Annotated in this window: 89 protein-coding genes, 1 tRNA gene and 1 pseudogene (1 of these 91 running past the window's edge); 32 read left to right on the plus strand and 59 right to left on the minus strand. The window is 53.7% G+C overall.

The features are described from left to right. The 3 genes in view from SIL79_RS03750 to SIL79_RS03760 are tightly spaced (at most 12 nt apart) and all read right to left on the minus strand, a layout consistent with a single transcriptional unit that may run on beyond the window. Nucleotides 1–567: the start of a putative bifunctional diguanylate cyclase/phosphodiesterase gene (locus tag SIL79_RS03750; protein ID WP_039034502.1), read on the minus strand. The gene continues 1,161 nt to the left of window position 1, outside the view; the window shows 567 of its 1,728 coding nt (coding positions 1–567); it begins with the start codon at nt 565–567; the stop codon falls past the left edge of the window. A 12-nt stretch (nt 568–579) separates the two neighbouring features. After that, nucleotides 580–1,011 carry a response regulator gene (locus SIL79_RS03755; RefSeq protein ID WP_039034444.1) on the minus strand — a complete coding sequence of 144 codons (432 nt, stop codon included), beginning with the start codon at nt 1,009–1,011 and terminating at the stop codon, nt 580–582. Next, nucleotides 1,008–3,140: a CHASE domain-containing sensor histidine kinase gene (locus tag SIL79_RS03760; protein ID WP_405130425.1), complete on the minus strand. Its 2,133-nt coding sequence runs from the start codon at nt 3,138–3,140 to the stop codon at nt 1,008–1,010. The genes SIL79_RS03755 and SIL79_RS03760 overlap by 4 nt, the downstream gene beginning before the upstream one ends. Before the next feature lie 304 nt (nt 3,141–3,444). On the opposite strand from SIL79_RS03760, the gene SIL79_RS03765 reads away from it, so the two are divergent. Further along, the gene (locus SIL79_RS03765; protein ID WP_039034443.1) at nt 3,445–3,627 is read left to right on the plus strand and encodes a PA3496 family putative envelope integrity protein; all 183 of its coding nucleotides are present in this window, start codon (nt 3,445–3,447) and stop codon (nt 3,625–3,627) included. 35 nt (nt 3,628–3,662) lie between these two features. Here SIL79_RS03765 and SIL79_RS03770 read toward each other — a convergent pair whose 3' ends face one another. Next, entirely contained in the window at nt 3,663–4,628 is a 966-nt protein-coding gene (locus SIL79_RS03770; protein ID WP_071239136.1) for a PDC sensor domain-containing protein, read from the minus strand. Between the two features lie 222 nt (nt 4,629–4,850). Between SIL79_RS03770 and SIL79_RS03775 the strand changes: the two genes are divergently transcribed. Next, nucleotides 4,851–6,203 carry a flavohemoglobin expression-modulating QEGLA motif protein gene (locus tag SIL79_RS03775; protein ID WP_144361053.1) on the plus strand — a complete coding sequence of 451 codons (1,353 nt, stop codon included), beginning with the start codon at nt 4,851–4,853 and terminating at the stop codon, nt 6,201–6,203. Nucleotides 6,204–6,254: 51 nt separating this feature from the next. Here the strand turns inward: SIL79_RS03775 and SIL79_RS03780 are convergent, their stop codons facing one another. Continuing rightward, nucleotides 6,255–7,622, minus strand: coding sequence for an alanine/glycine:cation symporter family protein (locus SIL79_RS03780; protein WP_039034440.1), 1,368 nt, complete (start codon nt 7,620–7,622; stop codon nt 6,255–6,257). A 114-nt stretch (nt 7,623–7,736) separates the two neighbouring features. Then, a complete protein-coding gene (locus SIL79_RS03785) occupies nt 7,737–8,699 on the minus strand; it encodes a LysR family transcriptional regulator (protein ID WP_071476855.1) in 963 nt (320 codons plus the stop codon). Between the two features lie 92 nt (nt 8,700–8,791). Between SIL79_RS03785 and SIL79_RS03790 the strand changes: the two genes are divergently transcribed. Beyond that, the gene (locus SIL79_RS03790) at nt 8,792–9,733 is read left to right on the plus strand and encodes a sodium-dependent bicarbonate transport family permease (protein ID WP_101095651.1); all 942 of its coding nucleotides are present in this window, start codon (nt 8,792–8,794) and stop codon (nt 9,731–9,733) included. On the opposite strand, the gene SIL79_RS03795 is transcribed toward SIL79_RS03790, so the two are convergent. Next, the gene (locus SIL79_RS03795; protein ID WP_071476856.1) at nt 9,721–10,293 is read right to left on the minus strand and encodes an SRPBCC family protein; all 573 of its coding nucleotides are present in this window, start codon (nt 10,291–10,293) and stop codon (nt 9,721–9,723) included. The genes SIL79_RS03790 and SIL79_RS03795 overlap by 13 nt on opposite strands. Nucleotides 10,294–10,532: 239 nt before the next feature. Between SIL79_RS03795 and SIL79_RS03800 the strand changes: the two genes are divergently transcribed. Together SIL79_RS03800 and SIL79_RS03805 are read left to right on the plus strand one after the other, a co-directional pair. Further along, nucleotides 10,533–10,934, plus strand: a complete 402-nt coding sequence (locus SIL79_RS03800) for a hypothetical protein (RefSeq protein ID WP_039034437.1) — start codon at nt 10,533–10,535, stop codon at nt 10,932–10,934. Between the two features lie 62 nt (nt 10,935–10,996). Next, complete coding sequence (locus SIL79_RS03805) at nt 10,997–11,236, plus strand: hypothetical protein (protein ID WP_039034436.1); 240 nt, start codon at nt 10,997–10,999, stop codon at nt 11,234–11,236. A 121-nt stretch (nt 11,237–11,357) separates the two neighbouring features. Here the strand turns inward: SIL79_RS03805 and SIL79_RS03810 are convergent, their stop codons facing one another. The 5 genes from SIL79_RS03810 to SIL79_RS03830 form a co-directional block, all read right to left on the minus strand. Further along, nucleotides 11,358–12,812 carry an MBL fold metallo-hydrolase gene (locus SIL79_RS03810; RefSeq protein WP_319618980.1) on the minus strand — a complete coding sequence of 485 codons (1,455 nt, stop codon included), beginning with the start codon at nt 12,810–12,812 and terminating at the stop codon, nt 11,358–11,360. A 426-nt stretch (nt 12,813–13,238) separates the two neighbouring features. Next, on the minus strand, nt 13,239–14,480 hold the full coding sequence (gene arsJ, locus SIL79_RS03815; protein ID WP_144361055.1) for an organoarsenical effux MFS transporter ArsJ: 1,242 nt from the start codon (nt 14,478–14,480) through the stop codon (nt 13,239–13,241). A gap of 11 nt (nt 14,481–14,491) precedes the next feature. Beyond that, nucleotides 14,492–15,505 carry an ArsJ-associated glyceraldehyde-3-phosphate dehydrogenase gene (locus SIL79_RS03820; RefSeq protein ID WP_144361056.1) on the minus strand — a complete coding sequence of 338 codons (1,014 nt, stop codon included), beginning with the start codon at nt 15,503–15,505 and terminating at the stop codon, nt 14,492–14,494. Nucleotides 15,506–15,518: 13 nt separating this feature from the next. Further along, entirely contained in the window at nt 15,519–16,541 is a 1,023-nt protein-coding gene (gene arsB / locus SIL79_RS03825) for an ACR3 family arsenite efflux transporter (RefSeq protein WP_039034431.1), read from the minus strand. A gap of 65 nt (nt 16,542–16,606) precedes the next feature. After that, nucleotides 16,607–16,942 (minus strand): ArsR/SmtB family transcription factor, encoded by a 336-nt coding sequence (locus tag SIL79_RS03830; protein ID WP_039034430.1) that lies wholly within the window; start codon nt 16,940–16,942, stop codon nt 16,607–16,609. Nucleotides 16,943–17,720: 778 nt separating this feature from the next. Here SIL79_RS03830 and putP point away from each other — a divergent pair. The 4 genes from putP to SIL79_RS03850 all read left to right on the plus strand — a co-directional run bounded on the left by putP (nt 17,721) and on the right by SIL79_RS03850 (nt 23,259). After that, entirely contained in the window at nt 17,721–19,217 is a 1,497-nt protein-coding gene (gene putP / locus SIL79_RS03835) for a sodium/proline symporter PutP (RefSeq protein WP_071476858.1), read from the plus strand. Between the two features lie 105 nt (nt 19,218–19,322). After that, nucleotides 19,323–20,465 (plus strand): glutamate 5-kinase, encoded by a 1,143-nt coding sequence (gene proB, locus SIL79_RS03840; RefSeq protein ID WP_039034427.1) that lies wholly within the window; start codon nt 19,323–19,325, stop codon nt 20,463–20,465. A 46-nt stretch (nt 20,466–20,511) separates the two neighbouring features. Beyond that, nucleotides 20,512–21,759: a glutamate-5-semialdehyde dehydrogenase gene (locus SIL79_RS03845; RefSeq protein WP_144361058.1), complete on the plus strand. Its 1,248-nt coding sequence runs from the start codon at nt 20,512–20,514 to the stop codon at nt 21,757–21,759. Nucleotides 21,760–22,650: 891 nt separating this feature from the next. Beyond that, nucleotides 22,651–23,259, plus strand: a complete 609-nt coding sequence (locus SIL79_RS03850) for a histidine phosphatase family protein (protein ID WP_071476768.1) — start codon at nt 22,651–22,653, stop codon at nt 23,257–23,259. On the opposite strand, the gene SIL79_RS03855 is transcribed toward SIL79_RS03850, so the two are convergent. From SIL79_RS03855 to SIL79_RS03885, 7 genes are all read right to left on the minus strand, one after another. After that, complete coding sequence (locus SIL79_RS03855) at nt 23,229–23,513, minus strand: hypothetical protein (protein WP_045283464.1); 285 nt, start codon at nt 23,511–23,513, stop codon at nt 23,229–23,231. The two genes, SIL79_RS03850 and SIL79_RS03855, sit on opposite strands and share 31 nt — an antisense overlap. A 10-nt stretch (nt 23,514–23,523) precedes the next feature. Further along, a complete protein-coding gene (locus SIL79_RS03860; protein ID WP_052248184.1) occupies nt 23,524–24,456 on the minus strand; it encodes a sensor domain-containing diguanylate cyclase in 933 nt (310 codons plus the stop codon). Between the two features lie 365 nt (nt 24,457–24,821). After that, nucleotides 24,822–25,562 (minus strand): DP-EP family protein, encoded by a 741-nt coding sequence (locus tag SIL79_RS03865; protein ID WP_319618982.1) that lies wholly within the window; start codon nt 25,560–25,562, stop codon nt 24,822–24,824. 121 nt (nt 25,563–25,683) lie between these two features. Continuing rightward, on the minus strand, nt 25,684–26,421 hold the full coding sequence (locus SIL79_RS03870) for a DP-EP family protein (protein WP_319618983.1): 738 nt from the start codon (nt 26,419–26,421) through the stop codon (nt 25,684–25,686). 133 nt (nt 26,422–26,554) lie between these two features. Further along, complete coding sequence (locus SIL79_RS03875; RefSeq protein ID WP_071476765.1) at nt 26,555–26,908, minus strand: DP-EP family protein; 354 nt, start codon at nt 26,906–26,908, stop codon at nt 26,555–26,557. Between the two features lie 20 nt (nt 26,909–26,928). Continuing rightward, a complete protein-coding gene (locus SIL79_RS03880; protein ID WP_319618984.1) occupies nt 26,929–30,183 on the minus strand; it encodes an nSTAND1 domain-containing NTPase in 3,255 nt (1,084 codons plus the stop codon). 95 nt (nt 30,184–30,278) lie between these two features. After that, nucleotides 30,279–31,565, minus strand: coding sequence for an acetyl-CoA hydrolase/transferase family protein (locus tag SIL79_RS03885; protein WP_039034996.1), 1,287 nt, complete (start codon nt 31,563–31,565; stop codon nt 30,279–30,281). 424 nt (nt 31,566–31,989) lie between these two features. On the opposite strand from SIL79_RS03885, the gene SIL79_RS03890 reads away from it, so the two are divergent. Then, complete coding sequence (locus SIL79_RS03890; RefSeq protein ID WP_319618985.1) at nt 31,990–34,710, plus strand: hypothetical protein; 2,721 nt, start codon at nt 31,990–31,992, stop codon at nt 34,708–34,710. A gap of 166 nt (nt 34,711–34,876) precedes the next feature. Continuing rightward, nucleotides 34,877–37,588: a hypothetical protein gene (locus tag SIL79_RS03895; RefSeq protein WP_071237397.1), complete on the plus strand. Its 2,712-nt coding sequence runs from the start codon at nt 34,877–34,879 to the stop codon at nt 37,586–37,588. Between the two features lie 50 nt (nt 37,589–37,638). Here the strand turns inward: SIL79_RS03895 and SIL79_RS03900 are convergent. The 8 genes and pseudogenes from SIL79_RS03900 to SIL79_RS03935 all read right to left on the minus strand — a co-directional run. Beyond that, nucleotides 37,639–37,818 (minus strand): annotated as a pseudogene (locus SIL79_RS03900) (hypothetical protein); the annotation flags it as partial. A 31-nt stretch (nt 37,819–37,849) separates the two neighbouring features. Next, complete coding sequence (locus SIL79_RS03905) at nt 37,850–39,805, minus strand: BCCT family transporter (RefSeq protein ID WP_039034981.1); 1,956 nt, start codon at nt 39,803–39,805, stop codon at nt 37,850–37,852. A 396-nt stretch (nt 39,806–40,201) separates the two neighbouring features. Continuing rightward, on the minus strand, nt 40,202–41,233 hold the full coding sequence (locus tag SIL79_RS03910) for a hypothetical protein (protein WP_039034980.1): 1,032 nt from the start codon (nt 41,231–41,233) through the stop codon (nt 40,202–40,204). A 267-nt stretch (nt 41,234–41,500) separates the two neighbouring features. Beyond that, complete coding sequence (locus tag SIL79_RS03915; RefSeq protein WP_162206524.1) at nt 41,501–43,405, minus strand: hypothetical protein; 1,905 nt, start codon at nt 43,403–43,405, stop codon at nt 41,501–41,503. Nucleotides 43,406–43,462: 57 nt separating this feature from the next. Next, nucleotides 43,463–45,370: a hypothetical protein gene (locus SIL79_RS03920; protein WP_071476761.1), complete on the minus strand. Its 1,908-nt coding sequence runs from the start codon at nt 45,368–45,370 to the stop codon at nt 43,463–43,465. Nucleotides 45,371–45,393: 23 nt separating this feature from the next. Next, nucleotides 45,394–47,139: a hypothetical protein gene (locus SIL79_RS03925; protein WP_319618987.1), complete on the minus strand. Its 1,746-nt coding sequence runs from the start codon at nt 47,137–47,139 to the stop codon at nt 45,394–45,396. 568 nt (nt 47,140–47,707) lie between these two features. Beyond that, nucleotides 47,708–48,187: a tRNA (N6-threonylcarbamoyladenosine(37)-N6)-methyltransferase TrmO gene (gene tsaA / locus SIL79_RS03930; protein ID WP_020442393.1), complete on the minus strand. Its 480-nt coding sequence runs from the start codon at nt 48,185–48,187 to the stop codon at nt 47,708–47,710. Between the two features lie 79 nt (nt 48,188–48,266). Continuing rightward, the gene (locus tag SIL79_RS03935; RefSeq protein ID WP_319618988.1) at nt 48,267–49,025 is read right to left on the minus strand and encodes a substrate-binding periplasmic protein; all 759 of its coding nucleotides are present in this window, start codon (nt 49,023–49,025) and stop codon (nt 48,267–48,269) included. A 528-nt stretch (nt 49,026–49,553) separates the two neighbouring features. Here SIL79_RS03935 and SIL79_RS03940 point away from each other — a divergent pair. The 6 genes from SIL79_RS03940 (at nt 49,554) to SIL79_RS03965 (ending at nt 54,391) form a co-directional block, all read left to right on the plus strand. After that, on the plus strand, nt 49,554–50,210 hold the full coding sequence (locus tag SIL79_RS03940) for a quinolone resistance pentapeptide repeat protein QnrA2 (RefSeq protein ID WP_039034975.1): 657 nt from the start codon (nt 49,554–49,556) through the stop codon (nt 50,208–50,210). Between the two features lie 143 nt (nt 50,211–50,353). Next, nucleotides 50,354–50,653, plus strand: a complete 300-nt coding sequence (locus SIL79_RS03945) for a hypothetical protein (protein WP_039034974.1) — start codon at nt 50,354–50,356, stop codon at nt 50,651–50,653. 41 nt (nt 50,654–50,694) lie between these two features. Then, complete coding sequence (locus tag SIL79_RS03950; protein ID WP_052248180.1) at nt 50,695–51,129, plus strand: HNH endonuclease; 435 nt, start codon at nt 50,695–50,697, stop codon at nt 51,127–51,129. A 230-nt stretch (nt 51,130–51,359) separates the two neighbouring features. Continuing rightward, nucleotides 51,360–51,683, plus strand: a complete 324-nt coding sequence (locus SIL79_RS03955; protein ID WP_143078423.1) for a DUF6694 family lipoprotein — start codon at nt 51,360–51,362, stop codon at nt 51,681–51,683. A gap of 469 nt (nt 51,684–52,152) precedes the next feature. Then, entirely contained in the window at nt 52,153–54,006 is a 1,854-nt protein-coding gene (locus SIL79_RS03960) for a peptidase U32 family protein (protein WP_252346024.1), read from the plus strand. A gap of 10 nt (nt 54,007–54,016) precedes the next feature. Then, a complete protein-coding gene (locus SIL79_RS03965; protein WP_319618989.1) occupies nt 54,017–54,391 on the plus strand; it encodes a PH domain-containing protein in 375 nt (124 codons plus the stop codon). A gap of 996 nt (nt 54,392–55,387) precedes the next feature. On the opposite strand, the gene SIL79_RS03970 is transcribed toward SIL79_RS03965, so the two are convergent. Further along, a tRNA-Leu gene (locus SIL79_RS03970) sits at nt 55,388–55,474 on the minus strand. Nucleotides 55,475–55,604: 130 nt separating this feature from the next. Next, on the minus strand, nt 55,605–57,194 hold the full coding sequence (locus tag SIL79_RS03975) for a bacteriohemerythrin (protein WP_226684232.1): 1,590 nt from the start codon (nt 57,192–57,194) through the stop codon (nt 55,605–55,607). Nucleotides 57,195–57,466: 272 nt separating this feature from the next. Between SIL79_RS03975 and SIL79_RS03980 the strand changes: the two genes are divergently transcribed. After that, the gene (locus SIL79_RS03980) at nt 57,467–57,595 is read left to right on the plus strand and encodes a DUF3149 domain-containing protein (protein ID WP_071237139.1); all 129 of its coding nucleotides are present in this window, start codon (nt 57,467–57,469) and stop codon (nt 57,593–57,595) included. 85 nt (nt 57,596–57,680) lie between these two features. Here the strand turns inward: SIL79_RS03980 and SIL79_RS03985 are convergent, their stop codons facing one another. Then, the gene (locus tag SIL79_RS03985) at nt 57,681–58,292 is read right to left on the minus strand and encodes a superinfection exclusion B family protein (protein WP_039034972.1); all 612 of its coding nucleotides are present in this window, start codon (nt 58,290–58,292) and stop codon (nt 57,681–57,683) included. A 167-nt stretch (nt 58,293–58,459) separates the two neighbouring features. Here SIL79_RS03985 and SIL79_RS03990 point away from each other — a divergent pair, with 167 nt between their 5' ends. Next, complete coding sequence (locus tag SIL79_RS03990) at nt 58,460–60,091, plus strand: sensor histidine kinase (RefSeq protein WP_319618990.1); 1,632 nt, start codon at nt 58,460–58,462, stop codon at nt 60,089–60,091. 1 nt (nt 60,092) lies between these two features. Here the strand turns inward: SIL79_RS03990 and pepT are convergent, their stop codons facing one another. Then, entirely contained in the window at nt 60,093–61,322 is a 1,230-nt protein-coding gene (gene pepT, locus SIL79_RS03995) for a peptidase T (RefSeq protein WP_039034990.1), read from the minus strand. An 86-nt stretch (nt 61,323–61,408) separates the two neighbouring features. Then, nucleotides 61,409–62,254 carry a tRNA cyclic N6-threonylcarbamoyladenosine(37) synthase TcdA gene (gene tcdA, locus SIL79_RS04000; RefSeq protein WP_071476751.1) on the minus strand — a complete coding sequence of 282 codons (846 nt, stop codon included), beginning with the start codon at nt 62,252–62,254 and terminating at the stop codon, nt 61,409–61,411. Between the two features lie 568 nt (nt 62,255–62,822). Between tcdA and SIL79_RS04005 the strand changes: the two genes are divergently transcribed. Next, a complete protein-coding gene (locus SIL79_RS04005; RefSeq protein ID WP_162206517.1) occupies nt 62,823–63,884 on the plus strand; it encodes a porin in 1,062 nt (353 codons plus the stop codon). Nucleotides 63,885–64,004: 120 nt separating this feature from the next. On the opposite strand, the gene SIL79_RS04010 is transcribed toward SIL79_RS04005, so the two are convergent. Beyond that, nucleotides 64,005–64,661, minus strand: a complete 657-nt coding sequence (locus tag SIL79_RS04010) for a thiopurine S-methyltransferase (protein ID WP_039034968.1) — start codon at nt 64,659–64,661, stop codon at nt 64,005–64,007. A gap of 435 nt (nt 64,662–65,096) precedes the next feature. On the opposite strand from SIL79_RS04010, the gene rarD reads away from it, so the two are divergent. Further along, a complete protein-coding gene (gene rarD, locus SIL79_RS04015; RefSeq protein ID WP_039034967.1) occupies nt 65,097–65,990 on the plus strand; it encodes an EamA family transporter RarD in 894 nt (297 codons plus the stop codon). Here rarD and mnmD read toward each other — a convergent pair. From mnmD to SIL79_RS04040, 5 genes are all read right to left on the minus strand, one after another. Then, nucleotides 65,976–66,686, minus strand: coding sequence for a tRNA (5-methylaminomethyl-2-thiouridine)(34)-methyltransferase MnmD (gene mnmD / locus SIL79_RS04020; protein ID WP_162206516.1), 711 nt, complete (start codon nt 66,684–66,686; stop codon nt 65,976–65,978). The two genes, rarD and mnmD, sit on opposite strands and share 15 nt — an antisense overlap. Nucleotides 66,687–66,778: 92 nt before the next feature. Then, a complete protein-coding gene (locus SIL79_RS04025) occupies nt 66,779–67,516 on the minus strand; it encodes a DsbA family protein (RefSeq protein WP_101095678.1) in 738 nt (245 codons plus the stop codon). Between the two features lie 11 nt (nt 67,517–67,527). Continuing rightward, a complete protein-coding gene (locus SIL79_RS04030; protein WP_071476747.1) occupies nt 67,528–68,055 on the minus strand; it encodes a protein disulfide oxidoreductase in 528 nt (175 codons plus the stop codon). Beyond that, entirely contained in the window at nt 68,052–70,139 is a 2,088-nt protein-coding gene (locus SIL79_RS04035; protein ID WP_319618992.1) for a protein-disulfide reductase DsbD family protein, read from the minus strand. The genes SIL79_RS04030 and SIL79_RS04035 overlap by 4 nt, the downstream gene beginning before the upstream one ends. 62 nt (nt 70,140–70,201) lie before the next feature. After that, nucleotides 70,202–70,606 (minus strand): hypothetical protein, encoded by a 405-nt coding sequence (locus SIL79_RS04040; RefSeq protein ID WP_071476745.1) that lies wholly within the window; start codon nt 70,604–70,606, stop codon nt 70,202–70,204. Nucleotides 70,607–70,802: 196 nt separating this feature from the next. On the opposite strand from SIL79_RS04040, the gene SIL79_RS04045 reads away from it, so the two are divergent. The 3 genes from SIL79_RS04045 (at nt 70,803) to SIL79_RS04055 (ending at nt 72,990) form a co-directional block, all read left to right on the plus strand. Beyond that, nucleotides 70,803–70,982, plus strand: a complete 180-nt coding sequence (locus SIL79_RS04045; protein WP_226684240.1) for a PH domain-containing protein — start codon at nt 70,803–70,805, stop codon at nt 70,980–70,982. Nucleotides 70,983–71,440: 458 nt separating this feature from the next. Beyond that, a complete protein-coding gene (gene hipB, locus SIL79_RS04050; protein ID WP_039034961.1) occupies nt 71,441–71,689 on the plus strand; it encodes a type II toxin-antitoxin system antitoxin HipB in 249 nt (82 codons plus the stop codon). Then, the gene (locus SIL79_RS04055; protein WP_101095680.1) at nt 71,689–72,990 is read left to right on the plus strand and encodes a type II toxin-antitoxin system HipA family toxin; all 1,302 of its coding nucleotides are present in this window, start codon (nt 71,689–71,691) and stop codon (nt 72,988–72,990) included. The genes hipB and SIL79_RS04055 overlap by 1 nt, the downstream gene beginning before the upstream one ends. A gap of 140 nt (nt 72,991–73,130) precedes the next feature. Here SIL79_RS04055 and SIL79_RS04060 read toward each other — a convergent pair whose 3' ends face one another. Beyond that, nucleotides 73,131–74,498, minus strand: a complete 1,368-nt coding sequence (locus SIL79_RS04060; protein ID WP_039034959.1) for an L-cystine transporter — start codon at nt 74,496–74,498, stop codon at nt 73,131–73,133. A gap of 304 nt (nt 74,499–74,802) precedes the next feature. Here SIL79_RS04060 and SIL79_RS04065 point away from each other — a divergent pair, with 304 nt between their 5' ends. Then, nucleotides 74,803–76,830, plus strand: a complete 2,028-nt coding sequence (locus SIL79_RS04065) for a S9 family peptidase (protein ID WP_319618993.1) — start codon at nt 74,803–74,805, stop codon at nt 76,828–76,830. Between the two features lie 261 nt (nt 76,831–77,091). Further along, on the plus strand, nt 77,092–78,843 hold the full coding sequence (locus tag SIL79_RS04070) for a sensor domain-containing diguanylate cyclase (RefSeq protein ID WP_319618994.1): 1,752 nt from the start codon (nt 77,092–77,094) through the stop codon (nt 78,841–78,843). Here the strand turns inward: SIL79_RS04070 and mtgA are convergent. From mtgA to SIL79_RS04095, 5 genes are all read right to left on the minus strand, one after another. After that, nucleotides 78,827–79,543, minus strand: a complete 717-nt coding sequence (mtgA, locus tag SIL79_RS04075) for a monofunctional biosynthetic peptidoglycan transglycosylase (protein WP_226684243.1) — start codon at nt 79,541–79,543, stop codon at nt 78,827–78,829. The genes SIL79_RS04070 and mtgA overlap by 17 nt on opposite strands. A 244-nt stretch (nt 79,544–79,787) precedes the next feature. Then, the gene (locus tag SIL79_RS04080) at nt 79,788–80,459 is read right to left on the minus strand and encodes an esterase/lipase family protein (RefSeq protein WP_144361080.1); all 672 of its coding nucleotides are present in this window, start codon (nt 80,457–80,459) and stop codon (nt 79,788–79,790) included. After that, a complete protein-coding gene (gene trxC, locus SIL79_RS04085; protein WP_039034956.1) occupies nt 80,435–80,860 on the minus strand; it encodes a thioredoxin TrxC in 426 nt (141 codons plus the stop codon). Before trxC ends, SIL79_RS04080 begins: the two co-directional genes overlap by 25 nt. A gap of 66 nt (nt 80,861–80,926) precedes the next feature. Next, entirely contained in the window at nt 80,927–81,667 is a 741-nt protein-coding gene (locus SIL79_RS04090; RefSeq protein ID WP_101095684.1) for a sporulation protein, read from the minus strand. Between the two features lie 166 nt (nt 81,668–81,833). Further along, nucleotides 81,834–82,886 (minus strand): endonuclease/exonuclease/phosphatase family protein, encoded by a 1,053-nt coding sequence (locus SIL79_RS04095; protein WP_071476739.1) that lies wholly within the window; start codon nt 82,884–82,886, stop codon nt 81,834–81,836. A gap of 549 nt (nt 82,887–83,435) precedes the next feature. Between SIL79_RS04095 and SIL79_RS04100 the strand changes: the two genes are divergently transcribed. Both SIL79_RS04100 and mgtE read left to right on the plus strand, forming a co-directional pair. Then, complete coding sequence (locus SIL79_RS04100; RefSeq protein ID WP_319618995.1) at nt 83,436–84,095, plus strand: hypothetical protein; 660 nt, start codon at nt 83,436–83,438, stop codon at nt 84,093–84,095. A gap of 22 nt (nt 84,096–84,117) precedes the next feature. Next, on the plus strand, nt 84,118–85,473 hold the full coding sequence (mgtE, locus tag SIL79_RS04105; protein ID WP_071476738.1) for a magnesium transporter: 1,356 nt from the start codon (nt 84,118–84,120) through the stop codon (nt 85,471–85,473). A 113-nt stretch (nt 85,474–85,586) separates the two neighbouring features. Here the strand turns inward: mgtE and SIL79_RS04110 are convergent, their stop codons facing one another. Next, nucleotides 85,587–87,350: an alkaline phosphatase D family protein gene (locus SIL79_RS04110; RefSeq protein WP_319618997.1), complete on the minus strand. Its 1,764-nt coding sequence runs from the start codon at nt 87,348–87,350 to the stop codon at nt 85,587–85,589. A 248-nt stretch (nt 87,351–87,598) separates the two neighbouring features. Here SIL79_RS04110 and SIL79_RS04115 point away from each other — a divergent pair, with 248 nt between their 5' ends. Beyond that, a complete protein-coding gene (locus tag SIL79_RS04115; protein ID WP_100142461.1) occupies nt 87,599–88,018 on the plus strand; it encodes a CBS domain-containing protein in 420 nt (139 codons plus the stop codon). 89 nt (nt 88,019–88,107) lie between these two features. On the opposite strand, the gene SIL79_RS04120 is transcribed toward SIL79_RS04115, so the two are convergent. The 8 genes from SIL79_RS04120 to SIL79_RS04155 all read right to left on the minus strand — a co-directional run bounded on the left by SIL79_RS04120 (nt 88,108) and on the right by SIL79_RS04155 (nt 96,676). Then, nucleotides 88,108–88,392, minus strand: a complete 285-nt coding sequence (locus SIL79_RS04120; RefSeq protein ID WP_025011288.1) for a heavy-metal-associated domain-containing protein — start codon at nt 88,390–88,392, stop codon at nt 88,108–88,110. Next, nucleotides 88,389–88,706 (minus strand): membrane protein, encoded by a 318-nt coding sequence (locus SIL79_RS04125; RefSeq protein WP_039034985.1) that lies wholly within the window; start codon nt 88,704–88,706, stop codon nt 88,389–88,391. Before SIL79_RS04125 ends, SIL79_RS04120 begins: the two co-directional genes overlap by 4 nt. A 16-nt stretch (nt 88,707–88,722) precedes the next feature. Next, nucleotides 88,723–89,865: a transglutaminase-like domain-containing protein gene (locus tag SIL79_RS04130; protein WP_039034950.1), complete on the minus strand. Its 1,143-nt coding sequence runs from the start codon at nt 89,863–89,865 to the stop codon at nt 88,723–88,725. A gap of 275 nt (nt 89,866–90,140) precedes the next feature. Then, complete coding sequence (locus SIL79_RS04135; RefSeq protein ID WP_039034949.1) at nt 90,141–91,361, minus strand: hypothetical protein; 1,221 nt, start codon at nt 91,359–91,361, stop codon at nt 90,141–90,143. Next, a complete protein-coding gene (locus SIL79_RS04140) occupies nt 91,358–92,008 on the minus strand; it encodes a hypothetical protein (protein ID WP_025011291.1) in 651 nt (216 codons plus the stop codon). The genes SIL79_RS04135 and SIL79_RS04140 overlap by 4 nt, the downstream gene beginning before the upstream one ends. Continuing rightward, nucleotides 92,008–95,679 (minus strand): ATP-binding protein, encoded by a 3,672-nt coding sequence (locus SIL79_RS04145; protein WP_319618998.1) that lies wholly within the window; start codon nt 95,677–95,679, stop codon nt 92,008–92,010. Before SIL79_RS04145 ends, SIL79_RS04140 begins: the two co-directional genes overlap by 1 nt. Before the next feature lie 173 nt (nt 95,680–95,852). Beyond that, entirely contained in the window at nt 95,853–96,050 is a 198-nt protein-coding gene (locus SIL79_RS04150; RefSeq protein ID WP_039034984.1) for a YheV family putative zinc ribbon protein, read from the minus strand. A 278-nt stretch (nt 96,051–96,328) separates the two neighbouring features. After that, complete coding sequence (locus SIL79_RS04155) at nt 96,329–96,676, minus strand: hypothetical protein (protein ID WP_039034946.1); 348 nt, start codon at nt 96,674–96,676, stop codon at nt 96,329–96,331. Between the two features lie 228 nt (nt 96,677–96,904). Between SIL79_RS04155 and SIL79_RS04160 the strand changes: the two genes are divergently transcribed. Next, on the plus strand, nt 96,905–98,713 hold the full coding sequence (locus SIL79_RS04160) for a protein kinase domain-containing protein (protein ID WP_319619000.1): 1,809 nt from the start codon (nt 96,905–96,907) through the stop codon (nt 98,711–98,713). Here SIL79_RS04160 and SIL79_RS04165 read toward each other — a convergent pair. From SIL79_RS04165 to SIL79_RS04180, 4 genes are all read right to left on the minus strand, one after another. After that, a complete protein-coding gene (locus SIL79_RS04165; RefSeq protein WP_319619001.1) occupies nt 98,710–101,493 on the minus strand; it encodes a M16 family metallopeptidase in 2,784 nt (927 codons plus the stop codon). The genes SIL79_RS04160 and SIL79_RS04165 overlap by 4 nt on opposite strands. A gap of 120 nt (nt 101,494–101,613) precedes the next feature. After that, nucleotides 101,614–104,019, minus strand: a complete 2,406-nt coding sequence (locus SIL79_RS04170; protein ID WP_319619003.1) for a zinc-dependent metalloprotease — start codon at nt 104,017–104,019, stop codon at nt 101,614–101,616. Nucleotides 104,020–104,079: 60 nt separating this feature from the next. Continuing rightward, a complete protein-coding gene (locus SIL79_RS04175) occupies nt 104,080–107,772 on the minus strand; it encodes a response regulator (protein ID WP_039034942.1) in 3,693 nt (1,230 codons plus the stop codon). A gap of 134 nt (nt 107,773–107,906) precedes the next feature. Further along, a complete protein-coding gene (locus SIL79_RS04180) occupies nt 107,907–109,301 on the minus strand; it encodes a PhoH family protein (protein WP_039033471.1) in 1,395 nt (464 codons plus the stop codon). 344 nt (nt 109,302–109,645) lie between these two features. Here SIL79_RS04180 and rapA point away from each other — a divergent pair, with 344 nt between their 5' ends. Both rapA and SIL79_RS04190 read left to right on the plus strand, forming a co-directional pair. Next, nucleotides 109,646–112,552, plus strand: a complete 2,907-nt coding sequence (gene rapA / locus SIL79_RS04185) for an RNA polymerase-associated protein RapA (RefSeq protein WP_319619004.1) — start codon at nt 109,646–109,648, stop codon at nt 112,550–112,552. Between the two features lie 226 nt (nt 112,553–112,778). Beyond that, entirely contained in the window at nt 112,779–113,759 is a 981-nt protein-coding gene (locus SIL79_RS04190) for a DUF3530 family protein (protein ID WP_162206501.1), read from the plus strand. Nucleotides 113,760–113,834: 75 nt separating this feature from the next. On the opposite strand, the gene SIL79_RS04195 is transcribed toward SIL79_RS04190, so the two are convergent. Together SIL79_RS04195 and SIL79_RS04200 are read right to left on the minus strand one after the other, a co-directional pair. Further along, nucleotides 113,835–114,338, minus strand: coding sequence for a YqhA family protein (locus SIL79_RS04195; protein WP_039033473.1), 504 nt, complete (start codon nt 114,336–114,338; stop codon nt 113,835–113,837). A 90-nt stretch (nt 114,339–114,428) separates the two neighbouring features. After that, nucleotides 114,429–115,232, minus strand: coding sequence for a crotonase/enoyl-CoA hydratase family protein (locus tag SIL79_RS04200; RefSeq protein ID WP_071476755.1), 804 nt, complete (start codon nt 115,230–115,232; stop codon nt 114,429–114,431). Nucleotides 115,233–115,343 lie beyond the last annotated feature (111 nt).

Here is a 115,343-nt window from a genome sequence, read left to right on the forward strand (position 1 = left end):
TAAGGTGTCGTTGATACCTTTGAAATCATCCAGATCCAAGAGGATCACCGCCAGCATGTCCTGATGGCGCTTGACCTGACTCAAGGTACGATTGAGGCAGAGTTCAAAACCGTAGCGATTGACCAGCTTGGTCAGGGAATCATGTTCAGCCAGCTCTTTGAGCTTCTCGTGGCTTTGGCGCAGTGCCAACGCCATCGAGGCCCGCTGTTTGGCATTGCGGATTGCACGGGTCAAGCGGCTGGTATTCACTTCATCCTTGAGCAGAAAATCCTGCGCCCCAAGTTCGATACAGCGCTGTGCCAGCTTATCGTCTTCATAACGGGAAATCATCACTACCGCGGTCTGCTCTCCGGCAGATTCATTGAGACGGCTCAATACTTCCAGACCATTAGCATCGGGCAACATATAGTCGAGCAGTATGCCATCGAAATGTTGTTGGCAGGCGAACTCCAAGCCACTCTGGGCACAGTTGGCCTCCATCACCTTGAACGCCAGTGACGATTGTTCCAGGGCGCGGATGATAGCGGCTCTGTCTATCTCATCATCATCGATCAACAGCAGATTCATGCTTTCCATCCCTCAGGCTTCCGGCAATTCGACAATACGCCAATAACTTTCCAGCATATTGAAAATATTATAAAAACCATCACTTATTTCATGCTTGACCATATAACCTGCCACATGATGCTTATAAGCCTCGACCTTGTCTTCATCGGCACTTGAAGTAGTCAGCACAAAAACCACAGAGAGAGACAGCACAGGGTCGTTGCGGATATGGCCGAGAAACTCCAAGCCATTCATCCTTGGCATATTGAGATCCAACAAGATCAGATAGGGGTGGTGCACCCGGCCATCATTCAGCATCTCCAAGGCCTCCAAACCATCTTTGGCTCTGACCAAGGGATTCAGTAGCCTAAGCTGCCGCATTGCTCGTTGTACCGCCATGTAATCGACATCATCGTCGTCAACCAACAGAATAGTGACTTCCTTATATCCGGCAGTTTGGCTCATGACTCCTCCTTGAAGTGGACCGGCCAAGTGAAATAAAAGCTGCAACCGCGCCCTTCCGATTTCACCCAGATCTTGCCGCCCATGTTTTCCACCGACTTTTTCACCAAAGAGAGCCCCAGACCACTGCCTTCAACTTCATCTCTTGGTTTAAGTGTTTGGAATATGGCGAAAATTTTATGATGAAACTTGACCGCTATCCCAGGGCCGTCATCCATAACACAAAAACAATAGTAGTCTCCCTGACGCTCGCTGCTGACGCTGAGTACCCCCTCTTCTTTATCGTGATGTTTGATGGCGTTGCTGAACAGGTTTCTAAATACCAACTCCAGCGGCACCCTGGCCGTGGTCAGCACAGGCATTTCAGACAAGATAACCAGCTTGAACCCAGTTGGCGGAGCCACCAGGCTGAAGGTGTCCTGCAGCAACTGTTTGCTGTCCACCTCTGTCAACTCGGTATCCACCCTGCCTATGCGCGAGAAGGTCAACAAGCCATCCAGCAGCCGAACCATTCGCTGGACCCGGCTCTTGATCAGTCGCAAATACTTTTGTACCTGTTCGCTGCTGTTGTCACTGAGATCTTCTGCTAGCCACTCGGATAACTGCTCTATGCCCCGCAGCGGCGATTTGAGGTCGTGAGAAGCTATGTAGGCAAAACTGTCCAGCTCACGGTTTATTTTCTCCAGCGCTTCCGTGTGGCGGGCTTTTTCCGCTTCAATCCGTTTGCGATCCGAGACATCATTGATAGTGGCCAGAATCGACTGGCCATTAGTAAAATGAATTGGGGTCAACCCCACTTCAACCGCCACCAGAGAGCCATCTTTGGCGCGGCCAAACAGGTCATCACGCTGGGACATATTCTTGGCAATCGGCTGCTGCAGGTAGCCCCCCATGTGTTGATTGTGCGACTTATGCAGGCTCTCCGGCAGCAGTATATTCACGCTGCGGCCCAGCAGCTCATCCCGGGCATAACCGAACAGTTGCTCAGTATGGGCATTCACCAGAGTGATGAGTCCATGACCGTCGACCATGATCAGCGCCGACGGCGAGGCCTCGATAACCAAGCGGAAGCGCTTTTCATTGGCCAGGATCTCATTGGCCAGCAAGCCTTCCTGATACCTGGCCCTGGCGTTACTGAGCAGAAAATAGAGCAACACCATGATAAATAGCACGCCTATGCCCAACATCAGCTTGCTTTGCAGCTTCTCGGTTTCGGTGACAAAACTCTTGTCGGCACCGATTTGCAGCAACCATTGATGACCGCCGACCTTGAGTGGCAGTACTTGGTTATAGGTTTTGGTAACCTGGCCTTCCTCCTCAGTGCTGTACAGCAGCGAAGTGTCAGAGGGGGTGTCGCCATCGAAGATCTCTAGATTCAGACTGGGAAACTTGTCGGCCAAAATGCCTTGCATCAGGTTGTTCATTCGAAAGGCAGCATAAACCACACCTTTAGCGGCCTTGGGGCCGACAGAGGTGTCATCATAAAGTGCTAAGTACATCAAGAAGCCGGCCTGAATATCCTGCTGAGTTTCCTGTACCAGGGTAATTTTGCCGGATATTGCCGCCTCCCCGGTGTTGATGGCTCTGTCTATCGCTTCTCGGCGAGTCGGTTCGGAATACATGTCATAACCAAATGCCCGCCTGTTACGCCAATCGAAGGGTTCCAGATAGATAATGGCCTGGTAGGCATCACGCTTACCGACTGGGTACACCCGGTATTCTTCAAAACCTTCAGCGCGGATAGCTGCCTCATGAGCAGTCAACTGCTCCGGGGGTACAATAACGCTATAGCCTATTCCCTGGATCCCGGGATAAAAACTTTCCATCTTGGCGTTGGTCACATATTCGTGCCACTCCTCACGGGTCACACCATCGGATGCCATAAACAGGCCCACGCCACCCCGCAGTACCTGCTCATAGGTCAACAGACGATCTCTTATGGCATCTTTGACCAACATGGCCTGATACTCAAAGCGCTCACGTCCACGCTGCTCCGCATATTGATTAAACAGATACCAACCCAGGCAAGTAAAAAGGAGTGCAACCAGGATAATCACCCAAACCGAGGCCGGAGTGGAAAAGCCGAAGCGTTTTACAGAGGTGGATGATGCGGTGAGACGATCGTCCGGGATCATAAACAGCCGAGTCCTTAGCCAATTAAGCGAATGCCATGGGGTTAATTCTGGTCGGGTTCATGAAAAAAACAAGTCAAAAACAGCACAAAATCCCCAAGATTTAGGTTCTTGGAAAATATCGTCAAAATGTTGTCTCGATCTCACATTCAACAGAAGCTCAATGCTAGATTTCAGTTTAACCAAAACTAATATTGACTAGAGGGACGGACAGAATCATTTGCTTTGTTAGACAAAAATTTTTGCTTTTCAGCCAATGCTTTTTTGGCTAGAAAATCCTTGGATAAACCATGAGGAATTCGTGATGGCCCATATTGTTGAACTCGTGCCCAACGATGCTGAAATTGAAGCGATGACCACCCCAAAAAACCGCCAGGCAGAGAAGGCGCTGCAACACAAACGCCAGATAAAACGCCGTTTGGAGGATTATCTGGAACGCCTGGAACTCAGACGAGCCATGGGGCTCGATGATGACGATATGTTTTAGCCTTCAGAACTAGGAGGGTGTCAGCAACATCCTCCTTATCCTTGCCGCCCCCGCAAAGACTGGGTTTGGATAAGCAGGGCTTCGGCCTTGGCACCCAACCAGACGTATAGCCCCAAGGCCACCAACAAGCCAACCACCGCCAACATCATCAAAATCGCTCCCTGAATATACTCCACCTGTCCGAGTGATGCCTTGAACATGGTCAGCAAGGCCTCGATGGAGATGGCGATCAATATGGTGGAAACAAAGCGGGTAATGGTGCGCCGGGTGGAACTGTGGCGGAAGATGTCTTTGTGCATCAACACTTCTTCTTCCAGTATGGTCTTACCGAGGTCGAATATCGCCAACGCCAGGGTGATATAGATGATGATCCCAAACGGCTTGAGCGAATCATGAGCCAACTGCGGCCCCTGCGCCAATAAATGCCAAATATCCCTGGCCGAGATCAACACCAATACCCCGACTATGATGAATAGCCCTGTCACCAGAGTGAGATAAACCGCCTTGAACAGCGGCGTCACCTTGCGTCTTAAACTGTCGCCCATCATAAACTCAATCAGCCGGGTCAGGTTGATATCTACCACCACAAAGCCACGACTGGCATCCAAACGACTCACGCCCAGGGACGCCGATAAACATAACTGCCCGGACGCATTGGAAAGATAAGGCGAAGTTATCTGTACCCCACTCTTATCACTGGTATTGAGAAAATAGGGGCGCTGGCTGCGATCCGGATGTTCCCCCACCGCCAGCAGTTTGATCTTTTGCTGGATAAGGGCCAGGTTCGGACTCACCTGCTGGCCATTTTCATCCAGCAAATACATCAATTCCACAAAGGGATAACAGGCCGACACTTCAGAAAACACCTTAATGGCCCGCCCTGTGTCATCAAAGAGCTGAGCATCGGCCATTCCGGTCAAAATCGACTGCAATAGTTCATCGATTAGCGGTTGATACTCATGAAAACGTTCAATCACACTCAAGTAACTCATATTTGCCATAAGGGCTCCTGAAAGTTCGCCTATACAACCTCAAATAAGCAGCTTGAGTGCCAATATTACAACATGATGAATATCAATTAATTAGCTTAAATTATGTACGCCGACTATGCTCAATAACCAAGCAACTGCACCAAGATCTGGCAAGGATAAATTCTGTTGCCAGACAGCGCGTTATCCAAGATGATAGCCGCCAATAACCTGTGTCTTCCGAGGAGACCATTGATGCCAGACACAAGTACCTATAAAGAGGATCTGCGGCGCCTCTCGGACGAGCTTATCCGGTTGCAGAAACCGATAAAAATCCTCGATGCCATCAAATGGCCGAGGGAGGTGGAAGCCCGATTTCTCGAGAATAACGGTAAACAATTACCCGCCATAGACGCCGAGTTTTACCAGCGTCTGCCACTGCCTTTTGACCCGGATAAGACTCGCCAAGAGTTAACCGAACTGCGTTTGCAGACCCGCAAGCGTCTGGGAAGATACGACAAGCTTGGCAAGATATTGGTGGCTAATATCGAGCAGTATCTTCAGGTTATCGACATGCTGCAACATAGAGGTAAGGCCGAATTCGGTGAGTTCAGCCGTCGCCTCTACGGTAGCGCCAACCATAAGCTCCACGGCGACAGACACAACCTCAGACAGCTCGGCGATCGTTTGAGTTACATCTTCTCGCTGCCGGCAGCGCTGCGCAGCAATCGCCATCACCCCAAAGAAATCGCCGCGCCGGAGGCGGTGGACATACTCGGCCGCCGCCTGAAAGATTATTTCCACAGCGACGATATTCGGGTACGCCTCAGTGACGGCATAGTCTCGGATGCCGCCGTGGGTGGCGATACGGTCAAACTCAACAGCAAGGCGCTATTCAGCCAATCGGATCTCGATGTTTATGAGGTACATGAGGGCTGGGTACATGTGGGCACAACCCTCAATGGCCGGGCTCAACCCTGGGCCACCTGGCTCAGTGTCGGCTCCCCCAGGGTAGCCGCAGCCCAGGAAGGGTTGGCGGTATTGATGGAAACCATCACCCTGAGCTCCAACCCAGGGCGGGCAAGACGCATCAGCGACAGGATCACTGCGGTCGACATGGCCGAGCAAGGTGCTGACTTCATAGAAGTATTCAACTATTTCTGCGGCCAGAATCTCAGTAAACGAGACAGTTACCGGGTGACTCAGCGGGTATTTCGCGGTGGTATGGTGCAAGGTGGCAGTTACTTCACCAAGGATATCTCCTATGTGCGCGGCTATGTGGAAAACATTAACTTTATCCGCTCCGCCATCACAGCCGGGATCCCGGAGATCATCCCCATGTTGTTTGTCGGTAAGCTGGCCATTGAAGATATCCCTGTACTTTATCAGGCTCATAGGGAGGGGCTTATTGCCGCCCCCAAGTATCTGCCGCCCATGTTCGATAACTTCAGTGGCCTCTATGCCTGGTTTGGTTTCGCCTCCGGGATGGCCGGGATAGACCTCAAAGGCGTTCAGCGGCACTTCAGTCATCTATTCAAGCAGTTACCCAATGCCGAACCCATGTTTGAACTGCAGGAAGACACTGAGTTTGACAGCAACGCCGACTGATAAAGAAACAGGGCAACTCGAGTTGCCCTGTTTTGGGTTCTAAACCAATCACTATTTTTGCAACTCGGCCTGACGCTGCTTGATGAAATATTCCCGAGTCAGCGCGAAAACCACTGGACTGAGTAGCGCCAGGGCTATCAGGTTGGGGATAGCCATCATGGCATTGAGGGTATCGGCCACCAGCCAGATAAAGTCCAAAGACGCAACAGCCCCTACCGGCACCATCAGAGTCCAGACCAGGCGAAACGGCACTATGGCGCGAATGCCGAACAGATACTGAACGCACTTTTCACTGTAAAAACTCCAGCCGAGAATAGTGGTAAAGGCGAAAATTGCCAAAGCCACCGCCACTATGTAATGCCCTATGGGCAAGGCATGGCTGAAAGCATAGGAGGTCAAGGCTGCGCCGGTTTCCCCCGAGGTCCAGGCGCCGGAAACGATAATCGCCAAACCTGTGATGGAGCAGACCACTATGGTATCAATAAAGGTACCCAGCATGGCTACCAGACCTTGAGCCACTGGGTTATTGGTCTGGGCTGCCGCATGGGCAATAGGTGCACTGCCAAGACCGGCCTCATTGGAAAATACCCCTCGGGCGACCCCGAAACGTATAGCAGCCCAAACTGCCGCCCCGGCGAAGCCACCCTGGGCCGCCACTGGGCTAAAGGCGCTCTCGAATACCAACTCCAGTGCCGCCGGGATCTGATCGAAATAGACCACAATCACAGCCAAGCCTGCTGTGATATAAAACACAGTCATCAAGGGCACCAACTTACCGGCCACATCGGCAATCCGTTTGATACCGCCCATCAGGACTGCACCCACCAGGATCATCATGACCAGGCCAGTTGCCCAGGCTGGAACACCAAAGTTGCTGTCCAAGGCGTCAGCCACCGAATTGGCCTGTACTGTATTGCCGATACCAAAACCGGCAAAGCCACCAAATAAAGCAAATAGCGTTCCCAACCAGGCCCATTTCTGGCCGAGGCCATTCTTGATGTAGTACATGGGGCCACCTATGTGGTTGCCGCTGTCATCGACCTCGCGATACTTGACCGCCAACACGGCTTCTGAAAACTTGGTAGCCATCCCCACCAGCGCGGTGCACCACATCCAAAACAATGCCCCCGGGCCGCCAAGAAAAATTGCCGTCGCCACTCCGGCGATATTCCCTGTGCCTATGGTGGCCGACAGTGACGTCATCAGCGCATTGAAGGGGCTGATCTCCCCTTTCATATTGGTGTCTTTATCCGGGATCCGCCCGGACCAGAGTAAACGGAAGCCTCTCCCCAGCTTGAGAAGTTGCATAAAGCGCAAACCTATGGACAGAAACAGTCCTACCCCCAGGATCATCACCAGCATGGGCACACCCCAAACCAGGCTGTTAAGCTGGCTAACCCACTCCATTATCGTTTCCATTCCAACCTCGTGTAGTTATTGTTATCGCTGCAGTGTCCACCTGTTATGGCAAAACAGCATAAGGAATACCCAGGTTACAACGAAATATTAACAATTGGAAACCCGAGGTCAAACTCAGTCGGCGCTCAACCCCAGGTTGGCCGGCAGCTGGGCTATATCACCGGCCACCCATTCAGCCTCTATACACTGCTGCAGATGCTCAGCCATAAAGTGCACCAATTGCCGCGCCGCATAAGGCATGCGCCTGTCTTTACGACTCACCAGATACCAGTTGCTCTCCAACGGGAAGCCCTTCACGTTCAGAATAGCCGGGCGCTCACGCCCTTCCTCCAGGGTATGGGCCGAAATAACAGATAACCCCAGCCCAGAAGCGACCCCCAGACGAATGGCTTCATTACTCTCGATCTGCATACAGTCGCCCAGTTCCATCCCCTGACCACTGAGCCAGGACTCAAACATTAACCGAGTAGCCGAACCAGGCTCACGGATGAGAAAGCGCTCGCGACTGAGCTGCTCAAACTTGAGTTCACTCTGCCCGGCGGCCCAATGGTTTCTGGGGGCAATCAACTGCAGAGGGTTACGGATGATCCGCGCCGATTGCACAGTATCGCCCCTGGGGGGATGGCTGAAGAGATAAAGATCATCTTCCAGATGCTCAAAGCGATTCAGTACATGGGCACGGTTGCCTATGTTCAGTGTGACTCGGACGCCGGGGAAATGGCGATAGAAGGCGCCGAGGATCCGCGGCACCACATACTTAGCCGTGGTCACCAGGCCGATATTGATGTGGCCGCTCTGCCCTTCCCGCACCTTGGCCAGCATACCGTTGAAGTCTTCCAAACGAGTCATCACATCCACGGCGGCACGATACAGCTCCTGGCCTACCTGGGTCGGTCGCAGTCCTCCCGGGCCGTTTTCCAGTAATGGCTCCCCCACCAGCTCGGCCAATTTTTTCAATTGCAGCGATACGGTCGGCTGAGTCAGATAAAGGTGTCTGGCAGCGGCTGAAATATTCTGCCGCCGGACCACTTCGATATACACCTGCAACAAGCGCAGGCTGAGATGACGAAGATCCATAGATAATTATCTATATATATGTAGTGAATAATTTATTTTCCAATATAGCGCCGGGCGAGCACAATCTCCAGCCGTCTAACAAGGAGAACCCCATGCCTGATGTTGTTATTGCCTTTTTCGGCCTAGGCCTGTTGGCCGGTCTGCTCAAATCAGATCTCAGAGTCCCCGAATCCACCTACGAAACCCTTTCCATTCTGTTAATGCTGACCCTGGGCCTAAAGGGTGGCATGGCACTGCACGGCCACACAGATCAGCTGTCCTTTACCGAGCTGGGGTTGGTGATAGGCCTGGGACTGGCTATCCCGCTGGCGCTGTATCCCATATTGAAAAAAGTGGTTCGCCTATCCCAGAGCGATGCCATCAGTATTGCCGCCCACTACGGTTCGGTCAGTGCCGGGACCTTTGCCGTTGTCTACGCCATGACGGAGCAGCTGGGCTGGCCACTCAAACCCGAAACCACTCTCTATCTGGTACTGCTGGAGCTGCCATCCATCATAGTCATGTTGTGGCTCTATCGACGCCTGAACCGGAATAAAACGGGAGGCAGTGGCAATATTCTGCTGGAAGCGCTTACCAGTCGTGGGGTGATATTGTTGGGGGGCGGCGTGCTTATCGGATGGGGCTACGGCGCTGAGGGCTTGGCCTCTTTGAGCCCTGTGCTAATGCAGGGATTCAAGACCTTGCTGGCGCTGTTCCTGCTGGAGATGGGCTTATGTACCGCCAGGGTGTGTGCTCCGCTGCCCTTGAGTCACTGGCGCCTGTTGGTATTTGCCGCCGTTACGCCTTTTGTCCTTGCCTGGGTGGGCATCATTACAGGTCACGCCTTGGGGCTGCCCGCCGGTTCGGCACTGGTACTGGCCGGCCTCTGCGCCAGCGCCTCTTATATTGCGGCACCGGCAGCGATCCGCGCGGCCATTCCATCGGCCAATATCGGCGTGGCCATGTTGGCCTCGCTGGGGGTTACTTTCCCGATTAACCTGCTGATAGGGCTTAATCTTTACCGTCAATGGGTCGCCTGGATTTACGGGCTCTGAATTTGTTCTTGTGGCGCGGGTGCAGACTCGAGTAACAGCTTAAGATTACTGAGCCCGCGCAATAGATCCGTGGCGATCATGGTTTCAAAATCGACAAACAGAAACATCAGATTCATCGGATAATCCAGATGCCCCTTAAAGCCCCAACTGAGGTTGGTTCTATTACCTTCATAGGGCTCAAATAACATGTAGGCGGGTTCAGTGGCCTCGAAGGGAGTCAGGAATCTGAGCTCATAATCTATGCGTTTGTTAGTTTCCATGGCAACTATCTCTTGCTCACCTTGACCCACCTCTGGGTTATCACTCTCCCAAGCTGAGACAAAGCCAACAGTGCCGTCAACGCCGCGATAACTGCGCTTCATCGCCGGATCCATCTTAGCCCAGACGCTGAAATTATCTTGATTCTTCAGATACTTAACATAGTCATAGACCTCGGCCACCGGACGATTTATCACCACATTGGTGGTCACCTGATAGTCGCTTTTGACAAACAGAGCGGCAATCAGCGGCACAGCCACTATCAGTGCCAGCAGGATAAACAGTGTCTTAATAAAACGCATAAGGATTCTCCAAACAAGTTTTCTTCCGACAACAATTACTTGTCTGAGTATATCCTGCAAACAGCTTAAAAAGTAACCAATCTGTTAAATATTGAAAAAAGTGGTTTTACCGCTATTAGAGCTAGCAAATCTTGGCAGAGAAGCGAGCCAGGCCACAAATCATCCACTGGTGGTTTGTTGTAAAAATGTTTTTAGGTTACAGTCACCTGTAAACATGGACGTCTAACCAAAGGACTGTAATGGGACTGATCCTGGCGCCACTGCTTATTATCTGGCTGGCAATATTGACTGTGGCGGGTTACCAGGCCACTTTATACTTCAAAGAAACTTTCAGCCTCAGCGGCCTATTGGCATTTTCCAGTGTCAGTTTGCTCTGCGGAGCCCTCTATTTCCTGCTCCATTTCCGGCGCTATCAGGACGCTGAAACCTTAAATGTTTTCGAGATCAGTCTGGAACTCTTATTCAACCCCATCAGCGGGGGCATTTGCGTATTGGCACTGCTACTGATCTGGCTGGTGCCCATGGGGGTTTGCAAGCCTCTACTGCTGGCACTGGTGCTTGGCCTGGCTATCGCCACCCTGGCAGGGGTCGCTTATGAAGAGACCTTTATGACAAAACAAGGGATTCAACGCACTTACTGAAGAGGATATAGTGCAAGCTAAGATTTTCGGCCAATAAGGCCACAGCAATCCAAGGAGAGAGAATGATCCAACTCAGCAATAAAGAAACCGGCGCCTTTATCGGCCATATCTCCGAACAACAGCTGCAGTTTCTGATCGACAACCTGGTAGAAGAGCATGATGCCGACCAGGACTACTGGCTGAACCGCACTCAACTAGAAACCTTTAAAGCCATAGAGGCCGATGCTGAACTCATCAATCTATTGGAAGCCGCAATGGGCGAAGCCGATGAGCTGGAGATCCTCTGGCAGCGCCAAGGCTAAAGCCAAGTTTGCGCCAACAATAAAAACGCTCCTTTATTAAGGGGCGTTTTTATTTTTTGTTAATGGCAAAGATAAAATAACCCTGTTTAATTCCCTGAAGCTGTTAAGCCTGACAACACACTTAGCCCACAACCCAGCTCAGCTCGGGTAAACGGCTGAGATCCAGCTTGTCGCCTTCGGTCGCTATGGCCGAGGCCTGAGGTCTGGGCTTGGGCTGCACGCCGTCGGCATGTTCCAGCACACTCAGGAGTTGCCGCTGGGCATCCGGCTCACCGTGCACCAGAATGAGTGGCGGCGCCCCCTCAAACTCACGGTACCAGCGCAGCAATTCGGCCTGATCCGCATGGGCCGACAACCCGCCGACAGTGTGAATTCTGGCGGCGACGTTCACCGAATTACCGTTGATGGTGAGCTCACTGGCACCATCGACCAACAGCCGCCCCGGGGTTCCCAGCGCCTGAAAACCACAGATGATGATGTCACACTCGGGCCGCCACAGGTTGTGCTCCAGATGACAGCGGATACGACCGCCGTTACACATGCCGCTGCCGGCAATAATAATAAGCCCCTGGTGTACGTCGTTGAGTTCCATCGACTCTTCGGTACTTTGAATAAACTCTATCCCAGACAGCAGCGGGTGCTGCCCGGGGTGCTGATGCACGAAGCGCTTGAAGTCCTCGTCCATCAAGGGATAGTTATTGATATACACCTTGGTGGCCTCTATCGCCATGGGGCTGTCGAGGCAGATTTTCCAGCGTGACAGATCCCATTCCCCGGCATAGAGGTGAAACAGATACAAAAGCTCTTGCGCCCGGCCAACCGAGAAAGCAGGGATCAGGATATTGCCGCGGCTCTCACTGATGGCTGTCGCGAAGATCCCCTTGAGTTCTTCCAGGGTCGCCTCCCAACTACGGTGTAACCTGTCGCCATAGGTGCTTTCCATCAACACCAGATCGGCCTGTTGGATCAGCGTAGGATCTTTGAGGATCGGCATACCGGCGCGGCCGAGATCGCCACTGAACACCAGTTTTTTCTGGGTGTTGCCATCATTGATCCACAGCTCCACTAGCGCCGACCCCAGAATATGGCCGGCATCACTCAAACACAGGGTCACACCGGGAATGGGATCCAGCTTGGTGCCATAGTCCAGTGGAATAAAACGGGTCAGTGCCAGTTCGACATCTTCTTCGGTGAACAGTGGCTCTATCGGTTCGAGATCTTGCCTGGCGCGTTTGCGGTTCTGCCGCTCGGCATCACGCTGCTGCAGCATGGCCGCGTCCTTGAGCATGATGGCGCACAGATCCATGGTGGCTTTATGGGTGTAGATGGGGCCGCTAAAACCCTGCTTCACCAGCAGGGGCAGCCGCCCAGAATGGTCGATATGGGCGTGGCTCAACACCACGGCAGTCAGGGATTCAGGAGCAAAGGGAAAGGCTTCATGGTTACGCAGTTCATCCTGCCGCCCTCCCTGAATAAGACCACAATCCAATAACAAACTTGCATCGTTGACCCGCAACAGATGGCAGGAACCTGTGACTTCCTGGGTGGCACCCCAAAACTGCAAGCTCATGGACATAACACTTCCCTCTTTGAAACGATTCGGCCAATGATGCTACGGATAATCTTCCCAACGCTATTAAGCCAGGATCTCGGGAAAACTCTGCCGCACCTTCCTAAGGAAGGTGCGAATAAGTCCTCGTGGCACTCTGGCTTGCACAGCAATTGGCGTTCAAGGCATCTGACTGAAGGCATGCCGGGGCCTGTCGAAGTCGGATAACGCAGAGAGCCGGTTGCTGTGAAAGCCCCGAAGGGCGTTGCTTACAAACCTGTCTGCTATGTTGTGCTTCTTGTAAAGGACTAGCCATTTGCTGCGAACCACGCCTTGCATACAGGCCTGTAAGCCAACGCAGAGCACGCATGGGACTTGTTCGCACCTTCCCTAAGCCTATGCCCTTATGGGAAAAAGTGACACTCCCTTATAGTCTAATTTTGCAATGGATCATTACGCCTCATGCTCTTGGGGCAGACCGCGGGAGATAATCAGAGTCAGCAGTAACATGGCGCTGGAAACCCAGAGGCAAGCCTCCAGCCCCCACCACTGAAACAGCGCACCGGAAAGCACTGTGCCCAGCAAGCGCCCGGCGGCGTTAGCCATATAGTAGAACCCCACATCCAGGGATACCCCATCCTCGCGGGCATAACTGACAATCAGAAAACTGTGCAGCGAAGAGTTCACCGCAAACAAGGCGCCGAACAGCAACAGGCCGCCGATCAGCCAGACGTACGAGTATTGGCTGTCAAACCCAAGGGCGATAAGCGCTGGCACCAGAGCGAGCAAGCCGCACCATAAGAGCGCCGCTGCCCGTCCCGGCAAGGCCGAGCCTTTATGCTTGCCAACTGTCTTGCCGTCGGCCCTGGCGGTCAGCCTGGGCGCCAGGGCCTGCACCAAGCCGTAGGCGATAATCCAGCCGGCCAGAAAGCCCCCCACCTGCCAGTGATCCCAGCCAAATTGGCTGGCCAGATACACAGGCAAGGCCACCACAAACCACACATCCCTGGCGGCAAACAGAAACAGCCTGGCCGCAGAGAGAATGTTCACCGCCCGGCTCTTGGAAAACAGCTCACTGAACTTGGGCTTATTCTTGGCCTGGCCCAGTTCCGCCTTGAGAAACAGCAGCGAGCTCAGCCACACCAAGGTCAAAACAGCGGCCATGGCGGCAATGGCACCGGCAAATCCCAGCAGGCTAAGCAGCGCACCGCCGAGGAAGAAACCTATTCCTTTGAGGGCGTTCTTGGAACCGGTCAACAGCGCCACATAGCGATACAGGGTCTGTCCCGCTTGGGCCGCATCCTTGGGTACCAGAGTCTTGATAGCACTCTTGGCACTCATCTTGTTGAGATCTTTGGCAATCCCCGACAGTGCCTGGGCCGCCATCACCCAGGGAATGGTCAGCCAGGCCTGAGGCACCAACAGCATGGCCAGCGCCACTATCTGCAGCCCAAGGCCGATATTCATGGTGCGGTTGAGCCCCAAACGGGCGCCGAGCCAGCCGCCCAACAGATTGGTGACCACACCGAAAAACTCATAGAAGAGAAACAGCATGGCAATGGCCAGCGCACCGTAACCCAACTGATAGAAATAGAGCACCACCAGCATGCGTAGCGCGCCATCTGTCAGAGTAAAAGCCCAGTAGTTGCCGGTGATCAACAGATATTGGCGCAGCGCCGGACTCATTTCAGCCATGGTGTTGTCCTTCAGGCATCCCGGTCCAAACGGCCCACCATTAGCGCCAACTCGGCGGTACGGTTGGCATAGCCCCATTCGTTGTCATACCAACAGTAGAGTTTGAGCTGAGTGCCGTTGATCACCATGGTGGACAGCCCATCCACTATGCAGGAGCGGGGATCTGTCTTGTAGTCCACCGACACCAGCGGCCGCGACTCGAAGCCAAGAATGCCCTTGAGTTCAGTCTCGGCCGCCTGTTGCAGCAAGTCGTTGACCTGCTGCTCTGTCACTGTTTGCTCCAGCTCAAACACACAGTCGGTCAGCGAGGCGTTGGCCAGCGGCACCCTGACCGCATGGCCGTTGAGGCGGCCTTTCAGCTCAGGGAAAATATGGGTAATAGCGGTGGCACTGCCTGTGGTGGTCGGGATCAGGCTCTGGCCACAGGCGCGGGCTCGGCGCAGATCCTTATGGGGCGCATCCAATATAGTCTGGGTGTTGGTGATGTCGTGAATTGTGGTCATGGAGCCATGACGAATACCGAAGTTCTCATGGATGACCTTGACCACAGGCGCCAGACAATTGGTGGTACAGGATGCGGCTGTCACTATCGGATGCCTGGCCGGGTCGTAACTCTGATGATTCACCCCCATCACCAGGTTGGCGACGCCTTCCTCTTTAACCGGCGCTGTCACCACCACCCGTTTCACCCCTTGATCAAGATAGGCCTGCAACAGCGCCTTGGTTTTCATCTTGCCCGAGGCCTCGACCACCAGATCGCATTGAGACCAATCACTGTCTGCAATGGCCTGATTGCGACTGGTCGCTATCCGCCGCCCGGCTATGACTATGGCGTTGTCCTCATGCTCGACTGGGTGCGACCAACGGCCATGAACCGAGTCAAACTCCAACAGGTGCGCCAGGGTGGCGGCATCACCCGCCGGGTCGTTGATCTGCACAAATTCGAGTTCCGGCCAATCCCAGGCAGCCCTCAAGGCCAGCCGCCCCATACGGCCAAAGCCGTTAATTCCCACCTTTATTGTCATCTCAGTTCTCCTTTTATTTGTTGGCCGCAAGCCAATTACCGCGGCGGCGATTGGCAAATGCCACCAGAGACAGCATCACAGGCACTTCCACCAGAACCCCAACGACTGTGGCCAGTGCCGCTCCCGAATGCATACCAAAGAGGGAGATAGCCACGGCAACCGCCAGTTCGAAAAAGTTGGAAGTGCCTATCATGCAAGCCGGAGCGGCTATGTTGTGGGGCAGGCGCAAACGCTTCGCCAGCCACCAGGCCAGCAGGAAAATACCGTAAGTTTGCAGTAACAGCGGGATGGCGATCAGCACAATATTTTGCGGCTGGGCCACTATGGTTTCGGCCTGCAGAGCAAACAGTAGCACTACAGTCAGCAGCAGTCCCAATATCGACCAGGGTTTGAGCCTGGACAGCAAGGCCGTGATCGCCCCTGGTCGGCTATTGAAGTGTTTGCGGGTCAATACCCCGGCTAACAAAGGCAGCAACACATACAGCGCCACAGACAGAATCAAGGTTTCCCATGGCACCTGTATATCGCTCACCCCCAGCAGCAGCGCCGACAGGGGTGCGAAAGCAAAAATCATGATCACATCATTGACCGATACCTGCACCAGAGTGTAGTTGGCATCGCCGCGGGTCAGTTGACTCCAGACAAACACCATAGCGGTACAAGGAGCGACTCCGAGGAGGATCATCCCGGCGATATACTCCTGCGCCGTTTGCGGCTCTACCCAAGGGGCAAACAGAAAACGGAAAAAGAGCCAGCCAAGCAGCGCCATGGTAAAAGGCTTCAGCAACCAGTTGATCACCAGCGTCAGCAGCAATCCCTTGGGATTTCGGCCAACATCCTTGATAGCGGAAAAATCGATTTGCACCATCATGGGATAGATCATCACCCAGATAAGTATGGCGATCACCAGATTGACATGGGCGTATTCCAGCGCCGCAATTGCGGCAAATACACCAGGTGCCAGATAACCCAGCGCTATCCCAGCTAAAATGCACAGCCCTACCCACAGGCTAAGCCAACGTTCAAAAATGCCCATACATCCCCCTCTCCGGTTCCCCGGCGGTTAACTTCCGGCGCTCAAGTGATAGATTTTGGCCGGTTTTAACAGCAAGCTTGCGGCCTCGATGCCATAGCCTCCAGCCGAGTCAGCTCATCAGCAATAAAGCCAGGGTTGGCCGTCAGTGTGTCCCGCAGCAACTGCTCGCACCAGGGTGCCAGTTCGGGGCTGAGACGATAAAACACCCATTGGCCCCGGCGTCTGTCCTGCAGCAGCCCCTGAGTTCGCAGCTGCGCCAGATGACGGGAAACCTTCGGTTGACTCAAGGCCAGGGCCTCAGTCAACTCGCAGACACAAAGCTCTCCCTGCTGCAGGATCAACAGCAGGCTGCGCAGCCGGGTTTCATCAGCCAAGGCTTTGAAAAAATTCGGTAGTTCCATGATAAATGCCGCTCCTTAAGGCCAATATTCGGCCAGCCATACATCTGCCGTTTCAGTTGCCACTCAATTGAACACCTTCAGCAACCGGCAAGACATATGGATAACCAGATATATGCTAAATCATATATAAAAACGCCTATAGTTCAAGCGCTATTTTGAGGAGTTTATCGAGTTGGAATTGGAGAGCTGGCCCAGTGATTACACGGGTTTGCAGTGGTTCGCTTGGCAGAAGCGGACGCTATCGCAAATTAATTTTAAACTCTAATTATTTCCGGCTTATTTCAGAGCTTGATTACAAAACAGTTATAGCTCAAATCGAGATTTAATCACTTGTCTTATAATTGCATGCAATATATTAAAAATTGATAAGCTTAAGAAAATAAAAGCATAACTATATGATTTTAAATAAACAAAACACCAAACACCCAGTAATAGCCTAGTGATTAACTCAGATATAAACTTGATCATTTTCTGATAAACATGAATAATATCGTTCGAACCAAAACCATTTGAACACTAATCAATTAATTGGTTAGCCTTCAAGTGGTTTTTCGCCAGTCCAACTTTAGCTGAAACTTAAGGAAGGAGAATCACGATGAATGCCAACAGCTCACAGGAGTCTGACAGTCATCTTTCACGCTACCAAATCAGCCTCAGAGATAAAGCCAAGTACCTGATCCAATTAGGGTGTTTCTGGCTCGTACTCTCAACCTACCTGTACCCATTCTGCAAACAAAAACTCAATCAAGCCTTCAGTGGCAATAACGGGCACTAATCTATGGATTATTCGAGTTATATCTCTTTGGCCATCTACTTTGTGGTCATGCTGGCGATAGGCCTGTTTGCCTATCGCAATTCTACCGATGATATTTCGGGCTACATTCTCGGCGGCCGTCAGGTCAGCCCTCAGGTCACGGCGCTGTCGGCAGGTGCTTCCGATATGAGTGGTTGGATGCTGATGGGTCTGCCGGGCGCCATGTTTGTTATCGGCTTCGACACCATCTGGATTGCGCTGGGCCTGCTTATCGGCGCCTGGTTCAACTATCTGCTGGTAGCCCCCAGGCTCAGGGTTTATACCCAGGAAGCCGATGACGCCCTGACACTGCCGGACTTTTTCAGCAAACGCTTCGAGAAGAAAAATGGCTCGGTGCGGATGATTTCTGCCGCGGTGATCATACTCTTCTTTACTCTCTACACCTCTGCCGGCCTGGTCGCCGGGGGCAAACTGTTTGAATCCGCCTTCGGCCTGAGTTACCAACTTGGCCTGGTGATCACTGTCTCAGTGGTGGTGGCCTACACCCTATTGGGGGGCTTTCTGGCCGTCAGTATGACCGACTTTGTGCAGGGCTGTATCATGTTTGTCGCCCTGGTGATGGTGCCTATAGTGGCTTTTCAGGAGTTCAACAATGGCACTGAAATGATGGCGCAGGCCAATCACACCATAGTGCCTCTGTCTGAATCTGTGGAGAAAATGAGCCTGCTGGCGATTGTTTCCAGCATGGCCTGGGGACTGGGCTATTTCGGTCAACCACACATCATAGTGCGCTTTATGGCAATTCGTTCGGTGAAAGATATCAAGACCGCCCGCAACATAGGCATGAGCTGGATGTTGGTGACCATACTCGGCGCCCTGGCCACAGGTCTTATCGGTGTCGCCTATGTCAACAAGTTCCACCCAGGGCTGCAGGATCCGGAAACCATCTTTATTCTGTTCTCGGAAATTCTGTTCCACCCCTTGGTGAGTGGCTTCCTGCTGGCGGCGATTCTGGCTGCCATCATGAGCACTATCTCTTCACAGCTACTGGTATCATCCAGTTCACTGACCGAGGATGTTTACCGCGCCGTGTTCCACAAGGACATAGACGAGAAGAAGCTGGTGAATATAGGCCGTTTCGGGGTATTTGCCGTTGCCGCCGTGGCCACCTTGCTGGCCCTGGATAGCAACAGCAGCATACTGTCACTGGTGAGTAACGCCTGGGCCGGTTTCGGTGCCGCCTTCGGGCCACTGGTGCTGTTCAGTCTGTTCTGGTCGAAGATGACCCACTCGGGCGCCGTTGCCGGTATTCTCACCGGCGCCATCACAGTGCTGCTGTGGATCCTGCTGCCGGTATTGCCCGATGGCAAGACACTCTCCAGCGTGATCTACGAGATAGTTCCCGGCTTTATCATGAGCTCTGCAGCGATAGTGCTGGTCAGTCACTTTGGTCAGGATCCCTCACACTCAGTGCAGAAGACCTTCCATGCGACCCGGGAAAAGCTGCTGCAGGTCAACTAATAACTGGATAGAACAGCTCCCCAATTAGACCCGGTGGCAGACACCGGGTCTGGTTTCAATCCCCACTCCGCTTCGAAGTAACACCTCAAATAGGTTAAGGAAGTTATGAATAAGCAACCAAGGCAACGAATTGTTCTAAAAGTCGGCAGCGCCCTGATTGCCCCTGACAGACAGGGCTGTAGCTCGCGCTATCTGCTGGCCATAGCCCAATTCATTGTGCGCTGCCGCGCCAAAGGCATTCAAACCATACTGGTTTCTTCCGGCTCAATTGCCGCCGGAGCCCACAGGTTTCCACTCAAACCTGGCAGTGAAGTCAATAGCCCAGAGGCCCAGGTGGTACTGAAAAAAGCCATGGCCGCCGCCGGGCAGACTGAGATGATGGCGACCTGGGATAAGTTTTTCGACTTTCCCACGGCGCAAATTCTACTGACCCATGGCGATCTGCGCGACAGAGAGCGCTATCTGTCGATTAGGGAAACCGTGTTTACCCTGCTGGATCACGACATACTGCCGATCCTCAACGAGAACGATACCGTCACCACAGATGCGCTCAAGGTGGGTGACAACGACAACCTGTCGGCCATGGTGGCAGCCGCTGCCGACGCAAATACCTTAGTGATCTGCTCGGATATTGATGGTCTCTACAACAAGAACCCGCATCTGCACAGCGATGCCGAGCTGCTGCCCGAAGTCAATAAAATCGATGCCACCATCTATGCCATGGCCGGCGGCAGTCACAGCGATGTCGGCACCGGCGGCATGCGCACCAAGATAGAAGCAGCAGAAAAGGCCAGCTCCCACGGCATTGATACTTACATAGTCAACGGCTTCAAAGAAGAGAGCTTCAATGCCCTGTTGTCGGGCCGCAATCCCGGCACCCTGTTCCGGGCATCCGAAACCCCGCTGCAGGAGCGAATGCACTGGCTGACCCACACAGTGAGGGCGCAGGGGGAAGTGATAGTCACCTCCGATGAGGTGATGGATAGCGCCAAGGATTGCGCCGAGCTTTCCAGCAATGAAGTACTTGAGGTCAAAGGCAACTTTGCCGCCGGTGATACCATACTGCTGTGCAGCGACGACGGCACCCGTCTGGCCAAGGCTCGCAGCAACTACAGCAGCCGCCTGCTGAGTTTTATTGCCGAGCAGGAAGACCCCGAACTGGCCGACAGCTTCACCGATAGCCTGGGCGGCATAGTCTCGGAAAAAGATATCGCCCTGCTCTGTAAAACGCCGCAACTGGAGAAATAACAGTGGCCCGCCACCAGAGTAGCGCAACGAACAAAGGAGGACCTAAATGAGTCTGATAACCACACTGGCAAGCTCAGCGGCCAAGGCGGCCAGAGAGCTGGCACTCATAGACACCCAAACCAAAAATCAGGTGCTGAAGGCGATGGCCCAAGCGCTTCTCGCTGAAAATGACAATATTCTCAAGGCCAATAAGGAAGATCTCCTTGCTGCCCGCAGTGCAGGCCTCAGCGAAGCCATGCTCGACCGGCTGACCCTGACGCCAGAGCGGATCGCCGCCATGGCCAGCGGCATAGACACCATAGTCAAGCTGGACGATCCCGTGGGTCAGCGCCGCGAGCTTGGCCGCCGCCCCAACGGTATTCAGATAAGCAAGCTCAGAGTGCCGCTCGGGGTGGTCTGTATGATCTATGAGGCGCGCCCCAATGTGACCGCGGATGCCGCAGCGCTGTGTTTCAAATCGGGCAACGCGGTAATACTGCGCGGCGGTAAAGAGGCACTCAACTCCAGCCTGGCGATAGCCAAAGTGCTGCACAAAGTGCTGCAAGAGTTCAAACTGCCAACCGCGCTGGTATCCGTGGTGCCGGATCCCGACCGCGCCCTGATGCTGGAACTGTTACAGCAGCGCGACTATATCGACCTGGTGATCCCAAGAGGCGGCGAAGGCCTGATCAACTTTGTCAGCGACAACTCTAAAATCCCGGTTATCCAGCACTTTAAAGGCGTTTGTCATCTCTATGTCGACAGAGATGCCGATGTGGAAAAGGCGCTCAACCTGCTGCTCAACGGCAAGACCCAGCGTACCGGCGTCTGTAATGCCCTGGAGGGCCTGTTGGTACACAAGGATATCGCCAAAGTCTGGCTGCCCATCGCCGCTCAGGCCTTGGCCGACAAGGGGGTGAAGATCAATGCCGATGAGAAGGCGGCGCCCTTCTTCGACCAGGCCACTGTGCTGACGGAAGAGGAGTTCGGCCAGGAATACCTGAGCTTGGAAATCGCCGTGCGCCAAGTCGACTCACTGGCGGATGCCATGGAGCATATCGCCCGCTTCGGCAGCCACCATACCGAGGTGATCTGCACCGAAAACCAGCAAGCGGCGCAACAATTTCAGCAAGGGGTCGATGCCTCTGTGGTGATGGTCAACGCCTCATCGCGCTTCAGCGACGGCAGCGAGCTTGGGCTCGGTGCCGAAATCGGTATCGCCACCACCAAGCTCCATGCCTACGGCCCCATGGGACTGGAGTCATTGACCACGGAGAAATTCCTGGTCAATGGTACAGGTCAAACACGCGATTGAGGAAGGGTTTGGCAATAGCGGGGCTTAATGCCAAACCGCTATTGCCTTATAAACACAAGAGATTGTCCGCTGCATAGCGAGCCCTGCCACTGAGGCTAATATAGCTTCAGGCCTCAATGCAACCCATCACCTGCGGTGCGCTTTCGCACAGGCGATCCTGTGACTCGGCGTTAATACGTCCATGTAGCCTCGTCGAAAACATCCTTGTTTTCGACGGTCACAGTCCCGCCTATGCCTGGAAAATAGGCGTATGTCTGCAGCTCAAAACAACTCTGTGTGGGAAGAATTGCACCAATTCCCCCTTCGGAGCCGCCGCTGGCGTTGTTGCAAATTGGCGTAGCCGAGACAGGGATGTCGAGGCTCGAAGGTCGAGCAAGGCGAATGTTGCGAAGCAACAAGCTTATGAGCGAGAGCCTGGGATGGCGAGCTGGCCCTTATGCATGGATGCATTTGGCGAGTCCTGAGTGTAGCCAATTTGTTTCATAAGCCAGCGGGGATTTCGGCTACGTCGGGGTGTCCTTGGGGATGCAAGGGGCTTTGGACAAGCAAAGCCCCTTGCTCGGTGTGGTTTGGCGAGTGTCGCGTAGCGACCGGCTACGAGCGAGAGCCAGGGATGGCGAACTGGCTCTTGTGCATGGATGCACTTACACCACGACTTTAGGCCGCTGGTACAGCGGCTATGATAGCTTCAGGCAAAAACTAACCAATGACCTTGGGTTTATCTGCTGGTTTAGCTGCTGGCTAAGCTGCAGCCCATCACCTGCGGTGCAGATGGACAGGAAGCCCACGGCAAGTGGGCCACTAGTATTCAGCTCCAACTTGCTCCTTACGCAGCCGGGGAGTACCCTCTTTCGCAGCCAACCGTTTAAGCAGTATCGGGAATTGACCGCCATGCCAAAGGAAATATTTATACTACGCCACGGCCAAACTGAATTTAATGCCGCCGGTAAGCTGCAGGGACACTGTAACTCGCCGCTGACCGAACTCGGCAGGGCACAGGCCAAGGCCTATGGTGTTGCCTTGCAACAACAGCTGCGGCAATCGGCAGGCAATCCTGAACAAGAATTTCAGCTGGTTTCCAGCCCGCTGGGAAGGGCTATGGAAACGGCGACTCTGGTGGCAGAGGTGCTTTGCCGGGATCCCGGCGCCATTATTGCCGAGCCCAGGGTGATTGAATGCGGTTTAGGTGAATGGGAGCAGACCCGGGTCGCCGATATCCACGCCGCCAGACCCGAGCTTGCCGGGCGCAATGACTGGTATCTGCAGGGCCCGGGCGCAGAAACACTACTCCAGGTGCAACAGCGGCTGGCACATTGGCTGACCGATCCGGCAACCCCGGAGCGGGTGATCCTTGTGTCGCACGGCCTGACAGGGATTGTCCTGCGCGCCCTGTTGCTGGGCCTGGATGACAAGGCACTTTGGCGTCAGGACAAGCCTCAGGATGCCCTCTATCACTTTCACAGTGAGGCTCAGGAGAGGCTCAAACGCATCTGTTGCTGACTCGCCAACCAGTCGAAGTGGGCCAGCAAAGCCTGCAAATAGCGCTGCTCTTCCGCCGGAAGTTGCCCCTCAGCCGCGGCTATCTGTTGTAAGTCGCTCAGCAGCTGCCTTACCAAAGGCTCGGTGCAGTAGCCCTTCCACAGTCTCAGGGCGGCTTTTTTCGGCGAATGGCAGTAGCGCCGCAGCTGAATATCGACAAACCAGTCGGCCCGCTCCCGGGCGCTGGGCATCAGTGTCATCACATACCAGTTCATCCTATCCTCCTCAGGCGGATAACTTGATCCTGTCGCGGCCATCGCTCTTGGCCCGGTACAGGGCGGTATCCGCCGCACTGAGCATGGCCTCGGCCGTGCGGTACTGGCCATTGATCTCAGTGGCAATCCCCTGGCTGACACTGACACAAACCTCACGGCTCAGCCCCAATTTGACGAAGTCCAGGCTACGAATGGCCTCGGCTATTTGCTCGGCCACCACCCAGGCCATGGCGCTGTTGAATCCGGGCAACACCAGGGCAAACTCCTCACCGCCAAAACGCGCCGCCAGACACTGGGGCGATGGCAACGCCGCGGCTATGGTCTTGGCCATCAATTTCAGGCATTCGTCCCCCATCAGGTGACCATGCTGATCGTTGAACTGTTTGAAATGGTCGACATCTATGATCAAGGTGCTGATGGGCTTGTGCTTATCGATGCACTGCTGCCACTGGCGTTCCAGTGTCTCGGTAAAGGTGCGGCGATTGGCCAGTCCGGTCAAATAGTCGGTCGCCGCCAGGGTGGACAGGCGTTTAATCTCATCCCTGTGACCGCTGAGATCATGCAAACCAATCACAAACAGCGGCAGCAAGCCCTGAATAAAGGAAAGCGACAGATTCACCGGCAGCTCGACCCCATCGACACGTCTGAGCAATACCTCCCAGGGACCATGTTGCAGCGGTACCTGGCGACCGTATTGGCTGCTGAACATGCTGGCGTAGCGGCTACGGTAAGGCGCCGCCAACCAGGTATGCCAGAATTCACCGGCAAAGGTTTCGCTCTGATCGCCCAGCAGCTCGGCCGCCGGAGAGTTCACCGCCAGCACTTTGCCCTCACCATCGGCCAGCACCATAGGTTGCTGCATGCACTCAATCAGGGTCGCCAGAGCCTCGCTGTCACACTCACACTGACTAAAACCAGCTTCATTGCTGTAGGGGCTTGCCATGCTGTTCTCCCTCCCGACCTGCGGGTTGTTCAATTTCGACAGGGATAACTCTAGCGCGTACGTACAAGGCTAACCTTCTGATAAGCTTACGATGTAATTAATTGAAAAATATCGTTAATAATTCCAACCTTCTGTAGGCAGGAAAGGCGTCCAACCACAGAAATGCGGCAGTGATTGGCAACCATAGGAGCCTTTCGGGCGGGAAAGAATCCCCGTTCGGCACGGTTCGGGGAAAATAGTTACTTTATATCCTTAGTGACAACTTTAAGATTAGAGCCCCCACACTGAAACGAGAACAAGCAGAATATCTCTAATGAGTGGCAGCTGAGACAGACACCACTCCGATTAATGCAATCAAGCCGGATTTAAAGTTTGGGTCGATTAATAACCTGAGGATCTGGGCTGGCCAGCAAGAGTGGCGATTCCTCACTGCTGAACAGGAATTGATACTTGCCTGTGCCTGTATTGCGCATAGGGTCATGCAGCTGCAGCGTCAGGCCATCGGCGCTGACTTCGACCCGATCGATATGACCATCGAAGGGGTTGGTGAAGGCGGCACCGACAAATTTCAGCCCGGCCGGAGAATCTTCCAGGTTCAACAGTTGGTAGGTGATCACCGCAGGTTCACTGACCACCACATCACCACTGCACTCCACGCCCTGCTGCGAATAGTGAAAGCTCGCCTGCCGGGCGCTATCCAGAGTAACACTCAGCACCACGGGCTCACTGACATCACAGTAAGGTAAACGCGGCCTCAACAATAGGCTGTCGGTTTGGCTCAGCTGCGCCGCCTGGTCAAACTCGGCCATCCTTGACTGCCAGCCAAACAGCGCCAGGATCCGATAGACTTCCGAAGCACTCAGTGGTTGTTGCAACAGCCGGCGATCCAGTTTCACCAACCCCTGTTCGCCAAACACCAAGCTATTGATAAAGGCGGGTAAAGACTGCCCCAAGGGCTCCAACGGCGAAGGCTCGGCCAGCAAGAGTTGCAACTCGGCGTCACTCTTTAGCGGTGCCATCGCCAGATCGATCTCGGCCTGTGTAGCGGCACTCAGTGACAGGGGAAAGCTTGCCAGCAGCGCGCTGGCCATCAAAGCAATACGCATAACGACTCCATGTCAATTCGCTCCACATGCCTTATGTGGACCAACTTAATGAGTGGCAGCAGAGACAGATACCACTCCGATTAATGCAATCAAACTGGGTTTAAATATCTTGGGATCAAAATCAGTCAGGTCTGTTAATGATCTGAGGATCCGGGCTGGCCAACAGGAGCGGCGATTCCTCACTGCTGAACAGGAATTGATACTTGCCTGTGCCTGGGTTACGCATAGAGTCATGCAGCTGCAGTGTCAGGCCATCGGCGCTGACCTCGACCCGATCGATATGACCATCGAAGGGATTGGTGAAGGCGGCACCGACAAATTTCAGCCCGGCCGGAGAATCTTCCAGGTTCAACAGTTGGTAGGTGATCACCGCAGGTTCACTGACCACCACATCACCACTGCACTCCACGCCCTGCTGCGAATAGTGAAAGCTCGCCTGCCGGGCGCTATCCAGAGTAACACTCAGCACCACGGGCTCACTGACATCACAGTAAGGTAAACGCGGCCTCAACAATAGGCTGTCGGTTTGGCTCAGCTGCGCCGCCTGGTCAAACTCGGCCATCCTTGACTGCCAGCCAAACAGCGCCAGGATCCGATAGACTTCCGAAGCACTCAGTGGTTGTTGCAACAGCCGGCGATCCAGTTTCACCAACCCCTGTTCGCCAAACACCAAGCTATTGATAAAGGCGGGTAAAGACTGCCCCAAGGGCTCCAACGGCGAAGGCTCGGCCAGCAAGAGTTGCAACTCGGCGTCACTCTTTACCGGTGCCATCGCCAGATCGATCTCGGCCTGAGTAGCGGCACTCAGTGCCAGGGGAAAGCTTGCCAGCAGCGCGCTGACCATCAAAGCAATACGCATAACGACTCCATGTCAATCGCTCCACATGCCTTATGTGGAGATGAAAAACTGATTGGGTAGCTCCGGGACAGAAGCCACCCAGGTTAATGTAATCAAGCTTGGATTAAACACCCTTTCAGCAACATAAAATTACTCAGTCGTTTCCGGTATTCACGACTTCGGGATCTTGGCTTGAAACCAGCAGAGTGTTGCTGCTGTTACTGAGGATCAGCCTAAAGCCTGTCTTGCCCACCACAGAGTTGGTATCCATTAGTATCAACATATCCGGGGCCTCGGTCTTGACCGCATCGATAATGCCGTCGAAGGGGGTATCGAAAGAAGCGCCGACAAAGGCCAGATCCATATCAGTCTTGTCCTGCAGCTTATAAATAATATGAGTATTGGGCTTATCTACCACTACTGGGCCATCCGGCTCATAGGCAAACTGAGGCACGCGGTTATCATCCAGAGTAATGGTTACAATGATATTTTTTACGGGTACAGACATAGCTTCATCCTTGTTTCAGGTTAGTTTTTGAGGGGGTATTTAAATTGACTAAAACGATAACCAAGAGGCTCATATTTAGCCTTCATTTTCAACAGTTCCTGTTGGTCATCCATGCAATCCAAAGCCATAGCATAAGGCGCGAGTATACGGGCATCACGATTCACAGTGACCCATGGTTGCAGCATTCGGCCGACTTTCTGGCAGTGAGTATAGGCAAAGCTTATATCGTTATTTAACATGGACACACTATAGGCGGTTACAAGCCCAGCCTCGGCCAGGGCTCCCATATCCACAGTGCCCAAAACCGTTTTCTGTCCTAATGTTGTAAAAAACGCTTCTGCCAACAAAGCAAGTTTTTGCGCTTGCTGGTAATCACCTTGTTCGAGCCGCTCATTGGCAGCAGCCAACCAAAAACGAGCCTCCAATTTAAGCTGTTTAGTCGAGGTTTCGCTTGACGGCTCACTGGCCATATATCCATTCAAAGTATTAAGCATGCCCGTTTTTTCTGTTGATGCCGGTAGCAAGCTAACCAGTAACACCTCAACAAAAGATTGCTGCATTCGCCAGCGCTCATTTTCCGGATCGGCCTCAAGTGCGGCAGCAATAGCCCGACTGGCTTCCATTGCGCTCTCTCTGGCCAATTCGGGTTGCTGCACCGCTCTGTACAACTGAGCCAAGATCTCCAGATTTCCGGATAATCTATATAGTTGATAGGGTTCTCCCTGAGCCTGCCGCTTTAACTCTTCGGCTATCTGCCTATGAATGGCGATGGCTGCTTGAATATCCCCTTCTGCACTCGAAGACCTGGCTAGCCAGGAGCGAGCATTGGCGACATCGGCCAGACGCTGAGGATCATCCGGCGACTCGGCCAATGCAATCAGCTTGAGCCGCAGCGATTCTTCAAAGCCCTGGCGCGCCTTGCTGAAGCCCTGCAGCTTCATCGATAAAGACCCCAGAGAGTTATGGGCGTAGGAAAGTTCCATCAACGCTTCGCTGTTGTCCGGCGCCAGTCGGTACATGGCCTGGCTGTGTTGCAGATAAGCCTCGAACCAGGGGCGGGTGCCCTGCCAATCGCTCTGGTCATACTTGAGTTGCCCAAGCCAAAAGGCATTGGCGCCAAGGGTCTTTAACAGCTCCAGCTGATCTGTACTGCCGGACAACAGTGGCAAGAGTTTGTCTCTGGCGGCCAGCAGCGCCTTTTCCGCTTCATCCACCCGGCCACGGGAATAGGCCACCTCCCCCATGGCTTCCAGTGTCTGGCCATGGCGAAACAGCGCCGCCTCACTCAGGCTGCCGTCGGCCTCACGAAAATAATCCAGCGCCTTGTTGCTGACACCATCAAGCAGATCCATCCGGCCTATGCTGCGCAGCTTGTCGGCAAAGTCGCCCACCATAAAGCCCAGCAAGTCTTCTGCCGCCAGGCGCTTGGCCTGCGCCTGCTGCTCGGCTTCAACGCTGCGATAACTCATGAATACCGAGATCAGGGTCAAGAGACATAAAAGCATGAAGGTCGCGCCCTTGAGGCGCCGTTGGCGCTGCCCTCTGGCGCTGGAGGCGGCAACATAGCTTTCGCTGACAGGATCCAGCTCCAGCAGGGGATCGTTTTTCAGCGCCAGCGCTTCGGTCAGCGGCTTGCCCTGGGGCAGCAGAAAATCGCGGCTGCACTGCTGTTGTTGCCAGCGCCTGGCCTGATGGAACAGCCTGGCCTTGGCCGCCAGCCCTTCCCTGTGGCTATCTATCCAGTTTCTGGCCCTGGACCAGCGTCTGAGCAAGGCTTCATGAGCTATGCTGAAACCGGGTTCGCTGTCCTCCAGATGGGAGACAAACAGCCGACTGTCGACCAAGGCCTGTACCAAGGCACGCTCGGCATCCGTGGCCAATTCGGAATATCTGGCACTGCGACTGGTGACCGACTGCTCATCTTCCCTGAGGGTCACCAGCAGCGACAGCACCCGCGGCAGGGCCGCCCTTTGCGAGCTCGACAAGGAGGCGATGGCATCTTCGGCGGCCTGGCCTATAGCCCCGGCCAGCCCACCCAGGCGGTGATAAACCGCCAGTTGCAACTGGTTGTCGTCACTGCGCTGCAGATACAGGGCCTGCAGCATATACTGCAACATGGGCAGGGCATCCGGGTTACTGGCGGCCTCACGGCACAGCAGCTCATCCAAGCCCAGTGCCGATTCAGGGTCAAATTCCCAACTCAAGCCTGCGGCTGCGGCCGGCAAGCGTATCATCTGCAGCAGTTCCTGACGGCTGGGCGGCAAGAGATCGAAATGGGCGCCATTGCCCTTGCCCGCCATCAAGCTGGGGCTGGCAACCACCTGAGGGTAGAATTCATTGCGACAGGCGCTGAGCAGCAATACGGCTCCGGAACGCGCCAGAGTGTCGAGTAGCGCCAGCCCCTGCTCACGGGCTTCGGCCGAGAAGCGCGGCGATGACAGCAGCACTTCCAGACGGTCGACAAACAGGCCAAACCTGGGCTTCTGCCAACTTTGGGACGGCAGCGCCTGGCAGAGTTGGGCGCAGAGGCTGTCGATATCCTGTTCCAGTGCATGAGCCAGCGTTTCGGCGCTGTAGCCTGCCAAAACCGGCGCATCGTCCAGCTCCCAGTCGAGCATGGCGGCGGCCAACTCCAGCAGCAGTTGATCTTCGGCGACATCGGCCAGATCCAGTATCGAATAGCAGGCCAAGCCTATGCCGTGAAAGCCCTGAGGCGAAGCCAGATTGGGCAAAATGCCTGCGTTGATCAGCGACGACTTACCGCTGCCGCTGGGGCCTAGCAGCAAGCAAAACCCGCGGCCATGTTTGATCTGCCGGGCTATGCGTTCCAGTAAGGCGTTGATCTGTTCGCTGCGGCCGAAAAACACCCCGGCATAATCGGCGCTGAAGGGTTTTAACCCGGGAAATGGTGAGCCCAGGCTCCAGGCCAGCGACGGCAAACTGGCTTCGTGGCCGATGGGGAAACGAACATCGGCTACAATTCGATAGCCGCGTTTGCGGATCGTTTCGATGAAAGAAGGATCGCCGGCCTTGTCATCCAGCGCCCGGCGCAGCTGATTGATGGTCTTGTGCAGCGGGTTATCGCCCGTGTCGCTGCCGGGCCAACAGGCATCCAGCAGCTCATCGCTGCTGACTACCTCGCCGCTGCGACGACACAGATACAGCAGCACATCCATGGCTTTGGGTTCCAACTGCCGCAAGCGCTTTCCCAGCCGCAAACTATTGCTGCCGGGATCGACCTGCCAATCACCCAAAAAGAAGCTGCTGTCGCTCATGGAACCTACCGCGATAAGAGATTGACCGCATCTTACCCGGTATACAAATTTAACACCATGATAACAGCGTTAAATTTTACCTAATGAGCGTTAACTCAAATACTCAAACCCCAGAGCTCGAATGTCTCCCGGCACAGGGATTCGCGAAAATCCGGATGCGCTATGTCAATTAAGGCTCTGGCCCGCTCACGGATACTGCGCCCCCTGAGGTTGGCGCAACCATATTCGGTGGCAATATAGTGCACATGGGCCCGAGTAGTCACTACCCCGGCACCTGGGCTCAGCACGGGCGCGATACGGGAAACCGCCCCATTGGCGGCCGTGCTCGGCAGGGCGATAACCGAGCGCCCGCCGGGAGAAAGACCGGCGCCGCGAATAAAGTCCATCTGCCCACCTACCCCGGAATAGATTCGGGTACCTATGGAGTCTGCGCATACCTGGCCGGAAATATCCACCTGCAGCGCCGAGTTGATGGCCATCACCTGCGGGTTGCGGCGGATAACCGAGGTGTCATTAACCTGCTCTATATCCAGAAACAGCACTTCGGGGTTGTCATCGACAAAGTCATAGAGGGCGCGACTGCCAAGCGCAAAGCCGGTGACCAACTTCCCCGGATGCACCTTCTTGCGGCTGTTGTTAATCGCCCCGGAGCGATAAAGCGCCAGAATGCCGTCGGAGAACAGTTCGGTGTGGATCCCTAAGTTTCGTCTGTCTGCCAACTGCCCCAAAACGGCATCCGGAATGGCACCTATGCCCATCTGCAGGCAATCGCCGTCTTCAACCAGAGAGGCCACATGCTTGCCGATAGCCTGGCTGATGGCATCGGCTCCGGCCATGGGGTGTTCGGGCAGAGGCGAACTCTGTTCATACACGGCGGCAAAGCGGTCATAGGGTACAAAGCTGTCGCCATGGGTGCGCGGCATTTGCGGGTTGATATGGGCTATGATGCGGCCTGCCACATCACAAGCGGCGCGGCTGGCTTCGACACTGATCCCCAGCGAACAGTTGCCATGGCTGTCAGGCGGTGACACCTGTACCAGCGCCGTATCTATGGGTTGCTCGCCGGAGCGAAACAGCTTGGGCACCTCGGATAAAAAGACAGGCACATAATCCGCCTCGCCACTGGCCAGCAGGGCGCGGGTCGGGGCGCCGCCAAAGAAACAGCGATGGCGCAGATGGCCCTTAAGCTCGGGCACACTCAAGGCCTCGGCTTCCTCGGTATGCAGTTGCAGCAAGGTCAGGTTCTGCCGCGTCATGGCATGCTGTGCCAGCGCCTCCAGCAAGACTCTGGGGGTGGCTCCCATAGAGTGGGTCCAGATAAATTCATCATTCCCTATCAGGGATACCGCTTCCAGTGCACTGGAACAAACTCTTGGCGCCATACTGCTGCTTCCTTATTTTTTATTTATACCGTTCCGTGACAAGAGTTTGATTGAGGCAATGCCGTATTTGTTTTCCCACATCCCGCCTGATTGACTTGGGCTGTCCCATCGAGACGACTTCACCCAAGCCATGACAGGCTCCGCCGGAGGGAAAACCAACTCCTGTACAAAAAGGCCTTAACCCTAGCCAGTTGCTCTGTGAAGGGCAATCCCTGACAAACAACCTAACCCCCGCGACTGTGGAAAGTGAGCGCTACGCCACAGCAAACAGGTTGCAAACTGCGAGCCTCACAAAAATGCCACCGTGGCGGATAAGGCGTTTACCCTCAAAGCCACTGTCGTTAGACTAGCCAAGCCTTGGGCCTCATGGCGAAAAACGTCACATCCCAGTGCCCGGGCAGGACCCCAGTTTCAAGGAAGTAGTATGTCTCAGTTCGACAAGACCCTCAGCGTCAGCCTCAATCCAGAGGATCCCGCCAGCATCGCCCTGGCACTGCTGCAATACCGGCAACACCTGAACGACGGCAGCGCCTTTCGACTCGATGGCTCCTTGCTGTTCAATATCGAGTTCGTCAATCAGCAGCTGCGGCCGCTTAACCGTGACGATGCCGGTGCCAACCGCCCCTTGTTGGAACACGCCCTCGATACTGCCCGCCGGGATCACAGACTCAGCTTTTACACCGAACCAGTACTCTTTGCCGCAGCGCTGAACTTTCCCGAGCTATTGGACGAGCTCAAGGCCACTGCCGAGGCCATGGTGGCCTTCTCCCGCCGCCGCAATGACTCCAGCGATCTCTTTATCGATGACTACAACGTCTTCGGGGTGGAAGCCCTCTACATGCTGGCCAGGCAATATCCCGAGCTGAGCCATTATCTGGCCGCCTTTCTGGTGCCTTACTGGAACTTGGAAAGCTTCTACCAACCTGTGTTACTGCTGGGCAAACTGGTGGAGGAGTTCGGCTGGCGCCGCGAACTGATCCACGCCTATCTGCACTGCGACGGCGAGCAGAATCGCCGCTGCTTTTTCCAGACCACTGAGGGTGCTTCAGTCAACCTCAGCCTACTGGAACATTTTGCCGGGCATCCGGACGATTACCCCTGGTTTAAGGCGCAGCTGCTCAAGCGTCTAAAGCAAACCCCGCTACTGGCCTATGCCAATGAACAACCGCTTGAACAAACCCAGCCGGTACTGGAGTTCTTCTACAGTCTGGGCGACTGGCCGGTAGAGGCTGACATTGACGACACTGAACTGTGGCGGGATCGGGTCAAGCAGCAATTGATCTTGGGTCGCCGGGTAGAGGATGAAGCGCTTTCCTTGCTGGCGCAGCTGAGCGAGCAGAGCCAACCTCTGGTAATAGTGGCAGAGGCCTGGCGGGAAGACGACCGTCATTGTCTATGGCAAACCGGGAAAGAGCAGGCTCTGGCAGAGGACTATGACTGGGAGCATGATGAGAACGAGCCGGACTCTGACTATGCCGCGCTATTTTATGACCTGGAAGAGCCGGAAGACTATCTCAGGATTGGCGAGCTGGAGGAGCTGGATGCCGAAGTGGGAGAGGCTATGCTGAACGCGCTGGCCGAACTGCCCAAGAGCCTTGGCGCCTGCGCCTATGCCGCCTATCGCCTGAGCCGCCTGAACTCGCCCCACAGCTTAAGCCCGGAAGCCGACAAGGCCAACGAGACCGCGGCGCTGCTTCGCTGGCTGGCGCAGCAGCTGCCGTTACAGTTTCAGCATCATATCTTCTATGAGGGCGGAGAGTACCAAAAGAAAAGGCGTGAACATCGCCTTCTCAAGAGCTGGCTCACGGATATAGACACCGAGGGCGATGTTGCCAAGATGGCTCAAATTGCCTCTGAGATACTCTATACCAGTAAGGACGGAAAGCGTATTGCACTCTTGTGGTCCAATGCCAATAAAGGATTCCAAAACGGCTTGTTGGCGCTGTATTTCCTGCTCTGCACCCCGAAGTTCGAAGCGCCGCAGTGGCAGGCCTTGAAAACCCTGGCACAAAGGCACTGGCAGCTATGGCTGACGCTGGATCCGCTGCAACTGATTGAAAAAATTTATTATTGCTGGGCTGACTACGCCTTCTATCCGGCCATTGACGATGAGCATATCGAGGCCGAATTGCGGCAAAACCTGCTCAAGCTGGGTGTCAGCGAGCCGCAGCTCGATGCTCATACCCTGCTGACAGAACAACAGGTGGCTGCCTATCGCCCGGCCGATAAACGCTTCTGGCAAGGTTATATCACCAGGCTGAGCCGGTTTGCCGAAGCCGACCCAGAGGATAACAGCATGATAGGCCGCCGCCTCTGGCAGCAACAGCAGCAGTTGTTGCAAGCGCTGCACACAAGCCGCGAGCTGCCGAGGCTGAACTTTTTTGGCCATCTCAAGGCCAACTTCCCCGAGACTCCTTTACCGCAGGCATTTTTCGAACTGTTTGATCTTTGCCTGCGGCAAAGCTTCAGCAAATCATTTCCCGAACAGCAGGCGCAAAACCTCTGCCGCCAACTCAAGACTTATCTGGCATCGGGCGAAGGGCTTGAGCCCTTGACGCCCCAAGCCACGGCCGAGTTGCAGGACTGGGCGCCTTGCCGCTCGGACGACCCCGCCGATGCGGCTGAGCTCAGCGACTTTGTCTGGCTGCTGCCTGAAGCGCAGGGGCGAGCTTTGGCCCTGTTTCTCGCAGGCCTTGGAACCCAAAGCCTGTATTGGCTTCACCGGCCGAGTGTGGAGACGGCCTATGTCAACCACCTCATTGCCGAGGGTAGTCTCTCGATGGCGCAGCGCTGGGAAGATCAAAGCGTAGGACACAAGCGTCACAGCGACTATGACACAGGGTTAGCCTTTCAGAGTGCCAAGGAAAACTGGGCCCTTGGCTGGCTCGACAGCATAGGCGTAGCGCCGCAAAGCACTGTCTATTTCGCCGTAAGCCAAGGCCGCGCCCCGGCGCCCTTCCTCAGACATTTGGCCGATGAGGGCCGACTGCCGGAGACCTCGCAGCTCTTGACCATAGATGAACGTGTACGCCTGCTGAAGTTACTGGCGCAAGCCGGGGTTGACGCCGAGCTTTTCAGCTCCTTCCTGCAAGACGAGTCTGCCGCGGTCCGGCAACTGGCCAAAGATTTGGCGCAAGGCTCTTAATAGCAGGCTCTTAAGGAAGGCATAGATAAAACAGCAGTTGGGAATACCCCAATAAACGAGTAATAACAGGATAACTGCCCGCGCCCTGGCTCACGGCGCGGTCGCCGGTTGTTTAACAGGAAGTGCCACACAGGCAGCGACCGGAATTTAATATCAAGGAAGCAATATGCCCCAGTTCGACAAAACCCTCAGCATTAGCCTCAAGCCACAAGATCCCGCCAGCATCGCCCTGGCGCTGCAGCAATACCGGCAACACCTGCACGATGGCAGCGCCTTTCGTCTTGAAGGCTCCCTGCTGTTCAATATCGAGTTTATCAACGAGCAACAGCGGCCACTCAGCAATGACGATGCCGGCGACAACCGCAACTTGCTGGTGCATGCACTCAGCGCCGCTCGAGCGCACCACACCTTTAAATATTGCACTGAAGCCGTGCTGTTTGCCGCAGCGCTGAACTTCCCCGAGCTATTGGACGAGATCAAGGCAACTGCCGAGGCCATGGTGGCCTTCTCCCGCAGTCGTAACGACTTTAGCGATCTCTTTCTCGATGACTACAACGTCTTCGGGGTAGAAGCCCTCTACATGCTGGCCAGGCAATATCCCGAACTGAGTCATTATCTGGCCGCCTTTTTAGTGCCTTACTGGGATTTGGACAGCGGCTATACACCCGTGGAACTGCTGGGCAAACTGGTAGAGGATTTCGGCTGGCGCCGCGAACTAATCCACGCCTATCTGCACTGTGATGGCGAACAGAGCCGCCGCTGTTTTTTCCAAACCGCCGAGGGTGATCCTGTCAACCCCAGCCTGCTGGAACACTTTAGCGAGCATGCTGACGATTACACCTGGTTTAAGGCGCAGCTGCTCAAACGTCTAAAGCAAACCCCGCTACTGGCCTATGCCGATGAACAAACGCTGGAACAAACCCAGCCAATACTGGAATTCTTCTACAGCCTGGACGACTGGCCAGTAGAAGCGGAACTTGAAGACACTGATCTGTGGCGGGATCAGGTCAAGCAGCAATTGATCTTGGGGCACAGGGTGGAAGATGAGGCGCTGGCGCTGCAGGATGCGCTCGGCGCTGAGCCCAAGGCACAGGTTGCCGAAGCCTGGTTGATGGACGACAGGTTCGCCCCCTGGCAGCAGGATAAGACAGATACCGGCAGCGCCCAGGCAGAGCCGGAAAGTGGCAAGAGCTCCGGGCAAACTCAAGGCGACTGCCAACTACCCAGCTTGGATGAGCTGCCTTTTTTCCTGCTTAGCCATACCTGCAAGCAAAGTGACTTCGCACAGTTGGATGTAGCCATTGCCGAGCGTCTGCCGGCGGCACTGGACAAGTTGCCGACCCACTTGGGGGGCGTCGCCTATGCCGCCTATCGGCTCGGCCGCCCCGAGTGCACAGAGGCAGAAACCCAGGCGCTGCTTGGCTGGCTGGAGCAGCATTTCCTCACTGCCTATATGCGTGTCTTCAATCGGCATGGTGGCCGCTTCAATAGCGATAATCCGCAGCATTTGATACTCAAGGCCTGGCTCACTGAGGTCAAGGAGCAGCAGGATGCTGACACTATGGCCGCCGTTGCCGAATCGCTACTTGGCAAGGATGGGGGAAAACGCGGAAGCCAGATAAGCCAGCGTCAAGCGGCCTACTGGTTGTTTTTCCCGGACGATGGTTTCCAGCGCGGCCTGCTCAGCCTGTTTTTCCTGTTAAATAGCCAACTGCCAAAGGCTCACACCGAACTGCAGATCCTGGCTAAGCGCCACTGGCAACTGCTTTTGAAACTGGCGCCTATGGTGCTTATCAGCCGCATCAGTCAGTTTTACGCAAACTATGAAGGATATGCCGCCATAGATGATCCGCAGACAGAGCAGAGCCTGCATCAAAAGCTGCTGGCACTGGGAGTCAGCGAGGCGCAGCTGGATGCCCATACTTTGCTGCAAGACAGGCGCATCGCGCGCTATGCCCCGGCCAATGAGCGCTTCTGGCAACGTTACCTGGAGCGATTGGCAAGCTTTGCCGAAGGCGATCCCGAAGATAACAGCATGATAGGCCGCAGCCATTGGCTGGCTCAGCAAAAGCTGTTGGATGCCCTCGGCTATTGCGATGAAACTGCCATGCTGGGATTTATTGCCGATCTCAAGGCCTGTTTCCCGGAGCGCCCCTTGCCGCAGCAAACCTTTGAGCTATTTAACCTCAGCCTGCAACGCGGCCTGGAGCAAAAACTCAAACCGGCAGCGGCGAAGGCTGTCTATGACAAGTTACAGGCCTATTTACAAAGCGGCGAAGGCCTGGAAAACCTGACACCACAAGCCTTGAAGCTGCCGGTTCTGCAAGGCTGGGATCCCTACAGCGATTATCGCGGCAAGGTTGGCGTGGCAGACTTTGTCTGGCTGTTGCCAACCGAGATGGGAGAGCGACTGGCACTGTTTCTCAGCGGTCTTGGGAAACGAGGGCTGCACTGGTTGGGCTGTCCCAGTGTCAGGGAAGCCTATGTCAACCATTTGGTTGCCGAAGGCCATCTGAATATGGCCGAGCGTTGGCAGGATGAAGCGCTTGGGCACTCAAGCATAGGCGATGTCGATGTGAGCCTGCAACTTGAAGCCGACAAGGAATTCTGGGCGCTACTCTGGTTGGATAGGATAGGTGTGACGCCACAAGCCACTGTGTATTTTGCCATGCACGAAGGGCGGCAACCTGAGTCTTTCATTATCCACTTGGCCAGCCAGCAGCGGCTGCCGGATATGTCCGGGCTGTTGACCGCAGATGAGCGCAAACGCCTGCTGGAAATCATCGCCAAGTTTGATTGTCTGACCGAAGAAAACGCAGAGCCATTCAAGCAAGATGAGTCGAGCGTCGTCAAGCGTGTGCTGGGCAAGTTGTTTTAAGCTTAAAGAGGCGTTGCCGGTCAGCGCGGCAACGCCTCTTTAAGATAGTTTCAGTTACCTTTGAGTGAGCGCAGCAACAAACCTATGCCACCTGTCAGCAATACCAGGATCACCAAGAGATCAAAACTGCTCATGCTGCGCAGGCTAAAGTGAATGGTAGAGATCACCCCGAAGATCATCGCTGTGATTGAGCCAATCGCCAATAACCGGCCAAGAATATTCTTGCCGCTTTAGGCCCGGGCGGCAAACCGGGCCATAGCGTTACGAGTCGCGGCCATTGAGGCGTTCAATGATCTGTGCCTTGGCCTCTTCCTGTGCCTGCAATGCTTCCTCTTCCTGTTTCTGCCGCATCAGCTCATTGAAGGTAATGCGGGCAGACTGGGCTTGCTCCGAGGCTTGCAGTTTACGTTCCTTCGCCGTCATGGCTTCATCTGTGAGGCGCTGCAGCTCGGCAAGTGACTCATCGGGCGCATCCCCCAATTCCAGGTGCGATTCACTGCGGCTCAAGGCTTCACGGCGCAGCTGTTTTTTCAGCTCCCAGATGGCATCCAGGGCTTCACGCTCGGCATCGGCAGCCTCTATGGCACTGTCTCGCAGCTGCTCAAACTTGGCCAGCGCCTGGCCCTCACGGCTCCAGGGATCGACCTCAGGCAGATCCGAAATATTAATCACGGGATCCTCATAACCATCCTGATGACTCAGGTCCAGCATGGCCGCCTTGACCCCGGACATCATCAGCATCACGGCTATCACCAAGAGCGGCAAACCACCGACGATAGCCGCCGTCTGCAAGGTGGCGAGCCCACCCATAAACATCAGTACCGAAGGCATAAAAGACAGGGTAAAGGCCCAGAATAGGCGGTTCCAGCGCAGTGGTTCCTCGGTGACATTGTTTTGCACCACGGATGCCAGAATATAGGAGATGGAATCAAAGGTGGTGGCGGTAAAGATGATACACAAGATCGTAAAGACTGCGATGACCAGATAGCTGAACGGCAACTGCTCCAATATCGCAAAAATTGCCCTGGTCGCCCCGTGTTCATTGAGGATACCCACCACATCCAGCTCACCGGATAACTGCAACGACAAGCCGAAATTACCCAAGATCATAAAGTACATGGCACAGCCCAGGGAGCCGAAGAAAATTGAACCGGCCACCATCTGTTTGATGGTGCGGCCGCGGGAGATCCGCGCCACAAACAAGCCCATGCTGGGGGCAAACACCAACCACCAGGCCCAATAGAAGATGGTCCAGTCCTGAGGGAAATGGGTATTCTCAAAAGTGCCCAAACCACCGAAAGGCTCGGCCCAGGTGGCCATCATAAAGAAGTTGCTCAGCATACGTCCCAGAGAGTCCAGGCCGGTTTCCAACATAAAGATGGTAGGGCCGGCAAACAAAATAAATGCCAGCAGCGCCAGCGCGCCCCAGAAGTTAATATTACTCAGCACCTTAATGCCTTCATCCATCCCCTTGTAGGAGGAATAGGCAAACAGTGCAGTACACAGAAGCAAAACCCCTATCTGGCTACCCGTGGTCGATGGTAGATCAAACAGGTAACTCAGACCTTCGTTGATCAGCGGCGCCGCCAACCCAAGCGTTGTCGCCGCCCCCCCCAGCAAGCCGAAAATAAACAATATATCGATAAACTTACCGAGCTTGCCGTGACTGCGGCCTTCACCTATCACGGGCATCAAGGCCGCCGATACCTTGAGCACAGGCTGCCTGCGAACATAAAAGAAATAAGCGATAGGGATGGCCGGGATCAAATAGATGCTCCAGGCGATAGGCCCCCAGTGGAAGAGGCCGTAAGTCGCGGCCCAGCGCACCGCTTCTTCACTGCCGGCTTGAAGTTGGAACGGCGGGTGCTGATAGTAATAGGCCCACTCAATCGTGCCCCAATAGAGGATACTGGCGCCTATCCCGCCGCAAAACAGCATTGCCGCCCAGGAAGCTGTGGCGAATTCCGGCTTTTCATCGGCATCGCCGAGCTTAATCTGGCCGATATCCGAGAAGATGATATAAATCATAAAGAAGAAGGCGGCTAGCCCAAGCGACAGGTAAGCAAAACCCAACTTATCCGTCATAAACGCCTTGGCAACAGCTATCCATTCTGCCCCTTCAACCGGAAACAGCGCCAGCGGGATCACCACCGCAAGCAGCAAGCCCAGTGCACCAAAGAAAGTGGCTTTATCTATGAGTTCGAAGTGTTTTTTCATGCTTTTGCTCTTCTGTTTGTCTCCGTTCGGGAGCTGGGATCACAGGCAGAGGCCCATGCCGGATAAAATAGGCGCAAGTCGCCATCCAGTCGATTACATTTATCCGGAAAACGTACAAAAAGTGACGTAAATCAATGAGATGTTACTTGATGATATATTTGTGTCCAGCTTGTATGGATTGCTGACTATTTCAGTAAATACGATAAAACGCTTAAGACCATAAGGATTTATGTGCTTGATTGCAAGTTTGCCCCTGTCTGGGAGGTGTCATTCATAAAAGCAAGGGATTTATAAAAGCCAAGAGACTCAAAAAGCAAAGGAGCCCACAGTCACAGAGGCCCCAGACAGACCAAGTGCCAACAGCCGGCAAAACCAGGCTGCCAGTCTGCCGCTTCGCTACTGCTTCAACTTCACCCAGGCGGCCTGGGTTTCACGACTGCTTCTTGGGTCCTTTGGCACCAGCCAAAGCAGCATCATATTCAGCAGTGAAGTCGAGAGCGTGGCTCCCCAAAGCAGCATCAGAGAGAGTGTGATAAGGATATAACTGGCGTAGGAATCCATAAAGGACAGGGCCAGACCGAAAACCACACCGCTCCCGGGTAATAACAGTAGAGTAATAAACAGCATCAAACATACCGTCTTAGCGACTGACCACCCCAGATTACGAGCCCTGCGACTGATAATCCTGTAGCCGAAATAGAGGCTGGGCAGTAACCAAAACATGATGAGCGTTCCTGTTCCCTGCCCTTCAAGCCGCAGCAAAGACCGCAACGCAAAAGCAGGGGAACCGGAAGTTTGCACCATAAAGGTTAGCCATCCGAGAAACAATCCGTTGCAAAGCCCCAGTATCATGCTGCTGCGAAAGAAAGCCAACGCCGGCGTCTGACGATCGGGGGCGCACCCCTTACGATGCGCCAGCAAAGGGTGTTCCGCTTCAACGTTTACCAAGGGAGGCCGAAACAGGTAGATCAGTAACTGCACCACCAGCCAAACAACAGCGCAGCCCAAGGCAAACATCAAGCCCAGCCAAGGCATCATCTTGTCAAACTGAAGCATGCTCAGTAGCTTTGGGTAGGAGAAGCCGAACAGGATGTTCACCAATGCCAGCGGCACACCGCACCAATACCCGAACGCCCGTCGCCCTATAGCAACATGCGCTGCCAGCAACCCCGCACCTATACTGAGTTGTAGCCCAGTTACCAAGATAGCCAACAGTGAAATAAAGAAGTCGACCTCTCGAATTGCCAGCAGCAATGAAGGTGAGAACATGTACACCAGTTGCCACTGATAATGGATAGCCAGCATGGGCAGCAGCGCAATAAAATAGCGACTCCGGTCGCGGGCTTTTGCCGCCCCGCCAAACTCTGGCTCAACAAAGAGATCGCTAATCACCTTAGCCATGCTGTTGGCCGATTGTCTCAATCCCATTGCTCATCCTCCTCGAAATGCTTGCCAGTCAGAACTGGATGAACTCAACTCGGCAGCCCAAAGCAGTTCGGTGCCGCCTTCAGCGAATGGACGCATCTGCAATAGATGGAGAACCGGGCCACCTATACCAGACTTTGCTTTCAGCAACCTGGGGCCCAATTCGCCCCCCCTGGGCGTATCTCTCTGGATAGGGGGCAAAATCCAAAACCTCAATCACAAAACAACCCTTTGTTATTTATGATAATTACCCCTAAATTAAGCATCATTTCATTGATAATCATCTTCATCCTGACGGCTCATTTCATATGGCAAGCGGCGGTTAAAGTCCTCGCCATCAGGGGTATCGGCATACTTGCCGAGCAAGGTATCCAGATTGCCATCCTGTTGGAAAAACAGCTCATGATCGACATCGATACAGTTGAGGTATTGGGCCACCAGCGGCAGATATTGGCTGCCGGCCAAGCCCAATTGCAACGCACAGTCGGCCAGTGCCGGCTTGCTGATATGTGGATCGCTGTAACTGTAATGGAGCCGCTCATTGGCAATGAATAGCCCCAGCAGACGCGCCATATAGTTCCGGCCCTCCAATTGGAAGGCCACAGCCTCAAAGAAGCGCGCCTCATCCCAGCTTTCGGCGGCATCATAAAAACCGAGGCGCAAGTCTTTACCCGACTTTAGCGATTCAAAATCTGTCAATGCCCGCAGCACCAGCTTGTCCAAGACCTCAAGCCTCGCACTCGCTGACTGCAGATCCCTGACTTCGATTCGCGAAAAACCAAGCAAAGGGGGAACTGTATCCTGCTCCTGCGCCTGGGCATGGAAGCTGCTCCATTCTGTCTGCTGTAATTGCACAGCAAAGCTCGCGTCCATGGCGGCGGGCGCTTGGTTCATCTGGCTGGCCAGATCCAAAGTGGGGTTGGGATTGACGTTGGAATTGACGCGCCACAGATAATGCCAGTCGGTCAGCAAAGCTCCCTTGCCGAGGAGTTTCATGCCCTCCTCGTCGTATAAGTCATCTTCGCCATCCGGGAGATACAAGGGTGAGCGCCACTGCCCGTCCAGAGAAACCTTGCGGGTCGCGCCGCCATGCCAGCCAAGCCAAAGTGCCGCTTCGTCATCGCAGTAGGCAATATCATCCAGCTGGAGCCAGAAACGCCCCAGCGCCTCTTGCCAGTCGAGATTGTCGACATCGGCCGGGGCCAACAGCATGTCGGCGTCATCGGCCAGTTGCTCGCAGGTATATTGACGCACGCAAAAACGGCCTATCTCGCGGCCAAGGCGCAAGTCGATGCGCTGCAACTGATACGCCAGCGCCTCGGTTTCAGCATCGGCTACCCGGCTCAACTCCATGGCCGGCAGGGTAAGCTCACCGCGCTCACTGTCCAGCGCCAGGGCACACTCCCAGAGCGCTTCATTCCCCGGCGGATTGGGCAGAGGCATGGCCGCCACCTGCAAGAGCTCGGAATAACGGCCCTGCCATTGAACTTGGCTAATGTTATTACCTACGGGGTCACTACCTACGGGGTTACTGCCCACAAGATCATTGCCGACGACAGCCATAGGGTCCAGCCGCAGCAAAAACTGCCAGGCCTGGGACCGACGACGCCTACTGCGGTGACAATGCAGGATCAAACTGTTATCCGGCCCGGCATAGAGGCGATCGGTAAAACTCAGTCCCATGCTGTCCGGCAGTCCGGTCGCATCGACCTCGGCCCAAGGGCTACCCTGATTATCCACCTCATCATTCAGCTGCATGGCAGCCGAGGGCGAGAGGTCCCTGTCCTCCAGCCAGTGCCAGAGCATTAAATCGTAACAGCAGCGCCGGTCATTTTCGCCCAGTGATGCCAGGGTTCGACCATCACTCAATACCGCGACTTTGAGATATTCCATCCCGGTATGAGCCAAAAACTCCTGCTGCCGACGCGCCAGATCCACCAAGTAGAGACAGCCCTGCTGATCCCAGATAACGCAGCTCTGCTCACGCCCCGGCACCCCATGAAAACAATCACTGACCTGCATAGTGCCCTCGGCCATGGGAAAGTCTGTGCTCCAGATGAGCCGATAACCCGAGCCCGTATCTGCCGCTTCATAGAGATACAGGCAAGGGCAGCCATTGTCCGCATCGATATAGATAAGTTTACCGTCGCCAACCGGCGAACTTGTGAATGACATATTTCTTTATCCTTTGCTCAAAAATACCAGCGACTGCCAGTTATCCTTGTTATCGAATTATTCGTCGTCATAGTCGCCTTTCTCGGCCAGCTTAAACTCCGGGTCGTTATAGGGGCTTGGGACCGCCGCCAGGAAAGCCGCCAACTGTTGCGAGTCCTGATGTTCGGCAAAGATCACTTTCAAGGTGCGATTGATATGAAATGGATGCACGGGCAAGGCGCTGAGAACATTGAAATAGTCCGCGAGTTGCGGCAGTGCCTGCCTGTACTGGCTGAGCGCCAAGGCAGCCTCGGCCAGCACTGGCTGTCCCTTGGCTCCCAGCAAGCATCTGGCCTGGGGCAGACGGCAGTATGCCGCCAGGATGGCCGCAATCAACTCAGGCCCCTGCTCCAGACGCACGGCATAGTGGAAGAAGTCGTACTCGCTGTGCCGATTCCCCAAACCATCGACAAAGGCAAACCAGAGCCTGCCAGGCTCAGTAACCGCACTATGGGTTATTTTCTGTTTCAAGCGGCCAAGCCAACCGGCTCTGGTTGCAACGGTGGCTCTGGTTGCAACGGGGGCTCTGGCGGTTACTGAGGCTAAGGGCGCTCCGCACGCCTCCCCCAGGCTCTGCTCCAATTGGGGCAGCACCGCCAGTAGTTGCTGCAAGAGTTGCAGCCTGCCTTGATTTGATGTCAGATCGTCACAATAGAGAGTCACCCTGCCACTGGGGCAAGGCTCGGCCTGCAGTTGGCTGGGAATTTGCATAGGCTTGGGTTGATAGCTGCGGCAATTGAGCGGGCACTTTTGCTGTTCGCCAGCCAGCAGGCTCTGGGGCACAGCAGCTTGGGAGCCGATGTCGACCGAGTAATGACTGGGCTCATCGAGATCACCGAACGCCAACCAGAGCCGCCCTTGGTCGACACCCTTGATCATGACCAGATCATCACCATAGTGGCTCAAGGGCCGCCACTGTCCCGCCGCATCTTGGCTGCCCAGTTGGTACAGAGGGGAAAGCCTCTCGCCCTCCGGCGACACCTTTTGTACCACACCCCCTTTCCAGCCCAGCCACAAGACTTGCTCCTGCTCGCAAAAATAGCTGGAAGTCAGGCTGTTGAGCAGTTGCTGCCACTCGTCGTTATCCTGGTGGGATATCTCACCGGCGGCAATCCGCTCCAGCGCCTCCTGAACCGCTTCGGCATCATATTCATCACAAATATCGGCCATGGCCAGCAAGCGCACACCGGCATCAACTTGACGGCCAAGATTCATATCTATCAGCTGCAACCTGGCTTCGTAACGCACAGGCTCGCCCTCGGCCTGATGACGGCTCACCCCATCGGCGGCCAGGGTAGTGATAAGGCCGTTGGCACGGTTCTGGAACCAATAATCTCGCGGTGAAACCTGCACTGGAGCCGGTTTCCCCGGCAGAGGCTGTTCGGACCAGGTTTCGTTTGACGGGTCAAAATACACCAGTTGCTGAAAGCGGAAGCGGTAACCCTCATGATCATTGCGACCATAGAAGGCCACGCGTCCATCCCGGGTCAGAATCAGTGACTCAGGCTCGATTTCGGCGCTCACAGGCCAATGCTGTACCGGCTCCATGGCCGCGAGATCGACCTTGAGCAAGCTGTGGCCGCGGCGCGCAGCGATGCCCACCCGCCCGACCACCCACAGGGTCTGGTTATGGCTATCGAGCCAGGCCCCTGGGCTTCCGGTGATTTGCAAATCCAGCACCTGTTCACAACTGCGCGCCTGATAGTCGCAGACAAAAAGCAGTCCATTTTGGCCCAAGGCCAGAAAGCGAGTGTCATCCAGCCACTGCAACAAGGCCAGCTCGCCATCCTCGGTTCCCGGCAACTCACATTGCCACAACAGGGTGTCGGCCTCGGCAGAACTCTGGATAACCTGAATAAGTTCAGGGCCGATAAAAAACAGCTTGGCCTGTTGCAGGCGGATATTGGTTCTTACATTGGCATTCATTGAGTTATTCCTGCGATTTGCAATCAGGCGGGGGAAATCGGCCAGGACAAATCCTGGACAAAACGGCGATATTGGCGGCGCTTGAGCAGCCCCTGGCAGTGGCGCCGTTGAATAAGCGGCACTGAGTGCTGTTGATGGAAAGCCGCGCCTGGAACATCAGCCAGCATATTAAAATAACGAGCCAACAAAGGCAGATAAGCTATGTCATCACCGGCCAGCGCCAGCACTGTGTCCGACAAGGCCGACTTGTCGGCGCCGCTGCGCAGACTTGCCGCATCCGGATAGGCCAGCAGCTTCTCAACGGCTTCTGCCAACAGCTCGGCACCGCCCGGCACAGCTATCAGCGCGGCCACAAACTGCGCCTCGGTCCATTCACGGCCATGTCTGTCGCTGAAACGCCACTCCAGGCGCTCACCCTTGGCGCTGTTTGGTAAGTCGGCCAGGCGACTGACCATCTCTTTGGCGCTGCCCAGCAAACACTCCCCCAGCTCCAGATAATCGGCCTCAATAAGATTGAGTCCCGCCTCACCATGGGCCAGGCTCTGCTGCTCACTCATCACCAACTCAGGTTTAGGCCAGAAATAACAGGGTAAACTCTGGCACTCGGCTTCCCCAGGCAGCATGGGCCTGACAGTGCTGGTATCCAGCGCATATATCTTGAACCCCACCAGCAGCAAACGATTGGCCGTAGGTGAGGTCAATTGATAGTCATAGTGATCAAAGGCTACCAGGGCAAAGGGATTGGCTTCGTCGCCGGGGAGTGGGCATTCGTTGGCGCGATAGCGAGGCGACACCGCCTTGAGGCGGAAGTGTTCCTCTGGCGCCAGATAGCCCTTCATCAGCTCGCCACTGCGCCAACTCAGCCAAAAAGCGGCTTCATCCCGGCAAAGGCGGATACCGCTCAGCCCGTCAAACAGGCTTTCGAGTGCATCAGTCAGCTCATCTTCATCACAGGTATCTTCGCCGCTCCTGAGCGACTCAAGCAAAGTGGAAAACTCATCCGGATCCAACAAGCCATCATGACTGTCAAACCAAAGCACCGGCTGTTGCCAAAGCACATCAAGGGATTCGAGAGCTACCAGTTGCAACTGCAACCCAATGCGTGGACTGTCACCGCTCTCATCCAACAGACACTCAGACACAGGCAATAAGGCCAACTGCCGCTCAGGGCAAAGGTGTATACTCGGGCAACGGACGCCTTTAAGCAGCGGTTTGCCCTCAATCCGGTGAAATTGGCTCTGGCCATCGACCACATTGATGCACCAGAAGCCATGCTCCCGCTGCGCCAGAGAGCCGCATTTACGCTCATAGAATAAAAAACAACCGTCACGGCGCCGCACCATGGTGCTGCCAAGGCGGCGATTATCCAGATATTCAGGCAAGCAGATATCCTTAATCGGCCGCCAGTCGGCCAGCGACCAGCCCAGAAGACAGGGATATTCATCATCCCCTCTTGGCTGCTCGGCCACATACCAGAACTCGCCTCTGTCTTTATCCAGCCAACCATGACCATAGATGCCGACATTTGGCAGATTGACCATCAGCCGAGGCCCGGTTTCGATATCACCGGCATAGATCTGCCCGGAGCAGGTGGCGACCACAAATTCGCTGTCGCTGTAGAAGGCGCTCAGCACCACTTCATCCTCGGCCTGAGGCAACTCATACTGCCAAAGCAATTGCTGACGGCCATCAGCCAGCGGCGTCAACAGCTGCAACTGCGGGGCGCCGGCCTGCTTCGGGGAATGTAATATCCATTTGGCAGCTGTCATTTGAGACTCCTGTTGTTAACAGTAAAGAGATAGCCACGTCCGTATATCGAAACGGCATGATGAAATAGCCCCAAAGCACCCATCAAACATAAAAACAACTTGGCATGGCTAAGGGGGCTTGCCAGGTGCGTATACAGAGCAAATAAAGGGGAAGGAAGCGTTTGGCCTAGATTAACCAGCGGCCTAATGGGAAACTGAACCACAATAGCAATTTTCAAAACAATCCTTTTCGATGGCCTTAAGGCCTGAGTCCATCCAGGGCTCACTTAAATTCAATTCGACCGCGATGATAAGCACAGTCAATACAGTAGAGGCGGCCGCCAGAGCATCCTTAAGATCCCTTGGCGGGAGGGTGGATTTTGACGATTCCAGCCATTGGAAACAAGTTAAAACACCAACAAAGTGATATGAATCAATAAGAGGGAAAAAATTTACACCATAGTCAAAACCGACTAAGCGGATAAAAAGCTCAGCTCACTGCGGCGAGAATGTCGGCGTGGCCAGGCGCGAGGAAACCAGAGCAACCAGGATATGCTGCTCCGGTGATAAAAAAGGAACGGTTTCTGTGTCAGGCAAACCTGTCATCAGAGAGGGTTTGCAGTGGATCTTTGCCCTGTTCATACCAACCATCACGGGTATTTTGCACGCAATCAAATGCCTGAATATAAGGTTTGATATCTATGATGGGAGTGCCATTGAGCATATCGATCCCCTTAACATGGATACGGTTGCCCTCTAAACGGTCAATTTCCAGTATCGACAGGCCTATGGGATTAGGGCGCTTGGGTGAGCGGGTTGCAAATACACCACGCAATTGATTATCGAGAAAAGGTTTAACCTTGAGTGCTCCCTGCTTACATTGATGCAGATGAAACAGCACATAAACATGGGAAAAACCATCGAGGTCGGCCAACCCTTCGGCGTAGTCGGGATGGATCACCAAGACCCCTTGGTTATCGGCGACCTTGCTGCCCTGGATCGGCATATTGGCCAATTCTGTGTACTGGGTTTCGGCATGGCCTATGGCGGTAAAGCTGACAACTTGCATAACAACTCCGTTGCAAATACAGAGTTGCAGTCTACCTCAAGGCTCAGAGGGGATCCTCAAGACAACTCACATTCCCGCCTCAGGGAACGCTGAGCAAGGTTTCTTCATCAAAGTACTTCTGCCTCAGACGCCGCCCCTCTTCCGAGCTCAAAACACGGTTGAGCACAGCCTGAAAGTCACTCACCAATTGTGCAGGAATACCGGCACTGAATGCAAAACACAAAGGCTTATGACTGACCTCAAGCAAAGGCGCCATCATGTCCGGTTCATAGCCTTGCCGTTTAAGGGTACTCACCAAGGTTAATCGGTTGCTGGACAACAAATTGGCTCGGCCACTACTGAGCACCCTAATCGCCTGCTCCAGGCTGCTGGTACGCACCAACAAGCCGGGATTAAAACCATGACTCAATAGCAACAGCTCACCCACATCATCTCTGACTGCCACCACCACTAGCCGCTTGGCGTCATCCAGGCGGGTTAATCTCGGCGCCATCTGTTTAAATGCATACAGATTTAACTCCAAAGTGCCCAGACTGCAGGCCCATTGAAACAGGGGAACCCTGGCATCTATGCGGGCCGTGGAAAACAACACCACGTTATCGCGGCTTGCCAACAGGTAGTAGCCTCTGGCCCATGGCAATATCTCTATGGGTTGCGGCTCAACCGCCATCTCCCGCCAAACAAGATGCAAAATGTCGGTTGTGAATCCGGAAACCTGACCCTGTCCCAAACTAAAATTGTAGGGAGGGTATTCTTCAGTGAGATACCTGAGCTGGCTCAGATCCGCAGCCGCCAGCACACTGCAACAATAGAGCAATAGCGGAAAAAGTAAGCGCATAACTCCCCCCCCCCGGACAACTATATCTATAGGAAGGACCTCTGCAGGTCTTCAGTGCTATGCCTTGAGTGCCAATGGTTGTGCACGCCACTCTCGACAAAAAGAAGGTCACGAGGATTTACTCGCGCCCAGCTTAAGTGTTGTCAAAGGTGGTTCAACATACAAACCCGGGTTTCAATGCTTATTAACTCATTGTATTTATATATTTTTTAACAAAACCATTCGAAAGGAAAGTCCTCACATCCAGCAAGCCACGTCAGCAGCTCACCAAAGGCTTGCATTATTTTTCACGACGCCTTGAGCATGGAGCCCACCTAAAGGCTCTCAAAATGTCGATTTACCCCCTTAAAATCGCGTTTTAAGCACTTCTCAAAGTCATGATTTTAAAGGTTTTATTTTTAGTGATATTCCAGAGTGCCGATGTTAGCCTGCAAAGATTGTTGGGAAGGCGCGAACCAACCCCATATTTGCCTGCCTAGGCAGAGTTCGCCGAAAGAGGTAGCGCCCTCCCTGATTAAAGGAAGCCGTATGGATATTATCGATAAAGTTTTTCAACAAGAGGATTTCTCACGCCAGGATTTGAGTGACAGCCGTTTTCGCCGCTGCCGCTTCTATCAGTGTGACTTCAGCCACTGTCAGCTAAGGGATGCCAGTTTCGAGGATTGCAGTTTCATTGAAAGCGGCGCCGTTGAAGGGTGCCACTTCAGCTATGCCGATCTGCGCGATGCCAGTTTCAAGGCTTGCCGTCTGTCTTTAGCTAACTTCAGCGGTGCCAACTGCTTTGGCATAGAGTTCAGGGAATGCGATCTCAAGGGCGCCAACTTTTCCCGGGCCCGCTTTTACAATCAAGTCAGCCATAAAATGTACTTTTGTGCGGCTTATATCTCAGGCTGCAACCTGGCCTATGCCAATTTGAGTGGCCAATGCCTGGAAAAGTGCGAGCTGTTTGAAAATAACTGGAGCAATGCCAATCTCAGCGGTGCTTCCTTGATGGGCTCCGACCTCAGCCGCGGCACCTTCTCCCGCGACTGTTGGCAACAGGTCAATCTGCGGGGCTGTGACCTGACCTTTGCCGATCTGGATGGACTCGATCCCAGGCGGGTCAACCTCGAGGGGGTCAAGATCTGTGCCTGGCAACAGGAGCAACTGTTAGAGCCTCTGGGGATAATAGTGCTTCCGGATTAGCCTGAAGGCAACTTAAGAGGCAAATATCACTTGAGTTCCGCGCTGCAACAGGGCAGATTCTGCTATAGCAGAGCATTACCGCAGGAATGCCGTTTTCTCTGCTGCCGCAGCCGACGTTATACCTTCCCTTCAAAGGAGGCATTATGAAGACTCAACTGCACGCCGAGCTGGCTCAGGTCAAGCGCTCTTTGGCAATCACCCAACTACTGGGAGCACCAGGCATCTTACTCATAGGTTTGGCACTCTATGGCCTGGTTATCGCCGAAGGAGATGCCTTCATCCAGGCGCTCAATAATCCTATCAATTGCTATCTATTAATCGCCATTGGCTCGGCCATCACGCTCTGGGAAGCATTAAAGATTATTAAGCTCTCCAAAAAACAAACTCAGCTTCTCAAACAACTCGATGAATGTAATGAGTTGTCGGAAAAGGAAAACGCTTGATGCTGAAAAACACCTAATGAATTAGACACATAGGAGAAATAATGGAATTAGAGATTCAAGTTACTTTTCGCACAGGAGACAGCATAAGAACCCGACGCTACAAGAGTGAACAAGGTGCCTTACGGGGCATTTGGAAATGGCTCAACAAGCATCAGGAGCAGGGAGATATTCAAGCCAGCTTCTTTTCCCCCGAACAGGGCCACCGCATCTTTACACAACCAGAGCAGCTCAGTGAATTTGAGCCCCAAACCATAGATAACTTTTATCAATCCAGGGCTTGGCTAGCGCTCAGATATCAGGTGCTGCAAACTCACGAGCACAGATGTGCAAAGTGTAACCGTACTAAAGCCGAACACAATATAGTGCTGCATGTTGACCATGTACTACCTCGCAGCAAACACAAAGACAAGGCATTAGATATCAATAATCTGCAAATACTCTGTGAAGAGTGCAACCTTGGGAAGTTGGACAGATGATTTATTGTTCAGTAAATCACCCGTCAAAAAAACAACTCATTTACCGCTCAGAAACAAAGCTGCTAACATTCAAAGTTGGGCAAAGCACGTAATTTTATAAAAAATATAAGTCAACAACATAGACAAAAATCAGCTTTCAACCAGGCATTCTCTCAAGCTTAGGTTTTTGAAAGCATACTTTTAAGTACTCAGCAGCAGACACATGAGTAACAACATACGGAAATTTGCATATGAAAAATATAATAATTGCGGTCTTTTTAACCGGACTAGTAGCTTGCAGCTCTACGCCAACAGCCATGGTTTTCGACGGCAGCAGTGCAGAATCCACCCAACGAGGTGTTATTAGTATCATGAGAACATTAAATTCTCATGACAAACAGGAATTCGTGATGGCCTTGATGAAAATCCAACATGCCGAATTCGACAGTCCTCTGGCCGCGATGAAACACTCAGATCAAGCGGGTCAAATTGACTTTGCCCTGGTGGGTAAAAAAATCGATGGACTCACCTTAGAGCAAGTGCTCAAACTTGCACAAAAACCAAGCAACAGGTAAAAACTGCACAACAAAGCCGCTAACACGTTAGATAATAATGGCGCGCATCAGCAGTTATCCCGACACAAAGAGCCATATTTTGGCTCTTTGTTGCAGTTGGAGGCGGGAGTCTACCGGGAGTTCTGATTGAGTAAGCATGTCTATAGCACTCCTTGCCAGGTATGAGTATCTTCTCATGCCACCAAACCAAGCTCAGTTTAGTAAGACATTGAGAGTTAGAGGTTAATTATCCAACAGCAAGTATTGAATACTGTCGGGCGCAGTGTTGCCTCTACTGCTATTATCGGCTGAAACAGCAAAAACAGGGCATAAGTCACAGTTCCCCTATCATGAATGGCAGGCTCTGCTATAATTTGTGCCCGAAATTTCTCAGCCAATTCCAGACGAGCGGTAAGTCATGTCCACTACAGGTGTTGAACTCTTTAATCCCGGCCAACAGACACAAGCCCCTGCTGCGGCCCCCAAGCAAATGGTGCAATTGGCCGATAACAAGTTGGAGCTGATGGCGCCGGCCAAGAATGCCGACTTCGGTATTGAGGCCATTCGCCACGGGGCAGATGCGGTCTATATTGGCGGCCCGGCGTTTGGTGCCCGTCATACCGCCGGTAACAGCATAGAGGACATTACCCGCCTTTGTGAGTTTGCCCATAAATATCACGCTCAGGTATTTGTCACCATCAATACCATATTGCTGGACGATGAACTGGAAGAAGCCAGGCGCCTGATCTGGGCGGTGTACGAGGCAGGTGCCGATGCCATTATTGTGCAGGACCTGGGGCTGCTTGAGCTGGACTTGCCCCCAATTGCACTGCACGCCAGTACTCAGATGGATAATCGGGTTCCGGCCAAAGTCGCCTTTCTCGAGCATGTGGGCTTTTCTCAGGTAGTGTTGGCGCGGGAGCTGAGCCTGAGCCAAATTCGCGCCGTGGCCGCCGAGACCAAGATGCGACTTGAGTTCTTTATCCATGGCGCCCTGTGCGTGGCCTACAGCGGCCAATGCTATATCAGTGAAGCCTACACAGACCGCAGTGCCAACCGCGGCGAATGCTCACAACAATGCCGGATGCCGGGTAATCTCAAGACCCGCCAGGGCGACATTATTGCCAGCAACGACCATATGCTGTCGCTGAAGGACAACAACCAGACAGATAACCTCGAAGCGCTGATCGACGCCGGGATCCGCTCCTTCAAGATAGAGGGCCGACTCAAGGACCTCAGCTACGTCAAGAATGTTACCGCTCACTACCGCCAGCAACTGGATGCTATCATGGCGCGTCGGCCCGAGTTTGAACCCTCGTCCCACGGCCGCTGCAGCTACAGCTTCACCCCGGATCCTGACAAGAGCTTTAACCGCGGCAAGACGGACTACTTTGTCAATGAGCGCAAGGCGGACATCGGCGACTTCCGCACCCCGAAATACTTGGGAATAGAGGTCGGCAAAGTCAGCAAGATAGGCAAAGACTTTATCCAGGTCGACTCGGATACCGAGTTCCACAACGGTGATGGCCTGGGCTTCTTCGCCGCCAATTATCAAAAGGCCAGATTGTCGGATGACAAGCTGACAGGTTTTCGGGTCAACCGCGCCGAGGGCAACACCCTGTATCTAAAAAACATGCCGAAAGATCTCTATGTCGGTGCCACCTTGTATCGCAACAAAGATCAAGCCTTTGAAGCCCTGCTGGCCAAAGAGTCTGCCGAGCGCACCCTGTTGGTGGACTTCAGCCTCAGCAATACCCAGACAGGTCTGGCGCTGACCGCTGCCGACCGTCATGGCCATCAGGCGACAGTGACCGCTGACTTCGAAAAACAGCAAGCCAAGGATATTGGCCGCAACCGTGAATCACTCGGCAAGCATCTCGCCAAGCTGGGCAATACAGATTTTCGTCTCGGACAGGTAGATTTGGGCGATGCCGAAGCCGTTTTTGTACCGGCATCCATCATCAATGGCCTGCGCCGTGATGCCGTTGCAGCCCTGGACGAAGCGCGCATTCAGGGGTATCAAAGACCCACGCCCTGGATACGGGACGATAGCGCCCGCTTCCCGCAGCGCAGCCTGACCTATCTTGGCAATGTGGCCAACCAAAAAGCCAAGGACTTCTATACCCGTCACGGGGTGGTATCCATCCGTGATGCCTATGAAGTGCGGCCGGTGAAAGGCGATGCGCCTTTGATGATCACCAAACACTGCATACGTTACAGCTACAACATGTGCCCCAAAGAAGTGCCGGGGATCAAGGCCGAGCCGCTGGAGATGGAGCTGGGTGGCAAGCAGTTCAAGCTGGTGTTCGACTGCCATAAGTGTGAAATGCTGTTGGTAGGTTAAGGAGAAAAATATGGGATTTTTAAATGCCTTGATGGGCAATGCCAGTGAAGTGGATCTGGATAAACTCAACGAAGAACTGGCGCCGATTATGGCCGACGGCGAACAGTTGCAGCTGGCCTATAAGCTGGTACGCGACATCTTTGTCTTCACCAACAAGCGCATGATCTTGATAGATAAACAGGGCATGACCGGCAAGAAAGTGAGTTATCACTCCATCCCCTACAAGGCGATAGTGCACTTTGAAGTGGAAACCGCCGGGCGCTTTGATATGGATGCCGAACTCAGGCTGTGGATCTCAGGCCAGACAGAGCCCCTGGTCAAAGAGCTAAAACGCGGCACTGATGTGGTGGGTATTCAAAAGACCATAGCCAAATTCACGCTCTGAGGTTAAAAAGGGAAGGATTCCCCCTCAACTATTAGCTCGAAATGGACGTATTTACTGTGACTGTTTCGCTGGAGCGCCCTGCAAAGAATGTTAAATTGGGAGGGATTAGGGGTAGGCAAGACGAGTGTTTGCACCGAACACCAACCAAGGCAAAAGTGTGTAACGCCTTATTTTAGCCACAAAAAACCGACTCAAGGTCGGTTTCTGCTCTCTCTAAGAGAGATGGTACCAGAGGTCGGAGCGACGGGGCTGGCCTTCCAGCCGACACGCGCGTGGCGCAATAACCTGCCCAAACCTACCCAGACCTGACTCGGAGCTAAAAACGAAAAAACCGACTCAAGGTCGGTTTCGACTCTCTCTAAGAGAGAAATGGTACCAGAGGTCGGAGCGACGGGGCTGGCCTTCCAGCCGACACGCGCGTGGCGCAATAACCTGCTCAGACCTGCCCAGAGCTGACTCGGAGCTAAAAACGAAAAAACCGACTCAAGGTCGGTTTCGACTCTCTCTAAGAGAGATGGTACCAGAGGTCGGAGCGACGGGGCTGGCCTTCCAGCCGACACGCGCGTGGCGCAATAACCTGCCCAGACCTACCCAGACCTGACTCGGAGCTAAAAACGAAAAAACCGACTCAAGGTCGGTTTCGACTCTCTCTAAGAGAGAAATGGTACCAGAGGTCGGAGCGACGGGGCTGGCCTTCCAGCCGACACGCGCGTGGCGCAATAACCTGCCCAGACCTACCCAGACCTGACTCGGAGCTAAAAACGAAAAAACCGACTCAAGGTCGGTTTCGGCTCTCTCTAAGAGAGAGATGGTACCAGAGGTCGGAGCGACGGGGCTGGCCTTCCAGCCGACACGCGCGTGGCGCAATAACCTGCCCAGACCTGCCCAGACCTGCCCAGACCTGCCTAGACCTGCCTAGACCTGCCCAGACCTGACTCGGAGCTAAAAACGAAAAAACCGACTCAAGGTCGGTTTCGGCTCTCTCTAAGAGAGAGATGGTACCAGAGGTCGGACTCGAACCGACACGCTTTTAAGGGCGGGGGATTTTGAATCCCCTGTGTCTACCAATTTCACCACTCTGGCACATTTAGATTGTTTCGCGACGATGTCTCATCGGCGAGTGAACGGAATTATACCTGTGCTCACTTCAATGGCAAGCGCTTTACGAGCCTGTTTACCAAAATCCTGTTCGGTTGGACAAAATTCGCTCTGACTACTGGGCTCCGCGGGCAATTAGGAAGCCTGTGTACTCCTTGTCACTGCCCTGAATATGGTTGATAAGCCAGGATTTAAGGAAGGCCATCAATTCATCGGCAACATCTTCACCACTGGCCACTCGCTTCTGGAAATCCAGTACCTTAGCCACCAATTGTTGGTGCTTAAGCTTGTGCTGTTCGGTCTGCGGGTAACCGAAACGGGCAAACAACTCCTCTTCATAGGCGAAATGATTGGCAGTGTAATCCACCAGCCCCTGTACTATGCGTTTAATTGCTTCCAGGCCATAAGCTTCTTCCAGAGTGCGGTGAAGTTCATTGATCAGGGATACCAGACGTTGGTGCTGACGATTAATCTCTTCCATGCCGAGATCCAACTGCGGCCCCCACTCAACAAAGCGATGGCGTTTCTCCAACTGCTCCATCGCCCGTTTGTCGACATGGAAACGCCCAAGCAGGGAACTGATCTCCTGCGACATATTGAATACTTTCAGACTGGATAGGTTGGTACTGTGAGTTTCTTTGGCATTTTCGACCGCCACTTGCGCCATAGAGGAGATATTGTTGCTGATCTCTTCGGCAACTGTCTGCTGTTGTTCCGAAGCCGCCGCTATTTGATGCGACATATCTGTAATGCTTTCAATCTGCGCCACAATTTGCCCCAATGCCTGCTGCGCCTGATGAGCCATCGCATGGCTGGCACTGGCCTGCTCGACACTGGTTCTCATCACTTTCACGCCTTCATCGGCACCCTGTTGCAACTGCAGTATCTGCTGTTGGATATCGACTGTAGCTGTGGATGTGCGCTGCGCCAGACTACGGACTTCATCGGCAACCACAGCAAAACCTCGGCCATGCTCGCCGGCGCGGGCACTCTCAATAGCGGCGTTCAGCGCCAACAGATTGGTTTGCTCAGCCACTTGGGAAATGGTGTCAATAATGGTGCTTATGTTGTTGCTGTCTTCGGCCAGACGAGCGATAACTAACTGGGTTTGCTCAACCTGAGCCGACATATCATCTATCTGCCGTACCACCTCTTTGACGGTTTGGTCGCCGCTGCGAGCTGCCTGCATGGCTTCCTCCGCGGCATTGGCAGCACAAGCTGCGTTACGGCTGACTTCCTGTACGGTAGCAACCATCTGATTCATAGCGGTCGCGGCCAATTCAGCTTGTTTTTCCTGCTCCTCCACTCCGGTATGGGCGGCATCGCTGATAGACTTGATATCCATGGCCACGTTCTTCATCGTATCGGCAGTATTGACCAAAGACAGAATGGTGCGACCAACGTCCTCTCCCATACGGTTGATACCGTGGACCACAGAATGGAACATGCCGGCGTCCTGCTCCGACAACTGATAGCTGAGATCGCCTTCTCCCAGATGACGGGCGGCATTTTCCAAGCGCTTGAGATTGGACAGCTGTCTGGCACCGAGCCAAGTCAGCACTATCAAGGCAGCCAATAGAGAACCAAAGGCGAGATAACTGCCGCCGTGTAACAGGCTCCACAAGGGGTAAAGCAACAAGAGCAACAGCAGATAAAACTGCCACCGGCTTAATATCAATTTCGAAAGACCTTGGGATGTTTGCATCGCACGCTCCTTGCCAATGAACAGTCTCAGCCCAAGCCACCCTACTCCTTTAATGTGGTGATGAATATTATCCTTTGCTCCTATTCCCTTCAGCGAAATAACGCCCTTGTTTCTCCCTCAGCTAATTTAAGCAAAACATGATACAGCTCATATTTTAACAAGGCGATTTACCCAATTAACAACTCTGACAACATTTGTTGATCGAGATCAGCTTCAGTTTTAGCAAATTTGATTAGTTTAGCTTTGACTTTACAAGAAAGAGGATTTCAGTGATGGCATTCTGGTTAGATCTAATGTTCGGAAACCCCATAGGTTTACTGTCGATGATAGTTATCTTCAGTACTATCGGGATCATCTCCTACATTATGTGGATGTTTATTGTAAAGTCAGCAAAGCCTTAGCTTTGACTTCCATGTTCTTTTAAATGCAATGACATTTTTGAGTATTGCTTGGGCAGCCCTGTGGCTGCCCTCTTTTTTATTGCGATTAAGCCGCGTGTTTCCGCACTTGGGCAATAGCATTGATAAATTGCGGTCTTGCCTTGATAAGATATTGCAACTCTTCCTGACTCGGTTCTCCCGGAGGAAGACGCAACACTCTTCGATTTAAATGCTTACGGGCTGCCATCGCTATCTTGTACTCGGCGGTGGGGCCTTGAATAGCGTAATGGCGTTCATTTCCCAGACTCTCGAGTATATGCGCCTTGAGCAGCGCCTGTACGGGAGCCTCATTTTGCGGCAGGGTCAAAACACTGGCTCCCTGCAAAAAGAACTCTCGTAACAAGGCCCGCTCGGCCGGATCCAACAACTTCACCTTAGCTTCAATCATTTCGTTGATTCGGCGCTCACTTAAACGGCTTATCGCTTCATCCAACAAAAAGTTGACAGCCAGAGCGCCGATATAGGCCAAAGCCAGTAGCAATGTCAGGCCAATATAGTGGGCATTGGTATCTACCCAGGATTCCAAATGCAACAGAGCCAGCAAGGACTTTGGCATAAACAGCAGCAATGTGGTTATCAGCAGCACCCACAGCGTCAGTTGCAATGCAGCGGCCTTGAATTTGCCCTCTTTCAATACCTCAAATTTCAGTCTCTTCATGGCTCTATCCAGCGTCAGAAAATTGTCCCAACCTCTAATCAAGCAAAACCAATGCCAAATTCATTCAAAGCACCTCGGCTTAATATAACGACAAAAAAACCGCGAAAGTCAGATGCGAAGCTATGCTTAAAGCTATCCACAGTAAGCACTTAAGATAGTTGATATTAATGCCAGGTTTTATACAGCAGCTCATCAGTAGTCCCATCGGCCGCAGGCTGACTCTGGCTATTATCCTGTTCAGCTCTCTGATCACTCTGGTAACCACAGGTTTGCAGTTGGTTTCCGATTACAAGGGGGACGTTGGTCGAATCAACGATGAGTTTGCCAATATTGAAAGGGCTAACCTGGATGTGTTGGCAGCAAGTATCTGGGTAATAGATGAGAAACTTATCAATACTCAACTCAACGGTCTCAACCAACTGCCGGATACCAGCTATGTCGTCATAAAAGATGACAGCGGCAAAGAATGGACCGCCGGCGAATCCCGAGACAGAGGTGTAATAGAGAAGCGTTTTCCTTTGGTGCACAAGACCAGCAGCCAGAATTACAATGTCGGCGAGCTGAGGGTGCAGGCCGACCTCTCCAAAATCTACGACAGATTGGTGAATAAAGCCTTACTGATACTAGTGACCAATGGTATCAAGACCTTTCTGGTGGCTGGCTTCATTCTCTATCTGGTTTGGGCCAGCATTACCCGGCATCTGTTGCAACTGAGTGAGTACTGCTCACAGCTCGATTTGGAGCAAGACTATCAACCACTGCAATTTAAGCGCCGGGACAAACAGGATGAATTTACCCAGGTTGCCCTGGCTATCAATTTGATGCAGCAACAGCTGCGCGCCTCCTTCACACAGTTGAACCGCTCCCGCTACGAACTGCAAGAAGCCCTGAGCGACAGGGAAAGACTGCTGGAACTGGAACGCAGCTATAAAGATGAGCTGGCAAGGCAGGTCAAAGAACAGACCAAAGAACTTGAACAGTCGTTGTTGGTGTTGGAACGGGCTCAACAGGTGATGGTCGAACAGCAGAAAATGGCCGCGCTCGGCGGTCTGGTATCCGGCATCGCCCATGAGATAAACACCCCGATAGGTATCTGCCTCACCGCTGCCAGTAGTCAGCTGCAGCATATCAATGAATTGGTTGAGCTATTACAAAACGATGGCGCTACGCTGGAAGAGCTCAATGCCATTCTCAACGAGTATCAACAAAGCTGTGAACTGATCATCAGTAATATTACCCGCGCCAGTAACTTGATCCAGAAGTTCAAGACGATTGCTGCCGAGCAAGGCAATGACGTGCACGAACAGATGCCGCTACCCCAGGTATTGCAGGAATTTGCCGATGCTGTAGCGCTATCTTTCAAGCAACTAAAGGTAGATGTGGAGATTCAGGTCGAGGCCGATCTTTGGCTTACCAGCAGCCACAGCCTGCTGAAACAGATAGTGACCAACATACTTTCCAACGCCTATGCTCACGCATTTGAGGGTAATTCCGACCATAAGATCCGCATCAGCGCACAACAGCAGGGTCAAGAACTACAGCTGGATATCGAAGACAATGGCAAGGGAATCGCACCCGAGATTGCCGGCCAGATCTTTGAACCCTTCTTTACCACCAGTAGACGAACCGGCGCCACCGGGCTTGGATTGGCGGCGGCCTTCAATGCAGCCACACAGCTGAAGGGCAATATCACCCTTGTCAATAACTCCAGTCTCGGCGGCGCTCACTTTCGGGTTCGCTTCCCGGCTGTGATAGAGTCCCGCCCCGTCGAGGATGACAGGGTGGAACTCTTTATTTAGGTTACTCGGCGTATCTCTGGGTCGTTAACCTGGCGATATTGATGATCACCTCTACCGCCTTTTCCATTGACTCAAGGCAAACATACTCATGTTTGCCATGAAAGTTGTGGCCGCCGGCAAAAAGATTGGGACAAGGCAGTCCCTTCCAGGACAATTGCGCGCCGTCAGTGCCGCCGCGGATAGGTTTGATATCCGGAGTGATGTTTGCCATCTCCATCGCCTGACAGGCAATATCTGTCACATGAGGCACAGGCAAGATGCAGTCCTTCATATTGTAATAGCTGTCGCTGATACAGATCTCCAGACTACCGGCCTGCAGCTCAGCATTGCATTTAGCCACAGATTCTTGCAGCCAGGTTTTACGTTGCTCAAACTGAGCGCGGTCAAAGTCCCTTATCAGGTATACCAAGCTGGCTTCTTCTGTTTGGCCTTCCATGGATAACAGGTGGAAAAAGCCCTGATAACCTTGGCTGGTCTCTGGCGCATCATTGAGTGGCATTCTGGCATGGAACCTGGCAGCCATGGTCAAGGCATTGACCATCACCCCATAGGCACTGCCGGGATGGCAATTATTGCCCCTGGCGGTTATCACCGCAGTGGCGGCATTGAAGTTTTCATATTGAAGTTCGCCAACTGCGCCACCATCGACGGTATAGGCCCAATCTGCGCCAAAACGCTCGAGCTCCAAACCATCAGTACCTCGGCCTATCTCCTCATCGGGTGTAAAACAGAGATTGATCTCACCATGGGGGATTTCAGGGTGCTGCAATAGATAGTGTAGTGCCGTGACAATTTCGGCGATACCTGCCTTGTCGTCAGCCCCCAATAGCGTAGTACCATCGGCAGTGATCAGTGTTTTATTGAGATAGTTCAGCAACGAAGGAAACTGCTCAGGACTAAGCTCTTCCCCCTGCTCCAGTTCAATAACTTGTCCTTGATAGTCAGCTATCACCCGAGGTTTGACCCCGGCACCGGAGTAATCCGCCGCCGTATCCATATGAGCCAGAAAGCCAATTGCCGGTACCTTGGCAGTATTCGCCGGTAACTTGGCATAAAGGCAGCATGATTCACTGAGAAAGACATCATCAAATCCCAACTCGAGCAGTTCTTGTTGCAACTGTTTGGCGAAGGCCACCTGGCCTTGAGAACTGGGAACAGACTGGGAACTCGGATCAGCTTGTGTATCCTGTTTGACATACCGCAGGAAACGATTGAGCAGCGCTTGTCGCATAAGCTTAATATCTGTAGCGAAAAAGTGTCTGGATTCTAACAACCCAGACACTTGCCACATTAGACTCAGATCATGTTTTGTGCTGTTTATTCAGCCTTGGTATTGCCGCCGGGAGTATTGGCTTCTTGCGCCAAGCGCGCCAAAACCCGGCTTGCTGCCACAAAGCCAAAGCTGCCGGTCACCATGGTCACGGCACCAAACCCTGAGGAGCAATCCATTCTCATGCTACCTTGGGCACCAGCCTTGGTGGAACAAACACTACCATCGGTCTGAGGATACTTGAGGTGTTCACTGGAAAACACGGCATCAACGGCAAAACGCCGTTGTGGATTCTTGCTAAAACCATACTCTTTACGCAGCAAGTTGCGTACCTTGGCCAGCAATGGATCCTGAAAGGTTTTGGCCAGATCCGTTTGTTGGATCTGGGTTGGATCTGTCTGACCACCGGCACCGCCGATAGTCACCAACTTAATCTTATTCCGCTTGCACCAAGCGATTAAAGCCGCCTTGGGCTTTACCGCATCTATGCAGTCCACCACAAAATCTATGCCCTTGTCCTGTGCCAGATACTGGCTCAGATTGTCTACCGCAATAAAATCTTCTATTTCATCCACCCGGCACAATGGATTAATCGCCTTAATCCGCTGCGCCATTACGGCGACCTTGGACTCGCCTATAGTGTCTGCCAGAGCATGGATCTGACGGTTGGTATTGGTGACACACACATCGTCGAGATCCATCAGGCTGATATGCCCTATTCCACTACGTGCCAAAGCTTCGGCGACCCAAGTGCCGACGCCACCTATACCTATTACCATCACATGAGCCTTGGAAAAGGCCGCCAGTGCAGCAACACCATATAAACGAGCAATGCCACCGAAACGCTGTTGGTAGGCTTCGGACTCCAACAGCTCTGAGTCTATATCTTGCATAACTTGGTTCCCAATTGTCTTCGGCGGCATTTTAGCCGAATACCCAAGTATCCCCAAGCCAAGGGGGTAACATAATCAAAGTCTCTCTGTCATAAAGCGTATTTAACCGGCGCTTGCAGAGACCAGCGTCGACTTGCCAGGGACTGGCTTGGCGGTTTAAATGAGAACCAGAGCACATAAATGTCATTTTTGCGCTGAAAAATTTCACTTTTATTAAAACTTCATCTATCACTAATTTACATTTTGTTTTATTAAAAATAACCAACAGATACAGTCCTTCATACTGCAAAATTATCTTTTTATAGCGAAAAGATCATTATGCTGATTTTGTGAACAATGGCTATTGATTGGTTTTTGAACCAAATGGACATTTTTGTCACAGATTGATGCTTTTCCTGACGAAACGGGGCAAAAAGTTTGATCTGGGCCACAATCTTGAAGAAACAAAACTGTAAGAATCAGCGCAGCTTTGTGACGGACAGGATGTCCGCTGCAAATCCAGGAACACTCGTTTGTTAAATAACCATAAATACATGGATTAGAACTCAGGTTCTAGGGAGCACAACACATGAAGAAGACCCTTATCTCTGCGTCAGTAGCAACAGTTCTGGCCGCAGCCTCTTTCGGTGCGCTGGCTGATGGCCCAACTCTGTATGGCCGTTTGGATCTGGCTATCACCAACTCTGATCAAGGTGCCACTCTGCAGTCTGGTACTAACGGCGTAGAAGTAGGTGAAAGCGGTACTTACATCGAAAACAACTTCTCAAACCTGGGTGTAAAAGGTTCCGAGAAGATTTCTGATGGTGTAGACATCATCTATCAGATGGAGTTCCAGGTAGAAAACACTTCAGGTACAGGCGATACTTTCAAAGCCCGTAACACTTACCTGGGTGCCAAGACCAATTTCGGTACATTCCTGGCCGGTCGTAACGACACAGTATTCAAGCAAGCTGAAGGCGGCGTTGACGCATTCGGTAACACCAACGCGGATATCGACCGTTTGGTTGGTGGTCAAGTTCGTAGTGGTGACGGTGTTTGGTACTACTCACCAAAGATCGCTGACCTGATCACTCTGAACGCCACTTACCTGATGGAAGACAACTACGCGACTTTCGACCCTGTTACAGGTAAAGAAATCGACAAAGACAGCATGTATGCTCTGAGTGCCACCCTCGGTGACAAGAAGCTGAAGGCTCAGAACTACTATGCAGCTATCGCCTACAACAAGGCTATCGGTGGTATCGATGCATACCGCGCCGTAGGTCAAGTTAAACTGGGCGACTTCAAAATCGGTGGTCTGTTCCAGAACTCCGAAAGCATTGCAGCCAACTCTGACGACAACAACACTTACTTCGTCAACGTAGTTTACAACCTGAGCGGTGTAAACCTGAAGCTGCAATACGGCTATGATGAAGCAGGCTTCGGTAAGTACTACAAAGCTCTGGGCGACAAAGCTGGCAGTGACATCGAAGTGACCAACATCACTGTAGGTGCTGACTACCGTGTAGCCAAGTCTACTCTAATCTTCGGCCACTATGCTCATTATGAAGGTGAGTTCAAAGATGCTGGTGCCAAGTTTGACCTGGAAGACGACAACGTATTCACCGTGGGTGTACGTTACGACTTCTAATCTCTGTTGAGATAGTTGTTGAACTAAAGGCGACCTCAGGGTCGCCTTTTTGTTTATCGAGCTTTTAACCAAGCGCCAAGCGCTGTTCACGCCTTCAACGCTTATCTTCGCCAGAGAAACTTATTTACGTTTCAAAAGATAAGCACTCTCATTGAGCCAAGGCACCTCTTTGGCAATGAACCTGGGGTTATCGGCCAACACATCGGCTTGCTCCAGCAGAGTGACCTCAAACCACTGGCTCATATGCTCCCTTATCCACTCCCGGGTCACACTGAATGGCGGCCCCTTGAGCATATCCTGAGGGTATTCCAGAGTGATCAACAGGCCACAACAACCACTCGGCAACAAGGAAGCCAGCTTGGCGGCATATTGCAAACGCATCTCCTCAGGCCAGGCGATTAACGCTGCCCTATCGTAGAAGGCACCTACCGACGCCAATTGCTGAGCCTGCAATGCAAAGAGATCTCCCTGCAGCAAAGTCATCTGCTCACTGGAGAACGCCTGCAGTTCGCCAAAGGCTTTCTGTTGATACGCAAGGCGATTCTCTTCAAAGAACTGCCTTACCGCCAACTCGCTCAGTTCACAGCCGAGCAGATCATGGCCCTTCTCGGCCAAATAACACATGTCCAAAGACTTGCCACAAAGTGGAACAAAAACCTGCTCATTGCCCCTAAGCGCGAGTGTGGACCAGTACTTTACCAAGAAGGGGTTAATATCCTGCTGGTGAAAACCTATCTGCTGTTTGTGCCAGCGTTCATGCCAGAATCCGGGTTCCATCTATCCATCCTGTTCATCAGAAAATCTTGATACTCTAGCGACTCGAGTAACAGATGCAAAGTCCAACAGGTGTAAAATAATAGTCTCAGATAAAAGAATAGCCTCACAGTTTCAGACTGAAAGACGCACCAATACTCAGCTTGAGTGAATTGATGAGGAGCAGAGTTGGCTACCCACTTCCCCCGACTCACTCTGTCTGTTCGCCATCAAGAACGCCGCCCTTTCCCCAAATGACCAAGATCATTTTGAAAGCTCTGGGGCCAATCAAAAAAGGCGCAAATAGAATTTAAAAGCCCAAGAATGAATTCTCTCGCAGCGGGCTGGGTTTAAAGAATGAAAAGATTTTTTAAACAGTGAGTTAATTCACTTCCCTTTTATAAAGGCCATGCCAGAATAGCCGCCATATCCGAGTATTGTGTTGTTTCGGTGACAATCATGTCCAGCTCTCTCAAGGGAAACGCTCTGGCGGCCTTCTCTTTCGTACTTTGGGGAATATTACCCCTCTACTATCAATTGCTGCCGGATGCGGCCATCTTTGAGTTGCTGGCCTTCAGGGTCATCTGGTCTGTGCCCTTTATGCTGCTGGTCTTTGTCCTGCTCAGACGACCATTACCGGCCTTTGGCGCGCTGTGGCGTGATAAACGCTCATTGCTGCTGTGCTTTGCCGCCGGGCTTATCATGTGTATCTCCTGGGTCAGCTTCACCTGGGCCCTGACCCATGGTCAGGTACTGGCGGCCAGCCTGGGATTCTTTATCAACCCTCTGTTTGCCATCGCACTCGGAGTCCTCTTCCTCGGCGACAAGCTGAGCAAGGCGCAACTGGCCGCCGTAGTGCTGGCGATTGCCGGTATCGGCTGGCAGGTATATCAATACGGCAGCCTGCCCTGGTTGTCTCTGGTGATGGGCAGCTTTTTTGCCCTCTACGGGCTGCTGAAAAAGTTTATTCGCTTTGACTCCTTCACCTCGGTTACCCTGGAGGCTCTGCTGCTGACCCCCTTTGCTTTGGGCTACCTCTGTTATCTGCTGGCCACAGAGCAAAGCGCCGCACTGGCTGGCGGCAGCGAAGGCATAATGCTCTATATCGGTTCGGCGCCCGTGACGCTGGCGCCGCTGATCCTATTCAGCCTGGCGCTGAGATACACGAGCCTGTCCATGGTGGGTTTGCTGCAATACATTGAGCCCAGCCTGCAATTTTTGCTGGCGGTGGTCATCTTTGGTGAGGTGTTTGACGAGGTGAAACTGGTGAGTTTCTCCCTCATCTGGGCCGGGCTGCTGCTGTGCTCGCTGGAGGCCTTGCCCGGCCTGCGCCGCAGCTTAAAGCGAGTCTAACTTCCAGGCGCGGGTCATCTCGCGCTTGCCCAGGGCTCCCGGGTAAGCTTTTACCTGAAAACCGGCGGCCTTGAGATCTCGCTTGAACTGGCCATTGGCGCAGTAAGACACCAATAAGCCGCCTTGCTCCAGCAACCCATAGCACTTTTTGAAGTTATCCAGCGCCCATACATCCGGCTGCTTGCTGGGGGCGAAAGCATCGTAATACACCAAGTTGAAGGGTTCGCCCTGCCATTCGAGCTGCTCAAGCTTGCCCTTGACCTTACGCAGCATAAAACCCGGCATGACCTCCACATCCTGATCCCAGGGGGCGGCGTGCAAGGCATCGAAAAGCGGCGCATACCAGCCGGGCAGCATGCCCTTGTAGTTCAGCCCTTCAATCAGCTCGGCGGACAAGGGATAGGGCTCTATAGTGACATAGCGCACCGGCAACGGCGCCAAGCCACTGTGCTGACGCGCCTTTGTCAGCTCCAGCACCTTACCCAGGGTCATGAGGGCATTGAGCCCGGTGCCAAAGCCCACTTCCAGAATCGCCAGATGGTCAAAGTCCTGCAACATCTGCTCGAGCCCGGCGTGGATAAACACATAACGGGATTCGGCCAACGCCCCCTTGTGGGAGTGGTAGGTCTCATTGAGCTCGGCATTAAATAGAGTGTGTGACCCGTCTTCGGTCAGCTGCAGACTTACGTGTTTCATCTCGACTCTTAATCATCTGTGCGGGGAAAACCGGGGCGCTCGCCCCGGTGACGGGCAATTATCCCAGAAAGGCGATAACTGCCGCAAGCCAATTACCCTTGGCGCTCCAGCACCTGCTGTACCACGGCCTTGAGGGTGGCATAGTCGATATAGCCGGGGATCACTTCATCACCTATGAGCAGTGTCGGCGTACCGCCAAAGCCCAGTTCAGAGAAGACTCTCACATTGGTATGCATCAACTCGTCGGCGCGGCCGCTGGGCTTGAGGTATTGTTCAGTGCCCGTGGCCTTGGCGACCTGCTGCAGTGAATTCTCTGTGTGCATACCATTTTTGGCCATCAAGAGTTCATGTACCCGGGGGAAATCCTTGCGATCCTGCTGCCAGACTTCGAGGGCAAAGCCGCCGGAGGAAAGCTCAGTGCCCTGGGCCTTTATCTGCCTCAATGGCACAAACACATTGACCACCTGCAAGTTTGGAAACTCCTTTAAAAGCTTGGCAAATTCCAGTTCCATCCGCTTACAGTAGGGGCAGTTATAGTCGGTAAAAACCACCAGCTGTAACTCGGGCTTACTGCTGCCCATAATCGGCATCTGCGGGTTGTTGAACAACCAGTCCTTGTGCTTGGCCAGCGCTTGCTGCTGCAACTGCCGCTGCTCCACATAAGACTCTATGCTGCCGAGCACGCCGGGAATGATCTCCGGATGCTTGAGCAAAATGCTGCGGATCTGCCCCAATTGTTGTTCCTCTTGTTGGCTCAGCTGCTGCTCTGCCGCCTGTAAACTGCCGCTGGCCGCCAGCAGCCAGGCACTCAATACTATCCAATACTTCATCTTGTTATTCCTCAAATTAAATTCATTTTTGTCAGCCAGAGTCGCAGCCAGATCCCCGGCCAACTTGTGACTCCTGTGGTGCTGCTGCGGATTTCGCCCTGATAAATAAACAAGAGCGTCGGTGTCGCCGACACTCCAAGGGAGCGCGCCAAGGCGCCGCTGGGATCATTGACCACCTCAAAGCCGTAGCCCTTGTTTTGCAGGTACTGCTTGACCTGGGTGTTATTGCCCGATTGCAGCGCCACAGTCACCACCTGCTCGCGGTCACTGAAACCATCGACAGTGCCGGACACCAAGGGGCAGACGCCACACCAACTGGCCCAGTAGTACAAAATAACCGGGCGCTCCATACTCATGGCGGCGATATCCAGTTGGCTGCCGGCCAGGCTCTGAACCGTTTGCAGTGGCAAGGTTTCCGGCATCTCGCGGCTGCGAAAAGCATCGAGGGCAACACTCACCACCAGAATGAATAGCCCATAGCCAAGCAGGGTCTTGAGCCATTGAAGCCCCTTGTGGGCCGGTTTATTTTTCTGGGTCATTGTCTGCTCTCCGCTTCGGCCAAGGCCGCCAATACCCCATCGCTACTGAGAATTACCGGTAATGGATTACCGGCGGGGGTTCCCGGGCCATAGACCTGATTGAAAGGCACCCCAAAGCGGCCATTGGCCTTAAGGTAGGCGGTAATTTCCTCGCTGGGTTTGGTCCAGTCACCACGCATCAGCAGCACTCTGTCATCGCCAAGGGCATCATAGACAGGGTTTTGCAGCAGCACTCCCACCTTGTTGGCCTGACAGGTAATGCACCAGTCGGCCGTGACATCGACAAACACTGTCTTGCCCTCATCGACCGCCTGTTTAAGCTGCACTAAATTCAGCGGTTGCCAATGGTGATCCGAAGGCAAAGGGCTAACCCAGGCATCCCGGGTCAGATAACCTACCCCCAGCGCCAGGCTGGCAAACAGAAAACTGCCGCCAATGGCATACACCATTACCTGAGTGCCGTAACGCTTGCCCAGCAGTCCCAGTGTCAGCAGCAACATCAAGGCGCCCAGCCCCAAGATGAGCGCAACGGAGAAGAAGCTTTGCAGCAGGCTCAGCAGCCAGAGACAGGTTGCCAGCATCATCAGCGCGAACACAGGCTTGACCCAGTTCATCCAGCGCCCGGGCTTGGGTAAACGCTGCGCCAACGCCGGCCACAACGCCAGCATCAACCAGGGCAAGGCCATTCCCAGCCCCATGGCGCTGAAGAGGGCAAACAGCATGGGGTAGTCGGCGCCGAGAGCGAAAGCCACCGCAGTACCGAGAAACGGCGCGGTACATGGCGTAGCCAGCAGTGTAGCCAGCATCCCCTGCAACAAGTGGCCGAGGCGCGAATCATCACCGGCACCGGCCAGGCGGGTTTGCCACTTGGAAGGCAGGTTGATTTCAAACACCCCCAGCAGATTGAGGCCGAAGCCCCAGGTCAGCAGCACCATAAAGCCGATAAACCAGGGCTGCTGGAACTGTATCCCCCAGCCCAGCGACTGACCGGACAACTTCAGCAAGCTAAGACCGGCGGCAATCAACCAGAAGGACAGCAAAATACCCAGTGCCGAAGCCATAAAATGGCCGCGAACCTGACTGCGACTGCCCTGGCTGCTCATCATGACCCCGTGCACCTTCATGCCCAGCACAGGCAATACGCAAGGCATGATGTTGAGAATAAGGCCGCCAGCCAGCGCCATCAGAAACAGGCTCCACAGCGGCAGGCTCGGCTGCGGCTTGGCAACATGCCCTGTGGCGATGGCGCCGCTCAGTTCGGCCGAAAGGTGTGTGTCGGCCAGGTGAATCAGCAGCGGCTTGCCCTCCAGCTCCGGCGTTCCCAGCCAATGTTTGACCCCGAAAGTGGCGGTCAGCCGTTTGCCATCTGTCTGGATCTGCGGCCGGGAGAAGATCAGCTCGCTGACTGTCTCATCCTCGCCGAACAGAAACAGATCTGCCTGTTGCCAGGGGCTAGCAGCCTCTATGGCCAATTGCAGCAACTGCTGTTTTTCATCCCAGACAATCGACTGCAATACCGCGCCGCCATCGCCCTTTGGCACCTTGGCCATCGCCTCGCCCCACTGGTGCAAAAAGCCATCATCGGCCTTAAGCCCGGCGGCCTGACCACTCAGCTCCACAGGGTAATCGGTCAACACACAGACATTGGTGCAGGAAGACAGGGTCAGGGTGCCCTTGAGCCGAAACGGCTGCCCGGGATCCTTGAGGCGAATAGTCAGTGGAAACAAGGTATCGCCCTTGTAACCCAGGGTTTCTATGCCCTGCAACACATAGCGCTGCGGCAACGGCCAGTGCCAGTCGACCGTGGCAATATTCTCCGAGGCGGACCAGTCCAGAGTCGGCGGGATCCCGCCTTCCCCCGGCGCGCGCCAGTAGGTTTTCCAGTCGCCGCTCAGGGCAACATCCAGCAAGGCGTTGAGCTCACCGACTTGGCCGGCATCGACATCGGCCAGAGTCAGTTGCACCTTAACCGGAGGATGATCCGGGTGCTTGAGCCAGCCACTGCTCAGCGGCTCTGCCAATGCAACTTGGCTGAGCAGCATCAGACATACCGCGAAGGCATGCCATATTCTTTTTAAATACATGAAATTAGCTCCAAAACAAAACATCAGAACCCGGTGTTAGCCGGCAAAAGTTCAGGATGTTTTCATTCCAGATACACGCACAACACTGAGTGTCGCCTTCGTTTGGAGACTATGGGGTGAGAGAGATAAACACTGAAAGGTCGGGTACTGCCGAGCCAGTTGAGCAACAGCAGAAACAGCAACAGGGCCGTGAGTCCCAGTTGCAGTACCACAGGTTGCAGGTTCAGCATATGGGAAGACAGATGGCAGGGCTCTTCATTGAGCTGCGCCTTACCCGCATCATTGGCGTGAGTCGGCGCAGTATCAACGCCAAGTTGCGTCAGTTGATGCTGAGCCTTGAGCGGGCAGGAGCCAAACAGCGAAAGCTGCTGACCAAAACAGAGCAGAATCACCAGCAGACTGATGATCAATGACACCAGCGCCCTGTCTCTGAGGGAGAAGCGGTTAACACCGAGTGAAAACCCCATGCTGCACTTTGCTCTGTATGGCCCAAGAATGCCGATAGGGTTCCATGATTGACGACAAAGGTCAATCCTGAAACCGTTACTGTAACCAATCCTTGCTTGCCATCTGCGCCATTGGCAGGATAATTCCCCTACCAAGCCTCGGTTTTCGGCCCCAGATGCAGCTTAAACCTCTTACCCAAGGCAGATACTCCCATGAGTGGCAATCAGACTTCCCTCCGGTGGAGCGGGTACTGCTCAGTTGCGTCAGCGAGCAGCGCCGCTTTGCGCCGGGCGCTTCGATATGGATGCCAAACTCAAGCTGTGTATCTCAGGCAAGCCAGAGCCCTGGTCAAAGAGCGCCAGCGCGGCACTGATCTGGCGAATGAGTGCCAACTGACTGCAACAATAAAGACTTGAGCGAACACGCCGACCGACCCTGCCAATCTAATAATGGAAAAGTAAAAAAGATTGGTGATCAGGTGTCAGTTGTTCATTTTGGCGTGAGCTCCATTAAGTGAGGATGGCGGAATTATAACCGTCTGAGACAACAAAAATCCAACTTGTCCCCTTTGGGGGTTTGTCCTTTGGGATAAGAGTGCGGATCAAAACTAAACAGGATGCTAGAGCAGTCTATGACTCAACTAAATATCATTGTTCCTTCTGACTTCTATTGACTAAATATCCTCAATAGCGGATATTTAGTCACTTATACCCTAATAGGTATAAAGCAGTATTTATCCCCTGGTAGGTATAAATCAGCATTTATCCCAATAAAGGGATAAATGCAGGCTAATCCTCTAGTGGGGATATGAGATAACTTTAAAATTCATCTCTAATCATTGAGGGCTGGAACTAATGATATATAGTCCAAAGCAACTCGCAGATATGATGCTACTGATACGCCAAAAGAATGGCTGGACTCAGTCAGAGTTAGCGAAAAAAGTCGGTATAAAGCAAGCGACGATCTCGAACTTCGAGAACAACCCCAACAAAACAACGCTTTCTACCTTCTTTAAGCTTGTACAAGCTATGGATCTAACATTGAGTATCCAAGAAAAAACACAGCTGACTTCGCTAAATGAAAATGATGATGAGAGTTGGTAATGCAAAAGCTAATAGCATACATGAATGGTGAACTTGTTGGCACCTTGGCGAAGCATAAGAACGGCGCTCACACTTTTCAATATGATAAGGACTGGATAACCAATGCGAAGACTCGCCCACTGTCACTGTCTTTAAAGCTTCAATTACCGACTATCACTTCCGATGCCGTTATCAACTATTTTGACAATCTCTTACCAGACAGCCCACAAGTCAGAGATAGGATCGTTGCAAGGTACAAAGCCTCATCCAAACAACCATTTGATCTCTTAAAAGCAATCGGAAAGGATAGTGTTGGTGCAATTGCATTACTTCCTCCCGAACACCCCTATAAAAAAGAGCCACTCAGCTACGAAGTATTGGATGACAAGAAACTAGAGGCGATTCTTTCTGCATACAAGTCTGATATTCCCCTCGGGATGCTCAAAGAGGAAGAAGACTTTAGGATCTCAGTGGCAGGTGCTCAAGAGAAAACTGCACTCTTATTCGTTGATGGACAATGGTGTATCCCGAAAGGAAACACCCCAACCACTCACATTATCAAGCTGCCAATAGGCGAAATACAACAAGCTAACGCGACACTGGATCTCAAAGATAGCGTAGAAAATGAATATCTTTGCATTGAGCTAGCTAAAGCTCTGGGATTCGCAGTTCCCAGCGTCAATATAATCAAAACAGACAACCTTAAAGCTTTAGCTGTAGAACGATTTGATCGACGCTGGACAAAAGACAGAGCAGGCTTGCTACGCTTACCTCAAGAAGATATTTGCCAAGTGTTTGGTATGCCATCATCCATCAAATATGAATCTCAAGGTGGCCCAGGTATAGCACAGATCATGGAGTTATTAATGGGTTCAAGTAATGCACTTGAAGATCGATATAACTTCATGAGATTCCAGGTATTTCAATGGATCATTGGGGCTACGGATGGACATGCTAAAAACTTTTCTATCTATATTGATAAAGGAGGTAGCTATCGACTCACTCCATTCTACGACATTTTGTCTGCCTACCCATTGTTGGGAGGAAAAGGACTCAATATTAGACAACTTAAGCTCGCAATGGGGTTGAAAGCCACAAAAGGCAAGAAGTATGAAATCAATAAAATCCTGCCTCGTCACTTCTTAGATACTGCTAAAGCTGTGAATTTTAGTCAGGATAAGATGCAAAGAATAATGGATGAAATGAAAGGTGCGTTACCTGAGGCAATCTTACAAGTAAGGGCGAATCTACCGGAGGGTTTTCCAGAGCATATCTCCAACTCCATTTTTGAGAATGCCAAGAAAATAATTAAAAAAATCTAGCTATAAGGTATTAATTTTAAATGCTATTTACATAAGCGGATGCGGGTTAATGTCCTTTTGAAGTAAGATTTTCATTACCTGTGCCAATCTAAAAAAGGATGCCGCAGCATCCTTTTTATCAAGCCGTTAGCCGGAGCAACTTACTGCTGTTCGGCCGTCTGGTTTTCCGTGGTTTGCTTCAATAGCCGACTGGTCATGGTACCTGCGGTCATGGAGCCGGATACGTTCAAGGCGGTACGCGCCATATCAATCAGCGGCTCGATGGAGATCAGCAGCGCCACAATGGCCACCGGCAGTCCCATGGCAGGCAGGACAATTAACGCCGCAAATGTTGCGCCGCCACCGACACCGGCTATCCCGAAAGAACTGATAGTCACTATGGCAATCAAGGACAGCATGAAATGCAAGTCCAGTGGATCTATGCCCATGCTGGGCGCCACCATGACAGCCAACATCGCAGGATAGATACCGGCGCAGCCGTTCTGGCCGATAGTAGCGCCGAACGAGGCCGCCAGATTGGCAATGGCCGGCGGCACATTCAGCTGGGTCACCTGAGCCTCGACATTCAATGGAATAGTCGCCGCCGAACTGCGCGACGAGAAGGCAAAGGTCAGCACGGGCCAAATTTTACGGAAGTAGTCCAGCGGGCTGACGCCCACCATAGCCACCAGTATGCCGTGAACAACAAACATCAGCAGAATGGCGACGTAAGAGGCCAGAATAAAACCCAACAAATTGAGCATATCGGCGCCGCTGGAAGAGGCGACCACCTTGGCCATCAGCGCGGCAATACCATAGGGAGTCAGCGCCATAATCATCTTCACCAGGCGCATAACAATCGCCTGCGCACCTTCAACAAAGGTTCGTATGGGCGATTCCAGTTGCTCTTTCTCATGCATCACCTTGCGGGCCGCTATCCCGAGGAGGATACCGAAAATCACCACGGCAATGATGGAAGTGGAACGGGCACCGGCCAGATCGGCAAAAGGATTTACCGGAATAAAGCTCAGCAGCATTTGCGGTACAGTCAGATCGGCAATCGAAGCCGCCTTGGTATCCAATACCGCCATTTGCGCCGTTTCCCGGCTACCGGCGATAAGCCCCTCGGCAGAAATCCCTGAGATGGAAGTGACCAGAATACCTATCAAAGCCGCTATGGCCGTGGTCGCCATCAGAATAAATATGGTCAGGGAGGAGATCTTGCCGAGCGAGCCGCCCTTATCCAACTTGACCACGGCCGCGACCATGGACACCAGTACCAGGGGCATGATCACCATCTTCAGCAAGGCCACATAGCCACCGCCGACTATGGCAATCCAACTGAGCGTCTCTGCAGTGACCGGGCTATCCACGCCAAAGTATGACTGCATCAGGAAACCATAGGCACTGCCGAGGATTAAGCCGATCAGCACCAGACGGGATAATTTGTGCTCTTTTTGCTGTTGGTGAAACAGAATAAACAGAACGCCGAGAAATACCGCAATGGCTGCGATAACTGCAATAGACATATGGAACCTTATACGGGAAACGGTATATAGAGAGAGAATCTACCGCATAATAAGCGCTAGTTTAAGCACGACAAAATATTAAGTTATTATTCTTTATAGCCTCTGATTATAAATGACCTGACTTAACCCCCACACAAAACGGCCAAATTTCACACGATACCGTACCAGCGCTAACAGAAAGTTACACAAAATAATCCCATCAAACCGTGCCCGGATAAGCTTGTTTTCATCATCCGGGGATATACTCCCGAGGCAGCCTTCGCTGCCAAATATAATAACTATCTGTATCTAAAGGAGACTTTCCGTGAAGAAGGTTGGAATTCTATTACTCTGCCTCTTGATGCCACTGGCATCGGCGTGGGCAGAGCCGGGCAAGCCCTTGTCGGTTGAGCTATTGTGGCAACTCAAGCGTATCGGCAGCCCGGTAGTATCGCCCGGCGGCGAGCATATCATCGCCCCCGTGACCGAGTATGATGTCAAGGCCGACAAAGGGTCGACCCAACTTTGGTACTTTGATGCCGATGGCAAACATCAACGCCCACTGACTGCCGCCGGACTCAAGGTGAGCAACCCGGTATTTTCTCCCGATGGCAACACTCTGGCCTTTGTCAGCCAGCGCAATGAGGACGATGCCGGGCAGATCTATCTGCTGCCGATGAATGGCCCAGGTGAAGCCCAGCGGCTGACCGAGGTGCCTACCGGCGTGTACGGCATCAAATGGGTAGGTAACCATCTCTATTTCATCAGCAATATCTTCCCCGGGCAGGACTGGAAGCAGATGCAAGAGCAGCTGAAAGCCGACAAGGACAACAAGACCTCGGCCAAGCAGTGGAATGCTCTGCCCTATGCCCAGTTCGATCATTGGCTGGATGAACGCCGTCAGGCGCATGTGTTCCGAATTCCTGCCAAGGGCGGCGAGATAGAAGCCATTACTCAAACACTGGGCCATGAGCTGCCTCGTTCGAGTCAAAGCGCCGGCAGCTATGATGTGTCTGCCGATGAGAAACTGATCGCCTTCAACGCCTACGGCTCCGACAACCGGGTCGATCCCAAGCTGGATATCTTCCTCGGCAAGATAGGCGCAGACAAGGCAGAAAACCTGACGCCGGACAACGAAGCGCCCGATAGCCGCCCAAGCTTCAGCCCTGACGGCAAGACGCTGGCCTTCACTCGCCAGAAGATCCCGGGTTTCTATGCCGACACCTCCAGGCTGATGCTGCTGGATATCCACAGCCGTAAGCTCAAGACCCTGACCGCCAATTGGGACAGATCTGTGTCTCAGTTCAGCTGGACGCCGGATGGTAAAGGCTTCTACGCCGCCATTGATGATGCCGCCACCAGCCGTATCTATCATATTGATGCCAAGAGCGGCAAAGTGAAGGCGATCACCAAGGACACCAACTATGGTCAGCCGCAGATAGGCAAGAAAGGCACCCTGATTGCCCTCAACGACAGCTTCCTTTATCCGGCGCGACTGCTGGCGATCAATCCCAAGAACGGTAAAGGCCAAAGGCTGGAGCAGTTCAATGACGAACTGCTCAAGGATGTGGATCTGGGCAGCTATGAGTCTGTGACCTACAAGGGTTATAACAACCAGGATATCCAGATGTGGGTGCACTACCCACCGGGTTTCGATCGCAGCAAGAAGTACCCGCTGTTTATGCTGGTACACGGCGGCCCACACAACGCTATCAGTGATGGTTTCCACTATCGCTGGAACGCCCAGACCTTCGCCTCCTGGGGTTATGTCACTGCCTGGCCCAATTTCCACGGTTCCAGCGGCTTCGGCCAGGAGTTTGCCGATGCCATCAATCCGGACTGGAAAAACAAGTCTCTGGATGATGTCCTCAAGGCAGCCGACTGGTTTGAACAAAAGAGCTGGATCGACAGCGATCGCATGGTGGCCGGTGGTGCCAGCTACGGCGGCTATCTGACCTCCATCATCCTCGGGCAGAAACATCCGTTCAAGGCGCTGTTGATCCATGCCGCCGTGTACGACATGTACTCCCAGATGGCTTCCGACTTCGCCGTGCACAGCACCCGCTTCGGCCATTACTGGGAAAAACCGGAGATCTACCAGTCGATTTCACCCCATTACTTTGCCGCCGGTTTCAATACACCGACCCTGGTGAGCCATGGTCAGCTGGACTACCGGGTGCCAGTGGGGCAAGGTTTTGAGTTGTTCCGCACCCTGCAAAGCCGTGGAGTGGAATCGCGGATGATTTATTTCCCCGATGAAAACCACTGGATCATGAAGCCCAACAACTCCATCTATTGGTATAACCAGGTCAAAGACTGGATGACCCATTATGCCGAGCCGGGCCCACGTTAATCGCCGATAATCGGCATCCAAGCAAGAAGGCGACTCAGGGTCGCCTTTTTTAGTGCCAAAAATGAGCCTAAATATAAGCTGCAACAACTAAGAGGCACCATCAATCCATCACTCAATAATTTTCCGAACTTCAAGATACTGTCATTCAAACAAGAAACCGCATAACAAGCGGTATTGCTGGCGACACTTTTTATCCTTGGGTACCATTGAACAATAAAGAAGCGCCTGGACATGCCGGCGCCAGGGAAAATGGATACCTGAATGGAATTGAGATACGCGTTGCTGTGCCTGTTTTTGCTACTAACCAGCCTAAAACTATTTGCATTAGAGCAGGTTAAGCTTCCCGTTATTAATATAGAACGAAACAGCGTCGCGCTCGAAGAGTTCAAAATCGGCTATTTTATTGATAACAGCCAGAACCTTGGCTTTGAGCAGGCACGCCAGAAGCCTTTCGGCGTAACCGATAATGTCACCACTTTGGGTACCAACGCCAGGGTCACCTGGTTCAAGCTGATACTGCACAATAGACTCTCGCAGGAAAAGCCGCTGTTGTTGCACCTGCCCCATGCCTACCATGTGCAGCAAATCGACATCTATGAGGAAAGCGGCCAACAACTGCAGCGACACGAGCAGTTGGATCTCGAACAGGCCGCCGACAACCCACTTATGTATCGGGGCACAGTGGTCTACCCACTGACTCTGGCGCCAGATCAGATAACAACCTTGTATATTCGTAGCCACGCCTACTCCCATCAATGGTTTGCCATGACACTGATGGATGGAGAAAATTCGCGGCGCGCTCTGGTGAGTACTCACTATGATATTGCGCTTATGGTGGGGATGTTGCTGGCGCTGGTGTTCTACAACTGCCTGCTGTATTTCGCCAGCAGCAAGAAAGAGAACATCTACTATTCGCTGTACCTAATCTCCGGTCTGGTGTGGATTGCCTTGTCCTATGGCCTAGTCGCCAGCGTGTTCAACGCCTACGGCTCGAACGTCTTCATGCTCAATCTGTCGCTGCTCACCATGCCGATTTTCCTGCTGCTGTTTATGACGGCTATCTTCGAAACCAGGCAGTTCTACCCCACAGAGCACAAGGTGTTGCAATTGTTGTTGTTGCTGCTATTTGCCATTCTGATTTGGGGGCTGTTTGATATCTCAGCGGCACTCAAACCCGCCAGCAGTATGGCGGCAGTCATGATGTTGGTAACCTTCTCTGTGAGTATCTCCCTCTATCGCAAGGGCAATCCTCTGGTGAAATACTTTCTGGTGGGCCACAGCTTCTTCGTAATCTTCAACGGCATAGCCGTGCTCTTCTACAAGGGCTTGATCTCTCCGAGCTACCTCAGCAGTCATGGAGTCGGCATAGGCATTATGCTGGAAGCCCTCACCCTGGCGTTTATCATCTCCTATAGGATCAAAATTCTTGAGGATATTCGCGCCTCGCAGGAAGAGCTCAAGCGCCAGGCGGCCACGGATCCTCTGACCAAACTCTATAACCGGCGCTATTTCTATTCCGAAGCCGACTATCAACTTAAGCTGGCCGGCCGCAATGGCGAGGCTATCTCTGTGCTTATTCTGGATATAGACAGTTTCAAACAGATCAACGACAACTTTGGTCATCACTTGGGCGACAGGGTGATAGTCGCCCTGGCCAAATTATTGAAACAACACTGCCAAGGAGCCGAGATGGCGGCCCGTTTCGGCGGCGAAGAGTTCGTGATCTTGCTGCCGGGAGCCACACTAAACCAAGCCTTGCATCGAGCCGAGCAGCTGCGCCTCAATGTCGAAGCTATGCAACTGACCGCCGACACGGGAGACAAGATAAGTTGCACCATAAGCTTGGGCGTGGCCGAGGTTGAAGTTGCAACAGAATCGATAGAAGCGGCCGTCAAACGAGCCGACCACGCACTTTATCAAGCCAAAAACAGTGGTCGCAATCGGGTCGTCGCCAATTCAAGCGCTAGCGACCAAGGGTTAAATACCGACATTGAAATCAATCCAGGTCTTTAAGTGTTTGCAGCCCCAATTGCCGCATCTGCTGCTGGATCCAGTCGGCGCGGCGGTTCATGTAAGCACTGGGCGGATTGATTTGATATTGCCAGGGATTGGGTAACAAGGCGGCCAGCAAGGCCGCCTCGCGGGACGACAACTGAGCGGCGTTCTTATGAAAATAGTGTTGCGCCGCCGCTTCAACGCCGTAGATCCCCGGGCCGAATTCAACAATATTCAGATACAACTCAAGGATCCTGGGCTTATCCAACACCAGCTCCAAAAGCAAGGTGAACCAGGCTTCAGCCCCCTTGCGAATAAAGCTACGCGAAGACCACATAAACAGGTTCTTGGCGGTTTGCTGGCTCAAGGTGCTGGCGCCTCTGAGGCGCTCCCCCTGAAGCTTATCTTCTATGGCAGTCTGAATCGCCTTGAGATCAAAACCGGAATGAAGGGCAAAACGCTGATCTTCACTGGCGATCACCGCCAGCTGCATATTGGCAGATATCTGAGTCAGCGGCTGCCACTGATGCTGCACCTGGCGCTGTACCTGTGTTACCGGCGCCGGTGGAAACCAATAGCGTTCAATACGCCAGCTCCACAGCGGTGGGTTAACAAACTTAAGGGCAATCACCATCAGCAGAGACAGTATCATCAGCCCCAACAACAGTTTTATCAGCCAGGCCGTCAGTCGCCTAAACCATCCCTTTTTCGCGGCCAAATTCGCTCCTGATAAATAAGCCCACCTGAAACTGAGTGCACTTGAAACTGAGTGCATCTGAAACTGAGTGCACCTGAAACTGAGTGAGCCAGGAAACCCTCTGTGAATAATAATTGAGTATTTTGCCAGGTGCGAACCCGGCCCAAAATTCCAATCTGTAAGCTTATCCGGCGCACCAGAGAAACTCAGCGGCCCTCATTTCCCCTTAGCCAAGGTCTAATACCCCTAGCTTATTAGTCAGCGCTCATGAGTCAGCGCCAAAGCGGCCGCACTCAAGAAAGCTCTGTACCGCCGCCAGCGTATCCTGATGCCAATGTATGGCCTTATGGCACAGGGGCAACACCAGCCAATCACTGGCATCATCACAACGGGTAGAAGCCAGGGGTACCCGGCCATCGGACTCGCCGTCAATCAAGGCGCCCAAGGGATCCTGAGTCCCACTGCCGGCGATGATCCCAAGATGAGCCCGGCTATCCATGCGCCAGCTTGCCCAGCGCTGCCCCGGCAGCAAAGATTGCAACGGCTGAAATAGCCGGGAATATCCCGGAAGCTTATCGGCCAGGCTCGCCAGCGGTGAACCATCATGGGGCGTGGCAATAAACACACTGTGGCCCAGATTGCCGGGCAGCTGCTCTGCCAGCAGTTGCCGGACGATTAAGCCTCCCATACTGTGAGCCACAAAGTGCACCCTGGGATACTGCTGCCAGTTCTGCTCATCCAGCGCCTGGCGCAAGGTCACTACCGCTTGTTGCAGTGAGCCGAAACGGGTGGGTAATCTGGGGCACAGGATCCTGTATTGCCGAGCCAAGCCTTGGGCCAGAAACCCCATATCACGTTCATCTTTATTGAAGCCATGCACCAACACTACCAAGGCTTTGTTGCTATCTAGCCTCAAGCAGGCTGACTCTTGAGCCATTGCTGAAATGCCTGTTTGGGCATAGCACCGGCCTGCTGGGCTATCATTCGGCCATTTTTGAACAGCATTATGGTCGGAATGGAGCGGATCCCATACTGGGCCGCCAATGCCTGCTGAGCCTCGGTATCCAGCTTACCGAACCGAAACTCCGGCTCCAATTCGGCAGCGCTCTGCTCGAATATGGGAGCAAACTGTTTGCAGGGTCCACACCAGCCGGCCCAGAAATCCACCACCAGCGGCAGCTCTGACTTATGGGCATGGTTGGCAAAGTTGGCATCAGTCAGTTCTACTGGAAGGCCTTGAAACAAAGGCTGCTTACAATGGCCGCACTTAGGGCCTTGAGACAGGCGTTCTTCCGGCACCCGGTTCATTCCAGCGCACTGGGGACATGCAATCAACATAGGATTCTCCTCTCAAGCGGCGTTATCGCCGCACACTGTGAAATAGGGGGACGACATTAAACCGATTCAAGTCAGATGAGGTCGCAACGCGGCCAATACCTGAGGATAATCGGCCTGATTATCCAAGGTCAGACTCAGATAGCCATCGCCGCGAAAAGCCCGGTCCAGCTCCAGCAAGATATGGGTTTGCTTTCCGGCAGGTACCAGGGTGAGCTCCACTTCACGCAAAAGGCGGATCCCAAGCCCTGCGGGCACAAACTCCAACTCCTGATAGCAACCTGAACCACTGCGAAACCCAGAGGTGTTGATATAGCCTTGCTCGACATCGGCTTTTTTAAGGATAAAGCCCAACTCTTCCATGGCCTGCAGCAGGTGCAGCAACAGCTGGGTAGGCTGGATCTGCAGCAGATCCTGATCGCCCGGATCTATAGCGTAATCTATCGCCAGCCCGGTTTGCAGCCAGACCCGGCATTGATTGTTACGCACCGGCAACTCGGTAAATGGGGTCTCAGGATGCAACTGACCGATGAAAGGCAGTTCTCTCACCTCTCCGGCCTGAAGTTCAAAGCCTTCGCTGATACGCCAGCTGGCCAGACAATGATTGATAAAATGACTGCTGTCGCCATCACTGACCTTAACCCGAGTCATAAGGGCCAGCTCCAGGCCGGCAATACTCTGGCTTACCTCGCCGCCCTTGAGCACGATTCGGGCTTCGAAGGTTTGCCCTGGTTGCAGGTTGGCATTGAGTAAGCGGGTATCGACACTGGCGCCACCAACGCCAACTGCAGCGAGCAATTTCTTAAACATCCTCTGTTCCTGATTTACTTAAAAGGCCTTGCCGCATTTAAGCCCCTTTTCTTCGGCGAGTAAAGGGTGGGCGCATCGGCTGTAAATTCCCAAACCCAATAAGCAGGCAGCAACGAAATCATTCTGAGCCAGTTAAAAACCAGAAGCTGACCAAATCACGCCCTAATCAGGGATGGCGTAAACAGACTTCTGCCAAAATCGGTGTATGGTCGCTCGCCTGGGCATCCAGCTCAAACTGCGGCCGCAGCAGGTGACTGTCATAAACCCGGTAATCCACCACTTCAGCCAGGCTATGCTGGCTACGGGCATCAAACTCCTGACTCAACAACAGATAGTCGATCACCCCGCCTTGAGAGCCGTGAAAATGGGTCACGGGCCGAGTCACTGTCACTCGCTCGCCACTTTGCTCAGAAGCTTCTCGCCAGAGCTGCCAGGCGTCAAACAGCTGAAAATGCGCCAGCTGCAGTTTCAGCCTTTCATCGGGCAGGCCGTAAAGGCCCGCGGCGCGAATATCCCCGTTATAGAGCTGCCCGGCACCCACCAACAGCCCCTTGAGTTCACTGGAGTCTATGCCGGCGTTAAAATCCCCCATCAGTACCACAGCGTTGCCGCTTTGCTGGCGCCGCTTGAGTATCGCCTGATACAACAACATCGCCTCACTGCCACGCTGCAAAGTGGCTGACCAGCGGCCCAGCGCACTCTCGGCCAGCAGCCCGGCGGCACCTTGCTGCTCGACCGCGCCCTTGGGCAACTTATTGCGTGGTGATTTGAAATGCACCACATAGGTATCACAGTGGCCGATCCCAGGCAGCATCAAGGTGGCTCTCAATATCTGACGACTGCTTTGAAACTCATCCTTGAGCCCCAGTGAAAATGCCAGTTCGGCATCCAGCGCCACCGCCGCCAGGGAAACGATTGGATAACGGCTTGCCAGAGCTACTACACTCTTGCGGGCAATAAAGCCTTCTACGACCGGCGAATCCACCAGCGCAAAGTGGGCAAGACCGGCAGCCTGACACAATTCACGCAGCGGCTCGGGGCTGAATACCTCCTGCCAGCCCACCAGATCTGGCTGTGCTTGCTGCAGCCAGCGGGCTATCCAGTCGCACTTTTGTTGCCACTGTCCTTGGGTATAGATGTTGTTGAACTCATGAAACGCCAGCGGCGGCATGGCAAAATTGAACAGATTCAGGCTGGCGATACGGATATTGGAAGACATGAAAAGCGCTGCGGCTCCGGTAACCCTACTGAGTAATAGTGTTGATATTAAGCCGCTGCTGGGATTTGTCCAATAGCCCCCCAAAAAACAACTTCCCGGCTACCCATTCCCCCCAATGGCGCCCAATAGAACAACAAACAAACAACAAAAAGCCGCTATTTGTGGCTAAACAACCCTGTTTAACGCGCTTTTTCAATCTCCCGCTTGACTTGTTTGCTTGCAACCATACAATCGCCGCTTAATTAACCATACGGAGACCCACTGTGGACACACACATAGGTGACAGTAGATGCCCTGTCAGTCAGACAGGATTATTTGCCCGGCACTAGTCTGCAGCTTCGCAAACTACTGCCGAGCCTGGCAGTAGCGTATTAAAGAATCCTTTTTTCCGTTACTCCCCATAAAAACCTTGTTGAGCTTGACATGCTCACGCATGCCGCAGTGTTCTCCTGTGGCTGCAAACTAATGCAACCACAAAGGTTTTTACTTAGGACAGCCTTGCTGCCCCATCTACGACCTTGAGTGTTCCCCCACACAGGAGGAACAAACATGACACTCAGATATACCACTTGGCTGCTGGGCGGCCTGCTCTGGCACGGACAACTGCATGCCGGCATTCAGTTGCTGGAAGATCCCGACATCGCCACAGTAACTGAGCTGGCAATCGACTGGCAGCGGCATACAGGCAACAACGGCTTTGCCCTGGGGCTCAACCAAACCGTCTTTGGCGGCGAATTGGCGCTGGAACTGCAAACAGACAACCACGAAGCCTCCTGGGACAGACATGAGAGCCGCGGCTGGAAGCTGGGCTACAAACAACCGCTGGCAACAAACGGCTTATCCCAGGTTCAGACTCAGGCTCTGGCACTGGAGCTGGGGCGTCATCACAGAGATGGCTGGCAGGGCCACGCCCTGGTCAGTAGCGATCTGCCGATTGCCACCCAAGGCTTCTTTGTGCGCAATAACTTAGGGCTGAGCCTGGAGTCGGGTGAAGGCCCGGCGATGATTTTTGGCCTGGGAGCCGGCTTCAAAGTACAGCAACACACCCTGCTGTTTGAAAACCAGTATCTGGGCCAAGGCGACTATGGCTACCAGCTACTCTGGCAAAACCAACCCAACGCCCGTTGGCAGTGGCAACTGGGTTATGGCAATCAGTATGGCGGTGGCGCCCGCCAATTTGGCGCCGGCCTACAACTTTTCTTTTCTTGATAGCTCATTGGGAGAATGACCTATGAACAGCAACAACATCATACTCAACCTGCATCTGATCCTGACCAACAAAGACGCCAAGGCGATGCAGATGCTGGCATCTGAGCTTCATCCTGCGGACATAGCCGCCGTGCTGCCGACCTTCGACTGCCAGCAAACGGCCTCAATACTGACCCTGTGCCAGCCCAAAACCGCGGCGGCGCTGCTGCGGTATCTACCCCATCAGCAGCAAAAGCTGCTGGCAGAAGCGCTGGATCATCAAACCCTTGGGAAAATTATCATGGAGATGGCAGCAGATGAGCGCGCCGATCTCTATAACGAGTTGGAGATTGAGCAGCAGGCCCTGCTGCTGCCCACTCTAGCCAAGGCGGAGCGCGAGGATATGCGTACCCTGGCGGCCTATGATGACTCCAAGGTCGGCTCCATTATGACCTCTGACTATGCCCTGCTGCGGGTCAATCAAACCGCGGAAGAGGCCATAGACAGCCTGAGGAAAGTGGCCGCAGATCTGGAAACCATCTACCAGACCTATGTGGTGGATGAGCGCGGCCGCCTGATAGGCAATGTGTCACTGCGTCAGCTCATCATCGCGCCGCCCAAGGCGTTGGTGAAAGAGTTTATGAAAGAGCAGACCATTGCCATAGAAGCGGAAGCCTTCAAAGAAGAAGCGGCGCAGATGATAGCCCACTATGACCTGCTGGCGCTGCCGGTAGTCAACGGCAAAGACCAACTGGTCGGTATAGTCACTTATGATGATGCCATGGATGTAGCCAGTGCCCAGGCCGATGCCGAATTCAACAAACACGGCGCCGTGGGTCAATTGGCCTGCTCTTTTAAGGAAGCCAGCATTGGCATGCTTTATCGTAAGCGAGTCTTTTGGCTGGTATTGCTGGTGTTCGGCAATGTGTTATCCGGCACTGGGATCGCCTACTTTGAAGATACCATCACAGCCTATGTTGCTCTGGTGTTCTTCTTGCCACTACTCATCGGCAGCAGCGGCAACGCCGGTTCGCAGTCTGCCACCTTGATGGTCAGGGCACTGGCCACCGGGGAGGTCGTCCTCAAAGACTGGCTGTCGCTGCTAGGCAAAGAGCTGTTTGTGGCCGGTTTACTGGGTGCCACCATGGCGATTGCGGTATTTACCCTGGGTTATTGGCGTGGCGGCGATATCGCCCTGGTGGTCGCTCTGACCATGCAACTTGTGGTGATTATCGGCAGCCTGATAGGCATGTCCCTGCCCTTCTTGCTGAGCAAGTTCAAGTTGGATCCGGCCTCGGCCAGCGCGCCGCTGGTGACTTCGATAGCCGATATCATAGGTGTCATCGTCTACTTCAATGTCGCCACCGCTATTTTGGATTTTCCGCCTGTCAGTGGTTAATTGACCTTGGCATAACCTATGGAAACCTAGGTTATGCCAGAAAACGCCTTGTCATGGCTGAACAATTTCATCCAAACTCACCGTGGATCGGCTGGTAAAATGTAAGTCAATTATCAGCCAAGCAAGATCCCCGGCTTTCCATCCAAGGAGCGGGCAATGGCACGGCGCTCCTCTGCTTCAGTGAAATCTTTGCTCAGAATGCTGTCCACATAGAACCACTCGCTGACCACCTCTTCGCTGCTGAAGGTCAGCGTCATATAACCCCGGTTCAACAGGTTGGCGTATTTAAGGTCATCCACCAGCCCTACAACGGCCGCCTCTGTCGCCGGGATCTGCTCTGGTGGCAGGTTGAGGTAGTACTCAAGCCCAGGGGAGGAAACCGAACTGGTGGCAAACTCAACCCCAACCATGTTGCCATCTTTGTCCTTGAGATCATTGGCCCAGGCATTGTGGGTATCACCGGCAATCACCACCAGGTTTTTACCCGAGGCCCTGGCAGTGGCCAGCACAACTTCACGTTCATAGGCATAGCCATCCCAGGCATCCAGGTTGTAAGGAATCGACGGCAGTTGCAACAGTACCAGCACTTCCGGCGTCAGTTTAGCTTGGTTGGCAGCCAGATAGGTCAGTTCCGCTTGGGTCAGAGTCGGATCGCCGGCCTGAGCACGAGCCGCCAACTGGGCCAATGCCGCCAACTCGGCAAACTGCGGAATAGACAGCTGCTGAGTGGCTATCGCCGCCGGCAACATCATCCGCCCCATCAGTATCTGCTGCCCCAAAAGCTGCCACTTGGCGCTGGATTGCAACAGTTTCCCCTGCAGCCACAGCAGTTGGGTCTGGCCCAGAAGCGTACGCTGAGTGTCGGTCACGTCGGCGAGAAACTGCTTATCGTTGAAAGCGCCGGTAGCCGGATCCAGATAGTTACCATAGTCCAACTGTTTATCACGGGCCAACACCCGGGTATCCAGCATATGCAGATCCAGCAGATCGCCGAAGCTGAAACTGCGGTAGATCTCTTCATGATTGCCCTCGCGCCATGGGCGGATAGGCAGCCATTCGAAGTAAGCCTGCAATGCCGCCTGTTTACGGGCATCGAAATCCCCTTCCCCTTGGTTATGGTTTTCGGCGCCATCCTTCCAGGTGTCGTTGGCCACTTCGTGATCGTCCCAGACGGTAATAAACGGCAGCTTGGCGTGCAGCTTCTGCAAACTGGCATCGCCGCGATACTGGCCATAGCGGCTACGGTAATCGCTCAAGGACAGCAACTCTCCCGCGGGTAGTACCTCACGGCCCAGCTCGGCGGCATGTTCACTGGCATAACCACCACGGCCATATTCATAGATATAGTCGCCCAAGTGCAGCATGGCGTCGAGATCGTCCCGCTGCGCCGCCAGTTCATAGACATTGAAGTAACCGGCCGGGAAATTGGCGCAGGACATAACCGCCAGTTTAACCGAATCGACCGCGCCCTCGGGCAGGGTCTTGGTCATACCGACCGTGGATGTCTTGTCACCCGTCATAAAACGATAGAAGTAGCGGCTGCCGCTCTCCAGCCCTATGGCATCGACTTTAACCGTGTAGTCACGCTCGGCATTGGTCACCATTTCACCTGTGGTCACCAAGTCGCTGAAGGCACCATCACGGGACACCTGCCAGGATACTCTGACATCCCCCGCCGTTTGCGGTGTAACCCGGGTCCAGATAATCACGGCATCCTGAGTGGGATCACCGCTGGCGACACCATGAAAAAAATCGGCGGCGACAGTATTGTCATCATTGTCACTGGAGCAGCCCATCAGGCCGTATGAAAGCACGGCAGCGCCAACACCTTTGGCTGAGAGGGCAATAAAGTCACGACGGGAGAAGTTACGGGTCATTGTTATTATTCCTTTAAAAAACGCTTCATCATGCTGGTATGAGGTCGGATGTCCAGATTGTGAAGTCAAACTATTGCACAATTGTGACAAACAGGTAAATACCTATTGGTATTCAAATAAATTCAGTAAGTTAAATAAAATGATGCCCACTTTAAGCCCCTTAACTTGCAGACATTGATAACAGGGGGCAAAATGCCTTACAGGACAGATAATTAGCCCTATCAGGGCCCTGCTGAAGGAACAAGACAATGAAAGTCAAAGACATCATGAGTACCCAGGTGGTGTGTATCAGTGATGGCGCCAGCGTCAAGGACGCCCACCAACTAATGCATTCCCGCGGCGTGCGCCATCTGCCGGTGATCTCAGAAACCAGCGGCACTCTGGTTGGAATACTTACCCATAAGAAGATGATTGCCACAGTAGTCAATCTGCTGACCCGCTACGGTCAGGGAGCACTGGAACGAAAAGAACGCGGCACCCTGATAGCCGATCTGATTGAAACCGACTTTGAACCACTCATGGCCGATGCGCCGCTGACTCAAGTGGTGGATTATTTTATCGCCAACAAACATGGCTGTCTGCCTGTAGTGGACGAGCACAACAAGGTGCAGGGCATAGTCACCTCTTCTGACTTCGTCAAACTGTGCCGGGAATTGCTCAAGGCCTGAACCCATCAAAAAAGCGTGCTTAAAGCACGCTTTTTTGGACAGAGCTTTTGGTTCAAGCTGAATCTATTAAATGAACCGGGTCTTAGAGCTTAGGCCTCTGGCTCTATCTTATTGATACTGCCCTTATAGCCGGTTTCATCCACCGCCTTTATCAGCGCATCCATATCAAAGCCTTCGGGTACTATCACTCTGGCCTGTTGGGTCTTGAGCGAGGACTTGGCCTTAATCACGCCCTCTGTCTTGCGCAGCGCCTTGTTGATTACCGTGACACACAAAGGGCAGGTCATGCCTTTAACATCCAGGGTGACCACCAGATTGCCCGCCCAGGCAAACGGCGTGCACAGCAGCAGTAAAACCAGTAACAAGCTTCTCATTCAAACACCTCTAACAGCCAAGGTAATACAAAAGGGTAAAGTTGAAATGCCAATACCACAGGCACGGCCAGCCAGTAGAGCAGTAACATACTGGTACGGCTCATGGTCGCGGTGCACAGGGGCTTTTTGGAAAAATACAAACGCCAAAAGCCCAGGAGGATCAACAGAGTCGACAGCGCCAACATAGGCACTTGCAGCCAGCCCAGCTGTTCAACACCCGACAGCGAGGCCGCCGATACCCCAAACACCAGATAGATCAGCGGCCCAATACAGCACAGACTGGAGGCGACAGCGGCAACAACGGCGGCCGCCAGTGTCGCCAAAAAACCCTTAGAGCTGTTCTGTTGACTGGAAATCATAGGCGAAAACTTTAGGGTCATAATAGTTCACAGGGTCGCCATCCACTTCGGCATAAGGATAACCAAAGTTGTTCAGCGGCGTCTGCTCGGCCATGGGCGCCAGATCAAAGTCACGACCGAAGTTGAAACCAACCCAGTTCATTTCCCAGTTACCGAACAGATAGTCGTTGACCGCCTGCACATCGGGATCCTGATGTTGCTTATTCTCGGTCAAACGCATCTTGGTCACATCCGCAGGATCGGCCGGCAACCAACCGTAACCCGCCAGATAGAACATGGCACGGCAGTGCTGACCACCACTGACCTTGGCCAGGCCATTGGCATCACTGCTGCCGAAAGCTTTCTTGGAGTATTTGCCCATCTTAATAGCCTGTCCGACCCGGATCCCGAACATCTCCCGCGCCGGAATACCGGCGGCGCGAGCCAAGGCCACAAATACCGAGTTGATATCAGTACACTTACCCCCCAGTTTGCCGCTCTCGAGAATAGTGGCCACATCACCTGTGCCGCAGCCGATAACGTCATTGTCGCGGAACATATTGGCACTGACCCAGTTGTAGATAAGGCGGGCCTTTTTCAGCGGGTCGGTTTCCTTGCCAACAATCTTGTCTGCAGTCTGCTTCACTATTCCATCAATGGGCATATGCTTGGTGGGCAGCAGATAGCGCTCCACATCCACCGGGTACTGGATAGTTTTTGGGGCGCGATAATGCTCGAGTTCACCGTTTTTCAGCGGTTCCCAGTCGAGGGTTTCCAGCTCCATCACCAACTGCAGCTCCATCTTGCCTTTGGCATCAGGCCAGGTGGCAAACAGTGTCTTGGCACCATAACTGTTATCGGCAGTGATATAGGCGTCCTGGAAATTGCCTTTGAAGTTCAACTTACGAACTTGCTGAAACTGAGTGTCTTCCACCAGCGGGATCCACAACTTGACCACGCCCTCTGAGCCCTCGGGTGCGATCAGTTGGTAATCTTGAGTCAGGGTGAAATGTCTACGGCCGTCAGCGGAATAATGCTCGACGGCCTTGGTCTTCGATGTGGCCGCCATCACAGGGCTGATGATACCGGCCGTCGACAAAATAGCCGCAGTTTTTAAAAAATTGCGTCTCTGCATTATTCGATTCCTTACGTTTGATTAACAGACGAGTCAATGAGGTGCCCGCTGGCGGGCCGAAGCATTATAAGTGGCGGCCCCTGGCACCGCAACAAAGCCGCAGACGCAAGGGCAGTGCAGCCAGAGTCATCAGTAAGGTGGAATAATAAGAAAAATTAACAAGTTTGCGAGACAAAACAACCATATTGGTCATCTTGTCTCGCCTTGAGTTTTACCAATGTAAAGCCGGTATGGCAGAGGGAAAAACCGGCGCCGGATCACATTCTCAGCTGGGCTTATCTCAGCCCCACTTCCACGTCGCGGATAATGAAGTTACCCGAATAAAGCGGATGGGGTTCACCCAAAGGCTCCAGGGCAAAGAAGCGCTTGTGCTCTTCACTGAGCCCTTCGAAGCCACCTATCACCTGATAGAGCCAGCTTTCCGGATCCCAGGACAGCTGTTGCTGCTGCAGATATTCCAGCGCCGAAGTGTTGCGGCCCGAGTCAATGACGGCGCAGAAGTACTCATCCACTGCCTCTTTGAGCGGGTTATCCGGCATATCAAAGTCTTCCTGAGGACTAACCGCAACCGGCACGTCGTGCTCCTGCAACCTCTTGGGCAGATGGTCACGACTGATAGCCTTGATACGGGCCACCATCTCCATCAGCTGCAGTTCCTGGCCGCTGTTGTTCACATCCACTGATGCCGGTGCCAGCAAGGCCTCGGCATGATTGAACAGCACAGGCACCTGCTTGTGCGCCACGTGGTCGGCCACCTGATAGTCGGGGTGCAAATCTGTATACAGCAACCAGCCTTTGAGCAGACGGGTACGACCGCGGATCTGCCTGAAGCGTCCCAGCAATTCCAGTAGCCGCCCCTGCACCACGCTCAGCTCCTGGGTGCAATCGCTGAGGGTATCCTGCAGCATGGTCACCAGCAGGCGGCGCAGCTCACGGATATCCCCGGCAATTTCGCCAAGCTCGGTAAACTCAAACAGCTCCAGGCCGTTAAGCAGTTCCGATACCTGGCTCTGGGCCAGCTCGTTTTCACGGATCTTGGCGTTAATTGAACCTACATAACCAAACTCGTTATTGATCCGGCCCCAGAGCACACGAATGGAGTAACGCAGGCTCTCGGTGAAGCTGAATACGTGTTCGGTCAAGTCCGCCAGATAGGCCTCGGCGGCGCTGTAATCCACGCTGGCGCGCGCCTCACGGTAGTGATTGGCCAAGGTCTTGATGGTGGCCAAGGCCGAACCGACGTTGGCGTTGATCTGGCGGTTACGCTCATCCTTGAGGCCCTCTTCCAGCAGGGCCCTGACATTACGCGACAACCTGAGCGGTTCGTCCGGCTCGGGACGCCAGAGAATACCGTTATCGGTAAGCTTCTTCAGCAGCGCAGGTTCCTGCTGGGTCTCATCCAAGCTACCGGAAAGATAGGCGTCCATCACCAGTTCGGCGTTACGCCCAAGCAGCCTCAGCAGCTTGACCCCGGCCTGATGCAGGTTGCTGCTCATATCAGATCCCTCTGGGTGGCGGTTTCAGCCTGAGCCTCCAGACTGAGGCCTTCGGTTTCATCGATAAAACGGATCACTTCGTAGAGGTAATCCAGCTTGCCGGTGGCGATATAGATCTGTTTTTCCGGATTTGGCCGCACCAGATAACCCAGCTCCTGCAAGCGCTTGAAAACCAGTTTGATCTGGCCATCGACACTGCTTGAGCTGGAGCCGAACAAGCGATACTGGCTCAGCTTGGCCAGTTGCTCGCGAAACGCCGGCGTATCCTCAATGCGGCTCTGCAATTCGGTAAGCCGCACCGCCGCGCCTTCGGTCAGGGGCGCGTCCTGGCCGCTGGCTTCCTGCACCAATACCAGCCATTCCACCATGGGGATCAACGCCTGGCAGATATCGCGAAACTGCGCCGAAATCACTTTACGCTCGTCCTCCCCCAACTGCAGATAACCACAGAAGAAGACTTCGCCCTCGGCGGCCTGGGCCACAGTGCGGTTGATTTGGTTGAGATAAGCCTCGACTCTGTCACGGGTGGCCGGGCTCTTGAGTGAGCGCCAGCCTTCCTCATCCGTGGTGCGGCAGATAAATTCACCCTTGAGCAGGCGCTCAATCAGGGCGCCTGAGCCGACGATAGTGCTTTGCAGTTCGCTCATTACACCGCCTCCTTGGCCAACCGCTCAGAGAGCTTTTGCGCTATGGGATCGACCTTGGGTTTAACCACCTGCAGTCGCTTGGTCTGCTTGTTGATGATGTAGCGGTTGGCAAACAAATTCAGTACCTCGGACTCAGGGTTGGGGAAAGCGCCCAACACGCTGATATTGTTGTTTTCACAGGCATCGAAGATCTTCTTCACGTTAGCGTGGTGCAAGGTGCCCAGCTCATCAATCGGCCAGTGCACAGTGACATCCGCCTTGCCCCGCAGCAAGCGGGTAAAGGCCAGCAGGAACTTACAGAGGATCAGATAAGCCATACCATGACTGGATGACTCGTTGAGCTGACGGTCGGTGCGGATCACCAGATCCGAGTTGCCCTCCTTGAGGCGCAGCTCAATCTCCAGCAGCTTGGCGATGCCGCCGGTCAGGGCCGAGCGGCCTATGATATCCAGTGCCCGGCGCATGCTGTTGGTATAGTGCTCATCCGGCAGACCGGTGAAGCCTTCGCCCTTCCAGGCGCGGAACGCCTTGACGAACAGCTCCAGCTCAGGCCAGAACTCCAGTTCGCTGATCCGCGAGCGGATCCTGACCGCAGATTCGGAGACGCCTTCAAGGAACAGCTCCTCCCCGACTTCGCGGGTAATACGGGCACTTTGGGAGGCTATACGGCGGTCGATATCGGCCAAAACATCGTAGAAGGCAGTCAGGTCGACACCGAAGATCCGGCCCTGTTCACGCAGCGCGGTAATCGACTGCGGCACCATCACATTGAGCAGTTGGGCCAGATGCGGCACCAACTTGCGGTAATCCAGCAGGCGAATGCCCTTGTCATTGACTGAGCTGGACTCCTCACGGGCCTTTTCCCAGAACTCGGATAGGCTGGAGCCTGACTTGCTGGCAATCACCTGATCGAAATGATCCACATACTGCCTGACCGAACCCAGCAGATGCTCCCGTTTGAGTAACAGCTCCTCGCCCTGACGCAGACGTTCACCCAGGCTGCCCTGGGGCTCTTCATCGTTACGCGGCAATTTCAGCTCGGCCAGCTTACGCAGCAAGGCGCGCAACTTGGTGAGGTTTTCCGAGGCCTCTACCTGCGCGGCATCGGACTGGCGCCTTTGTTGCTCCAGTTGCTGGCGGGCATGTTTGACTTCGTTGGCCTTGGTCTTCAATTGCTGATCCAACTCGGAAGCGGCGCGCTTGACTTCGCCCAAGTCGGTCACCAGCTTGGGTTTACGCACCAGCCAGGTGTGCTGATACCAGTCGTCATAGCGCAGCACTTCACTGCGGCGCTGCTCGGCGGCGGCAATGGCACCTTCCAGCTCACGGATCTCCCGCTTGAGGGCGAGAATTTTGTCTTCATCCACCCCGCGGGACTTAAGCTCGTTCTTGTACCACTGCTCGCAGGCTTTTTGCTCCTCTTTGGCACGACTGCGACGCTGATTGATGCTCTCTTTGAGCTGCTCCAGATGCAGCTCCAGCGCGCCGACCACTTCCTGCCAGTAGGCGTTCTTTTCCATTCTGGCATCCAGTGCCTGCTCTTTGAGTTCCTCCAGCCATTCCAGGTGCTGGTTGCGCAGCTGTTTCATCTCCTGATCCAGCAGCGTCAGGCGTTTACCGGCCTGCGCCTTACGCTCAGCCAACGCCTTGTTGATCTGCTCCTGCACAGTGCGGCGTTCCTCGAACAGACGCCGCAAATCGTCACGCAAATTCTTGTATGCCGTGCGGGCAAAGGTCAGCTCGCGGCTCAGTTTATCCAGCGCTTCGTTGGCCTGCACCAGGCGCTCTTCCGCTTCTTCCTGCAGCCCATAGGCGTTTTGCAGCGCATCTTCGGCCTTGGCCAGCTTGGCCCTCAGCTCAGGCTCTGAACTGGCGTATTCGGGGATCTCCAGCGCCTTGAGATCCAATGAGATCCCAAAAAGGCTGTCGCTTTCGGCGCCAACATTGGGGTGCAAGTCAGTGCGGTGCAGCAAGTCGGGATGTACCACCTTACCCAGGTGCTGCTCCCAACCCGGCACTTCTTTTCGCAGGAACTCCAGTAAGGTATGGGACTGGGGGAACAGCATGTGTTTGAGATCGTCCAGATCGCCCTGGCGCTCCGTGACTCTGAGCGCGGCAATTCTGAGTGATTCGCTGGCCTGATCCCTGAGTGAGCGCTGCTTGCGCTCTTCGCTCATCAGCCGCTCCACCTTGGCGTTGGCGGCCTCCTGCTCGGCATCGGCACGGTCGATACGCTCGTCGAACACCGCCAGACTGAGCTTCTCCTCCTCGGTATAAGTCACGCTGTCGACCTGCAGCTTGAGCTCGGCCGCATTGAGCTTGAGCTGGTACTCCTGCTCCTGGAATTTGGCCTTGCCGTTTTCCTGCTGCTCACGGAATTCGGCATCGAGGCGCGCCAAGTCTTCTCGGGCCACTTCACGCTGCTTGTCGCGGGCCTCGCGTTGCTTATCCAGCTCCTGCTGCAGCTTTTCCAGCTCCTTATTGAGCTGTTCGCCAATCTTGCTGCGGCGGGCGTTATAGGCGGCTTCTATGTCCTGGTGCTTCTCTGTTTGCAGCTTGTGTCTTTCGCTGAGGTTCTCAAGGTCGCTGCGCCACAGCGGCAGCTGTTCCAGATTGGCCTTGGCCTGTTCGATATCGGCATCGAGAAACGCCGCATGCTGGTTTTCGATGGCGTCGAGTTCATATTCCAGCTTGGCGACATCGCCCTTGGCGGCAGACAGCTCCTGGTTAAGCTCGTCGCGCTGCTCTTTCCACTCATCGTCCAATGCCTTGAGACGGAAGTTCAGCTCCCGCGACAGGGTCTGATTTTGCTCCTGACGCTGGGCCTCCAGCACTTCGTCATTGCGATAACCCTTGGCCAGGCTGCCAAGACGTAGTTCAGCCGACAGCAGCTCGTTGAACTCCTGCTCCAGCTTGTCAAATTCGGGACGGATCTGCTCGAACCCGGCGATCAGCTGGCTCTCGCGGATCCAGGCCTCGACTCGTTGTGGATTGAGCCTTGATGCCGGCGGGTTAACGCCATCCTCTTCCAAAATGGCGGCGATCATCGACTTGACCGTTTCCATTTTGCCTTCTTTGGAATGCACCGCCTTGGCCAGTTTTTCGATATGGCGCAGTGAATGATCGGCCTCGCACAGAGAGAACAAACGGGCATAGCTGCGCAGCTCAGTGCGGCTGGTGCCTGTGTTGAGCAAGGTACGGTCATTCTGGATGATGGCGCGAAACTCTCGGGTATTCAAAAGCTTGGTATGGTTCACTCCAGCGCGTTTCATCTCGCGACCCAGTTCGGCCATGGTATGGCACAAAATAGTGTCGCCGTTTTGGGACTTGATATAGTCTTCCAGTTCAAATCCCTTGGCGATAAAGCGATAGTTGACCCCTTTGCCGTCGCCGGCCGAGGCCAGCACCGCCTGATACAGCAAGCCATCACTCTTTTGGTATTCGTAAATGATATAGCTGGATTCTCTGGGCAGATACCAGCGCTCGAAGCTGTCACGGGTCGAAGGCACGACCCGGCTGGGGTATTCACCATAAAACACAGGCACCAGACGCTGCAGCGTGGTCTTACCCGAGGCGTTGGTACCACAGATATTAGTATGGCCATCGAGCTTCAGTTCCACCACGCCCGGCAGATGGGTGTCGATCAGCACTATTCGAATCAAGCTTGGCATATAAATCCTTATGCAGACAGCAAGCCCCAAGCGGCCAGAGGCCCCGGCACTCGCGGCAACAGACGGGCAAACCGCCTCAATACAGCAAAACCCTTAAATTAATGGAAAGACCCACCCTTGGCAATTGAAGGGCCGGTAAAGAAAGCGGGATCCGCTGCGGGTTTTAAAGAATATTATTCAGGTTTGAACAGGCCAATCACTTCACCGGTCGCCTTGTCACTGACCTTGTCATCGGTCTGCTGCTCGCGGTAATCACACTCGACACACTCGACCGTTTCTATACCATTCTCCTTGAACAGCACTATGCTGTCCTGAGCCTGACATTTGGGACATTTGGCACCGGCCACAAAGCGTTTCTTGATCCTGTTCATCTTCTGAGTCTGGTTGATAAGCAATGGCATTATTTTGCCATATCTGTGGCTGCCATGGCGCATTTTAAACAGCGTTAGGATAATGTTTGTGCCATTAATGAATAAACCATATAAAAACATATGGTTATAACTAAGATGGATATGTAGCAGATTATTTGGAATTGATCCCAGATAAAGAATGGTATCGTGCAATTCCAATACCATTCCATCAGGAAGTTCGCTTAGCCCAATAATCCGGCATCACTGAGTGGCAAGTCAAACTTGGGGGTGGGGCATTATCAGGCTAATCTGGCCAGGGTCTCCTGCACCTTGCGCAGCCAATTGCAGTTATCACACTGACATTTGCGCCGTGACAAATGATGCGGGCTCAGGCTGGAATCGACAAAGTCGACCGCTATCAATAACTGCTGCCTCAACTCTTCGAGTGATTTCTGCTCCAGATCCACCAGCTCATCATTCTGGTTCATCCAGATACATTCCATGCCCTGATGACAAAAATTACAGCGTTCATCCACTGGATTATAGAAACCCGCATGGGGACAATGACGCAATTCCATCGACTGTATCACCCTGGGGCGGGCATACTCGAACAATGCGATCAGCTCCTGCTTATCTGGCACTGACATAAGGCCTCCAAATCTCTTCTGCCACTGCGGCTTGTTGCAAACAGGTTACTCTGGGGAGGGCGCAATGAAATTGATATAGGTCAAAGTGCCGTCCAAAAGGATACGCTAGGAAGCCTTGTTCTGAGCTGGATCCCAGAGTCACAACTTGCCGCGGTTATCCCTTGCTGTTTTAATGAGCTTCTGCTTGTTGTTATTTTGTATCCTTGCCTCTGCCAATGGAGAAATCGCTTGCAAACACCTGAGCTGCAGCACTTTTATATTTCTGAAGAGCAATCTGTCTATCTGCTTAAGGCCGATGACGCTCGCAAGCACAGAGCCTGGATCCGCCTCTGCCGCCAGCAACTGATCAAGTTGGGCTATGATGACCCGCAACTGATAGGCAAAGGCGCCTATGGTTTTGTGTTCGCCGGACGAAACCGCCATGGCCAGGAACATGTGTTCAAGTTCTCCCGCATCACCCTGCCCCAACAGGTACAGGACAGACTGGAAGAAGAAGCCTTCATGCTGTCTCAGGTCAATCATCCCAATGTGCCACCACTGATAAAGTTCGACAGAGTTGGACGCCAGGGGATCCTGGTGATGGCCAGAGCTCAGGGCCAGGATCTGGATCAGCGCTGTCGTCGGCATGGAGCCTTACCTGTGGCGGAAATCATGAGCATTGCCAGGCAGTTGGCAGATCTGCTGCAATATCTGCGCAGCGGCAGACCCTTGGTTCATGGGGATATCAAACCTTCCAACCTGGTTTATGACCCAGAAGAAGACAAGTTGTCTTTGATTGACTGGGGCTCGGCGGTATTTGCCCAGCGCGATGCCGATAACCGCCCGGTCGGCGGCAATGTGATGGAGCTAATGTCGAGCGATCAACAGCATACCAACGCCCGCATGGGCGATGTTTATTTTATCGGCGATGAGCAACTCTCGGGGGCGCTTTCCAGCCCCAGGTTTGATGAACAAGGGGTTGCCGCCACCCTCTATGCTCTGGCGTCCGGCCAGGCCAGCCGCTTCGGTTCCCAAGTGATCCCGCCCACCAGCATAGGTCTGCCGCTAGAACTGGCCAGGATCCTCGAAGGCATGTTGGGCTCAGATCCACTCACCCGTCTCAAGGCCGGCGACTACTTCCTGCGCAGCATGAGATACAGCCAGCATCTTTTACTGCCACCGTTGCCACAAGAGCTGAATGCCGAGATCCCCGTCTGGGTACAGAAACGGGCCCGGGACGTGGAAACAGTCAGCTACAGTTCGCGGAAATCGTTTCTGCGCAGCCATCATCCGGACGCCGATGCCGAGGCTATTCGCGCCGAAGATATTCAACTGGAGAAGTACTACCGCAACTTTCTCGCCGGCATGGGAGACACAGAGAAGGGCTTTATCGCCGCCGTTGGCCGCCTGGGTCAGTATCCGATTGTGGGCGGTTTGGCGATTCATTGGCAGGAGACAGGCGTCTATATCGACTCCAACCTGGCCCTTTATGATGAAGAGCTCAGGCCGGCATTAATTCAAGCGGTCAACAACATGGTGACTCTGGCCCGGGGAATTCATCGCATAGGTATCTTCAAGGCCTGTTTCTTCAACGCCAAAGATACCCTGCACCTGGAGCGAAGCGCCCCTTCAGAGCCGTTCAAGGCCAAGGCAGATCAGCTGCTACCCTTTGAGGTGGGCGATGTGCCGACACTCGAAGATCAATCCCGGCTGCACTCCTACTTTGAAGATGGCCGGGATCCGGATGAAAACCTGGAGCTGCCTGCGGAAATCATGACTGAACTTGGCTGGCTAAACCAGATACACCACACAGGCTGTATCATTTTCGAAGCCCTGCCAACCCATATGAAGATCCACAGTTACCTTAGACTACTCAACCCGAGAAAACAGGCGCAGTTTCGCGCCTGTCTGGACAGGATCCTCAGTCATGTGGACAAGATCCAAGGTCAAGGCGTCTCGGGGTTTATGAAGCTGCCCTATAAAAATACCCGCAGGTTCGAACACCTGCAGCGCAAGCCGGAGCGCTTCTATCCGAGAAATCCCAAAACCAGCGCTTAGTTGGCGTAAGTTGTCGTCACGCTCAAGCGGTGCTCGCTCTGAAGATACTCTCGAGCCACGGCTTCCAGGGCTTCACCATCCAGTTGCCCCAGTATTTGCTGTCGTTGTTGAAATCCCAGCCAACGGCCCGGCCGAGTCTGGGCCGTTGCTGCCAGATCCAACCAAAAGTCGTTGCTGGCAGGAGCACTTTGCAACCATTGCAGCAAGGGCTGACGCGCCCGCTCCAGCAGTTCAGCATCTATGCCACCCTTGGCCATGACTCTGGCTACGACCGCGGCAAAGCCCTGTTCGGCCGCCTTCAGCTTGGCGGCATCTGTGACAGTAAACAGCCCCAGATAACCGTAACCTGTTGGATGCCAATCGACATAATTAAAGGTATAGGGCGAATATCCGGCGCCGGCTTTTTCCCTGACTTCTTCATTCAACAAAATGTCCATCACCTGCTCGAGTAATATCAGCTCACTGTGACGCCGAACATCCTGCATGTCGGTGGTCGGCCACAGCCAGGCCAGTGCCGCCGAATTCTCGGCGCCCCGATGGAAAATTTGGCTCTGTGCCGGCACCTTGGGGAATACCAGCCGCTCGAAGGCCGACTCCTTGGCCGGATGCCGCTCGATGGCACCGAATGTCTCGGCGACTGCTTTTATCCCTTGAGCCTCATCGAAATCTCCCACCAGCGCGATTTCCAGCATTCCCTTATCCAGCGCCGATGCCAATACCTTGGCTATTTCTGCAAAGTCCCGCTGCAACACCTGCTCTTCCCGGCCGTAACCATATCGGGGATCGCCGGGGTGCAGGAGTCCACTCAGACCATCCCAGAAAGCGCTATTAGGATTGGCGTTGCGGCTCTGACTTTCAGCCTTAACTTGCTGCCGAAAGAGGTTGATGGCTTCCTGGCGCCAGCCCGGGGCGGTTAAAAAGGCGGCCTGTAACCCCAGCTGAGTTCTGAGTTCATCGGCATTGGTATTGGTCACGCCGCCAAAGCCTTCAGTACTGACGCCAATATTTGCCGAGATATTCTGCCCGGCAAAGATATCCCCCAGCTGTTGCCAGGAGTGCTGCTCCAGCCCACCGTAAATAAAAGCATTATTGAACAGAGTGCCCAAACCTTCTTGGCGCGGAAATGGCAAATCACCGAATCCCAATGACAAGCTGATAGCCACATTGTTCTGTTCAAATTCGGTGGATTTAAGGTTAAGCAGAGTGCCATTGGCAAAACGTAACTGGCGTATTCCGGTATCGGGATCCCGTTTATCGGCCACTATCTTCCCGGGTTCACCAAAGCTTTGATAAGCAAACTCGCTGGCTTGTTTAGCCTTATAGGGAGTAACCGGCTGCAGCTGACTCTGCTGATATGCCGCCAAGAGTTGTGTTTCTACCGCGGTTGGCGCCTTGGCAGCGGAAAGATAGATACCGGGTTGTCCCTGCCAGAGTTCTGCCAGTGTCTGTTGGATAAGCGCCGGCGTAACCTGCGGCGCCAAGGCCTCAAAAATGGCCAGCTCATCTGCTGGTTCTATCAGTATCATGGCCTCGGCATCCATTGATACCAAAGCCTCGGCCATATTCAGGCTGTGAATGGTGTTACTGCCGGCCAGACTGCGCTGGTAGTGCTTATGTTGGCTCTTCAGCGCCTGCTGCAGCTCTTCACTGCTGAAACCGTATTGCAAGGCCTGGCGTATGGTCTGCTCCAACAGTACCACCCCATCCTTCCAGTTATCTTCCTGGGTCTCCAGAGCCAATTCCACCCTTACCGCAGTGCCAAACTCTTCACCTAACTCAACAGAAGCATGGCTCACACCTTCCTCGGCAAACAGGTGTGGCAGCAACCTCTGATAAAGCATACTCCCCAGCAGCGACTCAAGCATCTGCTGTTGACGCTTTTCAATACTGTCAGGCTTTGGTGTTCTGGGCGTCAGCACCCCAAGAGAGACTTGAGTCGGCAAACTGGGGTCGAAGAAAGTGTCTGCCTGAGGCTGCTTTCTGACTACAGGCGGAGAAAGCTTCACCTGTGCCGGGGCAACCGCCTGAGGGTGCGGCTTCCAATCGGCGAACAACTGCTTGATTTGGGCTTCAGTACGGACAATGTCCAGGTCGCCTACCAGGATCAGCGTTGTCCGCTCCGGGGTATAGAAACGTTGGTACAAAGATCGCAGCTTGGCGACATCTGCCGCCTTGATGATATCTGCTTCGCCAATAGGGAAACGCTTTGATAGTAGGTTGGAGGGATACCAGAAACGCAGTTGGTTACGATAATTTTCCAGCTCAGCCGACTGACGTTCTTTAAGCTCGGCCAGCACCACGGCTTTTTCCTGTTCAAGCGCCTTGGGATCCAGAGTGAGCCTGTCGGCAATTTCCCGCATCAACATCAGCCCGGTATCCAGCTTTAGCTCATTCCCTTGAGTGATGTTGAACTTATAGACTGTCTGGGTAAATTCAGTCACGGCATTGGTATCAGCACCAAAACTCAAACCAAGACGCTGCAATCTTGGGATCATATCCCCTTCCGGGATAGCGACGGAGCCTTTGAATGCCATATGCTCCAGCAGGTGCATTAGCCCCTGCTCATTTTCCGCCTCATTCAGTGAGCCGGAAGCGATCCGCATCCGCATCACTATGGCATTCGCCGGAGTCTTGTTATCCACCAATTGATATTTAAGACCGTTATCCAGTTGGCCCTGGTGTACGCGGGGGCTAAGGCTTAGCCCATCGGCCTTGGCAATGAAACAGAGCAGCAGCAATAAGCTGCCAAGCCAGACTCTGAGAAACAGAATTTTTGGCATAACCAATTCCCTAAAAAAACAGAGGCTCGGTGCAAAATGGGCCCGAACCTCTGGAACATGAAAGATGCCAATATAAGGTAATAAAATAATTATGTCACATAATCAATACCTTACGACGTACTAAATCGGCGAGCCCGGTGGCATTTCCGCAGGTTTATTGATCGCTCTAACCCCGGCTTGTTTCAGTGCCTGCTCAAGCACAGCTTGCAGTTGTCCATAGTGAGCCGCCTTGTAACCTGAACTTCTTTTTTCCTTTCTGGGCAACTGCTTAAGCAGATAATCCAGCTTCATTCTCAATATGGCTTTAACTTCTGGACTACTGACGTCACTCTCGAAACTCTGCAACATGCCATCCAAAACCACAGCATTGACCCGCATCGCAATACTGGTCTGATCTCCCGAAGGCAGAGATTTCAGCAGTGTCTTAGCCAGCAATCTATCCAGCAAATCCTCTACCGACAGCTGCTCTGTGTCCCTGGTAAAGGCCTGATCCACTCGGTTGAGCCGCTCAGGGTTCAACAGCGTCGACACTGTATGGCGACTGAGCACTTCTGCCATGCTCAGCTGATCCACGGCAACCCCCAGAGATGAGGCAAAACTCTCGCGGCTGCGGTAATAGTTACCGGCCTTGGGCACCAGTTGCTCCAGAAGCTCAGTTGGCAGATACAGTTCTCTGGGATCCAGAGTCGCCAGCACAGTCTCCAATGCCCGCTTCTGCAATTCCGGCGCAATATAATGCCAACTACCGCTATTTGCATCTGCCAGGTAATTGTAATCAATACCGCCAACAAACTTAGCCGCGGCGCTGATCTGGTAACGATTCAACAGATAGATGGGCACAAGGGCATCACTGAGTTCGCCCAAGGGTTGCTCCGGCAACAGCGCCTTGGCGGAGAATGTCTCAAGCGCCTGGCGCCTGACCAGCTGCATTCTGGCCAACTCCTTGACCGGATCCTCGCCTCTGTCCCAAAGACTGGCATAAGCATGGGCGGCTGAAGCCGCTCGCGAGTCACCCTCGCCTATGTATCTCAGCCCCTGTTGCTGCACCTCTTTGAGCAGCGATTTGAGCGCGGTCTGGGTTTGGGGCTCATCACCAAAGTCACCATAACCGTACTTGATGGCAAACTTATCCCAGGCGCCCAACCCTTCGGCGTAAGGCTGGCTGATGTCCACCCGTTTGCCGTCGAGGCGTACATAGGGATGGGGGTAATCCATCACAGAGGCGTTGTTATTGGTGGAAGCGGCAAAGTTATGATCCAGTCCCAGGGTGTGACCGATTTCATGAGCCGATAACTGGCGAATACGCGCCAGAGATAAGGCCATGGCGGCTGCATCGGCCGCTTGTCTGTCTTCCCACCCGGCAGTGAGACCACGGGCAATCAGGTGATCCTGACGCACCCGCAGACTCCCCAGAGTGACCTGGCCCTTGATGATTTCACCACTGCGGGGATCTGTCACCGCCGCGCCGTAGGACCAGCCACGACTGGCCCTGTGTACCCACTGGATCACGTTGTAGCGCACATCCTGAGGGTCGGCACCTTCCGGCAATAGCTCCAACTTGAAACCATTTATAAACCCCGCCTCATTAAAAGCCTGCTCCCACCAGCGGCCGCCTTCGAGCAAGGCACCACGAATCGGCTCGGGTACACCGGGATCCAGATAATAGGTAATGGGTTCAACCACTTCGCTTGGCTCGGGGCCGGGATTGACCTTCTGCAGCCGGTGGCGCAGCAAGAAGCGCTGGTTGATATCCTGATCTATGGCGGTGGCATAATCCTTGTACTCATCAGACAGATAACCACTCATGGGATGATAACGGCGCGCCTGATAACCCGGCTCAGGTAAGGCGATAAAGGAGTAGCGTAGTCTCAGAGACAGTGCCTGACCATCCGGAGTCACCTCGGCGACTCTGGCGCCGGCCTTATCACTGGCAAAGGTCAGCTGCACATCCACATCCGAATTACGCTCGAACGACTTGACCGAGGTTGGCAACACCACTGAGCGGCTGGTGTCCAGACGATAATGCCCTTGGCCCCTGGCCGCCAACTGTTGGCTGATGCCGTGCAGGTCCTGCAACATCAAGTCATTGACCGGCACCAGCAGACGTTTTCCCGGCAGGAGTTTGCCGCGCCAGAGCACAGATTCGGCAAAAGCTTCATGCACGGCTCTTTGCTCGGCTTGGTCATCGGTATCGGCACGAAAACGGGTGTTGAGCTGTTTGAGCAGAATATAGGGCCCCTGGCGTTCAAATTGCACCATGCGGGTATATCCCAGTTGCCCCCGGTCGAGCCCTATGTCGTTAGAGCCAACGCCGTGGGGCAAGCTGGAGAGCAGCAACATAGGCTGGTTGAGTCTGCTCGGTTCCAGATACAGCTGCCCGGCCTTGGCATCATAAAAGAGATTGATAAAACCTTCGGCCTGAGTGCTTTCGCTGATGACGTCGGCGGCCTCCCTCTCCTGTGCCGCCTGCGCCAATCCGGGTACCGCGATCAGCGCCAACAACAAGGTCCAACTTTGAGGTTTCATCCCATCTCCTGATTGTTATCTGTAAGTTGCCATTCAAGTTAAGGGATCGGCCGGTTTATCTCAAGTCCTGCCCACCCATTCACTCAAGGTATCAAAGAGTTCATTGAGCATAATGGGCTTGGTGATATGAGCGTTCATTCCCGCCGCCAGACTCTTCTCACGATCGCCAGACATGGCATGGGCCGTCATGGCGATAATCGGCAGCGTCTCCCTGTCGTATTTTTTGCGCAATTCCCGGGTCGCCGTCAGACCATCCATCACAGGCATCTGAATATCCATCAATACCGCGTCATATTGACGCTGCTCCACCATCTCAAGGGCAATCTGGCCATTGTCGGCCAAATCTACCTCATAGCCGGCGCTGCGCAGCAGTTCGGAGGCTACCTGCTGGTTAATCAGATTATCTTCCACCAGCAGCACCAAGCCTTTGTGACCACCACTCTGATTGTCAGTAATTTCAGCCACAGTCGCCGGGTGAGGTTTCTCGGCAAAGGCTGAGATTATCTCATCAAACAGAGTCGAGGCCTTGAAGGGTTTTTGCAACAGCGCAAACACATTGGCATCTTCCACTTCCTGGGCCAATGGACCGGCGGCATAGGCCGTCATCATAATCACCACGGGGCGCTTGCTTATTCTGCCATCGGCCACCATTTCATCCAGGGTACGGATCACCTCGCGGCCATCCATTTCCGGCATCATCCAGTCGATAAGCAGCAGGTCGGTTTCCTGTTTTTCCAGCTTATAAAGGGCTTCGGCACCGCTGGCAGCCGTGTCCACCTCGAAGTGGAAGTCGCGCATCAGGGTCGAATATATCTGTAGCGCCGTGGGGTTATCGTCCACCACCAGCGCCCGCAGGCTGTTGAGCTGTTCCGGCATCACCAAAGGTTCAATCTTGGCCTCTTCGGCGATCTCAAAGCTAATGGTAAAGCTGAATACACTGCCGACACCCGGCTCACTCTGCACCTGCATCTTGCCGCCCATCATGGACACCAGATGCTTACTGATGGACAAGCCAAGGCCTGTGCCGCCATATTTACGGGTGGTGGAGCCATCTGCCTGGGCAAAGGCATCAAACAGTATCTCCTGCTGCTCCTTGCTGATCCCTATGCCAGTGTCCCGAACCCAGAATTTGAGGGTGATGCGATGATCGCGTTCGCCGACATCTTCACAACCGAGTTCAATCTCCCCTTCGGAGGTAAACTTAACCGCATTGGACAGCAGATTCACCAGCACCTGACCAAGACGCAAAGGATCGCCCTTGAGCATAAGCCCGGCGGTCACAGGGGCATACAGCAACAGCTCGACTCCTTTCTCCTGCGCCTTGAGCGAGTTGATATCCAGGGCGTGCTCCAACACCTTATCCAACGGGAAGGAGACCCGCTCCAGCTCCAGCTTTCCGGCTTCAATCTTTGAGAAGTCGAGAATGTCATTGATGATCCGCAGCAATGATTGGGCCGAGAAACCAGCCTTCTCCAGATAATCTTTCTGCTGCGCCGTCAGGTTGGTGCGCTGCGCCAGTTGCAGCATACCTATGATGGCATTCATCGGCGTGCGGATCTCATGACTCATATTGGCCAGGAATTCACTCTTGTAAAGATTGGCCAGTTCCGCATCTTTCTTGGCCTCCAGCAAGGCCACTTCGTTGCTCTTGCTGCGGGTAATGTCCTTGTGGGTACCCAGCATACGCCTGGGCTCATTGTTGGTGGTAAATTCCACCACCCGACCACGGGACAGCACCCAGTGATACTGACCACTCTTGCCGCGCATTCGGAACTCTATCTCATAGGCGCCTATGGGATCGGCTAGATACTGCTCGCGATACTCTTCAACCCGGATCCTGTCGTCCGGATGGATCAGCTCGTCTATGGTCGACAGCAACGCCGGAAACTCATTGGTCTTGTAGCCCAGCATGGTGTAGTAGGCAGGATTGCAGATGATCTGCTCCGAATCCAGATACCAGTCCCACAGGCCATCTTCCACCGCGTCCATCGCCAGGTGATAACGTTCTTCCGACAATCGCAACTGCTCGGCTGCTTCATATTCGCGGGTCACATCACGCCAAACTGCAATCAAGCCCAGCATCTCACCGCGGCGGTTATAAAACGGCAGCTTGAGGGTATCGAGCAGTACAGGCTTGCCCGCCAGTTCAACCTTTTCCTGATAGCGCAGTGGCGCCCTGTCCTTGAGCACCTGTTCATCCTCGGCGCGAATTCTGGCGGCCTGCTCCGGGGTGGTCAAAGTGTCTGAATTCAGGCCGATCATCTCGGCCTCGGTATAGCCAAGTACCCGCTCGGCCGACTTGTTGCAGCCGAGGTACTTACCTTCTTTATCTTTGAAGACAATGGCTTCAGGAATGGAGTCCAGCAAAGAGCGCAGCAGGGCGTATTCCCGCTCCCGCTTTTCTGTGGTTTCCTTCAGCCGTTCGGTGCGCCGGGCCACCAGTTTATCCAGACGCTTGTTCTGCTCTGCCAGGTGACGGGTATATTGCTGGTTTTCTTCAAAAATGCGGCTGACCAACTGGAACCAGGGCTCCCAGCCCTGGGTAATCTTCGCCGGCGGCCGGATCGGCTCACGGGAACAGTCTTCCAGGTGTGACAGTAGGCGCGAGGCCGGACTGACGAAAGAGCGGCGAGTCTGCCAGTGCACTATGGTCACCAGTACGGACAGCGCCAGTACCACCAAAATAAAGCTCAGCTGCAGCTTCTCAAACGAGTCCAGAAACAGATCATCGACATCCTGCAGATAAAGCAGGCGCCAGGGGGCGTTGTGCAGCGCCACCGAGTGAATGTAATAGCCATTGCGGATCATCCCTTCATGGGCATCGAACAGTTCAGACTCAGGCAGAGAATGCAGCTCGGATGGGATCCGTTGACTGATGTGGTAGACCCGGTTAATGCTGGAGGTATCAAAATCGCTGTGGGAGAGAATATTATTGCCCTGATCCAGCAAAATCACAGTGCCCGGCATCTTGAAATAGAGACGTATCTGTTTGGCGAGCGATGCCAGTGTCATATCCAGATTGATAGAACCGATAAACTCATCTTCGAGATAGATGGGCACCCCAAGGGTAGTCAACAGACCATTGCCGGCCGAGTCCACATAGGCCTCACTCCAGAACACACTGCGCTGGGGGTTCATCGCCGGTGTCGCCAGTTGAAACTGTTTCTTGTTCAGCAGTTCATCGCGAAAACGCTGCTCATCCGAAGGCCAGGGGTAGTAAGACATCATCCGCCGCTTGGACAGATAATAGATGGCCGAAGCCTTGGGCGCGGCCTCCTTGGCGACCGGGAACGACAACGACAGCTCAAACAGCATCTCCAGTTCCTGATAGAACTTGTCGCTACGGCCATCGAGACTACCTGAGCCGGTTATCCGCCCCATGTTGGTGAAGGGTTCGCCACTCCTGGCGTAATTGGGCTCCAGGGTAAAAAACTGACCACTTTCGTTGAATTTTTCGTACTGGGGCAGCCTGTCCTTGCGTACCTGTTCGGCCAGGCGCAAGTGGTCCACTGCCACATTACGCAGGCTCTTGACCGCACGGATACTGGATTCCAGCAACAGGTCAATCTGCATCACATGGCGGTCGACCTGTTCTTCCCTGAGCTCCATCTGTTGGGTCTTCTGGCGCTCAAAAAACACCCAAGCCGTGAGCAACGCCAGTACAATCACCCCCATATAGGTGTAAAACACTGCACGGTTGTAATTTTTCTGGATCGGAGATTTCAGCTGCAGATCCGGCTCACTCAATTTCATCCATTACCCTTGCATCACGGCCCATCCCCAAGCGGTGGGGAAGAAAGATATCATATACTTAATTTGGCTGCATATGCAGTACCCCGCACAAAGCAAAGGCCCCGATATGGGGCCTTTTTCAGTAGCCGGGTTTATCAGAGCTGCTCTTCGGCAAATTCCGCCAACCGTGAGCGCACAACACCGTTGAGATAAATGTTGGCACTGCCTTCAAAATTTTTAAAGCGTTCAACCATATAGGTTAAACCCGAGGTAACGGCGGTTAGATAGTTGGAGTCTATCTGCGCCAGGTTGCCACAGCAGATAAGCTTGGTACCTTCTCCCATACGGGTGATCATGGTTTTCAGCTGTGAGGCGGTCAGGTTTTGACACTCATCCAGCAATACCACTGAGTTCTGAATCGACCGCCCACGCATGAAGTTGATCGATTTAAATTGGATATTGGCCTTTTCCATTATGTAGTTAAGTGAACCGCTGGGGTTAACATCATGCTTGTGTAACACCTCCAGAGTATCGGTAATTGCCGCCAGCCAGGGCGCCATTTTCTCCTCTTCCGTGCCCGGCAGGAAGCCTATCGACTCGGCAATTTCCGGGGTATTACGGGTGACTATCACCTTGTCGTAGAGATTACGTTCCACCACCAGCTCCAGTGCCGCCGCCATCGCCAGCAAGGTCTTACCGCACCCTGCGGGGCCAGTGAGAATAACCAGATCGATATCAGGATCCATCAAGGCCTGCAGCGCCATGCCCTGATAGATGTTCTTCGGCCTCACGCCCCAGGCCTCCATATTCATCAGGCGATCGCGACCGAGATCCAGCACATTGAGACTGGTTTCACTGCGGCCGACCACCCGGCCACAAAACTCGGACTCATCGTCCAGTAGATATTGGTTGATATAAAAGAGATCGTCACCCAGGTCCTTGAGCGGCACATCATGCACAGTATGACGGCCATGACGCTCGGTGGCCACCTTGTGCAAATGCTCCCAGAAGTTGCCTTCAAATTGATGAAAACCCTTGGACAGAAAACGTATGTCATCGATCAGTTGATCTGTGCGGTAGTCCTCTACCAGGAGTATCCCGGCGCCCTTGGCCTTGAGACGCATATTAATGTCTTTGGTGACCAGCACCACGGTACGGGGCTCGTATTGATTTTGTAGATGCAGGGCTGTGTTGATAATGCGGTTGTCGTTGTTGTCGCCGGGCAGCGAGCCTATGGTGAATTCAATCTGATGGTCGGGGAAGATAGCCAGAGTACCTGTGGCATCTGTATGCCCTTCGCGGCTTGGAAGGGGAACCCCTTTGATTATCTGTTCCGGAGTGGTCTTGCCGCCGAGGATATCTTCCAGCGCCCGAATGGCGACCCTGGCATCGCGGCTGACATCCCGCTTTCTGTCTTTTATCTGGTCCAATTCCTCCAGTACCGTCATTGGGACCACAACATCATGTTCTTTAAAGGAGTATATCGCTAAGGGTTCATGTAATAACACATTGGTATCAAGTACAAACAACTTTCTGTCGTCTTGTTCCATGGCGCCTCCATTTGCGTCAATGAGCTACTCACAGCTTTGTTGTCATGGGCCAGCGCAGGCCTGGGTTGGGGTATATGGCACTCCTGTTTCTAACTGATTACGGGCAGGTTTCACCACTGTGACATGGCTTAAACTAATACTGGCACCTTTAGCAACGGATGACAAATACCCTTTGCAGTCTCTTTAATAGTCACTGCGCGGTATCCGTTTTTGAGTGTAGGATGCTAAAGATGACGATTGGATGACAAGCGGACGAAAAGGCCCGCGGGGCAGGATTGGTATTATACTCGGATTGGTATAACATACGCGCCCTTTGTGAATCCGCCCGGAGATGAGAGTTAAAGATGCCCTTCGCCTTAGGTCAACGCTGGATCAGTGATACCGAATCAGAGCTTGGTTTGGGTACAGTAGTACAACTGGAAGGCCGCATGGTCTCACTGCTGTTCCCCGCCACCGGAGAGAACCGCATGTTCTCCCGCAACGACGCCCCGTTAACCCGGGTGATTTATAACCCAGGTGATCAGGTCAAGAGCCATGAAGACTGGACACTGACCATCAACTCTTTGGATGAAAAAGACGGGTTGGTGATCTACAGCGGCATTCACAGTGAAACCGGTGAAGAAGTGCAGCTCCGGGAAACTCTGCTGGATCACAATATTCGTTTCAACAAGCCGCAGGACAGACTCTTTGCCGGCCAGATAGACAGACTGGACAGATTCGGGGTGCGCTACGCCGCCCAGCAACTGCGCCACAATCTGGCCACCTCAGATCTGCTGGGGCTGCAGGGTCCCAGAGTTGGCCTTATTCCGCATCAGCTGTGGATTGCCCATGAAGTCGGGCGCCGCTACGCGCCACGGGTACTGCTGGCCGATGAAGTGGGCCTGGGCAAGACCATAGAAGCTGGTCTCATCATTCACCAGCAATTGATGACAGGCCGCGCCGAGCGGGTACTTGTGATAGTTCCCGATACCCTGCGCCACCAATGGCTGGTGGAGATGCTGCGCCGCTTTAACCTGCGGTTTGCCGTATTCGATGAAGACCGCTGCATCGAGGCTTTTGCCGACCACGACAACCCCTTCTACACAGAACAGTTGGTGATCTGCTCGCTGGAATTGCTGCGCAAGAAGCGCCGTCTCGATCAGGCGCTGGATGCCGACTGGGATCTTATGGTGGTCGACGAGGCCCATCACCTGGAGTGGACCGAAGAAGCTCCGAGCCGCGCCTATCAGGTGGTAGAAGCTCTGGCAGAAGTGGTGCCCGGCGTACTGCTGCTGACCGCGACCCCGGATCAACTGGGCCATGAGAGCCACTTTGCCCGACTGCGACTGCTGGATCCGGACCGTTTCTACGACTATCAAGCCTTTATCAAAGAGGAACAAGGCTACAAAGAGGTGGCCCTGGCCGCCGAGGCGCTGGCCAGTGGCAACAAGCTGCCCGACAATGCCATCAACAGCCTGACCGAGCTCTTGTCGGAAAAGGATATCGCCCCCGCTATTCGCCTGATCCAGGCTGACGGCGTCGATGCCGAGCAGCAGCAAGCCGCCCGTGACGAACTGCTGCAGGAGCTGCTCGACAGACACGGTACGGGTCGGGTGCTGTACCGTAATAGCCGCGCCTCGGTCAAAGGTTTCCCGAAACGCATTTTCAACGCCTATCCACAGGCCATGCCGGAGCAGTACCTCACTGCGGCCCGAGTCAGTGCCATGATGAATGGTCACCGCACCTTGGAAATGAAGGCCGCCTACGCGCTGGCGCCGGAAAAAATGTATCAGGAGTTTGATGAAAACTCCGCTGCCTGGTGGAAGTTCGACCCCAGAGTCGACTGGCTCATCGATTTCCTCAAGCAAAACCGCAGCAAGAAAGTGCTGATTATCGCCAGTCAGGCCGCCACCGCGTTGAGTCTGGAAGAAGCGCTGCGTACCCGCGAAGGGATCCTCGCCACTGTGTTCCATGAGGGCATGTCCATCATAGAGCGTGACAAGGCCGGTGCCTTCTTCGCCCAGGAAGAGGGTGGTGCCCAGGCGCTGATCTGCTCGGAAATCGGTTCCGAAGGGCGTAACTTCCAGTTCGCCAGCCAGTTGGTGCTGTTCGATCTGCCGCTGAACCCGGATCTGCTGGAGCAGCGCATAGGTCGCCTGGATCGCATAGGTCAGAACCATGATGTAGAGATCCACCTGCCCTTCCTCACCGACACAGCGCAGGAGCGTCTGTTGGCCTGGTACCACGAGGGCCTCAACGCCTTCGAACTCACCTGCCCCGGCGGCCATATTCTGTTCAAGGAGTTTGGCGCCCGGTTGTTGCCACTGCTGGTGGAAGAAAACGAAGAAGAGATGACCAAGCTGCTGCGCGACACCCGCAGCCGTTATAAAGAGCTCAAGCAGGCGATGGAGCAGGGCCGCGACAAGCTGCTGGAACTCAACTCCCACGGCGGCGACAGGTCATTGGCCCTGGCCGAGAGACTGGCGCAGATGGATAACGACACCCAGCTTATCGGCTCAGTGATCCGTCTGTGGGACATCATAGGTCTGGATCAGGACGACAGAGGCGAAAACACCATAGTACTGCGCCCGAGTGAGCACATGATGTTTCCCACTTACCCCGGTCTGCCGGAAGATGGTATTACCGTGACTTTCGACCGGGAAACCGCCCTGTCCCGCGACGATATAGCCCTGATAACCCAGGAGCATCCGCTGGTGCAAACCGGTCTGGATCTGATCACAGGTTCAGAGACTGGCACCACAAGTGTTGCCATCCTCAAGAACAAGGCGTTGCCGGCAGGTACCGTATTCCTGGAACTTATCTACCTGGCACAGGCCTCGGCACCCAAGTCCAGCCAGCTGTATCGCTATCTGCCGCCGACACCGCTGCGCATTCTGTTGGATAAAGACGGCAACAATCTGTCTAACAAGGTGAGTTACGAGCATTTTGACCGCCAGCTCAGTGCGGTTAACCGCCATATCGCCAGCAAGCTGGTCAATGCCTCGCAGGCGATACTGCATCCTTTGCTGGCCAAGGGCGAAACCCACGCTATGGAGGCCATGTCCAACCTGCAGGCCGAAGCCCAGCAGCAGATGGAGCGTCAATTGGGCGCCGAGCTGCAACGTCTGGAAGCCCTCAAGGCGGTGAACCCCAATATCCGCGATGCTGAGCTTGAGTATCTGCAAAATCAGATAACCGAACTGCGTGGCTATTTGGAACAATGCCAGCTGCAGCTCGATGCCGTGCGCCTGGTGCTGGTCAGCCACGCCTGATAATCCACTCAAGTATCATCCCCCAAGACCCGCTGCCGGCGGGTCTTGCTTTTTATGCTTAAGTTCAGCAACCCTGATGCACCACGCCTTTAAGCTTTGGATCGGCGCGCAAACTTTTTTAACTACGGCTACTAGAACACAAATTTGCAGCTTATAATTTTGGCATTGAGCCAATAAAGGCTGCAGAATCATGCTATTCCAACCAAAGCAAGTTTAAGGAGTTCCCTTGGCGCTGATACCCAGAACTATGGCTATACTGTGCTTTTTGCCTTTGGTGGCACTGGCAGCCGACGAGCCAGTCAACAAAGACATGGTCAACCAGGCGCAGGCTCAACCAGAGCCAGCGACTCAAACGCCTGAAACAGCCTCCATGAAGCCCAGAGACAATCGCCGGGCGTTGGAGCATGTCGCCGCCTCAGAACTGCAACAGATACAAGTGGATGGCGAGGAACAAGCCGTTCTGGTGCGACCCTGGAGTGGCCCGAAACAATTGGGCGCAGCGCTGTTACTGCCGCCACCCGGCACCCACGCCGATGCCCCCGGGCTTAACGCCTTCTTGCGCCGCAGCATCAATCCCGCAGGCTGGGCCAGTATCAGCATCACACCACCACCCTTTCCGGAGCAGCCCAACTTCACCACAGAAGCGCAGGAAATAAGCAAGGCCGGCGATGGCAAAATGCCGGGAAAACGCAACCAGGCAACGAGCCGCCGAGAGGCGGAGGAATGGCAGAAACTCAGGAAACAGCAACAGAGCTTTATCCAACAGAGTCTGGCGCAATTGGACACCTTGGGAGCCCCCTTTCCAGGCAAGCGCTTACTGATAGCCCAGGATCAGTGCGCCGCCTTGGTAATTGAGTTATTGGCGGCGCAGGAGTTGGCCAAACCGGACTTGCTGGTGGTGATCAATCCCTACCTCGATGATCCCTATGCCAATTTAGCCCTGCCAAAGCAGCTGGCCGAACTGGATCTGGCGGTACTCGATATCCAATCCCCCGACGGTCACCAGGCCTCGCAGGCGACGGTAAAAAGTCGTAAATCGCTGGCAATGAGCCAGCCGGAAAATCAATACCGGCAGCGGTTACTGGCGCTGGATCTGCGCCAGGATGTTGCCTTTGAAAACACCTTGATGATGATAGATGGCATGGCCAGAAAGGTGCTGAAACAAGCGCCGCCAAACGAAAAAACAGCCACTGAAGCCCATCAGTGACCGCCTAATACAGAAGTTACTGCCAAAACCGGCCGGCAGACCAAGCTTTCCGTAGAGCAAATGTCGGCAGTGCGATTACTCTTTCTTGCCGCCATTGGAGAACATCAACGCCAGGGAGATGAGTACCACAGTGCCACCCATGAACAGCAAATCCAGTGCCGAGCTGGGCTTGATATCGGCAAAGAAGGAAAACACCTTGATGATCAACATCATCAATATCACTTTGCCCAACTTGCTCTTGAGTGCATCTATGCTGGAGATGATCAGTATCTTCCCACCGGTATCCGAGTTACTGGCCGGTTCCAGGTTACGGATAAAGAGTTCATAGAGGCCGAAAGCAAAGATCAGCAGCACAGCCCCGAGCAGGAAGGTATCCAGTATCTCCACCAGTACCATCACAAGATCGTTACGCACATCATAGCTACCACTGAGTAGGTACTCCCACAGCAGAGCAAACATATGTAGCACGTCCTTGACTCCCATGACAAAGGTGACCAAGGCCGCCAACACACAGGAGAAGACTCCAACCATGACAGACAAGCGACTGCCCCACAGCAAGCGTTCAAAAAAAATCCGCATCCCAATTTCCATCTAAAAATAAAGTGACGGATTTTCAGGCGCTTCTGTCATATAGGTCAAGTTAATATTTATTTAGCCGTGAAGGGTATCTCACCAGTTTCGCCGCGGTTCAAAAGCCCGCTCGGGATCCTTGCCCTGCCGCACGGCAGCAATGGCTCTGTTACGCCCCAAAAGCAGACGCACCTGGCTCCAGGACTCCCGCGCCAGCAGGCGCCGACGGGAACCGTTCCAGCTGCGGTTGATACTCAGTTTGATCGCCGCCAGTGCATCGGGAGAGCGTTCATTGAGTTCAGCTGCCAGTTGTTGTGCCCGGGCCAGAGGATCACTGCTGCACTCGGTCACCAACCCAAGTTCCAACGCCTTGCAAGCGGGGATTAATTCCGCCGTCATACTGAGTTTCAATGCCTGATCTTTGGTCAGAATTTCCCGCAAACTCACCAAGCCGCCCATGTCGGGCACCAAGCCCCATTTGGCTTCCATAATAGACAATTCGGCGTCATTGGCGGCAATCCGAAAATCGGCACCGAGCGCAATTTGCAAGCCACCGCCATAACAGCGACCATCCAAGACGGCAATCACAGGAACCGGCAGCTCACGCCAGGCGACAGACACCTGTTGCGCCAGATTGGCATTGCCCGGTAACCACTTGAACAACAGCTTCAGCGCTTGCCAGGGAGAGTTAGCCACACTCTTGATATCCAAGCCGGAGCTGAATTGGCCCCCCTCACCTCTGAGGATCACCGCCCGCAAATGCCGTTGACGGCGCAAGTGACGCGCCATCGCCTTGAGCTCGCTGAACATAGTGTAATTAATAGCATTGAGCTTATCCGGCCGGTTCAAGCTAACGATAGCCAGCTGTTGCTGCCATTCCAGGCTAAGAGTCTGCCACTGCATCTGCAGGTCCTTGAAAGTTGAAGTTATGTTAACGGTATCACCATCAAACAGGTCAGGCCAGATCAAAAATCGCTCTATTTCAATATCACAGCACAGTTTAAATTTTGGCTT

The sequence above is a fragment of the Shewanella indica genome (assembly GCF_033842865.1).
Classification (GTDB): Bacteria; Pseudomonadota; Gammaproteobacteria; order Enterobacterales; family Shewanellaceae; genus Shewanella; species Shewanella indica.

What these genes read in the sequence shown, in the direction of transcription:
- SIL79_RS03755 (WP_039034444.1), bottom strand. Translation starts at nt 1,011, where the DNA reads ATGAGCCAAACTGCCGGATATAAGGAAGTCACTATTCTGTTGGTTGAC.
- SIL79_RS03765 (WP_039034443.1), top strand. Translation starts at nt 3,445, where the DNA reads ATGGCCCATATTGTTGAACTCGTGCCCAACGATGCTGAAATTGAAGCG.
- SIL79_RS03770 (WP_071239136.1), bottom strand. Translation starts at nt 4,628, where the DNA reads ATGGCAAATATGAGTTACTTGAGTGTGATTGAACGTTTTCATGAGTAT.
- SIL79_RS03775 (WP_144361053.1), top strand. Translation starts at nt 4,851, where the DNA reads ATGCCAGACACAAGTACCTATAAAGAGGATCTGCGGCGCCTCTCGGAC.
- SIL79_RS03780 (WP_039034440.1), bottom strand. Translation starts at nt 7,622, where the DNA reads ATGGAAACGATAATGGAGTGGGTTAGCCAGCTTAACAGCCTGGTTTGG.
- SIL79_RS03785 (WP_071476855.1), bottom strand. Translation starts at nt 8,699, where the DNA reads ATGGATCTTCGTCATCTCAGCCTGCGCTTGTTGCAGGTGTATATCGAA.
- SIL79_RS03790 (WP_101095651.1), top strand. Translation starts at nt 8,792, where the DNA reads ATGCCTGATGTTGTTATTGCCTTTTTCGGCCTAGGCCTGTTGGCCGGT.
- SIL79_RS03795 (WP_071476856.1), bottom strand. Translation starts at nt 10,293, where the DNA reads ATGCGTTTTATTAAGACACTGTTTATCCTGCTGGCACTGATAGTGGCT.
- SIL79_RS03800 (WP_039034437.1), top strand. Translation starts at nt 10,533, where the DNA reads ATGGGACTGATCCTGGCGCCACTGCTTATTATCTGGCTGGCAATATTG.
- SIL79_RS03805 (WP_039034436.1), top strand. Translation starts at nt 10,997, where the DNA reads ATGATCCAACTCAGCAATAAAGAAACCGGCGCCTTTATCGGCCATATC.
- SIL79_RS03810 (WP_319618980.1), bottom strand. Translation starts at nt 12,812, where the DNA reads ATGTCCATGAGCTTGCAGTTTTGGGGTGCCACCCAGGAAGTCACAGGT.
- arsJ (WP_144361055.1), bottom strand. Translation starts at nt 14,480, where the DNA reads ATGGCTGAAATGAGTCCGGCGCTGCGCCAATATCTGTTGATCACCGGC.
- SIL79_RS03820 (WP_144361056.1), bottom strand. Translation starts at nt 15,505, where the DNA reads ATGACAATAAAGGTGGGAATTAACGGCTTTGGCCGTATGGGGCGGCTG.
- arsB (WP_039034431.1), bottom strand. Translation starts at nt 16,541, where the DNA reads ATGGGCATTTTTGAACGTTGGCTTAGCCTGTGGGTAGGGCTGTGCATT.
- SIL79_RS03830 (WP_039034430.1), bottom strand. Translation starts at nt 16,942, where the DNA reads ATGGAACTACCGAATTTTTTCAAAGCCTTGGCTGATGAAACCCGGCTG.
- putP (WP_071476858.1), top strand. Translation starts at nt 17,721, where the DNA reads ATGGATTATTCGAGTTATATCTCTTTGGCCATCTACTTTGTGGTCATG.
- proB (WP_039034427.1), top strand. Translation starts at nt 19,323, where the DNA reads ATGAATAAGCAACCAAGGCAACGAATTGTTCTAAAAGTCGGCAGCGCC.
- SIL79_RS03845 (WP_144361058.1), top strand. Translation starts at nt 20,512, where the DNA reads ATGAGTCTGATAACCACACTGGCAAGCTCAGCGGCCAAGGCGGCCAGA.
- SIL79_RS03850 (WP_071476768.1), top strand. Translation starts at nt 22,651, where the DNA reads ATGCCAAAGGAAATATTTATACTACGCCACGGCCAAACTGAATTTAAT.
- SIL79_RS03855 (WP_045283464.1), bottom strand. Translation starts at nt 23,513, where the DNA reads ATGAACTGGTATGTGATGACACTGATGCCCAGCGCCCGGGAGCGGGCC.
- SIL79_RS03860 (WP_052248184.1), bottom strand. Translation starts at nt 24,456, where the DNA reads ATGGCAAGCCCCTACAGCAATGAAGCTGGTTTTAGTCAGTGTGAGTGT.
- SIL79_RS03865 (WP_319618982.1), bottom strand. Translation starts at nt 25,562, where the DNA reads ATGCGTATTGCTTTGATGGCCAGCGCGCTGCTGGCAAGCTTTCCCCTG.
- SIL79_RS03870 (WP_319618983.1), bottom strand. Translation starts at nt 26,421, where the DNA reads ATGCGTATTGCTTTGATGGTCAGCGCGCTGCTGGCAAGCTTTCCCCTG.
- SIL79_RS03875 (WP_071476765.1), bottom strand. Translation starts at nt 26,908, where the DNA reads ATGTCTGTACCCGTAAAAAATATCATTGTAACCATTACTCTGGATGAT.
- SIL79_RS03880 (WP_319618984.1), bottom strand. Translation starts at nt 30,183, where the DNA reads ATGAGCGACAGCAGCTTCTTTTTGGGTGATTGGCAGGTCGATCCCGGC.
- SIL79_RS03885 (WP_039034996.1), bottom strand. Translation starts at nt 31,565, where the DNA reads ATGGCGCCAAGAGTTTGTTCCAGTGCACTGGAAGCGGTATCCCTGATA.
- SIL79_RS03890 (WP_319618985.1), top strand. Translation starts at nt 31,990, where the DNA reads ATGTCTCAGTTCGACAAGACCCTCAGCGTCAGCCTCAATCCAGAGGAT.
- SIL79_RS03895 (WP_071237397.1), top strand. Translation starts at nt 34,877, where the DNA reads ATGCCCCAGTTCGACAAAACCCTCAGCATTAGCCTCAAGCCACAAGAT.
- SIL79_RS03905 (WP_039034981.1), bottom strand. Translation starts at nt 39,805, where the DNA reads ATGAAAAAACACTTCGAACTCATAGATAAAGCCACTTTCTTTGGTGCA.
- SIL79_RS03910 (WP_039034980.1), bottom strand. Translation starts at nt 41,233, where the DNA reads ATGGGATTGAGACAATCGGCCAACAGCATGGCTAAGGTGATTAGCGAT.
- SIL79_RS03915 (WP_162206524.1), bottom strand. Translation starts at nt 43,405, where the DNA reads ATGTCATTCACAAGTTCGCCGGTTGGCGACGGTAAACTTATCTATATC.
- SIL79_RS03920 (WP_071476761.1), bottom strand. Translation starts at nt 45,370, where the DNA reads ATGAATGCCAATGTAAGAACCAATATCCGCCTGCAACAGGCCAAGCTG.
- SIL79_RS03925 (WP_319618987.1), bottom strand. Translation starts at nt 47,139, where the DNA reads ATGACAGCTGCCAAATGGATATTACATTCCCCGAAGCAGGCCGGCGCC.
- tsaA (WP_020442393.1), bottom strand. Translation starts at nt 48,187, where the DNA reads ATGCAAGTTGTCAGCTTTACCGCCATAGGCCATGCCGAAACCCAGTAC.
- SIL79_RS03935 (WP_319618988.1), bottom strand. Translation starts at nt 49,025, where the DNA reads ATGCGCTTACTTTTTCCGCTATTGCTCTATTGTTGCAGTGTGCTGGCG.
- SIL79_RS03940 (WP_039034975.1), top strand. Translation starts at nt 49,554, where the DNA reads ATGGATATTATCGATAAAGTTTTTCAACAAGAGGATTTCTCACGCCAG.
- SIL79_RS03945 (WP_039034974.1), top strand. Translation starts at nt 50,354, where the DNA reads ATGAAGACTCAACTGCACGCCGAGCTGGCTCAGGTCAAGCGCTCTTTG.
- SIL79_RS03950 (WP_052248180.1), top strand. Translation starts at nt 50,695, where the DNA reads ATGGAATTAGAGATTCAAGTTACTTTTCGCACAGGAGACAGCATAAGA.
- SIL79_RS03955 (WP_143078423.1), top strand. Translation starts at nt 51,360, where the DNA reads ATGAAAAATATAATAATTGCGGTCTTTTTAACCGGACTAGTAGCTTGC.
- SIL79_RS03960 (WP_252346024.1), top strand. Translation starts at nt 52,153, where the DNA reads ATGGTGCAATTGGCCGATAACAAGTTGGAGCTGATGGCGCCGGCCAAG.
- SIL79_RS03965 (WP_319618989.1), top strand. Translation starts at nt 54,017, where the DNA reads ATGGGATTTTTAAATGCCTTGATGGGCAATGCCAGTGAAGTGGATCTG.
- SIL79_RS03975 (WP_226684232.1), bottom strand. Translation starts at nt 57,194, where the DNA reads ATGCAAACATCCCAAGGTCTTTCGAAATTGATATTAAGCCGGTGGCAG.
- SIL79_RS03980 (WP_071237139.1), top strand. Translation starts at nt 57,467, where the DNA reads ATGGCATTCTGGTTAGATCTAATGTTCGGAAACCCCATAGGTTTACTG.
- SIL79_RS03985 (WP_039034972.1), bottom strand. Translation starts at nt 58,292, where the DNA reads ATGAAGAGACTGAAATTTGAGGTATTGAAAGAGGGCAAATTCAAGGCC.
- SIL79_RS03990 (WP_319618990.1), top strand. Translation starts at nt 58,460, where the DNA reads ATGCCAGGTTTTATACAGCAGCTCATCAGTAGTCCCATCGGCCGCAGG.
- pepT (WP_039034990.1), bottom strand. Translation starts at nt 61,322, where the DNA reads ATGCGACAAGCGCTGCTCAATCGTTTCCTGCGGTATGTCAAACAGGAT.
- tcdA (WP_071476751.1), bottom strand. Translation starts at nt 62,254, where the DNA reads ATGCAAGATATAGACTCAGAGCTGTTGGAGTCCGAAGCCTACCAACAG.
- SIL79_RS04005 (WP_162206517.1), top strand. Translation starts at nt 62,823, where the DNA reads ATGAAGAAGACCCTTATCTCTGCGTCAGTAGCAACAGTTCTGGCCGCA.
- SIL79_RS04010 (WP_039034968.1), bottom strand. Translation starts at nt 64,661, where the DNA reads ATGGAACCCGGATTCTGGCATGAACGCTGGCACAAACAGCAGATAGGT.
- rarD (WP_039034967.1), top strand. Translation starts at nt 65,097, where the DNA reads ATGTCCAGCTCTCTCAAGGGAAACGCTCTGGCGGCCTTCTCTTTCGTA.
- mnmD (WP_162206516.1), bottom strand. Translation starts at nt 66,686, where the DNA reads ATGAAACACGTAAGTCTGCAGCTGACCGAAGACGGGTCACACACTCTA.
- SIL79_RS04025 (WP_101095678.1), bottom strand. Translation starts at nt 67,516, where the DNA reads ATGAAGTATTGGATAGTATTGAGTGCCTGGCTGCTGGCGGCCAGCGGC.
- SIL79_RS04030 (WP_071476747.1), bottom strand. Translation starts at nt 68,055, where the DNA reads ATGACCCAGAAAAATAAACCGGCCCACAAGGGGCTTCAATGGCTCAAG.
- SIL79_RS04035 (WP_319618992.1), bottom strand. Translation starts at nt 70,139, where the DNA reads ATGTATTTAAAAAGAATATGGCATGCCTTCGCGGTATGTCTGATGCTG.
- SIL79_RS04040 (WP_071476745.1), bottom strand. Translation starts at nt 70,606, where the DNA reads ATGGGGTTTTCACTCGGTGTTAACCGCTTCTCCCTCAGAGACAGGGCG.
- hipB (WP_039034961.1), top strand. Translation starts at nt 71,441, where the DNA reads ATGATATATAGTCCAAAGCAACTCGCAGATATGATGCTACTGATACGC.
- SIL79_RS04055 (WP_101095680.1), top strand. Translation starts at nt 71,689, where the DNA reads ATGCAAAAGCTAATAGCATACATGAATGGTGAACTTGTTGGCACCTTG.
- SIL79_RS04060 (WP_039034959.1), bottom strand. Translation starts at nt 74,498, where the DNA reads ATGTCTATTGCAGTTATCGCAGCCATTGCGGTATTTCTCGGCGTTCTG.
- SIL79_RS04070 (WP_319618994.1), top strand. Translation starts at nt 77,092, where the DNA reads ATGGAATTGAGATACGCGTTGCTGTGCCTGTTTTTGCTACTAACCAGC.
- SIL79_RS04080 (WP_144361080.1), bottom strand. Translation starts at nt 80,459, where the DNA reads ATGGCTCAAGAGTCAGCCTGCTTGAGGCTAGATAGCAACAAAGCCTTG.
- trxC (WP_039034956.1), bottom strand. Translation starts at nt 80,860, where the DNA reads ATGTTGATTGCATGTCCCCAGTGCGCTGGAATGAACCGGGTGCCGGAA.
- SIL79_RS04090 (WP_101095684.1), bottom strand. Translation starts at nt 81,667, where the DNA reads ATGTTTAAGAAATTGCTCGCTGCAGTTGGCGTTGGTGGCGCCAGTGTC.
- SIL79_RS04095 (WP_071476739.1), bottom strand. Translation starts at nt 82,886, where the DNA reads ATGTCTTCCAATATCCGTATCGCCAGCCTGAATCTGTTCAATTTTGCC.
- SIL79_RS04100 (WP_319618995.1), top strand. Translation starts at nt 83,436, where the DNA reads ATGACACTCAGATATACCACTTGGCTGCTGGGCGGCCTGCTCTGGCAC.
- mgtE (WP_071476738.1), top strand. Translation starts at nt 84,118, where the DNA reads ATGAACAGCAACAACATCATACTCAACCTGCATCTGATCCTGACCAAC.
- SIL79_RS04110 (WP_319618997.1), bottom strand. Translation starts at nt 87,350, where the DNA reads ATGACCCGTAACTTCTCCCGTCGTGACTTTATTGCCCTCTCAGCCAAA.
- SIL79_RS04115 (WP_100142461.1), top strand. Translation starts at nt 87,599, where the DNA reads ATGAAAGTCAAAGACATCATGAGTACCCAGGTGGTGTGTATCAGTGAT.
- SIL79_RS04120 (WP_025011288.1), bottom strand. Translation starts at nt 88,392, where the DNA reads ATGAGAAGCTTGTTACTGGTTTTACTGCTGCTGTGCACGCCGTTTGCC.
- SIL79_RS04130 (WP_039034950.1), bottom strand. Translation starts at nt 89,865, where the DNA reads ATGCAGAGACGCAATTTTTTAAAAACTGCGGCTATTTTGTCGACGGCC.
- SIL79_RS04135 (WP_039034949.1), bottom strand. Translation starts at nt 91,361, where the DNA reads ATGAGCAGCAACCTGCATCAGGCCGGGGTCAAGCTGCTGAGGCTGCTT.
- SIL79_RS04140 (WP_025011291.1), bottom strand. Translation starts at nt 92,008, where the DNA reads ATGAGCGAACTGCAAAGCACTATCGTCGGCTCAGGCGCCCTGATTGAG.
- SIL79_RS04145 (WP_319618998.1), bottom strand. Translation starts at nt 95,679, where the DNA reads ATGCCAAGCTTGATTCGAATAGTGCTGATCGACACCCATCTGCCGGGC.
- SIL79_RS04150 (WP_039034984.1), bottom strand. Translation starts at nt 96,050, where the DNA reads ATGAACAGGATCAAGAAACGCTTTGTGGCCGGTGCCAAATGTCCCAAA.
- SIL79_RS04155 (WP_039034946.1), bottom strand. Translation starts at nt 96,676, where the DNA reads ATGTCAGTGCCAGATAAGCAGGAGCTGATCGCATTGTTCGAGTATGCC.
- SIL79_RS04165 (WP_319619001.1), bottom strand. Translation starts at nt 101,493, where the DNA reads ATGCCAAAAATTCTGTTTCTCAGAGTCTGGCTTGGCAGCTTATTGCTG.
- SIL79_RS04170 (WP_319619003.1), bottom strand. Translation starts at nt 104,019, where the DNA reads ATGAAACCTCAAAGTTGGACCTTGTTGTTGGCGCTGATCGCGGTACCC.
- SIL79_RS04175 (WP_039034942.1), bottom strand. Translation starts at nt 107,772, where the DNA reads ATGAAATTGAGTGAGCCGGATCTGCAGCTGAAATCTCCGATCCAGAAA.
- SIL79_RS04180 (WP_039033471.1), bottom strand. Translation starts at nt 109,301, where the DNA reads ATGGAACAAGACGACAGAAAGTTGTTTGTACTTGATACCAATGTGTTA.
- rapA (WP_319619004.1), top strand. Translation starts at nt 109,646, where the DNA reads ATGCCCTTCGCCTTAGGTCAACGCTGGATCAGTGATACCGAATCAGAG.
- SIL79_RS04195 (WP_039033473.1), bottom strand. Translation starts at nt 114,338, where the DNA reads ATGCGGATTTTTTTTGAACGCTTGCTGTGGGGCAGTCGCTTGTCTGTC.
- SIL79_RS04200 (WP_071476755.1), bottom strand. Translation starts at nt 115,232, where the DNA reads ATGCAGTGGCAGACTCTTAGCCTGGAATGGCAGCAACAGCTGGCTATC.